The organism is Henriciella pelagia (assembly GCF_002088945.1).
GTDB lineage: Bacteria > Pseudomonadota > Alphaproteobacteria > Caulobacterales > Hyphomonadaceae > Henriciella > Henriciella pelagia.
In genome coordinates this window covers 1-110,668 of the sequence record NZ_NCSU01000003.1, presented here as the reverse complement: position 1 = coordinate 110,668, position 110,668 = coordinate 1, and the positions used below count along the sequence as shown (strand labels likewise).

The window sequence follows — 110,668 nt, the reverse complement described above, 5'->3', positions numbered from 1 at the left end:
TGCAACAGGTCGCCAAGCGTGCCATCGCGCCGCTCCAGCAGGCCTTCCAGGCGGGTCTGCAAGGTGCGCTGCGCATCAAGCCGCGAGTCTGTGTCGATGATCTGGCGGGTAAGGTCATCCGCGCGGGTCGAGCGGGAGGTGATCTCGCCGCCGGCCGCTTCGGTGGCAGCGTCCACCGCGCCGAGAAACTGCTCGATCCATTCCGGCTTTGCTCGCAGCGAGACATTGCCGTTCACCCGGTCCTCGTCATAGCTGTATGTGTTGGAGTTGATGACGATGCAGGTATTCGTGCCGGCAGACTTACAGGCCTCAATATGCGCTTGCATCATCGCGTCGACCCCGCCCTTGGGCAGCTTCATGCCGAGCGAATGACTGTAGGCGATGTATTGCTCGACGCCCGGTTCTGCGTCGGGTGTGTCGGGCTCGACCGGCCGGGACGGAGCTTCCGAATAGGCCTGTTTCGACATGCCGCCGACCACGCCGTCAGCCGCCATCTCCATGACAGGTGCCGGCGGCGGGGGGGATGGGGATGGGTCATATTCGACCGGCGACCCACCACCGGGCCCACCGCACGCCGCGGCTAGCATGATCGCGGCAAGGGCCGGTACAATCAGTTTCTTCATTTCGCGTCCTCCCACGGACATTACCAGTGCGATACTATTGGCGGGAGGTTCACGGCGAATCTTGGGCGAAGTCAGGGCCTTGGGCCGAAACTTGTCTTGCCGGGCTCCATCCGCCGACGGACGTGATGTACGAAATCGACCAGTAGCGGCCGCGTTTCGCGCGGGTCGATGATCTCTTCGGCGAAGAATGCTTCGGCGGTGCGGAACGGGTCCTCCATCGCCTCGAACTTCTTGTAGAGCGACTTCAGCAAGGTTTCCTTGTCATCGGTCTCCGCCAGCTCCTTGCGGAACGCCGCCTCGATGCCGCCCGCCATCGGCAGCGAGCCCCAGTTCCCTGACGGCCAGCAATAGCGCCACTTGGCCTTGGTCGGGTTCATCATCGCAGACCCCGCCAGACCGAATGCCTTGCGGATCACCACGGCGCACACCGGCACTGTCGCCTGATAGACCGCCGCCATGGCCCGCACGCCCTTGCGCGTCACCCCCGCCGTCTCATGCTTCACACCGACTGCAAACCCTGCGCAATCGACGAAGTGAACAACCGGCAGATGGAAGGTCGAGCAGAGGTCCATATGCCTCGTGACCTTGTCGCATACATCAGCGGTCCAAGCCCCATCAAGGAAGAACGGGTTGCCGGCCATGATGCCGACAGGATGACCATCGATGCGGGCGAGCCCGGTGACAATCCCCCTGCCCCACTGGCTGCCAATCTCGAAGAAGCTGCCCTTGTCGACCGTGCCCTCGATGATCTTCTGCGGCTTGTACGGCGTCTTGCCATCCTTCGGGACAAGCGAGATCAGGCTCTCTTCCTTGCGGTTCGGATCATCTGTCGGCGCCGTGACGGGTGGCAGCTCATGCACTGATGACGGCAGGTAGGAGAGGAAGCGCTTGGCCGCCCTGAAGGCATCGGCTTCGGTCTCGACAACGTCATCCACGGTGCCATTCTTCGCCTGGATCTCCCAGCCGCCCAGCTCCTCCTTGGAGACATCCTCCCCGATTGCAATCGCCACGGGAGGTCCGGCCACGAACACCTGGCTGAGCTCCTTGACCATCACCGAATAATGGCTCGCCCCGACGCGCCCCGCGCCAAGGCCGGCGCAGGGCCCGAGCGCCAGTGACACCATCGGGACCTCGCCCATGCCATCGACGATCAGCTCCCAGCTCGGTGTTTCAGGGATGTAGGTGCGCGGGTCCTTCAGGAACATCTTGATTGAGCCGCCGCCCCCCGTTCCATCAATCAGCTGGACCAGTGGCATGCGGTATTCCACCGCCTGTTTCAGCGCGATCACCGTCTTTCCGCGAATAGATGCATCCGCCGCGCCGCCGCGTACGGTAAAATCATCGCCAAGCACAACTGCCGGGCGGCCATCCAGCGTCGCGCGACCAACAACGGAATTGGACGCCATGAAGCTTTCCAGCTGTTCGTCATCGTCATATGTCGCAACGCCGGCGATCTTGCCGATCTCGTGGAAGCTGCCAGGGTCTACCAGGAAGGAGACCCGCTCGCGTACCGTCAGTTTTCCTCGCCCACGCTGGCGCGAGACCGGTTCCTCGCCGCCCATTTTCTCCGCCATGCGTTCCCGGCGACGTAGCTCATCAATCGATTTTTCCCAAGACATGGAATGATCAATCCAATCTTGATGACGGGTCCGTCAAGAACAATCGCCGTCCTCCAACCGCCTCTCGCCACGTCAATCACGCCTTCCAGAAACACGATTGACATAAATACCGACCAGTTGGTATGCTCTGTTCATGACGAACACCAAACGTGTCTCCGCCCGCACAAAACTTCTGGATGCCGCCCTCTCAATTGTGCGCCGGAAAGGCTTCGCCGCGACCAGCGTGGACGAGCTCTGCAAGGAGGCAGGCGTTACCAAGGGGGCTTTCTTCCACCACTTCGACAGCAAGGAAGCGCTTGGCGTGGCGGCTGCCGACCACTGGTCAGAAACGACCGGCGCGATGTTCGCCGCTGCTCCCTATCATCAGATAGCAGACCCGGTTGAGCGCGTGCTCGGCTACATCCAGCTACGCCGCGACCTGCTCGACGGTGAGGAAGCCGAATATACTTGCCTCGTCGGCACCATGGTGCAGGAAGCCTACACCTCCAACCCCGCCATCCGCGACGCCTGCAAGACCTCGATCTTCGGCCATGCCGAGACACTGGAAGACGACATCCAGGCGGCCATCGTTGCGCGCGGCCTGACACCGGACTGGACCGCAAAAAGCCTCGCCCTCCACACGCAGGCCGTCCTTCAGGGCGCCTTCATCCTTGCCAAGGCGAGCGGCGACCGCTCCGTCGCCGAAGGCATGGTCGATCACCTCGCCCGCTACATCCACTTGCTCTTTTCTCCCGCCAAGAAAGTCTGACCCATGCCCGGGACTGTCAAACTCCACCGCGTCTTCGCCACCACGCCTGACAAGATTTACCGCGCCTTCACAGAGCCCGGTGCCTACACACGTTGGCTCCCGCCAAACGGCTTCTATGCGACCCTCCATTCGATGGACGCCAAAGTCGGCGGCGGCTTCCGGATGGCCTTCGCCAATTTCACGACAGGCAACAGCCACAGTTTCGAAGGCACATTCATTGAGCTGACGCCCGGTGAGCGCATCATCTACACAACCCGCTTCGACGATCCGAACCTCACAGGCGAAATGCGCAACATGATCGAGATCAAGGCGGTCTCCGTCGGCACGGAGGTGTCCATCGTCCAGGACGGTATTCCGGACATGATCCCGACCGACGGCTGTTATCTCGGCTGGCAGGAGTCGCTTCTGAATCTTGCCCGCCTCGTCGAGCCGAACATTCCTGACGAATAGCCCCAGACACAACGCCCTCACAGGAGACCTGACTCATGGCGACCCCAATAGACGTCACACCCGCAAACGAGTTCGAACTGGTCATCGGTCGCATCATCGATGCCCCGCGCCACGCCGTGTGGCGCTGCTGGACAGAGGAAGACCTGCTCAAGCAATGGCATTGCCCGCGCCCTTGGAGCGTACCTGAAGCTGACTTCGACCTGCGCCCCGGAGGCCGGTTCAACACTGTGTTCGCTGGCCCCGATGGCGAGCGCATGGAGAATAAGGGGATGTGGCTGGAAATCGTGCCAGAGGAACGCCTTGTCTTCACTGACTTCTACACCGAAGGCTATGTCCCGCAGGGCGACGGCTTCATGACCGGCTTTGTCGAGCTCAGCGACACCGAAGATGGAAAGACCCGTTTCATCTGGGGCGCGCGCCACCGCAATGCCGAAACGATGAAACAGCATGTTGAAATGGGCTTTGAGCAAGGCTGGGGCGCTGCTGCGGACCAGCTTGAAGAGACAGCCCAGTCAGTTGGGGCACGTGTCTGATGATATCTGAAAGCATTTACGACTACTCGGCGCTGCATGCATCGTTCGCGAAACTGTCGAAACCGGCCAAGCGCGCTTTGCTCAGGAATGGCATCACAAAGCCGAAAGACCTGTCGGTCTGGTCTCGGCAAGCCCTCGCAGACCTGCATGGTATCGGCCCATCGGCAATGCCCATACTCGAATCCGCGCTGGAGAATAGTGGCTATGCCTTCGTTTCGTCGACTGAGGAGTCCCGGAAATGAATTATACTTCAAAGGTGAGAACCTGCCTCTGTTTCAACGGACAGGGCGAGGAAGCCGCAGAGTTTTACGTGTCGCTGTTGCCGGGCAGCCATATTGAAAGCCGCTCCTATCCGGAGCCCGGCAAACCGGCCCTCGTGGTGGAATTTACGCTCGCTGGCACGCCTTATATGACACTGAATGGAGGGCCAATGTATGAACTCACCCCGGCAGCCTCCATTTCAGTTCTGGCAGACGACCAGGCAGAGATCGACCGGTTGTGGTCCGCCTTGCTCGCCGGTGGCGGCAAGGAGCACATGTGCGGCTGGCTGGTCGATAAGTATGGCGTGTCCTGGCAAATTGTACCAGCCATCCTGCCGTCCATGATGGAAAGCGATGACAAGCAGGCTGCCGGTCGCGCGCGGAACGCGATGATGAAGATGGTCAAGTTTGATATCGCCGCACTGAAGGCCGCGTTCGACGGCACGTAGCGGATCTCCAACCAGACCGTAATTTTCGTGACATAGGCGTCATTTTCAGTCGTTTAGGCCTTGCCTAAACTACCCACGAACTGCTTTATCGCTGTGGTTCCAATACCAGGAGGCGTTCATGGATCTCGCAACTCTCACCCAGAAAGCCAATGAAGCAGTTTCGGCTGGCGGCGACTTCACCAAGAAAGTGAAATTCGACTTTGGCGATGTCGGCAAGCTTTTCATCGACGGAGCAGCCGGCAAGGCTGACAATTCCGACGCGGACGCCGACGCAACCGTCAAGGTCGACTGGGATGACTTCCAGAAGCTGGCCGCCGGCCAGATGGACCCAACCATGGCATTCATGCAGGGCAAGCTGAAAGTCCTCGGCGACATGTCGGTTGCCATGCAGCTGCAAGGACTTATGAAAAAGTTCTCGTAACGGGCAGGTTTCCAACCTTGCCAGACGACCGGAAGGCGCTGCGCAGCTTGACTGCCGGCGCCTTTCTTGTCTGCTAAAGAATAGTGATGAGCGACACAGACACCATCCGCCGGTCCGAATTCGTGAACGTCCCGGGAAATTCGCCTCCGGATGGCGCACGGCTGGTGTGGTTTGAAGGCATTGCGGGGCGCACGCTTCGCGCCTGCGCCGCACCCAGCCTCTCTGACACGCCACGCGGCACCGCTATCATATGTCCGGGCCGTACCGAGTTCATTGAGAAATATTTCGAGACAGCGCGAGACCTGCAGGCGCGTGGCTTTGCCATCGTAATCCTGGACTGGCCGGGCCAGGGCCTGTCCGACCGTCTCCTCGATGACCCCGCAAAAGGCCATATCGACCGGTTCGAGACTTTCATGGGCGCACTCCGGAACGGGCTCGACACGCTCGGCGCGGAACTGCCGCGCCCATACGTCTCGATCGCTCACTCGATGGGCGGGGCCATCGCCCTCGCAGCCATGGCGCAGAAACTGGTAAAGGTCGAAGCGGCCGCCTTCTCTGCACCGATGTGGGGCCTGCCTATCAATTTTGCAGCGCGTTATCTTATCTGGGCAATGCGCGCCATGGGCAAGTCCGGCGACTATGCGCGCCAGCCCGGCCCACCCGAATCCTTTGAAACCAATATTGTCACACATGATCGCGCCCGCTGGCAGCTCCAGCGCACCCTGATTGATGTCGCGCCGGAACTGGAGCTTGGTCCGGTTACCTGGGGCTGGCTCGGCGCCTCCCTCGACATCCTCGCCGCCACGACCAGGCCAGCCATGCTGCGCACCATCGACATCCCGGTCTATGTCGCGAGTGCAGGAGAGGAAAAGCTGGTCGACAACAAGGCGCACGCACGCGTAGCGAAATTCCTGCCGCATTGCACGCATACGACGATTGAAGGCGCACGCCACGAAATCCTCATGGAAACAGATGACAAGCGTGCACTCTTCTGGGACGGCTTTGACGCGCTTCTGGCCGATGCCAACATCTGATCCGCGCTTCCCGCAGCGTCACAGCTTTCTTTCCCGTTCGGGCCATCTAATTGCTCCATAAGGAGCCATGGAAAGCAGACCAGTATGATCAAGATCCACCACCTCGAAAACTCGCGCTCGCAGCGTATCCTGTGGCTACTGGAGGAATTGGAGCTCGATTACGAGATCGTCCATTACCAGCGCGACCCGGAAACCATGCTGGCGCCCGATTCGCTGCGCGCCATCCACCCGCTCGGCAAGTCTCCCGTGCTGGAAGATGACGGCATTATCGTCGCCGAGACAGGCGCCATCATAGAATACATCATTGATACGCATGGCGGCGGACGCCTACGCCCCGAGAAAGGCACGCCTGAGGGCCGCGCCTGGACTTACTGGATGCATTATGCCGAAGGCTCTGCCATGCCGCCCTTGCTGATGAAGCTCGTCTTCCAGCGTCTGCCGGAGAACGCAAATGCCTTCATGCGCCCGCTCGTCAGGGGCGTTTCGCGCCGCGCCGAAGCGGGTTTTGTCGATCCGCGCCTGAAAGAGCAGATCGAATACTGGGATGCTTCACTGGCCGAGACGGGCTGGTTCGCCGGCAAGGAGTTCAGCGCCGCCGACATCATCATGAGCTTCCCGCTGGAAGCCGCCGCTAGTCGGGCCGGTGCCGGCGAGTCCCCCAATGTGAAGGATTTCCTTGGGCGTATCCATGCGCGTCCCGCCTATCTGACAGCGCTGAGGAAAGGCGGGCCTTACGCCTATGCGTGAACGGCGATCAGCCTTCAGCGTGTGACCCGTTCGGCGCGGACTGAAGCTGCGTGTAGTTCTGGATGCCGATACGTTCAATCAGGTCGAACTGGGTTTCCAGATAATCGACATGCTCTTCCTCATTGTGGAGGATCTTACCGAAGAGGTCGCGGCTTCCATAGTCGCGGACGCTTTCTGCGTATTCCATGGCGTCACGCAGCTCCGGAATGGCATCCATTTCCAGTGCAAGATCGCATTTGAGGATTTCCTCGACGCTCTCGCCGATCCGCAGCTTTCCCAGGTCCTGCAGGTTTGGCAGTCCGCCGAGGAAGAGTATGCGCTCGATCAACCAGTCGGCATGCTCCATTTCCTCAATGGATTCCTTGTATTCATATTCACCGAGAATGGAGACACCCCAGTCATTCAGCATCCTCGAATGTAGGAAGTACTGGTTGATCGCCGTCAGCTCATTCTTGAGACAGGCATTGAGGAATTCGATAACTTTGGGATCGCCCTTCATGGCTTTCTCCTGAATTGATGATTCGGTGACTTTGACGTTGAATTATCACAACCGGCTCCAGATTCAAGGGAAAAAGATCAATAAAAACAGAGCTTTACGATAGTGAGAAGCAATTGCATTCGCATTCATTCATACCGCTGTCCTAGCGAACTGAATTGACTGGCTTTTCTGACTGGGAATGATGAGTAGAGGCCTGACATGCATGTAAGGCCGCTGACGCCGCAACGCTGTCATCGAGCAGCTGGCGCTTCGATCGTCGAAGGGACAATGCGGCTACACGCCCGTCAGGCTGAGCCAGACGGCAGCTTTCACGCCGATTTCGCTGTGTATTTTGCAAGATTCGCTTATTCGGCCGCGACCAGAAGCGGTTCCGATGGCAAAGTATCGACCGAGTCCGAGATGATCTCACCAATTGCCGAACGACACTTTCCGCAATTGAATTCACAGCCGTGATGGGCCTGCACAGCCTCAGGGCTGCGGGCACCCGCGTCCACGGCCGCCTTTACGCCAGCCTCATTGATACGTCTGCAAATGCAAATGATCATGGTTCTCAATTACGTTAATTGAGAATGAGTGTCAATCACCCACAGCACTAACGTCTTTTAGCGGAGCACCCACAAATTGCGTAAAATTTGACAAAAGTTTCACTGCGCCGTTTCGCCGGTTTTCCATCAGTTTCGCGTACCACCACCAAATGACGACGACTACGACCAGCAAACCCAAACATTTGCGCCTATCATATAAGAAAGCCGCGCTCGTCTCGGCAATCTCAATCGCTGCCAGTTGGCTGCTAACAGGGTTGACCATTCTGATACTGGACACCCCGCCTGATATTCTGCGGGAAATTCTGCCGTCGACGATGGCCCTTTGTACCTTCGTGCCGCTGCTCGTGTCCGTCCCCGTCACTATCGTTTTCCAACGAGAGCGCGTGCGGTCAGAGGTCGCGCTTGCCAATCTCGAACTTGCGCATGCCGAACTCGCCCTGTTTGCCCGCACCGACACCCTCACCGGGCTCACAAACCGGGACGCCTTCCTCAAGGAGCTGACCTCGCTGAACTCCCAGCGCGTCTCTGGCTCAATGCTGATGATCGATGTCGATCATTTCAAGTCGATCAACGACTCGTATGGCCATCATGCCGGCGACGAGGCGCTTCGACTTATCGCAGATGCCATCCGCAGGTCGGTGCGCGACAATGATCTGGTCGGCCGCCTGGGCGGTGAGGAGTTCGGGGTCTTCGTGGCTGATGAGAGCCCCGCGCTTGGACTTGCCGTTGCGGAACGTATTCGTGACAATATCAGCCGCATCGACTTTGCTCCGGCTCAAGGGCGCCCCCGGAAACTCACGGCCAGTGTCGGCATGGCCTTCGCTTGCCATACAATGGATGTGAGCGCGATGCTCAAGCAGGCGGACCGCAGCATGTATGAGGCCAAGCATTCAGGTCGTAACCGCGTCATTGTGCACGAAGCAGCCTGATCTGCAGCCTGCACCGGCCACTCAGCTTGACCGCATCTCCCCTGCCCTCTACCTCCGGCACGATCATCTGACCGACGGAGACGACATGACCGCGCTATCCACGCTTGCCGAGAGTGCAAAGGCCTGGCCCTTTGAACAGGCTCGCGCCCTGCTGAAACGGCTGGAGAATATGGAGCGTGCGGGCAAACCCAAACAGGGACCGGTGGTTTTCGAGACGGGTTACGGCCCGTCCGGCCTGCCGCATATCGGCACCTTCGGCGAGGTTGTCCGCACAACAATGGTCCGCACAGCCTTTGAGACCCTGACCGATGGCAAATACGAAACGAAGCTGATCTGCGTTTCCGACGATATGGACGGCATGCGGAAAGTCCCGCCGACTGTGCCAAACCCAGCCGACCTCGAGCCTTACATGCAGATGCCGCTGACCGCTGTGCCCGACCCGTTCGGCACGCATGAAAGCTATGGCGCGCATATGGGCGCCCGCCTCTGCGCCTTCCTCGACAGCTTCGGTTTTGACTATGAGTTCAAGTCCGCCACGCAGCTCTACAAGTCCGGCGCCTTTGACGAAGCGCTGCTGCGGGCGCTCGAAAAGTTCGATGAGATCATGGCGGTCATGCTGCCAACGCTCGGTGCGGAGCGGCAGGCGACCTATTCGCCCTTCCTGCCGATCTCGCCATCGACCGGCCGCGTGCTCTATGTGCCGATGAAAGCCACCGACGCAAAAGCCGGCACGATCACTTTCGAGGATGAGGACGGCACCGACGTCACGATTCCTGTCACAGGCGGCAACACCAAGCTGCAATGGAAGCCCGATTTCGGCATGCGCTGGGCAGCGCTTGGCGTCGACTTCGAGATGTTCGGCAAGGACCACCAGGACAATGCGCCGATCTATTCGAAAATCTGCAAGATCCTCGGCAGCCAGCCGCCGCAGCAATATGTCTACGAGCTGTTCCTCGACGAAAAAGGCGAGAAGATCTCCAAGACCAAGGGCAACGGCATCTCAGTCGAAGACTGGCTCGCCTACGCGCCGCAGGAAAGCCTGTCGCTGTTCCAGTTCCAGAAGCCGCGCGTTGCCAAGAAGCTCTATTTCGACGTCATCCCGAAGGCGGTGGACGAATACCTCACCTTCCTGTCGAAATATCCCGACGAGGAACCGAACCGGCAGATCGAGAACCCTGTCTGGCACATCCATTCCGGCAAGGTCCCGACTGGCAATCCGCCGGTCTCCTTCGCCCTTCTTCTTAATCTTGTAAGCGCGGCGAATACCGAGACCAAGGACCAGCTCTGGGACTTTATCACGCGCTATGCGCCTGACGCCAATCCGCACACGAACCCGCTTCTCGACACGCTCGCTGGCTATGCCATCCGCTATTATGAGGACTTCGTGAAGCCGACCAAGGTCTACCGCGCCCCGGACGAGAAAGAGCGTGCCGCAATGGAAGATCTCGCTGAGCGGCTCAGCATGATTGAAGGCGACGCAGATGCAGAGACGCTGCAGAACCTCACTTTCGAGATCGGCAAGGCGCATGAGTTCGAGAACCTCCGCGACTGGTTCAAGGCGCTTTACGAAGTCCTCCTCGGCCAGAGCCAGGGCCCACGTTTCGGCGGCTTCGCGGCCCTCTACGGGGTGCATGAGACAGCGCGCCTGATCAAGAACGCGCTGGCGCGGTAAACCAAGAAAATCCCCTCATGGTGAGCGAAGTCGAACCATGAGGGGATTTTCGCGCCTGACGCCTCCTGATCTGACCTTCATGGTGAGCCTGTGGAATCACGCTCACCATGAGGCTGTCTTCTAATTGGTGCAGCTTTACTCAGCCGCCGCAATCAGCGTCTGCTTCTTCGCAGGCATGCCGCCCTGCGGCCAGTTCTTCAGCAGTTCCGCAAGATGGTCTTCAGCCGCCTCCACAGACGCTTCCTTCACATGACCATAGCCACGGATTTCGTCCGGAAGGGAGGCAATGGCGATGGCAAGCTCATGGTTTTTCTTCGTGAGCTGCCCCGACATTTCAACCACGCGCTCAAGATACTCATCGCGCAGGCGGCGTTCCATCTTTCGCTCAGCTGTCCAGCCAACCGGGTCCCAGCGCGTGCCGCGAAGGCCCTTGAAGCGCTTCAGGATCTTGAAGGCCGTCTTCATCCATGGACCGAAGGCCTTCTTCTTGAGGTGACCCTGGGCGTCCTTCTTGGAGAAGATCGGTGGCGCGAGATTGTACTCGATCTTGCCGCCCTTGAAGGTCTCGCGCAGTTTCTGGTCAAACGTGCCATCTGTGAATAGGCGCGCGACTTCATACTCGTCCTTGTACGCCATCAGCTTGTAGGCAAAGCGCGCAACGGCCGTCGTGAACGCTTCGCCGAGACCTGCCTTGTCTTCTGCCGCCCGCACCTTCGCGACAAGATTGCGGTATTGCAGCGCATAATCATCATTCTGATAGGCGGTGAGCCGTTTGGTGCGGTTTTCGATGATCTCGTCCAGCGTCATCGGCGGCACATCACCGCGCGGGTCCGACACACTTTCCAGGCGCTCTGGATCGGCCGCCGCGAGACGCCCGACATCGAAGGCCTTCATGTTCTCGGCGACCTTGGTGCCGTTCAGCTTGATGGCGCGGTAAAGGCCGCGCAGCGAGACCGGAATGTGGCCCTTCTGCCATGCGTATCCGACCATCACCATGTTGGTGTAGATGGCGTCGTTGAGATATCCGAGCGCGAGGGCTTCGGCGTCGATTGTACCGAACTCGCGCGCCTGGCGCTTCACCCGGGCGGCGAGCAGCTGGCCCTCAAACCTCTTGGATCGGTCACGGATAAACTCGCTGGTCGGCGTCACATCCGCATTGGCCGACACCATGGTCCGGCCGACATCCATGAGACCGATGGCATCACCGCCAGCCGCGACAACGAGGTCACAGGCAATGAGCGCATCGGCCGACGCCGGCGGCACGCGGCCCGTCGAGATCATTTCCGGCTCCTTGGCAAAGCGCAGGTGCGACAGCACCGGCCCGCCCTTCTGCGCGAGGCCGGTCATGTCGAGGCTTGAGGATGCATTTCCGTCAACGTGCGCGGCCATGGCCAGTACGGCTGCCACTGTCGTCACGCCCGTACCACCAACACCAGTGAACAGCAAGTTCCATGGCGTCGTCAGCGTAGGCAGATCGGGCAGCGGCAGCCCTGAAGCGTCAACCTCAAGCACGGGCTGGTCTTCGGCTGCCGACTCCGCATCCGTAATCGTCACGAAACTCGGGCAGAAGCCGCGCAGGCAGGACAAGTCCGTGTTACAGGTCGACTGGTTGATCCGGCGTTTGCGGCCAAGTTCGGTTTCCACCGGTTCGACGGACAGACAGTTCGACTTGACCGAACAGTCCCCGCAGCCCTCGCAAACTTCCTGATTGATCATGACGCGCGTGCGATCCGGCTTGCGCAGGCCGCGCTTGGAGCGGCGGCGTTTCTCGGTCGCGCAGATCTGGTCATAGATCATGACCGAAACGCCCTTGGTGTCGCGCAGCATCTTCTGCACTTCATCGAGATCTTCGCGATCATAGATACGGACCGAGCGTGGCAGGCCGACAGCATTGGCGTATCGGGTCGTGTCTTCAGTGACGATGACGATCTTGGTGACGCCTTCAGCCTCGACCTGCTGGGCAATATTGACCGGTGTCTGACCGGACTCCACGGTCTGTCCACCGGTCATCGCGACGGCGTCATTGTAGAGAATCTTGTAGGTCATGTTCGCGCCAGACGTGACCGCCGCGCGAATGGCGAGCGAGCCCGAATGCGAATAGGTGCCATCGCCAAGATTGACGAACATATGGTCTTCATCGGTCGCGAAATACTGGCCGATCCAGGCGACACCTTCACCGCCCATCTGGCTCGTCATGTCGGTTTTGCGATCCGGCATGAAGTTCGCCATATAGTGACAGCCAATGCCGGCGAGCGCGCGGGACCCTTCAGGAACAACCGTCGACGTATTGTGCGGACAGCCGGAGCAATAGTGCGGTGACCGTACCGTCGGCGATGCATTCGAGATCGCCGCCTGGCCAGCCGCGCCGACCCGTTTGAAATAGACTTCCGCTTCGCTCCTGTCCCAGCGGCCCGGAACGCGCGGCATGATGGCGTTGGCAATTTCAGGGACGGGGATGGAACCGGTCTGGCTCAACAGCTTGTTGCCGTCGCGGTCGCGCTTGCCCTCTATATAGGGGCGCTGATTGTCGGGCAGGCTGTAAAGGATTGCGCGCAGCTGGTCCTCAATGAGAGGGCGCTTGTGTTCGATGACAAGCACGCTCTCCAGTCCCTTGCAGAACTCACGGATTGCCGTTGGCTCAAGCGGCCATGGCATCGCGACCTTGAACACGCTGATGCCGAGACGGCCAGCCTGCTCCGGCGTGATACCAAGCGCGGCAAACGCTTCGAATATATCGCGCGCAGCCTGACCGGTGGTGATGATGCCAATGCGCGGCTTTGGCGAGGGCACAATGACATGGTCGAGGCTGTTCGCTTTCACCCAGGCCTGGGCAGCCGGAAGCTTGTACTCGCGCAGGCGCTTTTCCTTCTCCAGCGGATTGTCGCCGCGCCGCATATGCACGCCACCTTCCGGAAAGTCGAACTCAGGCGTGATGAAGTTGAACCGGTCCAGCGTCACATCAACAACCGCGCCGGAGTCCATCGTATCAGCAAGCGCGATCAGCGCCGACCAGGCACCGGAGAACCGGCTCATCGCCCAGCCATGGATGCCGTAATCAAGCACGTCCTGGATCGAGGCCGGGTTGAGCACCGGGATTTCGGCGTCCTGCATCGCAAATTCAGACTGCGACGGCAGCGTCGAGGACTTGCACATATGGTCGTCGCCGCAAATGGCCAGAACACCGCCAAGCCGGGAGGAGCCTGCGGCATTGGCGTGCTTGAAGGCATCGCCCGTGCGGTCCACACCCGGAGCCTTTCCGTACCATATGCCGAACAGGCCGTCGCGTTTGGCACCCGGGAAAAGTCCAAGCTGTTGCGACCCCCACACAGCCGTCGCTGCCAGGTCTTCGTTCAGCCCTTCCCAGAACTCGATCGTGTGCGCGTCCAGCCATTTCTGGGCGGCGCGCAGCTGTTGGTCATAGCCGCCAAGGGGCGACCCTCGATATCCGGAAATGAATCCGCCCGTATTGTGTCCAGCGGCAATATCAAGGCGCTTCTGGTCAAGAGGTAGGCGCACAAGCGCCTGAATGCCCGTCATGTAGGCTCGGCCCTCGACAAGATCATATTTATCGTTCAGCGTAACTTCACGGTGTTCCAAGGAACGACCTCCCTTTGGTCATACGACCATATTTTTTGCATTTTTTGTTGAAAAAGCTTGCCCATCTTGCGCAATATCGCGTAATAAAGGGCATAACGTTCCAATTTTAGCCATTGAGTGAGACAAGAATTGCCCCAAACACTCGACGCGATCGACGCCAAGATTCTCGACCTTATTCAAAAGGACGCCGCACTTTCTGTCGCAGAAATCGCAGACCGTGTGGGACTTTCTTCCTCGCCCTGCTGGCGCCGGATCAAGCGGATGGAGGAAGCCGGCATTATCCAGGGCCGCGTGACCCTGCTTGACCGCGACACGCTCGGTCTTGGCTTTGAAGTTGTAGCCAGCGTCAAGCTCGCCCTGCCCAGCAAGGAAAATCTCGACCGGTTCGAGCGTCTTGTCGGCAAATGGCCTGAAGTACTCGAATGCATGACGGTCACGGGCGCGGTCGACTATGTCATGCGTATCACGACAACAGACATGCATGCCTACGACTCCTTCCTCAGAGAACAACTCCTCGGATCGGGTCTGGTTTCGGATGTGCAGTCACGCATTGTCATCAATGTCGCCAAACGTACCACGGCCCTGCCCCTCGGCCTGATCAGCGACTACGTGCCGGCCGGCTAAGGACAACCGAAGCGCGCCTCACTACGGTCAGCATTTCCTAAAGAAAAACCGCCCCACTTTCGTGAGGCGGTCCATCTGTTCTGAATGTGCGGGCCGAGGCTTAAGCGCGCTCGACGCACATGGCGATGCCTTCGCCGCCGCCAATGCAGAGCGAAGCAACGCCCTTCTTCACATCGCGGTCTTCCATGGCTGCCAGCAGCGTCACGAGGATACGTGCACCGGACGCACCGATCGGGTGCCCCATGGCGCAGGCGCCGCCATGAACATTGACGATATCGTGAGAGATGCCGAGTTCCTTCATCGCAATCATCGGCACGACCGCGAAAGCTTCGTTGATCTCCCAGAGGTCGACATCATCCTTGCTCCAGCCGGCCTTTTCGAGCGCCTTCTTCATCGCCGGCACTGGGGCCGTGGTGAAGTATTGTGGTTCATGAGCGTGGCTTGATGAGGACACGATCTTCGCGATCGGTTTCAGGCCGCGCTTTTCCGCCTCAGACTGGGTCATCAGGACCAGCGCAGCAGCACCATCAGAGATCGCCGATGCGTTTGCTGCCGTGACCGTGCCGTCCTTGTTGAAGGCCGGGCGCAGCGTCGGAATCTTGTCCGGACGCGCTGTGCGCGGAAGCTCATCAGTGTCGACGGTGACGTCGCCCTTGCGGGTCTTCATCGTGACTGGCGTGATTTCACGCTTGAACTTGCCGCCTTCTGTTGCCTTCTGAGCGCGGGCCAGGGTTTCAAGGGCGTAAGCGTCCTGTTGCTCGCGCGTGAACTGGTATTCGCGGGCAATCATGTCGGCGAAATTACCCATCGGGCCGCCTTCATAGGCGTCCTCAAGGCCGTCAGTAGCCATATGGTCCTTCATGCCGGCCGCGCCGTATTTGTGGCCCTTGCGGAGATCTACGAGGTGCGGCGCATTGGTCATGGATTCCATGCCTCCGACGACGACCACACTCGCATTGCCCGCCGCAATCGCATTAGCGCCCATCACAGTTGCCTGCAGGCCAGAGCCGCACATCTTGTTGATTGTTGTCGCCTCGGTGCCCTTGTCGAGCCCCGCCTTGATCGCGGCCTGACGCGCCGGGGCCTGCCCCTGACCGGCGGGCAGGCAATTGCCCATGATGATCTCGTTGACTTCATTCGCGCCGAGCTTGGCTTCATCTGCAGCCGCCTTTACAGCGAGCGCGCCGAGCTCGTTGGCAGAGAGGCCCGAAAGGTCCCCCAGCAGCCCACCCATTGGGGTGCGTGACATGCCTACAATTACGATGGGGTCCTGAGCCATTTAATCCTCCAAGATGTCTCTTTAATGTTGCGTGTGCGAAGATGTGCGCCTCGAGGGTCGCAGCGTCAAGGGCTCTCGCCGTCTAAGTAGCGCCTGTTTAGCAAAACTCAGCTCAATGATGCCGCGCTTGTATTGCAGGGCGGGACCCGGCATCTTGCCGACCAACAGATCAAGACAAATCAGGAGGTTACCCATGGCAAACACAATTCCGGATAGCGCAATTCAGCTGCGCAGCGAGGTCAAGTCCTCAGGCGAACTGGAGCTTTCCCTCGTCGAAATGCCCGTCCCGACACCAGGCGAGAACGATATTCTAATCCGTGTTGAAGCCACACCCATCAACCCTTCCGATCTCGGCCTGCTGGTCGGCGCCGCTGATCTCTCCACGGCGGTGCAGTCGGGAACGGCTGACCGCCCGGTTATCACGGCAAAAGTCCCTGCACCTGCCATGCGGGCCATGAAAGCGCGGGTCGACCAGTCCTTGCCTGTTGGCAATGAAGGTGCGGGCACTGTCGTCGCAGCGGGCTCATCCGACGCCGCACAAGCCCTGATGGGCAAGCTCGTGACCGGCCTTGGCGGCGAGTTCTATGGTGAATACCGCATGCTCAACGTGGCGCAGGTAATGGAGCTGCCCGAAGGCGCGACTGCCCGGGACGGCGCGTCCTGCTTCGTCAATCCGCTGACCGCCCTCTCCTTCCCGGAAACGATGCGCATGGAAGGCCACAAGGGTCTCGTCCATACGGCAGCCGCATCGAATCTCGGCCAGATGCTAAACAAGATCTGTATCGCCGACGGCGTGCCGCTGGTGAACATCGTCCGCAAGCCGGAGCAGGAGCAGATCCTTCGCGATATCGGCGCGAAATACATCGTCAATTCGAGCAGCGACAGCTTCATGCAGGACCTGATTGCCGCGCTCGCCGAAACGAAGGCAACGCTCGGCTTCGACGCGATCGGCGGCGGACCGCTGACCGGACAGATTCTGACCGCAATGGAAGCGGCCGCGAATATGGGGGCCGAATACAGCCGCTACGGTTCGGCCCAGCACAAGCAGGTCTATGTCTATGGCCGCCTCGACATGAGCCCGACCATTATCCCACCTGGCGTCGGCATGGCCTGGGGCACAGGCGGATATCTCCTCACCTATTTCCTCCAGAAAATTGGTGCCGAAGGTCGGGCAAAGCTGCGTAAGCGCGTCATGGATGAGCTGAAGACGACATTCGCCAGCCACTACACCGATGAAATTTCCCTGAAAGAGGCGCTGAACCTGGACACGCTGAAGTCCTACAACGCCAAACGGACAGGCGAGAAATTCCTGATCAATCCGACGCTCTAGCCAGGAAAATGGGGGCCTCCTGACAGGAGCGCCCCCTTACCTCGCCTTCGCAGGCACGCGAAGACTATTCGTTGATCTTCACCTTTACAGCGCCAAGCGTCGGGCTCGTCACTTCGAATTCGTCGCCGGCGGACTTGCCTTCCGGATATTCGGTACAGGATTCGGCAGGCGACATGGATGAGGTGGTGCAAAGCGAGTTGCCCTCGATCCGCCAGGTGCCAGTGAAGCCGGTCCCCATGGCCACACCACTATAGGTGCCGTCCTCGTTGTAATCGATAGGGATTGCGAGGCCTTGCGTCGTGATCACAGCGTCTTTTGCAACAAGGGTCTTGAGGGTGTCATTACCTTCTGCAAGAGCAAACGGTGCCGTAAAGGCCAATGCGGTCGCGGCGACAAGAAACGGCTTTTTCATTGTGGATTCCTTCCTGAATTATGGGAGCTGAAATCTACACGAGACTGAAACGGCCCGAAAGATAAATGTAGTTAAGTATCGCTCTTTGAAGCTCGTTTGTGGAGCGCTCACCAAAGCTTCAGTTCGCGAGCGCCAGCTCAATGTCAGCGATCAGAGTCGGGTCGTCCGGTTTGACGGAGGATGGATAGGCCTTCAGCACGTCGCCATTCTTGCCGACAAGCACCTTGTGGAAGTTCCATTTCGGCTCGGCCGCTTCGCCCAGACCGGACTTTGCCACCTGCCAGAACGGGTGCTGCTCAGGTCCGATGGCGTGCACTTTCGATGTCAGCGGAAAGTCCACGCCGAAATTGATTTCGCAGAAGGTCCTGATCTCCTCCTCGGTGCCCGGCTCCTGCCCACCGAAATCGTTGGCCGGCGCTCCAAGCACGGTAAAGCCCTGCTGCCTGTAGGTCTCATGCAGCGCCTGCAAGCCTCCATATTGCGGCGTGTATCCACATTTCGATGCGGTATTCACCACCAGTACGACCTTGCCATCAAAACTCGACAGGGGCAGGTCGTCACCCGTGATCGACTTGAAGGAAACGTGCTGGACATTGGCGGTCATTTCGGGGGCCTCGCTGAATTCGGCTGTGGACGTGCCTTCTTCAGCGCCGGCGGGAGGCTGGGCCGTCCCCGAACAGGCTGCGAGGGCCAGAATTGCGATGAGTGGTGGTTTAAACAAGGCAGTCATTCCGTGTCAGTCCAGACTGAACATAGCCCGATCCCGCCATCGGCCAAGTGATCTAGCGGACGCGAACAGGATGTTCCTCGTCAAGCTGAACGGCGCGGTCAATAATGTCGAGAAGCTCGTCGTCGATCTCGTCGACTGACCGCACCTTAACATGACGCAGCATCTTGCCGCTGCCTTCAATGCGACCGACATAATGTTCGGCCAGCCGCGCACCTGACCACAACTGGAGATTGCAATGGCGAGAGTGCGCAATAATTGAAAAAATCCGCTCGCTCCCGAACCAGCACGGATAGTTCCAGGCCAGCGTGGCCTTGAGCCCCGGATGTTCTGCGCACACGGAATTAGCGAGATTGATTGCGACCGATTTCATCGGTCCTTCCAGTCCATCGAAGTAAGCCTGAACTGCATTCGGCATCGGCATAGGATCGCCCTCCCCGGAGCGTCAATCTCTGAATGAAAAAACAAAGAAACAGACTTGTGAAGACGGACAGTGCACTTTTTTTCGTCTGTCATCGGAGGAAAGATCGAAAAAGAGCCGGCTTGGCGCCGGCTCTTCTCTTGCGTTCTGCTGAAGGTGTTGCAGCTACCAGATGCGGATACGCTCCTCGGGCGGAAGGTAAAGCTCGTCATCCGGTGTAACACCAAAGGCTTCATACCACTCGTCAAGGTTGCGAACGACACCATTGACCCGGTAGACCGGCGGCGAATGCGGGTCCGTCAGTATACGCTGACGAAGCGCATCATCGCGATATTTCGTGCGCCAGACCTGCGCCCAGGACATGAAAAACCGCTGGTCGCCGGTCATCCCGCCGAGCACAGGAGCTTCCTCTTCCTCGCTGATGATGCCGTCGCCATTCTCGTCGAGACTCATCTTGTAGGCCTTGTAGGCCATCGACAGCCCGCCAAGGTCACCGATATTCTCGCCGAGCGTCAGGCGTCCATTGACGCAGGTCTCACCCTCATCGATCGGACAGTAAGCATTATACTGTCCAACCAGAGCGTCAGTCAGCGCCTTGAAAGCCGCTTCGTCTTCCGGTGTCCACCAGTTGCGCAGCACGCCGTCACCATCGGACTTGGCGCCCTGGTCATCAAAGCCGTGCCCCATTTCGTGACCGATCACACCGCCAATCGCACCGTAATTGATCGCTGGATCCGCCGAAATGTTAAAGAAAGGCGGCTGCAGAATCGCGGCGGGGAACACGATTTCGTTGCGGTTCGGCGAGTAGTAGGCGTTTACCGTCTGCGGCAGCATGAACCATTCGGTCTTGTCGATCGGGCCCCCAAGGTTCGAGATCATGTCCTCGAACGCCCAGCGATTGGCCTCCATGTCATTTTCGAAGGCATCGGCGCTGACCGAAAAGTCGTCATAGGTTTCGAACTTTTCGGTATAGCCGATCTTCGGAGTGAACTTTTCAAGCTTGTCAAACGCCTCCGGCTTGGTGGCGTCGCTCATCCAGGTAATCTCGTGAAGATTGTCGGCCATCGCCTTGCGGAGGTTTTCAACAAGATCATCCATCGCCGCCTTGTTCTCTGGCGGGAAGTAGCGTGCCGCATAGACCTTGCCGACGCCTTCGCCGAGCGCGCCTTCAACAGACTGAACGCCGCGCTTCCAGCGTTCGCGCTGTTCTTCCTGCCCATTCAGCAGCTTGCCGTACAAGGCAAAGGTGGCCTCATCGATCTTCGCAGGCAGGACATCGGAGCGGTTCGACAGGAAATGCGCTGCCGAATAGGCCTTCCAGGTGTCGAGCGGCTCATTCGCCATGAGGTCTAGCAGGCCGACGATGCCGCCGCCTGAAATATCGGCAAGCTGCTCGCTCGTCAGGCCGTAATCGCTGATCTCCTGTGGGGTGGGGGCAAGCTGGCGAACGACGAAGGCGTCCTCTGCGTCGATCCCCAGCGTTTCGAGCACGGTCGCCATTGGAAAGTCCGGTTCGAGCGCGATCAGCTCGGCTTTGGAGAGCTTGTTATAGGTCAGGTTGCGGTTGCGGCTGACCGTCCGGTCCCAGTGGGCTTTCGCGATTTTTGTCTCAAGGGCATAGACTGCCTCGGCCCATTGCGCCGGCTCCGGATAGCCTGCTTCGTCAAGAAGCAGCGCGAGATAGGCCTTGTAGGCTTCGCGGTATTCGAGGTTCTTTTCGTTGTCCTCAAGATAGTGGTCACGATCCGGAAGGCCGAGACCGGCCTGGGTGATGTAGAAGATATAGCTGTCAGTATTCTTCGAATCGACATCGACAAAGCCAGATACTGGCGAGGTGAATCCCGGCGTTGCGAACAGTTTCGCAAGGTCTTCGCGCGTTTCAACACTGGCAATCCTGTCGAGATAAGGCTGCGCGGGTGCCAGGCCCTTCGCTTCGATCGCGTCGGTGTCGAGATAGGCATTATAGTAGGCCGCAATCTTGCCTTCGAGCGTCGTCGGATCCGGCTCGGCCGCGGCGAGATCGTCGATGATGAACCGCACGCGCTGCTCGGACTTTTCCCGAAGCAGGGTGAACGAGCTGTAGCTGGTACGGTCCGCAGGGATTTCGAACTCGTCATACCAGGCGCCATTGGCATACTGGAAGAAATCATCGCCCGGATCGACACCCGGCTTCATGGAGGCCAAGTCGAGGCCAAACTCGCCCCAGTCATCGCGCGAGACTGTAACCACTTCCCTTGTATCGGCTGGCGGCTCGACCACCGCAACTGTCTCTGTCTGGTCTGGTACTCCGGTTGTGGTGCACGCTGCCAGCACAGCCAAAGCTGAGCCGCTCAGGAAAAGTGATCGCATTCTTCGTCTCCTCGAAGCATTTATTTCAAGATGAAATCTTTTTAGGCAAGAACCGCCCACAATCCACCCTCAGCCTGCAACAAAATCATTCTGCGGGATGCGCGCGCCCGCCATGCGCCGAGCCAATGAGTTCTTCCTCATCGATATTGACCTCGCCTTCATAGCTTTCACCGATCTGGCGATAGGGCCGACCGCCCCAGGTCCAGCGGAAGATGCGCCCGACTTCGCAGCCGACGGCGTAGAGGGCCGGCACCATGAGAAGCGATACGAAGAGCGCGAACGCAACCGCCGAGCCAAGCGAAACCACCATCGGCTTCAGGAACTGCGCCTGCACCGATTTCTGGGTGATCATCGGCAGGATGCCGACAAAGGTCGTGACCGAGGTCAGAAGGACAGGCCGGAAACGCGAGACACCGGCATCGACGATGGCCTGAAGGGCCCCTGCCCCTTCGGCGCGTCGTCTGTTGATATAGTCCACCAGGACGAGGTTGTCGTTAATGACAACGCCCGCCGCAGCGCCGATTCCAAACAGTGAGAAGATCGCCATGGGGACGCCGAATGCGACGTGCCCGAAGGCGGCCCCCGCATATCCGAACGGGATGGCGACCATTAGCAGCAGGGGTTGTGAGTAGGACTGGAAGGCGATGGCCAGCAATATGTACATCGCGACAAAGGCAATGAGATAGAGCTGCACAATATCGCCGAAGAACTCCGCTTCGGACTGCGCTTCGCCCACCGCACCGCGCGTGATTTGCGGATACTTCTTGGCAAATTCCGGCCAGAAATTGGTTTCCATGTCCTGTGTGATCTGGGCGCGTGTGCCGTCACCGACGAGATCTGCGAACACGGTCACAGACCGCATGCGCTCACGCCGCTGGATGCGGTTGATGCCGGGCGCAAACTCGATCTCGGCGACCTGTTCGAGCGGGATTTCCCGGCCATCTGCCGTGCGGATACGCAGATCGCGCAGGCTGTCGAGCGAGCGGCGATCACTCTCAGGATAACGCACCATCACGCGAACATCCTCACCATCGCGCGGCAGGCGCTGGGCTTCGATGCCGTAATAGGCCGCGCGCACCTGGGATGTCACATCGCTCAGCGTGATACCGAGGGTCGTTGCGCCCGGCTTGAGGCCAAGACGGATCTCTTCTGCCGCCGATGACAGATTGTCACTGATGTCATAGGTCTCGGCATAGGTTGCGAGTTGCGCTTTCACCTCGTCTGCCGCCTCGCGCAAGAGGTCGAGATCGTCATGGTTGAGTGCAAACCGGATCGAGTTGCTGGAATTGTTCACTGTGAACTGGAAATTCACTTCCTCGGCATCAGGCACATCACCGAATTCCTCGCGAATTTCGTCGGAGATCATCTTGGTGGTCACGCCTGTCGGGCGAGCTTCGGCCGGTAGCAGACCGATCCACGACTGCACATTGCCCTCCTCGGCGACAATGGAAAGATTGGAGATCAAGGGCCGTTCAAGTTCAGGATATTGCGCCGAAAGGTTTTCGCGCGCCCGGTCTACACCCGCGCGCAGCTGGTCACGGATTTCCAGAGAGCGCGACTGCGGTGTGCCGTCCGGCAGATCAACACGTACCTGAACAAGATCATCTTCAATGTCCGGCATCACCCGAACGGGCAGGATTTGCATCGTCACGAGCATGACCGCCCAGACGAAGCTCGCCGTGAAGACGGCAATCGTCACATAGCGATACTTCACCGCCGCTTCGAGAAGAGGCTTGTAGATCTTGTTTGCAAAGGTCAGCAGGCTGTCGGCAATTGTCTGCTGGAAGCGCAGCAACTTGCCCATAGGCCCGCCAAATTTCTGCGGCTCCATGTGGGAAAGGTGCGATGGAAGAATCAGCAGGGACTCGATCAGTGAGAAGGTGAGTGCTGCGATGACGACATATGAGATCTGTGACGTGAACTGGCGCTCCGGCCCCGGCAGGAACATCCACGGGGCGAACATGATCATGGTTGTGATCACGCCGAACATGACCGGCTTCAGCACCAGCTGCGTGCCCACGGTCGCAGCGTCCAGCCCCTTACGGCGCCCGCTCTCAACTTCCTTGTGAATGTTCTCCCCCACAATGATCGCATCATCGACCACAACACCGATCACCAGCAGGACAGCAAACAGGGACAGGAAGTTCAGTGAGATGCCGAACAGGGGCAGGATCAGCATGCCGCCAGCAAAGGCGGTCGCGATACCGATCGTCACCCAGAAGGCCACGATCGGGCGCAGGAAGAGGATCAGGATTATGAGCACGAGGATCATGCCCTGCACGGCAGCAGAGGTGATCGTGTTCATGCGGCCTGTATAGACTTCCGACTGGTCAAACAGGAGATCAATCCTGATGCCAGCCGGCAGGGCGTCCTGACCCTTGCCGCTATTTGCGCGCTCCACATAGTCGAGGATGGCTTTCGAATAGGCTTCGATGTCCATCTTCTCGGGTGTCTGGACCATGACGAAAGCGGTCGGGTCGCCGTCAAAGGTCGCGTCCAGTTCGCCATCGACAAAACCATCAATGACGGTTGCGACGTCGCGGATACGGATCGTACCGCCGTCCAGGGTCTCGCGGACAATGATGTTCTCGAAATCGGCGCGGGTGTCGGCCAGCTTGCGGGCCTGGACGGCGACGGCACCCGTTTCCGTGCGGACTGTACCGCCGGACGAGTTGAGCGACGAGTTGCGCACAGCCTGGGCGACTTCAGCAAAGCTCAGATTGTATCGGCGCAAGGCCTCTTCAGAGACCTCGATCGAAACCTCCTCGCCAAGCGTCCCCCAGACCTGCGCAAGCTCGCCGCCATCCAGCAGCGCAATGGCGTCACGCACTTCCTCGGCATAATATTTCAGCGTCTTGCGGTCGACTTTACCGTGAACAGCGAGACCGATATACGCGTTGTCCTGTCGCCAGCGCTGGACCTGCGGCGGGAATGAGGATTGCGGCAGGTTCGAAATCGTGTCGACCCGGCGCTTCACCTCATCCACAAACTCATCAATATCGACATCGAGTTCGGATTCGAGATTTACATAGCCCACGCCTTCTCGGGCCACGCCTGTCAGGCGTTTGAGACCATCAATGTCGGCGACAACTTCCTCGAGCCGGACGACGATCTGGTCTTCAACGTCCTGCGGAGAGGCACCGGGCCATGCAATCGACACCGAAGCGCCGTTGAAGTCTGCCGCCGGGAACGCTTCCTTTTCCAGTCCGAGGAAGCCAAAGGTGCCGCCGATAAAGGCAACGACCATCAACAGGTTTGCTGCGATCGAGTTTCGTGCCCACCAGGCGACGAGACCGTTCATTGTTTTGCTCCGTCCATTTCACCTGAAGCCAGTGCTGCGGCATCATCGTTTGCATCACTCTTCTTGCGCGGCGTGCGGGGAATGAGTTCGCCATCGGGCATGCGCTCGACAACCTGGATGGTCATCCCATCAAAGGCAGCCTGGATCGGCGAGACAATCGCGAGTTCACCCGGCTCGACCCCTTCGGCGACATACGCACCCGTCTCATCACTGAAGATGACGTCGACGCGGCGGATCTCCAGCTTGCCTTCGGGGCCATTGCCGATGAACACTTCATCGACACCACGAAGGGCGGCGCGAGGCACGCGAACGAGGCCTTCGATGTAGCGACCCTCGATCTCCGCACTGACGAAAAGGCCGGGTGCCATGGGCACGCCATTATCCGACCCGGCACCATACGGATCTTCAAGCTCGGCAATGGCGGTGACCAGGCGGGTCTGCGGATTGATCGCGGCCGACGTCCGCACAACGCGGCCTTTCCACTGGCGCGGCTGACCGGCAACATTGGCGGTGAATGTCACCGCCGGGCCCTTTACCGACTGGCTCTCGGCGAATGCGAGCGGCAGGCCGACACGGCCAAGCTCTTCATCGGACAGTGGCAGCGACACTTCCACCACATCAGTGGCGAAGATCGTTCCAAGCGACTGGCCGGGAACGACATACTGGCCAAGGTCAGCGCTGCGCTCACGCACGCGGCCCGAGAATGGCGCGGTGACGGCCGTGCGGTTGAGGGCAAGCTGTGCGTCGGCAAGCTGTGCCTTTGCGGAATCGAGGGCGGCCCTCGCTTCGGCCAGCTGCGGTTCGCGGCGGGCGAGTGGGCTGGTTTCGGTAATGCCGAGGTCCTCAAGGTCCTGAAGGGCAAGCTCTGCTTCGGCCTCCTCACGCGCCAGGCGCTGTTCGGCCGAAGCGACGCCCGACTGGGCCCGCACGATGGCGAGCTGATAGTCTTCAGCTTCCAGTCGCACTAGCACCTGACCCTCGCGGATGAAACCGCCATCAATGAAGTCTGGAGAGACATAGGCGATCCGGCCGCTGATCTGCGGCGCCACAACGATCTGGCTCTTGGGTTTAACCTCACCCTGCGCGCTGACCGTGAGAGACAAGTCCCTCGTTTCCGCCGCTTCGGCGAAAACAGAGAGGCCGCGCAATTCTTCTTCAGCGCGCTCAGGCTGCGGCTTCAGGGCCTGCATGAGAACGAAGCCACCCGCGACCAGGCCGACCAGGACCAGGACGGGCATAAGGAGCAATAAGATACGTTTCATGGGAGGTCTCTGCGGTTTACGGCGTTATTGTATCAGAATTTTGAGATACCGGCTCGCCCGGAATCCCGCCTCCAAGTGCCAGGTGGAAGGCAATGCGGTTCGAAATGCGCGCCGAGCGCGCGGCGATAAGATTGCTTTCTGCATTCAGTCTACGGGTCTGGGCATCGATCAGATTGAATATCGTGATCAGGCCGCTCGTATACTGGCGGGTCGCGATTTCCTCCGCCTCGACAGCCTCCGAAAGTGCACGGGACTGGGCATCCACCTGCTGCGCGAGAAGCAGGTCTGCCGCCAGCGAATCTTCAACCTCGCGCCATGCGGTCAGGACGCTCGCCGCATAATTGGCGATAGCGACCTCGGCATTTGCGATGGCCGCATCGCGGTCTGCCCTGAGCGCGCCGCCATTGAAAACGGGCTGCGCGAGGCTGGCAATGGCATTGGCCGCGATGCGCGTGGGGTCGAATAGGTCCGAAAGGTCTGTTTCATTGGCGCTGACCGAGGCGGAAACGCTGAGGCTCGGCAGAAGGGCAAGGCGGGCCTGTTCGGCGCGCAGACCGGCTGCGACCACCCGTGCTTCGGATGCGGCAACGTCCGGGCGACGGGCAAGAAGCATGGCCGGCGTTCCACCGGAGCTGATCGGCGCGAGGTCCGGCAGGCTCGCCGGTGCATCGATTTCATTGGCCGGATAGCGCCCGAGCAGGATTTCCAGGCGCCGTACGGCATTTCCGCTCGCCAGGCGGCGGGCTGCGATGGCCGCCTCGGCGGTTGCCACGGCACTGCGGGCTGTGCGAACGTCGAGGGCATCAGTGAGTCCGCGGGCCACACGGCGTTCGGTGAGTTCAAGAATGCGCTGGCGCGCCTCATAGGTCTGGACGGCAACGCGCTCCTGCGCGAGCGCCTCATTGAGGTCGGTCCATGCAATGGCAGTCTGCGCTGCAAGTGACAGGCGGGCTGCGGCGAGGTCGGCTTCACTGGCGGCCAGCTGCGCCTCGGCTGCTTCGATCCCCGCGCCGATCCGGCCCCAGAGATCCGGCGTCCACGACGCATCGGCCCGCAAGCCGTAGGTCGGATCCGTGAACCGGTCATCGACGCTTGGCGCATAGGTCGACGTTACTCCCGCCGACCCACCAATTGAGGCATTTGGCAATGACCGGCCATAGGTCGCGCGTGCCTGGGCCCGCGTTGCCTCGACGACGAAGTATTGCGCGCGAAGGCTTGGATTTGCGCGCAGCGTCTCGGCGATAAGCTCTTCCATGACCGGGTCGTTGAACTGCTTGATCCAGTCGCCGCGCGGCAGATCACCAGACACGCCCGCCGCGCTCCAGGTCGCCGGAGCATCAGGCGCAACCGCAAAAAGCTCTACAGGGTCACCGGCAATGCCGCGCGCAGAAGCGCATCCAGACAGTACCAGAAGTCCCAGAATGGCGGCGTGCTTGTTCATTCGACCCTCATCTCTTCAGTTTGGTCACCTACGAGCGTACTACTCGACTGTCAACAAAAAATTATCGAAAATCAATATCCGATCAGTATAGCTGCAGTTGCAACACACGATGATTGAGAAACTGTAGATTTTGCAGCGCCCGCGAGAATTGTGCGGTATTGTGCGACTTGCAGAACACAGACAATCTTGGTTTTAAAACGAATGTCATCGACTGATCGCACACCTGAACCGGCCTCGCGGCGCCCTGAACGGGCGAGAGATTTCCTTGTTCTGACCTTTTCGGGATGCGCCCTGATTGCACTGCTGATCGCGTCGGGCGCGCTCGGCTGGATCGAAGGCCTCACCGCCTGCATGGTGCTGAGTGCCGGTGCCCTTGCCTATTTCGTTGGCTCGGTCCCGCCGGAGCGCATTCAGGATGATGCCGCTAATCCCGCCAGCACGGCTGCGTCTTCCGAAGGGTCGGTGCGCACCATGATCGAGTCGCTCCCCTTCCCCGCCTTTCACATCACACCGGATAATCGCATCGATGCCCTCAATGAGCCGGTGAGACCGCTGTTTCGCGTCTCTCAGGCGCGCGGCGCCCTGAAATCGGTTGCGATCCGCCAGCCAGACCTGCTCAGCGCGACAGACCGCGTCGCCCGGACCGGCGCGAGCGAACGGGTGGAGTTCATGGCCGGCGAAGGCGATGAGCTGTGGCTGGCCCACCTCACCGCCGGCGTGACCCCGCAGAGCGTGTTCGTCTTCCTCGAGGACCGTACCGCCGTGCACCGGGCCGAGCGTGCCCGGGCTGATTTCCTGGCCAATGCCAGTCACGAGCTGCGCACCCCGCTGACGGCACTTGCGGGTTTCATCGAAACCATGCGCGGCCCAGCCAAGAACGACCGCGATTCCTGGGACGGCTTCCTTGAGATCATGCACCAGCAGACCGACCGCATGCGCCACCTCGTCTCGGACCTGTTGTCCCTTTCGCGCATCGAGTTCAGCGAACACCGCCCGCCAGATTCGGTGATCGACCTGTCTGAAGTGCTGGGACAGACCATACTTGCACTTGAACCGATTGCTGCCGAACGCTCGATCACGCTGTCCCTCGACGGCGGCGATGCGCCTGTGAAGATCACCGCCAAGTGGGACGAGATCGCTCAGGTCGTGCAGAATCTCGTCGGCAACGCGCTGAAATATTCTCCATCAGGCGGCAGCGTCCGGGTGACGACAGGCGTCACGAAGACCATGCTGGATGCTGGCCGCAAGGCCATCAGCGCCAGCCCCGAAGCGGTCCGGGCCACCCTGTTGCAACCGCGCGCATCGGCCGAAGCCCCGGCAGCCTGGATCAGGGTCGAGGATGACGGACAGGGCATCGCCCGAAAACATCTAGGCCGGCTTGGCGAACGCTTCTACCGCGCCGACGAAAGCCGTGGCGGCTCGATCGAAGGCACCGGACTCGGTCTTGCCATCGTGAAACATATCATGGCCCGCCATCGCGGCGGACTGGGCGTTGCGAGCAAGGAAGGCGACGGAGCCGCTTTCGGCGTCTGGCTACCGATTGCGGAGTCTGCTGCGCACACCGCCCCTGAAGGCTGATGCGAAAGGTTGCGCCAGCCCCTGATTATGCCCCGGATCCCGACACACGCATCGAAATTGTCCATGAGGATGATGAGCTGATCGTTGCGGACAAGCCTGCCGGCCTCCTGTCCGTGCCGGGACGCGGCGAAAGCCGGCAGGTCAGCGTCGTTACACTCCTCCAGGCGTCGTACGGCCCCCTCCGGACGGTCCACCGGCTCGACATGGATACGTCCGGCCTCATGCTCTTCGCCCGCACCGCACAGGCGCAATCGGCACTGTCGACAGCGTTCTCGTCGGGCCTCGTTCGCAAGCGCTATACTGCCTGGGTGGAAGGCGAGCCGGACGGCGACAGGGGCGACATCCACCTTCCCATCGGGCGTGACTGGGAAGAGCGGCCGATGCGCAAGATCGACACGCAATCAGGCAAGCCCTCGACGACACGCTGGCGCAAGCTGAGCGTACGGTCTGGATACACGGAGCTGGATCTCGAACCCCTGACCGGACGCACCCATCAACTGCGTCTGCACTGCGCCGCCATGGGACATCCGATCCTGGGCGACCGGCTATATGGCAATCCGGCAACAGCTGCGCGACTTTGTCTGCATGCGTCCAAACTGGCCTTTACCCACCCAGTGACGGGCGAACCGTTGCAGTTGCGACGGCCAGCAATGTTCGGTGACGCCCAATAAATCACACAAGAAATGCATTTCGTCGCACTTCGTGTCACATATGTGTCAACCAGCCGCGTTAAGAGGCGCCAAGGTTCTGGATTCTTGGCGGCTGTATGCTGGAAACTTTTGGTCATCTTCCGGTCTCGTGGCTGTTGTTCGCCGTATTGGCGGCAGCAGGCTTCGTTGCGTTCTTCATTGGGCGCACCAGTGCCGTGGCGACAGCACAGGGCAGTACTGCCCGGCTGAATTCGCAGCCCAATTATCATGGCTACTTCCTCGCCATGGCCACGATTGCGCCGGCGGCAGTCATCCTCATTCTCTATTCCCTGTTCGGCGAGTCGATGGTCCGAAGCCAGCTCGCCAGCGAGCTGCCTCAGCGCATCCGTGATCTCGGCACGATGGAAATGGGCCAGTATATTGACCGCATTGCCGAGAATTCGCAGCGCGGTCCCGGCTCGACAACAGGCAATGCCCTGTTCGATGCGGCTACGGGCCGGTACACCAGCCTGCTCGGGCTCTCGCGCATCATCGCCATTGGCCTGGCACTCTTTGGTGCAGGCGTCGGCTTCTTCTTCGCCCGCCGCAGGCTGTCCGTGAATTTCCGGGCGCGGGCGCGTGTCGAGGATGGCATCAAGCTGATGCTTTTCCTCTGCGCCGCGATCGCCATCCTGACAACGCTTGGCATTGTCGCCAGCCTGTTTTTCGAGGCGCTGCGTTTCTTTGCGCGCGTGCCCGTCCTGAGCTTCATCTTCGGGACAGAATGGAACGCCCAGACCGGCGCGGATTTCGGTGCAATTCCGCTTTTCTTTGGCACATTCATGATTGCCTTCCTCGCCATGCTCGTTGCAGCGCCCATTGGCCTGCTCTCGGCGATCTACCTGTCCGAGTACGCTTCCCCGCGCTTTCGCAGCATCGTGAAGCCGATCCTGGAGCTGCTCGCCGGTATCCCGACTGTCGTCTATGGCTTCTTTGCCCTGCAATTTGTTGCCCCGCTGGTGCGCAGTTTTGCCGTATGGGTGAACAGTCTGCCCTTCACGCCGGACACGCTGCTCGCCGCCCAGCCGACAAGCGCCCTCGCGGCCGGCCTTGTGATGGGCATCATGATCATACCCTTTGTTTCATCCCTGTCGGATGATGTGATCAACGCCGTCCCGCAAACGCTTCGCGACGGGGCCTATGCAATGGGCGCGACGAAGTCGGAAACCGTGAAGCAGGTCGTGATGCCTGCGGCCCTGCCGGGTGTGATCGCCGCGCTGCTGCTTGCCGTGTCCCGTGCGATTGGCGAGACGATGATTGTCGTCATGGCCGCCGGCCAGCGCGCCCAGATCTCGCCTGACCCGACGTCGGACCTTACCACCATCACGGTGCAAATCGTCGCCCTGCTGACCGGTGACACAGAATTTGACAGCGCCAAGACGCTCTCGGCCTTCGCGCTCGGCTTCGTGCTGTTCATCGTGACCCTGCTCTTCAACCTGATCGCGCTTCGCGTGGTCCAGAAGTATCGGGAAAAATATGAATAGCCCGGCCCCCAATCCTGAAACCAAGGGCACCTTCGTGACGGACGCTGCCCTGAAGCGGCTGAAGAAGCGCCATGCTGCGGAAACCCGTTTCAAATTCTATGGCCAGTTCGCCATTGCGATCGCCGTGCTGGCGCTCATTGCGCTGCTGGTGTCGATCATCTCGCAGGCCTCCTCGGCCTTCCAGCGCAACATGCTCGTCTTCGACATCACGCTGAATGCCGAGGATGTCGCCCCGAACGGGACGGACGATCCTGACGCGATTGCCCGCAATGTCAGCGGCTTTAACCTGCTCCTGCAGGACAGTCTCAGGGACCAGTTCCTGCCCGAAGATGCCGATGCAAGTGAAACCCGCCAGCTCTTCGGCCTGTTCACGCGTCTTGCCGTCCTGCCGGTCGCGAAGAAAACAGCGGCCCATGTCGACATGGTCGGGACGCAGCAGACGGTCTCGGTCGCGCTCGCTGACGATATCGACCTCTATCTCAAGGGCGGCGTGACCGAGCGCAAATCCATCGACCTCGGACAGGTCGCCTCTGCCAGGGGAGCGATTGGTGACGGTATCTATGTCAGCCTTGCGCCCGGCACCGACACAAGCGCCCTCGCCGAGGCGATAGGTGGATTTCAGGAACAGTCGCTTGATGACAGCGCTCCGACCACGCTGATTGGTATCGGCAACACCTGGTACAGTGTGACAGGGTTCAGCAGCAATGAAATCGCCCTTGCCTATCTCGCCGGAGCGCGCGTGGCACCGGACCCGTCGCAGGGCATTCGCGCGCTCGTGCTTGCGCAGGCCGAAGCCAACCGCACGGTCAGCGACCGGCAGATCGCCTGGACCATGCTGCTGAAGGATGAAGGCCGCATCCGCAAGGCGTTCAATTCGACGCTCTTTACCAATGCAGACAGCACCTATCCTGAACTTGCTGGCACCGCCGCGGCGATTGTCGGCTCGCTCCTGACCATGCTGGTCACCGCCCTGCTCGCCATCCCGGTGGGCATCTTCGCGGCGGTCTACCTTGAAGAGTTCGCGCCGAAAAACCGGATGACTGACCTCATCGAGGTTAACATCAACAACCTCGCGGCCGTACCATCCATCGTGTTCGGCCTGCTGGGTGCTGCCGTGTTCATCAATTTCTTTGGCATGCCGCGCTCTGTGCCGCTCGTGGGCGGCCTGGTGCTCGGCCTGCTTGTCCTGCCGACCGTGATCATTGCATCCCGCGCGGCACTGAAATCCGTCCCGCCCTCGATCCGCACAGCGGCGCTCGGCGTCGGCGCCTCGAAGACGCAATCGGTCTTCCATCATGTCCTGCCGCTCGCAGCGCCGGGCATCCTGACGGGGTCGATCATCGGCATGGCGCGTGCCCTCGGTGAGACGGCCCCTCTCCTGCTCATCGGCATGGTGGCCTTTGTGGCCGAAGTGCCGGACGGACCGACAGATGAATCGACGGTACTGCCAGTCCTGATCTATAAGTGGTCGACAGGAGCGGAGCGCGCCTGGGAACCCCAGACAGCGGCCGCCATCATCGTCCTGCTCGTCTTCCTGGTTCTGATGAACCTGATCGCAATCATACTACGCCGCCGCTTTGAGAGGAGATGGTAGTCATGGACGGAAATGTCGAAGACTTCGTTGAAACCGCACGCAACAAACAGGCCCTGAATATGGCGGAAATGACCAAGGTGGACTGCCGGCACATCGATGTGTTCTACGATGAGAAGCAGGCGATCTACGATATCTCCATGGAGATCCAGGACCGCGCCGTGACGGCCTTCATCGGTCCATCCGGCTGCGGCAAGTCGACCTTCCTGCGATGCATCAACCGCATGAATGACACGATCGAGTCGGCCAGCGTGAAGGGCCAGATCATCATGGATGGCGCCGACATCAATGACCCGTCCATCGACCCGGTCCTGCTGCGCTCGCGCGTCGGCATGGTGTTCCAGAAGCCGAACCCCTTCCCGAAATCCATCTATGACAATATCGCCTATGGCCCTCGCATCCACGGCCTGGCCGCCGGCAAGAGCGAACTGGACGAGATCGTTGAATCCTCGCTGCGCAAGGCCGGGCTCTGGGAAGAAGTGAAAGACCGCCTCGCAGCGCCGGGCACCAGCCTTTCGGGCGGCCAGCAACAACGTCTCTGTATCGCTCGCGCCATTGCTGTCAGCCCTGAAGTCATCCTGATGGACGAACCCTGCTCGGCCCTCGACCCGATCGCAACGGCGCGCATTGAAGAGCTTATCGACGAGCTTCGCGAGCGCTACTGCATCGTCATCGTCACGCACTCGATGCAACAGGCTGCGCGGGTTTCGCAGCGCACAGCCTTCTTTCATCTCGGCAAACTGGTAGAATACGGCGATACAGAACGCATCTTTACCAATCCGGAAGACAGCCGCACCCAGGATTACATTACCGGCCGCTTCGGATAGAACTGAATCGAGCAAGACATGTCCGAACACATCGTAACGGCTTTTACCGACGAGCTTGAGCACCTTTCCGCCAATTTGCTGAGAATGGGCGGGCTCGCCGAATCCATGATCACGGACGCAAGCCGCGCCGTGACCACTTTCGACCTTGAACTCGCGCGCGAAGTCATCAAGCGCGACAAGGCCATCGACGAACTGGAGGCCGAGGCCGAACAGGCAATCATCCGCCTGATCGCCCTTCGCCACCCCATGGCGTCCGACCTTCGCGCGGTGCTTGGCGCCATGAAGCTCGCCGGCGATATCGAACGCATCGGCGACCTCTGCAAGAATATCGCGAAACGTTGCCTTGAGCTGACCGGCGACGAGAACCGTGCGGCAGTCAAAGGCATTGAGCGGATGGCAAAGGCCGTTTCGCACCAGCTGCAGATCGCCCTCGACTGCTATCTGCGCCAGGATGTCGACGCCGCCATCAACGTCCTCGATCTCGATGACGATATTGACGACCATTACATGTCGCTGTTCCGCGAAACGCTGACCTACATGATGGAAGACCCGCGCCAGATCGGCTCGAACACCCATCTCATCTTCATGGCGAAGAACCTTGAGCGTATTGGCGACCATGCGACCAATATTGCGAAAGCCGTTTATTACATGGTCACTGGCGAGGCAGCCACGGCCGAAAATATCCAGGCCCGTCAGGGGACCAGGGAGAGTTAGATTATGAAGCCTTATGTGATGATCGCCGAAGACGACAAGGCCGTCGCCGAACTCCTCCGCTACAATCTCGAACGCGAAGGGTATGATACCTCGGTCGCCCCGGATGGGGATGAAGCGATGATCCTCCTCGATGAACGTGCGCCTGACCTGGTCCTGCTGGACTGGATGCTGCCCAAGGTGCCCGGCATCGAAGTCTGCCGCCGCATTCGCTCCAAGCCTGACACGGCCAACCTCCCGGTCATCATGCTGACGGCGCGCTCTGAAGAAGCCGACCGTATCCGAGGGCTCGACACCGGCGCGGATGATTATGTCACCAAGCCCTTCTCGACGACGGAACTGATGGCGAGGGTTCGCGCCGTGCTGCGCCGCATCCGTCCGGCGCTCGTCGAAGACCAGGTGACGGTCGGTGACATCACGATTGACCGCACCACCCATACGGTCAGCCGCGACGGCAAGAACATCCATCTCGGGCCGACCGAGTACCGGCTTCTTGATTATTTCGTGCAGCATCCGGGCCGTGTCTTCTCGCGCGAGCAGCTGCTGGATGGCATCTGGGGCTCGGACGTCTATGTCGAGGCCCGCACTGTCGACGTGCATGTCGGCCGTTTGCGCAAGGCCCTGATGAGCCAGGGCGGCGATGACCCGATCCGCACGGTCCGATCGGCAGGTTATTCCCTGAAAGGCGGCTAATTGGGCACGTTTCGGCCAGAACCGCTTGCACAAGGGGTAGGAAACCTCTAGCTGCGCCTCATCAGGACAATGACTGTCTCAGCGGAGGATCGTATGCGCATTGGAGTCCCGACCGAAATCAAGAAGCAGGAATCGCGCGTCGGCCTGACGCCAGAAAGCGTTGGCGACCTCATCGATGCCGGACACGACGTCTTCGTGCAGAAGGGCGCCGGCACGGGTTCGGGCTTTGCCGACAGCGACTATACGAGTGTCGGTGCGTCGATTGTCCCGGACGCTGATGCGGTGTTCGAGGCAGCCGAACTCATTGTGAAAGTGAAGGAGCCGCAGCCGGAAGAGACTGCGCGCCTTACGCCGAACCATACTCTCTTCACCTACCTGCACCTGGCGCCCGATCCCGTACAGGCAAAGGGCCTGATCGCATCGGGCTGTACCGCCATCGCCTATGAAACCGTGACCGAGCCGGCCGGCGGGCTACCGCTGCTGCGCCCGATGAGCCAGGTGGCTGGCCGAATGTCGATGCAGGTTGCGGCCTGGGCGCTGATGCGGACACGGCGGGGCCGCGGCCTGCTGCTCGGCGGCGTGCCGGGCGTTCAGCCTGCCAAGGTTGTCATCATCGGCGGCGGCGTCTCCGGCACAAATGCCGCCGAGATCGCCGTCGGCATGCGCGCCGACGTCACCGTGTTCGATCGCAATAATAACCGCCTTGCAGAACTCGACGCCCAGTTCAACGGGCTGGTGAAGACCATGTATTCCACCAAGCATGCACTGGCGGCGGCTGTACAGGAGGCTGATCTTGTCATCGGCGCGGTGCTGATCCCGGGGGCGGCAGCGCCCAAGCTGATCAGCCGCGAGCAGCTGAAGACGATGAAGCCGGGCGCCGTGCTTGTGGACATTGCGATTGATCAGGGCGGCTGCTTCGAGACCTCGAAAGCGACCACCCACGAAGACCCGATCTACGAGGTCGACGGCATCCTTCACTATTGCGTTGCCAACATGCCGGGCGCTGTCCCGCGCACGTCTACCTATGCGCTGAACAATGCCACGCTGCCCTTCGTCCTGCAGATCGCGAACAAGGGCACGCGCGACGCGCTGAACACGAACCCGCACCTTGCCAACGGACTCACCGTTGCCGAAGGGCACATCACGCACGAGCAGGTCGCCAGGGACCTCGGCATGGGCTTCAGGCTGCCGGATTGGTTCCGGGCCCAGGCTTGAAAAAGAATCCGGATTGCCTGTGGACAAATTTGTGGATTAAAGGCTCTATCGATCCGTAAGGTTGAGCGAGCTGGGGGTTCGAATGGCATTCGACGGCACCTGCGTGTGCGCATACGCAGAGCGTGAAAAGGACGGTGGCTGCCCCGTCTGCAGCCCGGTACCTCCTGCCCCGGCATCGCACAATTCCGGTCGCCATCGCCTGTTCGAATTCTGGCGGGGCCTTGAGCTGGAGCATTCGCGAGTGTGCCGCACCTATCGCCAGAAACTCCTCGGTCCGATCCGCTTCAAGAAACAGATCATCGAGCATGTGCGCAAGGCCGACCAGGCAAACTATTACAAGCACCATTTCGATCCACGGTGAATTTGGCTGGGGTACCCCCCTGACCTTCCCCTGAAGGAGAGGGGAAGGCCTGGTGCAAAGATGCTGAAGGATCGACAGAGGCCTCATGGTTCGACTGCGCTCACCATGTCGGCCTTTGGGAAAGAAATAGCCCGCCATGGTGAGCGCAGTCGAACCATAGAGGGCGAATTGGCGACACGCTGCGACCATCGCCCCCTCCCCTCTCGGGAGGGTCGGGTGGGGAGCCTTCACATCCGCCGCAGGGCCGCGACCAGTGCATCCATATCCTGCGGCAGCGGCGCTTCGGCAAAGACATCTTCCCCGGTGAGAGGATGAACGAAGCCGAGACTGGCGGCGTGCAGCGCCTGCCGGTCGAACTTGCGCGCGAGTGTTGTCGCCTGGATGAAGGCGTCGCCTTCTCCATAAGCCTTGATACCGCGATGACGGGCATAGGTCGGGTCACCGATGAGCGGCGCGCCGATATGCGCCATGTGCACGCGGATCTGGTGGGTCCGTCCGGTCTCGAGCCTGCACTGCATCAGGGCCGCAGCCGGCAGGCCTGTATTCCTGTCGAGTTCTCCAAACGTCTCCAGGGCCTTGTAATGGGTGATGGCATGGCGGGCATCATCGCGCTCATCTTCATCCACGACTGCCATCTTCTTTCGGTCATGGGCGGAGCGGGCAATGGCCTCGTCGACCGTGCCGGTGAGTGGGCGCGGTGCACCGCGCGTGATGGCGAGATAGGTGCGGTCGATATCGTGTGCCTTGAACAGTTTCGAGAGGCCGGCATGGGCCGCCTCGGTCTTCGCGATGACGAGGACCCCGGTCGTGTTCTTGTCGATCCGGTGGACAATGCCGGGACGCTCGACCCCACCAATGCCGGGAAGCTCTCCCTTGCAGTGGTGCAGCAGCGCATTCACCAGCGTGCCCTGCCAGCTGCCTGGGGCGGGATGAACCGCCATGCCGGAAGGCTTGTTGACGAGAATGAGGTGTTCGTCCTCGAACAGGACATCAAGCGGTATATCTTCAGGCTCGGGCGTCGCAGGCACCGGCGCGGGCATGTCGAGATCGAACGTATCGCCGGGACGCACGGCGAGTTTCGGATCGGTGACCGTGCGCTCGCCAATCGAGACTGCGCCCTCCTTGATCAGGGCCTTCGCGCGTGATCGTGAAAGCGTCTCGACCTGTTCGGACAGGAAACGGTCCAGCCTCGTGCCATTGTCGGCGGGCTGCGCGGTTGAAGAAATCTTGCTCATCGTGGTGCGCTTATAGACGCAGTTTCGCGCATTCGTCATGATGCCGCGATAAGAGAACACATCTGTCGGGAGGAGATGAGCCATGAGCAGGGTTTCAAGACGCCGCTTTCTGGGCTTTGGCGCGGGCGCTGCCGGACTGGCCGCCTGTACCACGACCATCGATCCGCTGGCGGGCAATCGCCCACCCTATCCGGGCACAGTCTCCTTCCTTCATGGTGTCGCATCCGGTGACCCCTTGTCCGAGCGCGTCATTCTGTGGACGCGTGTCACGCCAGACACGGACGACTCCGCGTCCGCAATTCCGGTCAGTGTGCTTGTAGCACGGGACGCCGCCCTGTCGGATATTGTCTCGCAGGGAATGTCGACCGCAACGGCGGGCAGCGATTTCACGGTCAAGGTCGACATGGACGGCCTCGAACCGTCCACCGAGTATTTCTACCAGTTCACCGCGCAGACTAGCGCAGGCGATGTGACGTCTCCCGTCGGGAGGACGAAGACGCTCGCCGCCTCCGGCACCGCGCCCGTGAAATTCGCCATCGTGTCCTGCTCGAACTATCCGTTCGGCTATTTCAATGTCTATGAAGCGGTCGCCAGGCAGGACGATCTCGATGCGGTCATCCATCTCGGCGACTATATTTATGAGTATGGCGTCGATGGCTATGGCGGCTCGCAGGGACAGGCGCTCGGCCGCAACCACGAGCCGCCCCTGGAGATCGTGACGCTCGGCGATTACCGGATGCGCCATGCCCAGTACAAGCGCGACCCGAAGCTGCAGGCCGCACACGCTGCCGCACCCTGGCTGTGCACCTGGGATGATCATGAGAGTACGAACAATTCCTACCGGACCGGTGCCGAGAACCACCAGCCAGAAACCGAGGGCAACTGGACAGACCGCAAGCAGGCCGCCGTGCAGGCCTATCTGGAATGGATGCCGGTGCGGGACCCGGCCGCGAGCCGCGCGCTTGGCGGGATCTATCGCAAGTTCGACTTCGGCGATGTGGCGACGGTGTTCTGCCTGGAGTCTCGCCTGACAGGCCGCTCGGACGAGATCGCCTGGGGCGCAGAGCTGGCAGGCGTTGCCCCTGACGAAATTCCGGCCAGGGCAGCCGATGTGATGGAGCGCGTGAACGCGCCTGCCCGTACCATGCTGGGCCAGGTGCAGGAGCGGTGGCTGGACGATGGCCTGAAAGCGTCATCCCGTGCGGGCAAGACGTGGCAAGTGCTCGCCAATCAGGTGATCATGGCGACAGTGAAGCCGCCGAACATGATGCAGGCGCTGAGCGAAGAACAGCGCGCCGCACAGAGCGGCTATGTCGCGGGGATGATCCCGTTCAGCCAGTTGGGGCTTCCCTTCAATCTCGACGCCTGGGACGGCTTCCCGGCAGCGCGTGAGCGGCTCTACAAGTCGGCCGAGACAGCCGGCGCGCGGCTCGTCACCTTCACCGGCGACACGCATACGGCGTGGGCCAATACGCTGCATGATGCATCCGGCAATGTCCGCGGCGTCGAGCTTGGCTGCACTTCCGTTACCTCTCCTGGCATGGGCAAATACGTCAAGGACATTCCGAATCTTGGCGCGCTCTTTGCCGAAGCGAATGAGGATGTCGACTGGTATGACCCGAACGGCAATGGCTACACGCTGGTGACGCTGACGGCGGACCGGGTGGTGGGCGAATTCTACAAGGTCTCGACGATTGCAGAGACCGCCTATACGGCCGAGAAAGTGGCGAGTTTCGTCACACGCCGGGACGATGATGGGATGACCGCGTTGGCCAAGGGATAACTGGCCTCTCATTCGCGCGTCACTCCCGATGAGCCGCAGGTTCATCCGGGAGCCTATCTCCTGCCATATCCATTTTGCTTAGCGGCTCGGTCTGAAGCTGGACCCTCAGACCGCCTCTGGCGGTCGAGGGTGACGCGTAGAATTGAGAGGCGCGTTTATCCCCGGCCGCGATAGGACGCGACGCCTGTGTCGGGCACGTAGAGCCCGTCCGGGATCGCCCCTGTCTGCCAGAACACGTCGATCGGAATGCCGCCGCGCGGATACCAGTAGCCGGAAATGCGCAGCCATTTCGGATCGAGCAGGCCTGCCAGCCGCTTGCCGATCGCGACCGTGCAGTCTTCATGGAAAGCGCCGTGATTGCGGAAGGCGGTGAGGTAGAGCTTCAGGCTCTTGCTCTCTACCAGCCAGGGGCCGGGCGCATAGTCGATGACGAGATGGGCAAAATCCGGCTGGCCGGTCACCGGGCAAAGCGACGTGAATTCCGGCGCGGTGAAGCGGGCGAGGTAGAGCGTGTCGGCATGCGGGTTCTGGACGCGCTCAAGATTGGCCTCTTCGGGCGAAGCCGGAATGGCGTTCGAGCCGCCCAGCTGGTCGAGACCGGAATAGATGTCCTTGCTCATATCAGCCTCCGATACGTGGGATGAGATTGAAGCTGAGCGCCATGTAGAGCGCGTAGCCGGCGAGCAGCACCATGCCTTCCCAGCGGGCGATCTTCTTTCCCGTATAGGCAAAGAGGAAGAGGAAGAAGAGCGACAGGCCGAGCGCGCCGATGTCCTGCATGCTGACAAGGCTTTCGCCCGGCGCAAAGTCGCGGGCGCCAACTTCGAGTGGCTGGGATGGGTCTGCGCCATCCGCACTGATGATGCTGAACGGGTAAACGGCCGCCGAGACGCCCATGATGCCGAGAATGTTGAAGATGTTGGAGCCGATCACATTGCCGAGCGCGACGTCGGCCTTGCCTTTGACGGCCGAGACAATGGAGGTCACCAGTTCAGGCAGGCTGGTGCCGATAGCGACGATGGAGAGGCCGATAACGGTCTCGGAGATACCGACGGCCCGGGCGAGGTCCGAGCCGCCGGTGACCAGCAGCTTGGCCCCGAACACAACGCCGGCAATGCCGCCAATGGACAGGAGCAAGGAAAGCCAGAGCGGCTCATGCGTCTCGACGATCTCGGCTTCTCCAGTGTGCACTTCGGCCGCCTTCGATCCCTTGCGCCGGTCGAGGATGACCGAAGCGATGAGATAGATGACCAGCAGCAGGAAGAAGATGATACCGGTGATCCGGTTGAACCCATCAAACCAGAGGACAAGGGCGAACAGGATGGTTGCCGCAAGCATGACCAGGCCATCGCGTGCGAGTGCTCCGGGATGGGTGATAATCGGCGTAATCAGCGCGCCCGCCCCGATAACCAGCAGGATGTTCGCTGTATTGGACCCCATGACATTGCCGACCGAGATGCCGACAGAGCCGTCGGCCAGCGCCTGGAGGCTGGTCACCATTTCCGGCATGGACGTGCCGAAGCCGACCAGAGTCAGGCCGATCAGCAGCTCCGACATTCCAAGCCGGCGGGCAACGCCGACCGACCCGCGCACCAGCAACTCGCCACCTGCAAGCAGCAGGACAAGTCCACCGACGATCAAAGCGATCATGATCATAAGAAATCTGCCTCCCGGGCCTCAGTGTGACCTGTCTAGCGGGTCAGGCGGCAAACCCAAAGCCCGGTTTTCAATTGCGCTGCAAGCACTAGACTGCGCTGGCTGAAACGGAGAATATCAGGATGCGCCATCTGCTCACTGCGGCCCTTTTGTCGTCCAGTCTTGTCTTCACAGCATGCACGCATACTACACCGCCGCAGTCGCCTGTCGGATTTTCCAGCGCTGATGATGCGGCGATCCGCTCTCTGCTGGCGGCGCAGGATGCAGCCTGGAATGCGGGCGACATTGACGGCTTCATGCATGGCTACTGGGTCTCGCCGGAGCTGCGCTTTGCGTCGGGCGGCACGGTGACGCGCGGCTATCGGCAGACGCTGGACCGATACAAGGCGCGATACTCGGACCGCGATCTGATGGGCACGCTCAGCTTTGACGAGCTGGAAGTGGTGCCGCTCGCTTCGGATGCGGCCGTGGTGCATGGCCGCTGGTTGCTGACGCGCGAAAGTGATGCGCCATCGGGCCTGTTCACCCTCGTCCTGCGCAAGATTGAGGGCGAATGGAAGATAATCAGCGACACGACGACTTCAGCTGATTGATCCGCGCGCGGCTGCAGTTAAGAGACGGGGGTCAGGAGACCTGAGACGGGGACGGAGTGAGCCATGAAACGCGCAACGCTCGACGAGACGACCAGCAACTCACCGCTGGAAGCGGCCATTGAGGCGATCTGGTTCCGCAACTTCATCACCGGCCTGATCATCATCAATGCCGCCATTCTCGGTATTCTGACCTATTCGGACTCCCTCTCGCCGGGCACGGTGTCCGCGCTGGAGATGATGGACCGGGGGATCACATTCGCCTTTGCCTTCGAGATCGGGCTGAAGCTGATCGTCTATCGCCAGCAATTCTTCAAGCAGGGGTGGAACTGGTTCGACTTCATTGTCGTCGGCATCTCGCTGGTGCCCGGCGGAGAGAGCTTCTCGGTGCTGCGGGCGATGCGGGTCCTGCGCGTCCTGCGCCTGCTGCATGTCGTGCCGATGATGCGCCGGATCACCGAAGCGCTGTTCAAGGCCCTGCCGGGCATGGGGGCGATCGTCGCGGTGCTGGCGCTGCTGACCTATGTCTATGCGGTCATGGCGACCAATATGTATGGCGATACCGACAATCCGGAAGTCGCCCAGCTTTTCGGTGACCTGCCGAGCTCTGCCTTCGCGCTGTTCCAGGTGATGACCATGGATGGCTGGCGCTTCGAGGTGGTGCAGAAGGTGATTGATGACGGGCACCCCTATTCGCCCTTCTTCTTCCTGACCTTCATCTTCATTGCGAGCTTTGCCGTCCTCAACCTGTTCATCGCTCTCATCGTGGAGGCGCTGGCGGCCGAGCAGAAGGCGGCGACAGAGGAGCTGATCGACGAGATCGAGGAGGATGTGCAGCAGGCCGAGGAGGAGCGCGACGAGATGATGGAGCTCCTGAAATCCCTGCGCGAAGAGATTGCCGAGTTGAAAAATGCCGTCGCGGCAGGTAACAAGGCAGACCCCTGACATGCTGCACGCCGCTCACCGATTCGTGAGCGTAGCTGTCCAAACAGTTTATCGTTGCGGACTGATTTTGATCGCAAAGCCCTGTATAGTCTGACCATATGAGCCTCTGGCAGATGATGATCGAAGGCGGAAAGCGCCTCTTCGACAGTGACGGACCCGACGAGCCGGCACCGTGCGATGGCGGCTGCGAGCCGGACCCGAACGATGTCGGCTTCACCGCGGCGGTGATCGGCCTCTCGGCCAAGATGGCGGCGGCCGATGGCCGGGTGAGTGACAATGAAGTCATGATGTTCTCCCGCATCTTCCGCGCCGCACCGGAAGACGCGAACAATGTCCGCCGGGTCTTCTCCATCGCGCAGCAGACGGTGCGCGGCTATGAAGCCTATGCCCGCAAGATCGGCCGGCGCTACTCTGACCGGCCCTGCCTGCTCGAAGGCGTGCTGGACGGCCTGTTCATGATCGCCGGGGCGGACGGTGCCGTCACCCAGGACGAGATGGATTACCTCAGGACCGTCGCCAGCAATTTCGGTTTCGACGAAGCGACCTTCCGCCGGATCCGTGCCAGCCATCTCGGCCCGGACCGGGATGACCCGTACCACATCCTCGGCGTCTCTCATGACGCGGCCTTCGACGTGATCCGCCAGGCCTATCGCCGGCTGATGGCGGACAACCACCCCGACCGGGTCGTCGGCAATGGCGCCCCGCGCGAGTTCGAGATCGCCGCGCATGACAAGGCCGCCGCGATTACCGGCGCCTATGCCAGAATCCGGGCAGAACGCGGCCTGATTGCGACCAACTGAAGGTCTTTCTCCCAAAGCGATTGACGCAGCCCCCGCCTGCCCTCATCTTGAAGGTCTGGAGGCAAAGACATGACAGCAGCACGCACAGGCGTATCGTTTGAGGCCATACTGGCCCGCATCGGCAATGGATTGCGCGAGGCGGCCCGCTGGGGGCTTCGCGGTGTCATGGCGCTTGTCATCATCTTCATGGCGGGCGTGATTGCCGTCGTGACCGCCGCTGTCGGCCTTGTCATCGCGGCGATTGCCGTGCTCCTGCGCCTCACCGGCGCGCGCCCGAAGGCCGCAAGCCAGCCGGGCGAGACGCAGCAGGGCCCTGGCGATGGCATCACGCTGGACGCACACCGCACGGCCCGCGGCTGGACGGTCGAATAGGCCAGCGCCCCAAAGGCCCAGCACATGCGGCCCCGCTTTCGCGAGGCACTCCCTGAATTTTCATCGAAGTCCGCCCTAGCCGGGCGCAGGCGGGGCATGAAACCGCTCGACCGCCCAGCGCATCACGCACTGACCGAGCCAGCTGACAGGTTCGCGCTCCAGCGGGTCGGTCTGCCATGACAGGCCCGGCGCGCGGCCAAGCTTCAGATTGTGCAGCTTTCCGGCATGACGCCCGCGCCCCAGCTCTGCGATCAGCCGCTGCGCGGTCGCTTCGGGATGGGCGATGGCCTGCCTGAAGGCATCGAGGCGGGCCTTGAGACGGTGTGCGGGGACAAGCTCTGCCTCCGGCAGGCGCGGCGTTTCCTGGCGCGCGGCCCGCTCCGGCAGCGGCGCTGACCCCATAATGTCAGCCAGCGTGTAGACATGTTCGAAGAGGCGGAACGGGCGCGGCTTGGGGGCTCGGTGCGGCTCGGCATGAAGCGGTTTATTCTCCGGCCTCTCCCCCTCTTCGCCGACACCTGCGCAGGCAGGTGTCCAGGGACCCTCCAGTCCATTGATCGCACCATGGGGGCCTGCCTTTGCAGGCCCCTGCGGATCAGAGGCCCTCGCCCCCATATCGAGCGCCAGCGCAAGGATGAGCCGGCGGGCCAGGGATTCCGCGATGCGCAGCTTTGCCTGGATCGCGCGCTTCAGGCCGCGCGCGATGAGGTCGCCCCGCTCAAGGCGCGGCGCACGCTCGGCTGAGGACAGGGTGAACAGGGCGGCGAGGAAGCGCTCCATCGCCTCCCATCCCCGCCCGGCCGCCGCCAGCGCCCGCTCTTTCCAGACCTGTTCCATGACGAGGAGTATGCACCGGGGCGCGGGGGTGTGGGATGGATTGAGCTTTCAACATCGACAGCCCGCTTGGTTTCTAAACCTCTCCGTTCGCGAGTTTGAGTGAATTGAAGTAATAAACCCACTCAAAATAGATTCAGCATTTGGGGCGGGGCGGTACAACGATGACGATGGTCTGGAATTTTTTTGTAAACCTTGTGCGTGGATTCCTCGACTTCCCATTGTTGCTGCAAGCAATTTGGATCGTGGTATTACCCGGGCTTGCCATTGCGCTAGTTTGGACAATTCTTGAAACTCGGGTTCAGAATACGCCCGCCCTAACCCCACAAGAAAAGATATTGTCGGCAAATGAAGTTGAAGGTTTTCAAGAAGTCTTTCGCACTCGATCAATCTCGACGGAAGGTGAAGTCCACATAATCACTCAACTAAAGCGGAAGCCACAAAACGCCGATGGCTCAATTACTTTCGGAGTAGCGCGTGTCCACGAGACTTCCCAGACCCGGTTCGAATGGACGGTTTTTGTTCAAGACAAAACTTGGGCCGTGGGTTCCGATGCCAAATTCGATACGATCGTTGGTTCCGGCATTGGAATAGAAAAGGCGCTGGACCAAAAATATCTCAAGGCCAGTATCTCCAAAGCCCTGGATGTTTTGTGCGTTGGCTTAGCCTCCTCCGAGCAAAACCAGCTTCAATCAAATGAAACGCTTTCCCACAGTCGAGCAGTTCACCTGTGCAGGACTTTGATTAATCTCAACTTTATCGATGAAAAGCGACAAGGTTATCTGGCTATTTCGTATGGAGAAGCCGATGAACCAGAGGACGCGGAAATTGACGTTTCAAATCAAAGAACCGCTATCATCGTCGGTGTTATTCAGTACTCAGGTAACGACGATGAAGACACTGTTATGTCAACGATCACCCGACTGATGGCAAAAGAGACGCCAATTCCCGGAGTGCGCTTACAGAATTACTCCCTATATGGCGATCCACATAAAATGTGGGGCTTTGGAGGAGGCGAACTCGTTGGCTACGAGAATATTACGTGGAACTCCGATGATCAAAAGCGGCCCGTAGGCGCACAGTCGAAGTGAATTCGATCATTTCAACGTTTGATCTCGAACCGAGCCAACTCGTTGCACGCGGTGTCCGATCTGTTTCAGGCGGTCAAGGTAAGCCGCGGCTGCTGCCGCAGCCTTCTGCGACTTCATTCGATCCACCGGATCGAATGATCGCTGCGCGACCGTCTCCGAAGCCCTTGACCGCCTGAAACAGATCGAAAGAGGCTGGCTGTGGCCGAATGGCAGGGTCTGCCATTAGGCCCGAAAGTACTCTGCAAAACTTCAAAACGTGACCGCGTCGGCCTCGTGGTTCGATACCCGCCTTCGCGGGCACAGGCTTCGCTCACCATGAGGCCTTTTGAGAGGTCGCAGGAAACCGCTCATCCCGGCGAAGGCCGGGATCTCGGGCTGATGGGTATGAGGCCTGCCGCACGAGACCCCGGCCTTCGCCGGGGTGAGCGGGGATATTGGGGTCTCTCCAGTATGCCCACCGCGCCCCTACCCTTGCGCGCAGGTTCGCGATTTGTCCGGATGCATCGCCTTTGCTAGGGTCGATGCTGTGTGGACGCGGGGGATGTTGATGACAGGGTTCTTGGCAAGGGCGGCTCTGGCCGGCCTGGGTGTGGCGGCATTGTCGGCCTGCAGCGGCGATGTTGAGCCCGAAGCGAAAGGCGAGGTGCCGCAGGCCCGCGTGGCTGAGGACCAGCCGTCCGCAGGCGCGGACGAGGAGCTGGACGAATTTCTCGAGATGATGAATGCGCTTGAGGCAGAGAGGCGCGCAGAAGCCGTTCCAGAGGGACCGCCAACACCTGAAGGCGCCTCGCCGGAAAGCATTCCGGTCGACCTGTCCGGAGAGCTGCCACCGCCGCCTTCCGCGGCCGCTCCGGCATCGAGCCGGCAACCGGCCGCACCACCGGATGAGACGCCCGCGCCTCGCGTTGCGCTGTCACGCGACGTGCCGACCCGTTCCAGCCCGTCAAGGCAGCTGTGGGAGGCCTATTTCGCGGGCAATTCGGCCGTTGGCGCCAAGCTTATTACATATGCCGTCTCATCGCCCATCTTCGCATCGTGCGCGGGCCAACCCTATGAGTGCCACGTCAGCCGCTGCCGGCAGTATGCTGGTGATCTCGGCCGGCTGTCCGAGCGCTCGGGAATGGATGCGGTGATGGCCGAGGTGCGTGAAGCGCCCGCAGGCCCGAAACTCACCCTGTCCTGCGCCCTGGCCTTCACCACCAATGCGACGCGTGTTCCGGACGTGGTGGGACCGAAGCCGATCTGGCGGCGCAACGACAATTACGACAATGCCATGTTCATGTTCAGCATTGCGTCCGGCGTGCATCCGGACCGCGCCGAGGTGCTGAGATCGGCCTTCGAGTTTTCCGCTTTCACATCGACCGGCCTGGAGCAGATCAGGCAGGCCGAAGACTGGCTTGCCGCCTATGGGCAGGAGATTGGCCGCTCGTCACCGGACTTTGCGCGCGCAGAGCGGATGATGAAAACGGTGCGCGACTTCTGGGCGGTCTGGGATGTCACCGAACGGCTCGGCGTGAATATGGGCGACCCGGTCATCCTCAACCGCGACTTCCACCTGGAGAGGACCTTCAGGAGCGGCGGGCGGACCTTTACGGCGGACGACGTCGTCGACCGGTATTACGAGATGAACAATGCTGGCTGGCGCAATGGCAACTCCTATGCCGAAGCCTATTGGGGCAATGGGTTCTATGCCCAGGCCTACACCACGGACGGGCCGGAATTCGTGCTGATCCGCGTCGACCGGCGGACCTATGAAGTTACGGTCGACTTTGTGATGGAGAGCGAAATCGACTTCGGGAACGCGAATGTCAGGGCGATCCTCGACTATGGTCAGAACGGCAATGCGCATGGATATAACTGGGATGCAGAAGGCTTGCGCACCTTCCTGAAGACCCGGTCACGGCCTTTCCATGAATGGTATGACCTGACGATCCCCAGCGCGGAGTTTTACGCCAAGACCCAGCGCGAGCGGATCAATATCATGCGTGCCCGGCAAGGCATGGGGCCACTGCCGAAGAACTGGAGCGTGAAATAAGGCTTGCCGCACGAGACCCCGGCCTTCGCCGGGGTGAGCGGGGAGTGGATGCGGCCTGCCCTATTGCGGGCGTTGACGCATCAGCTTGCGCAGGTCTTCAAGACGCTGCTGGCGGAACTTTTTCAGGCCCGACCGCAGGAACAGGCCGAGCTTCGGGTCGTGCTTGGCCGTGCTGGCCTGCGCGCGGTGGATGCGTTCATCGGTCCGCGAGATTCGGTCTTCGAGCTTGTTGATCATCATGTGTCAGCCTCCATTTCTGTCTGAAGTCAGAGCAGCGCCAGCGTTGACCGGCCTGCGCCGGACAGCTGAAGCGCCCTCTCAGTATGCCATAACTCAACGGCACCGGCAAAAGTTGCAGGCGATTGCAGAGGGCGGATGAGGCGGGGCTGCGAGCGGGCTCGCCCCTCTGGCGTGCATGAAAAAGGCCGGCCCCCAAAGGGAGACCGGCCCATGTCCTGTCCTGCCCGCTGCGCCTAGTTGGCGGTCAGCGACAGGGTGATGATGTCGGAATAGTCGCCAGCGAACACGGTCGTGGTCGGCGCGCCCTGGAAGTCCGGGCCCTTGACGCCATCGACGACGATATAGGCACCGACTTCGCGGCCCTGGCGCAGTTCTGCAGAGCCGGCAATCGGATAGGTGCGGTCGCTGGTCAGCGATTCTGGCCGGGTGCCGAGGGCGTAGGAGAACTCATCATCGCCCTTGTCGAGGTCGAAGGAGTAAGGGATCTGGTTGCCCGGACCGGTTTCCGTGCCATTGCGCAGCAGGTAGCCATTATTGGCCGATGAGACGCCGACGGTCGCGCCGGCTGCCGCGTTGCAGACGAGGCCGAAGCTCACGCCGCCAGGCACAGTGCCCGTGGTGCCGGCAAGTTCGCCATAATCAAATTGCAGCGTCGTGCCCGACGCCGTGATGCCGCAGATCTCTTCCACCGTGCCGGTGATTTCGATCGTCAGCTCTGCCGTGCCGCCATCACTCGCATCGATGAAGTCTGCGGATGCGGTGCCAACCATGGCAAGCGCGGCCACCGATGCAAAAACCAGTCTTTTCATTCAAGTCACTCCACTGCGCCGGGGGAGTGCGACCGTCAGACATCGCGCTGCGACTGCTGCGCCGCACCGAGGCGGCGCCCCTCGGCCTGTCTGCTCAGGCAAGAGTGTGTAGCGACAATGACCGAAACCGGCTGCCAGTCCCCAGGAGCTTTTTTTGTCCCATTGCCCCTGAGTGCAAGTTCCAGCACTCGAAGGAGAGTTTTACGCGATCACCAACCTTTGCAAACCCCGGATTTTATTACAATTTTCTCCCTTTCTGGGGAATCCCGGCGCCTGGGAACGTGTCTGGTGAGAGTCTTTTCAGGAGGCTGGCGACGGCCCGCCGCGACGTGCCCGGCCTTTTTCTTGCTTGAATCAGCGCACTGGCATCGAGGGGCGGTCGCTATGACACTTTCTCGATCTCTCTGGGCGCTTCTGTCTTGCGGGTTTCGACGCGTTTCTTCGGTTTCGGCAGGAGGCGGAAACGCGACTGGCACCAGGCCCAGCCAACCCCGACATCGATGAGCGCGTCGGAACGCCCGCACGGGCACATATACTCAAAGACGTAATAGACGCGGTAAGTCTCGCCGCGCACCAGCGGGACGGGTTCGCCGGTCACATGGTTCGGGCCGTCATTGACGCAGAGCACCAGGTCTTCGCAGCTGACATCGTAAGACATGGGCGCATTTTAGCAGCTGTCGCGCTTGTCGCCCATAGCCAACCGGGCCCATGCTCTAACGGGTCAGATACGCCCTCATCCTTCGCTACCCGCCTTCGCGGGCACAGGCTTCACTCAGGATGAGGGCGCAAGCTGTCATGGAGCGGCCTTAGAACCGGCCGCGAACGGTGAGTTTTGCGTTGAGCGGTGCGCCGACGGTGACCTGGTGGTTGGAGTGGGCGTTCGGGAAGTAGAGCTCGTCAGCGAGATTCTCGACATTGAGCTGCACGCGCAGCGTGTCCGACACGTCATAGAAGGCTGCCGCATCGACGCGGGCATAGCTTGGCAGCACGGCGGTGTTGCCATTGTCGATGAAGCTGTCGTCCTGCCAGGTCACGCCGAGGCCGAGGCCGAAGCGGTCTGTGACTTTGTAGGTGTTCCACAGCGAGGCCATGTTTTCCGGCAGCTCGCGCGGGCGAAGGCCGGTCGGACCGGTGCGGCTGACCTGCTCGCCATCGAGGTAAGAATATCCCGCAGAGATGAACCAGTCCTCGGTGAGCTGGCCGCGCAGCTGGGCTTCGAAGCCGGTAATCTCGGAATCGATGACGTCCAGCGTGGACGGGTCATTGTCGGCAGGCTGCGGCGAGCTCTGCTCGATCTCGAAGACAGCGGCGGTGAGGCTGAGGCCGCGGACGAAATCCCATTTGAGGCCCGCCTCGAGATTGGTGAACGTGTCCGGATCGAGCGCATTGTTGGCGCCGTTGATATTGGCGAACTGCTCCCCGCTGCGCGGCAGGAAGGTCTCGCTATAGCTGGCATAGAGGGAGATGTTCTCCTGCGGCTTGTAGACAAGGCCAAGCCGGGGCGAGATTTCCTCATCCTTGCGCGAGCGGGTCTCATTGGCGACGACATTGTTGACCTCGATATCGAAGCTGTCGAAGCGCGCGCCGAGGATGACGTCGAGTTTTTCGGATATCTCGATCTCGTCCTGGATGTAGGCGGAGAAGACGTCGATGCCGACGCGGGTATCGTCGCTGATATCGACGGAAAAATCATTGATCGTGGCGAGCCCATCCGCATTCACGCCGATACCGCCGCGCAGATTGAGCGGGCGCATGATGGAGAAGGTCTCGGTGTCGTCGAGGCTGGTGCTCCAGAAGGAATTGTAGCGGTCCTGGTCGGAAGAGGTGTCGATATATTCGGCGCCGAAAATGACGGTGTGGCCAAACGCGCCGGTCGTAAACTCGCCGACAAGATTGCCCGACAGGATCAGGTTCTGGCGCTGGGTCGTATCGACATAGCCGTCCAGCGTGACCTCTGTCGGCGTGGCCACCGCGTCATAGGCCGAGGCGTAGAAATTCTGGTAGAGCTTGTCATAGTCGCCATAGAAGGCGCTGAAATTGCCCTTGAGGCTGTCGGAGAATTCATGCTGCAGCGAGGCGCGCAAGAGATGAGCCTCAAGCTCGGTCTTGTTGATGTCCGCGTCGCCGAAGACGATGTTCTCGAACGCTTCGACCGGGCGGCCATCGGCGCCGGTCGGGATACCGCGATCGATGAAGCGCTCATGGTCTGCATATTCGTAGGACAGGTTCAGGACGGTGCGCGGGCTGAGCTGGAATTTGGCGGTCGGGTTGAGGCCGATGCGCTCGCCATCGAAGAAGTCGCGGTGGTTTTCGAGGCTCTCATACATGGCGTTGAGGCGGAAGGCTGAGGTGTCGGAGGCGGAATAGTTGGCGTCAGCCTGCAGCGCGTAGCCGCCAAAGGTGTCGACGCTCGCCTGATAGCCGGCAAAGGTTTCGCCGAGCACGCCCTTCTTGGTGACGCGGTTGAGGATGCCGCCCGTGCCGCCGCGTCCGAACATCAGCGCGTTCGGGCCGCGCAGGATCTCGACCTGTTCGAGATTGTAGAGCGGGCGGTAATACTGGACGTCGTCGCGCATGCCATCGATGAAGAAGTCCGCCGTCGAGCGCACGCCGCGAAAGACGATGGAATCGCGGTGGCCCTCACCCTGCGAGGTGTTCACGCCGGGGGTGTAGTCGATGATGTCGCCGATGGAATCGAAGCCCTGCTCGGCGATCTGGTCGGCCGTGATGATGGAGAGGCTCTGCGGCACGTCGATGATCGGGGTGGGCGTGCGCAGCGCATTGACCTGGTCTGTGTAGAGATACTGGCCAGTGACGATGATAGTGTCCTGACGGGCATCAGGTTCAGGGTCTGCGAGAGCTGGCGAGGCAGCGATGAGAGCGATGGGTGCGGCGGCCAGATAGCGGAACATATACTAGACTTTCGTTCTGAGAATGACTTTCATTTGCCTCCCTATTGTGAATGAGAATGCTTTTCAAGTGCGACAATCGCACGCGATGTGGGAACGATAATTCAGTGACATTCGAGCCACGGTCAGGTCATGGCAGACGAATTCTCGGTCGCGAGCGACGTCGCATGCTGGCAGGCTTGTCCGCGCTCTGAACGTTCACTTCAGCGTCACGCTCACATGGCCTTCGGCGAGGAGCTTGCCGGCGGCATCGGTGACGCTGACGCGGGCGACATTGCTGCGACCGCCACCGCGCAGCAGTACAGCGGACGCCTCAAGACCGCACGAGATGGCCGGGGCGAGATAATTGACGCTCAGCTGGCTCGTTCCACCGGATTGCGGCATTGTGCGGGCGCCGGCGATGGCAACCGCCACGCCCGCAATGTCAATCAAGGTCGCGATGACACCTCCGTGCACGATACTGGCTTCGGTACAATTGGCCCCGTCGAATTTGAGGGCGATGCAGACCTCGTCGTTCGCGATGGCGAGGAATGAGAGGTCAAGCTTGCGGGCAGCAGGCGTCTGGATCGTGCGGCGAACGAGGCGTTCGTGCGCCGTGTCGAGGCGGGTCATCGGCGGGACTTCCTGATCGTGGTGGGCGGGCGTAGTTGACAGCCCGGTTTCGCGAGGGCGGCAGTCAGGCCGATTGCGTTCGCAAAGCTACGTGCTCAAGCCAGGCGAGCACGGCAACAGCGGCGGCCTGGACGAGAATGAAACTGATACCCAACGCTGTGACACTCGTGACGAGAGCGATTACGAGAAGGCTTGCCAGGACCCAGAGAACATTTCCGAGCGCCACCACCTGTGCTGCGGAGCGGTTTACCGGATCACCGAGCCCCGTAGCCGCCATGAACAGCGCAACAGGGAACAAGACGATGGCAGCCCAGAGTAGCAATGGTTCGGGCAAACCTGTCAGCCCGGCAATGGGGCTCCTGCCCAGCAGCAGGACACTCCCCATCACGGTGCAGGTCATGGCATCGAGGAGAAGAAGTGGGCGGATGGCTTTTGCGGCAATCATGACATTGTGTCCTTTTGGTTTGCGATGTGGTCTGATCACCAAGGATCAGACCAGCGGCGCGGCAAGTCGATTACGTGAGAGGTAGTTGGTGCCATGATGATCGGGGCGTATGGATGGTGAATGACGACCGCCAATGCCCGCCGTAATTTTGGGTCCCTCCTGCGAGACTGGCGCAATCGCCGCTCAATGAGCCAACTCGCACTGGCCGCAGAGGCAGAAATTTCCCAGCGCCATCTCAGTTTCATGGAGTCAGGCCGCAGTGCGCCCAGCCGGAACATGGTATTGCACATCGCTGAACAGCTCGGCGTGCCGCTGCGCGAACGCAACGCGATGCTGGCAGCGGCCGGATTCGCTCCGGTCTTTCCGGAGCGCAGGCTGGACGACCCGGAATTTGCAGCAGCCCGAACGGCCATTGAGGCTGTCCTGGCGCGCCACGAACCGTTTCCGGCGCTGGCGTTCGACAGGCACTGGAACCTGGTGCATGCAAACGCAGGTATCACGACAATGCTTGCCGGCGTCGGGCCTGACCTGCTGGCGCCGCCGACCAATGTGTTGCGGCTGACACTTCACCCGGACGGGCTCGCTAAGCGTATCGTCAATTATCGAGAATGGCGCGCGCATGTGCTGCACCGGCTAGGCGAGCAGGTGACGCAAACCGGCGATTCAGACCTGCTGGCGCTTCGCAACGAACTAAAAGCCTATCCCGTGCCGCCGGGGGCTGCCCCGTACCGTGCCGGTACGACGACCATGACCTCTGCTCTTGCCGTACCGTTCCGCCTCTTTACGCCGGATGGCGTGCTCTCTTTCATCAGCACAACGACCGTGTTCGGAACGGCGCTAGACGTTACCCTTTCGGAGATCGCTATCGAGGCGTTTTTCCCCGCGGATGATGAGACACGTGATCAACTGTTTGCGAGCAATAAGCAGCGCTAGACCATCTGCGCCTCGAAGGCTTCGCGTCTGACGCGGTTGCGGAGCGGGTTGCCGTTCGCGAAGTTTCCAAGGTTCTCGAGAAACAGCTCGTCGTTCCGCGCGCGGGATTCAGACGTCAGCGCCGAAGTGTGCGCTGTCAGCGTGACGTTGGGATGGGTCCAGATCGGGCTGTCGCTGGAGAGCGGCTCCTCGCGGGTGACATCCAGCGCGGCATGGGCCGGGCGGCCCCTGTCCAGCGCGGCAAGGAGCGCGCCTTCATCGACGAGCGCGCCGCGGCCGACATTCATGAACAGGCTGCCCTCCTTCATCGCTGCGAAGAAACCGGCGTCGGCCATGCTCTCGGTCTGCGGCGTATGGGGGGCGCAGAGCAGGACGGCGTCGGCAAGCGCGATATCGTCCGGGCTGACATGGTCGGGATGAAGCATGTGGTCGGCAAACGGTGAGACGTGGCCGGTTCGGCGCACACCAGTAACGTGCCCGCCAAGGCCCTTGATGCGGCGACCAACCGCTTCGCCGATATGGCCGAAACCGAAAATGAGCCAGCGCGTGGCAGAGATTTCGCGGAAATGGACCCGCTCCCACTCTTTCCTCGCCTGCGCGTCGCGGCGCTGGGCGCCATTGCCGAACCAGTCAAAGGCGGCCCAGAGCACCCATTCGGCGATGGCGTCCGACTGGACATGGCTGGACGTATAATGCTCTGCCTTCTCGCCGACCTTCTGCAGGAAAGGATTTTCGAGCCCCGCTGCGGAGGACTGGAACCAGACCAGTTTCGGTGCGGTATAGAGGGTCCTGGCGAAGGCGCGCGAGGCCGGGCTGAACCAGACATCGGCATTGCCATAGGCGATCAGGCCATCTGTAGCAGTCTCGCCCCAAGGCCGCCCGATTTGTTCACTATCGGTTATGGTCAGCGGTGAAATATGGTCAGCGAAAGGCTTGAGCTGCGCCTCAAGGCGGACGAAAGAATTGTGATGCATCAGACAGTCAAACATCTGCGGGCCCTCGCTGTACTATCTCTGGCCGTCTTCCTGCCAGTCAGCGCAGCGAATGGCCAGTACCAGCGCGACTTCCAGCCCGATTATGATGTCTCCGACACGCGCGACCAGACCTATATCCGAAATGTCGTCTCGCTATCCTCGACGCTCGGCTCCGCGCATGCGATCCGGCTGCTCTGCAATGGGCGGGACGATCAGTACTGGCGGGTCTACATGCAGGAGCTGCTGGGCGTCGAAGCGCCGTATCAGAGCCGCCTGAGGTCTTCCATGGTGTCGGCCTTCAACGAGGCCTATTCCGCCGAGAGCGCACGGCGCAGCGGCTGTGACCAGGCGGCGGTGTCTGCCGAGAAGGTCTATGCCACGACCGGCAAGCGGCTTGCCGATGAGCTGGCACAGGCGAACCTGCCCAGCCGGGCCTATTCCGGCCCCGCTGAGCAGTAGGAGGAAACGCCTGTGGCCGACTTATGCGGCCATCAGTTCGGGCCAGACGCCGTCTGCAAGATAGGATTCCCGCATCCGCTTCATATAGCGCACGAGATTGGCGTGCTGGGTTATGAGATCTGTGAGCGGCGTGTCGAAATAAGGCGTGGCCGACGAGATGAGCACCGCCGACACAGAGGCATCGGCAACCGTTGGCTCGTCTCCGAAGAGGAAGGTCTGCTCGCCCAGCTGGGCGGCGATGGCGGCAATGTCCCAGGCGGCGAGCTGCAGCTGTTCGGCGTGCGAGTGGCGGCCAATGCCTGAACCGTAGCGGGTCTCGCGGATATTGTCGCGTGTTTCCCTGATGATCTGCGAGCGCATCGGTTCGGGCGCGCCTGCGAAGAACATGGCGGGGCCCTTGGCGAAGTTCGCATCATTCATCCAGCGCTCACCGGCCATGACCGCAGCCAAGTGGCCCTCGGCCATGCGTTCAAACGCCCAGGACTGGGCCTGCTGCTGGCGCGTCAGCCCGTCCATGAGCGAGCGGCCGAGCTTCTTCTCGAAATGCGCGCGGATAAAATTGCTGTCCTCAATGATCTCGCCATCATCCTCGACATAGGGGGCCTTGTGCTTGGAGACGCTGTCGAGATCAGCGATGGCGCGGTCAAACTCGATGTCGAGCATCTGCAGCTGAATGTCGGTTTTCATCACATAGGGGCTGGGCGAGGGACAGTCGAACATTGGGCCCCATCCATAAAGCGTGGTCATCTCTTTATCCTTTCCTGCTCGAGATGCGGGCTTGATATCCGAGGCCTGCTGACAGCATTATGTCAGTAGAGTGTCAGGAGAACGAAAATAGAATGAGACGGACCGAACGCCTGTTCCAGATTATCCAGATCCTGCGCCGGGCCCGCGGCCCCGTGACCGGCCAGCACCTCTCAGAAGAACTGGAAGTGTCGCTGCGCACGCTCTATCGCGACATGGCCGAACTGATCGCGCAGCGCGTGCCGATCCGGGGCGAGGCCGGGACCGGCTATGTGCTCGATAGCGGCTATGACCTGCCACCGCTGATGCTGACAGCCGATGAGCTGGAAGCGGCCGTGCTTGGCGCAAAATGGGTGGCGGCGCGCGGCGATGATGCGCTCGCACGCGGGGCCGAGGACCTGATTGCCAAGCTGTCGAGCGTCGTGCCGGCAGAGCTGGAGCCGGTCATCGTCGATGCGGGTGTCTATCCGGTGACGCGGTTCGATAACCGGGTGAAGGACAGTTTCGACGTGTCGCTGGCGCGCGCCGCCATTCGCCATCAGCAGAAATTGCGCATCGAGTATGCCGATGAACATGGGCGGGTCTCATCGCGCACGATCTGGCCCTTCATCGTCGCCTACTGGGAAGATGTGCGGCTTGTCTGTGCCTGGTGTGAGCTGCGCCAGGATTTCCGGCATTTCCGCACGGACCGGGTGATCAGGGCGGACCTTCTGGAGGAGCGGTTTCGTGAGCGCGTGCCTGTCCTGCGGGCGCGGTGGAAAGCCGCGCGGGAAAGTGAACGCCAACGGTCCGGTGCGGGTTGTTAGTGCCCGCCTATCGGTGCCTGAGCCATGCCAGCACGCCCAATCCTGCGGCGCGGCCGGTCGCCATGCAGGCGGTGATGAGGTAGCCGCCAGTCGGTGCGTCCCAGGCGATCATTTCGCCGGCGCAGAAATGGCTGGGTCTGTGTTTCAGCATGAAGTGGTCGTCGAGCGCGTCCCAGGCGACGCCGCCCGCTGTAGAGATAGCTTCATCGAGCGGCGCTGTGCCGGTGAGTTTCAGAGGCAGCGCCTTGATCGCGGCGGCGGCGCTTGCAGGATCGTTCAGCGCCTCCCGGTCGGCGCATTCGAAGAGGAGCGCGGCCTTCACCCCGGTCAGTTTCAAGGCCTTGCGCAGGCGATTGGAGAGGGACTGTTTGGCCGGCGCGGCAGCGAGGCGACGGGCGATGTCGGCCGCTTCGAGGTCTGGCAGCAGGTCGAGCCAGAGCGTTGCGGAACCCTGCGTTTCGACCTCATCGCGCAGGGGCGCGGACAGGGTGTAGACGCCGCCGCTTTCGACGCCGCGCGCTGTGATGGTGAGTTCTTCGCGGGTCTCTTTGCCACCTGCCGATAGCTTCACGCTCTTTACGGCAGCGCCAGCGAACGCGTCCCGCATCCGGTCTGACCAGTCGGCGAGGAAGCCGCAATTGGAAGGCCGGAAGGGGGCGAGCGCGATGCCAGCCGTCTGGAAGGGCGCGGTCCATTCGCCGTCTGAGCCGAGCCGGCGCCAGCTGCCGCCACCGAGGGCGAAGATTGTCGCGGAGGGGCGAACCGTCACTTGCCCCTGTGGCGTATCGAAGACGAGTGCGCCGTCGCCATTCCAGCCCATCCAGCGATGCTTCAGGTGCAGCCGTGCGCCCCTGCCCTCAAGGCGGCGGAGCCAGGCGCGCAGCAGGGGTGAGGCTTTCATGGTTTCGGGAAAGATCCGCCCTGTGGGGCCGGTATGGGCCGGCATGCCGAGGCCGTCCATCCAGGCGATAATCTCGTCTGGCCCGAAGTGCTTCAGGCAGTCTCGCAGCCGGTCATCATGGTCGAGATAGTGTGCGGCGAATTCGGCCCTTGAGCCGGTGTGGGAAATGTTGAGGCCGCTCTTGCCGGCCATCAGGAATTTGCGGCCCGCGCTCGGCATGGCCTCATGGATGTCGACGCCGAGGCCCGCTTCGGACAGGGTTTCAGCCGCCATCAGCGCGGCCGGGCCGCTGCCAATGACGCTAACGCGCTCAGTCGTCACGGACGATGCGGGCCTTGCCGCGGCCAAGGGCGAGGGCCTTGATGGCACCCCGGAAGGTGCGCACTTCCTGTGTGGTCCACTGGCCGCGGATGAAGGCGTTGCGGAGGTTGCGGGTCATCAGTGGGGTCTTGTCCGGTGGGTAGAAATAGCCCGCGCGTTCCAGCTCGTATTCGAAATGTTCGAACATGCCGATCAGCTCTTCGCGCGAGGCCGGAACGTCAACGCCGGCATTCTTGCCTTCGAAGCGCCCTTCCCGGCCCTCGGCATCGCCCCAGGCGGCTGCAAAGACGATGACCGCCTGGGCGAGATTGAGCGAGGCAAAGGCAGGGTTCACCGGATAGGTCATGATCGCGTCGCAGAGGGCAATGTGATCGTTTGACAGGCCTTGCGCCTCGCTGCCGAAGAGGACGCCGGTGCGAACCGTCTGGGCCTTGAGGAGCTCGACCGCGTCGCCGGCATTGGTGACGGGCTTTTCCATCTCGCGCGGGCGAGCCGTGGCGGCAACGAGATAGCCAAGGTCGGCGACGGCGTCTTCCACACTGTCAAAGGCGGTGACGGTAACGCCAGCCTCGAACGCGCCCGCCGCGAGCGGTTCGGCGGCCGGATTGGGCCAGCCATCGCGCGGGGCTGCGATACGAAGCTCTGTCAGCCCGAAATTGAGGATGGCGCGCGCAGCCGAGCCAATGTTTTCGCCAAGCTGGGGTTCTGCGAGGATGATGATGGGCGGGTTTGCTTCATTCATTCCGCCGCATAGACCGGCCAGTTCATTTTGACCAGATTGCCCTTGCCGTCGAATTCAGGCTCAAGGCCTGCGCTTTCCAGCATGTCGGCGAGCGCCTCTGCCGGGTCATCCAGCTCTTCCTCGACTATGACGCGGATCTTGTTGCGGTTGGCGCGCGTCGCTCCGAAGAGCTGCATGGTCGTGAAGTAGAGCGATTCATTGACCTGCGGCTGGTCGAGCGAGACAGCGTTCTGCAAGAGCCGGTTCCAGAACTCATAGAGCGTCTTGCGCTTCAGGAAGCCATCCGTGGCCTGGGCGATGAGGTCTCCGCAGGAATAATTGGCAGAGAAGCTGTCACGCTTGGCGGCGTCCTTCAGAGGGCCGCCTTCGAGCGCGGCAGCGCACTCCTTGAAGGCGTTGGCGTAGACACCGGCCAGGAATTTCTCGCGGTCCTCACCCTCCAGTTGGGCGGCGACGAAGCTGTAGGCCATGGTGTTGGCCGCACCCTCATGGATCCAGGCGTCGCTATCGCCAGCAAATTCAGCGCCCCCAGTCGTCTGGAACAGGTGCACGGCCTCATGGGCGAAAAACCATTGCAGGTAGGAGAGCGCGTTGAAGTTGGCCTTGGAGAATTCCGAGCCGCCAACTTCCATCATCAGCAGATTGTCGAGCGCGCCGCCCGTGGCCGAGAAGCCCTGCCCGCCCGTGCCCTTATAGGCCAGCAGGATAGTCGCCTTGTCCTTCAGCTCGAATCCCCAAAGGCCTTCAAGCTGGTTGAAGATCGTCTCAAGGTCGCTGTCGAAGCGTGCCTGCAGCCAGTCCGGCAGGCCTTGGTCGAGCACGACGGCGAAGCTGTCAAAGGTCTGCGTTTCGCTGTCACCCATATAGATATAGGTGCCATCGCCCCTGATGCGGTGGGTCAGCGCGCCATCATGAACGTCGCCGTCGACAATGATCGGCTTGTCGGAGGTGAGCTTCACATCCATGGCGAGGGGACCGGTCTCGGCATTATCGAGATCCCCCTCCAGCGCCTCGATGGCATCAAGGTCTTCGAAGGGGATAAGGCTGAACTGGCCCTCATAGATGGCGAGGCCGCCATCGGAGAAGGTGACGAAGGGGGTGTAGTCTGCCTCGATCGCGCTGGTCAGCGGGATGATGCTGAAGTCCACCGCCTTGGCCGGTTCGTCGAAGATGATGACGTCGAAGTCGAAAGCGCGGCCAAAACGCGCCCCTTCGGTCTCCAGTGTCCAGGTGGCAGAGCGGTAGTCATTGCGCGAGCGGGCGAAGGCGAGCGCGCTCTGAGGCTCTGCGAATTCGTAGGACACCTTCCAGTCGCCGCTCTCCATCGGGCCGATCTCGACGACCGCATCAGCCTTGCCGCCCTGGGCCGTTGCCGACAGCATGAAACTGGTGCTGATCAAGCCGATAATGAGCAAAAGATAGGGTCTAGGCATGAAACCTCACTGCTTTCCAAGCCCCCGTGCCCGAAAGTCGCTTTTGACCATTCTACCCCTTCTGCTATAGCCGCCCACAAACCAGTGCAACTGAAAGGACTTTCACACGATGGCAAAGATCAAGGTCGAAAATCCCGTCGTCGAGCTCGATGGCGACGAGATGACCCGCATCATCTGGCAGATGATCAAGGACCGCCTCATCCACCCTTACCTCGATATCGATCTCAAATATTACGATCTCGGCATCGAGAGCCGCGATGCGACCGACGACCAGATCACCATCGATTCCGCAAACGCGATCAAGAAATACGGCGTCGGCGTCAAATGTGCGACCATCACGCCGGACGAAGCGCGCGTTGAGGAATTCGGCCTGAAGAAGATGTGGCGCAGCCCCAACGGCACGATCCGCAACATCCTTGGCGGCGTCGTCTTCCGTGAGCCGATCGTGATCTCCAACGTGCCGCGCCTCGTGCCAGGCTGGACCCAGCCAATCGTCATCGGCCGTCACGCCTTTGGCGACCAGTACCGCGCCACGGACTTCAAATTCCCGGGCAAGGGCAAGCTGACCATGAAGTTCGAAGGCGCCGACGGCACCGTGATCGAACATGATGTCTTCGAGGCACCATCCTCCGGCATCGCCATGGGCATGTACAACCTCGACGAGTCGATCCGCGATTTTGCCCGCGCTTCGTTCAATTTCGGCCTGACGCGCAAATGGCCGGTCTACCTGTCGACCAAGAACACGATCCTGAAAGCCTATGATGGCCGCTTCAAGGACCTGTTCCAGGAAGTCTTCGACAATGAGTTCAAGGAAGCCTTTGCCGAGTTCGGCGGCACCTATGAGCACCGCCTGATCGACGACATGGTCGCAGCCGCGATGAAATGGTCCGGCGGTTATGTCTGGGCGTGTAAGAACTATGATGGTGACGTGCAGTCCGACACGGTCGCGCAGGGCTTCGGCTCGCTCGGCCTGATGACCTCGGTCCTGATGTCGCCGGACGGCAAGACGGTTGAAGCCGAAGCCGCACACGGCACGGTGACCCGTCACTATCGCAACCACCAGAAGGGCGAAGCGACCTCGACCAACTCGATCGCGTCGATCTATGCCTGGACGCGCGGCCTCGCACACCGTGGCCGCCTCGACAACACGCCGGAAGTGACGAAGTTTGCTGAAGACCTCGAGCAGGTCGTCATCCAGACGGTCGAAAGCGGCCAGATGACGAAAGACCTCGCGCTTCTCATCGGCCCGGATCAGGACTGGCTGACGACGGAAGGCTTCCTCGAAGCTGTCGCCACCAACCTCGAGAAGAAGATGGGCTAAGGCTCAATCTGCCTTCAAAGACTTGCGAAGCCCCGGCCTTCTGGTCGGGGCTTTTCTTTTGGCCGGAAGCAAGCTTGATGAACGGATGAAAAAGCTGCTCGACCGATACCCCAAGCCGCTCGTCGTCGGCGTGCTGATGGTCGGTGGTACAGTTGTCTTGTTTTTCATTGTCCTCGCGCTTGGACTTCTGACCGACCCTGATGTTTCGCGCGATTCAGATGAATGCAGGGTCGGAATTCGAGGCGGGATCACGTGGGAGCAATGCGAGCGTGCGGCCCAGGCAGCGCGGGAACCTCGCGCGCCCGATACCGAGAACTAGGCCGCCCGATGCTTTCTGCTGTGCTTTCTGCAGAATGCTGATACGCAGTTGGCTGGGGAGGACGCGGCAATGAAGACGCTGTTGGGGAAGATACCAAACTGGCTGCGCGTGGTGCTGGTTGTGGTTCTGGTGACGGTGGGCGCGAATGTGCTGTCGCGTTTTACCAATCCGACGGCGCATGCGCATGCCAATGAATGCCTCGCCCGCGACGGCGACACCGGGCCTTATACCAATGTCTGCAAGACACCGATCAATGCGCGCTACTGTTTCCGCACGGCGGGGCTGGAGAAGACGTGCGGTGTCGTGGAGCTCGCGCCGGGCGAGACGATGAGTGATCTGCGCGATGAGGCGGATGCGGCGCGCGAAAACCATCCCGTCGTGCGCACGACGGTGCATGCCTGCAAGGCGCCGTTCGTGCCGGGCGATGTGACGAGCGTGCAGAATTCGGCGCGGATGGTGGATGGCTGCCGGAAGGCTGGGTCGGAGTAGCCCCACCCCGCGAGCGGGGAGGGGGCGATGGACCTCAACTGTTTGCGCTATTCGCCCGCCAGTGGTTCGACTTCGCTCACCATGTCGGGCTATTTCTGACGATTCGAAGGCCGACATGATGAGCGTCCTTCGACTGGCTCAGGATGAGGGTCGGACCATGAGGTTTTTGGCGACACGCTATCAATCTGGCGGAACGCCTCCCCTTCCCCCTCTGGGAAAGTTCGGGTGGGGCCTACTGGTCCCTGAAGATGATGCGTGGTTGCTCTGGTGCGGCGGGCCGCGCGGGCTTTGTCACGATCTCGATAGTGGGCGGGTCGGCGACCGGGGCGGTCGATGGGCCGTAACAGGCTTCGAGGAGGCGGCGGGTCTGGTAGAGCGAGCGCGGCGAGGTAAACCGGGCTTCCATGCCGTCGGCAACGAGGTCGCAATTGCAGTCGCGGCCTTCGGTCTCGACGCCATCGACCACGTGGAAGATGCGCTTGCAGCCATCAATGGCCTGTGTCGACATGCGTGTCTGAAGCGCCCGTCCGGCCTCTTCCCAGCTGGTGGAGACAGAACGGCAGATCTCATCGTCAGCCGCGAGGGCTGCGCCTGAAGCGAGCGCGAAAATGGCGCCGGTTGCGAGAAGTCGGATCATGGCGCTCCCCTAGCATTTTTCGGGCCAGACGGGCCGGATCAGCCGACAATCACATGTTCTTCATTGAACCAGAGCGGGGAGTTGGCGAGGTCGATGAACTTGCGTTCGTCTTCCAGAAGCGCCGCGCCGGCTTCGGCATTGCCGGGGTTTTCGCCTGCCTTGAACAGCGCCTCCCAGCTTTCGAACCAGAGCTCGGCAACGCCGTCATACATGTCCGGGGCCTCGCGGCTGCCCTGCATGACGGCGTTGAAATCATGGGTCAGGGCGTGGGTCTGAACATAGCGCACAATGCCGAGCGTTTCGGCGTGCTTGGCAACGAGCGGCGCATGGGTTTCGCGCCAGTAGGCCTGAAACTCTTCGCGCGAGAGATGCGGCAGGCGTTTCAGGCAGAATGTCAGTTTGATCATAATTTTCCTCCGGTGGTTTTTTGCCGGAGAGCTCATTTGCCGTCTCCCCGCGACTTGATCGCGGGGTCCATCTTCAACCCTCGCGCCTGTTTCCAACATCAGGAGATGGGCACCGCGGTCTCCTTCGACAAGCTCAGGATGAGGGCCGCAGTGAGGCGCAAGATAGGATCTGCAGGAAGTGAACCGCCCTACTCGACCAGTTCGTAGCGGTAGGATTCGATCACGGTGTTGGCGAGGAGCTTTTCGCACATTTCCTTGATGCGGGCCTCTTCCTGTCCGGCTTCGACGCCTTCCAGGTCGAGTTCGATCACCTTGCCGATGCGCGCGCCCTTGACCTCATCATAGCCCATCCGGCCGAGCGTATCGGCGACGGCCTTGCCTTGCGGATCAAGAACGCCTGGTTTCAGGCCGACATGGACGATGGCTTTCATGGCGAATCTCTCCGGATGCTGGTTCGGTGCCGTTTAACTCATTCGCGGTTCGATTGAAACGCGCCTATTTGCCGGAATTGTTGAAGTCCAGAATGTCGGCAACCTGGCCGCTTTCCTTGATGATGCCGAGACGGCGGGCAACTTCGGCATAGGCTTCGGTCACCCCGCCCATGTCACGCCGGAAGCGGTCCTTGTCCAGCTTCTCATTGGTCTCAAGATCCCAGAGGCGGCAGCTGTCCGGGCTGATCTCGTCAGCGAGGATGGTGCGCACCATCTCGCCCTCGAACAGGCGGCCGAACTCGATCTTGAAGTCGATGAGACGGATGCCTGCACCGGCGAACAGGCCGGACATGAAATCATTGATGCGGAGCGCATAGGAGATCATCTCGTCGAGCTCCTGCGGGCTCGCCCAGCCAAAGGCGGCGATGTGCTCCTCGGAGACCAGCGGATCGCCCAACTCATCCTTCTTGTAGCAGAATTCGACAATGGCACGTGGCAGGGCCTCGCCCTCGGTGATGCCGAGACGTTTCGACATGGTGCCGGCGGCGACATTGCGCACGATCACTTCCAGCGGGATGATCTCCACCTTCTTGATCAGCTGCTCGCGCATGTTCAGGCGCTTGATGAAATGGTTCGGGATACCGACCGCAGCAAGGCGCTGCATGATGAACTCGCTGATGCGGTTGTTCAGCACGCCCTTGCCATCGAGCACGGCCTTTTTCTCGGCATTGAACGCGGTCGCGTCATCCTTGAAATACTGGATCAGGGTGCCGGGCTCCGGTCCTTCGTAAAGGATCTTGGCCTTGCCCTCGTAAATCATGCGCCTGCGCGACATCGCAGCCTCCCCTGGAAGTGGAGGTTTCGGAGCGCGCCAATGGGGCCGCCCCGTCCCTCCACGGTCAAATCGCAGTGTTACCCCTATCGAGAAGGCGAAACAAATGCTGATTCAGCACGATTCTCCAGCGCTATTGTGAGCCAGACGCCGCAGCGGTCTTGCGTGGGCGTGCTCGCGCGCCCTATATGCCGCTGAATATTACGAAAAGCCCGCAACACGAGGAAGGCTTGCAAATGAGCACATTCGACGATCGCGAACGCGCCGAAGAAGCAAAATACGCCCATGATTCAGCGCTGCAGTTCAAGGTCATGAACCGGCGCAACAAGCTGCTCGGCCAGTGGGCGGCTGACCTGCTCGGCCTGCAAGGCGCTGATGCCGAAGCCTATGCGAAGACTGTGGTCATGGCCGACCTTGAAGAGCCGGGTGATGAAGACGTGTTCCGCAAGGTACGCGCCGACTTTGACGCAAAGGGCGTGGACCGCTCCGATGCGCGCATCCGCGAGCACATGGCAGAGCTGATCGCGGTCGCTCGCGAGCAGATCATGAAGGAAAAGAAGGACTAGGCCTGCTCACAGGCTGACGGGTGGGGCTTGAAGCCAGCCGCCCGTCATTCCATCTTTCCCTCAGCTACAACACCACCGGAGACCGATATGAGCGACGACATCCAGGCCCGCATCGACCAGGCCGTCAAAGGCAATGACGTCCTGCTTTTCATGAAGGGCACGCCGACCTTCCCGCAATGCGGTTTCTCGTCGGTCGTCGTTCAGGTGCTTGATTATCTCGGCGTCGACTATGTCGCGACGAATGTCCTGGAAGACCAGGCCGTGCGCGAAGGCATCAAGGTCTATTCCGACTGGCCGACCATTCCGCAGCTCTATGTCAAAGGCGAGTTTGTCGGCGGCTGCGACATCATCAAGGAAATGTTCGAAAGCGGCGAGCTGAAAGAGCTCTTCGCCGAAAAGGGCATCGAGATGGAAGCGGCCTGAGGGTCGCGCTTCCGCTATGATCGACCAGACACTACTGCCCGCAAGCCTTTTTGGAAGCCCGCTCAGCGGCCCTTAGCCTGTTGCCATAGCTGTAGCCCGGCTCAAGCGCGATGTGTTTTGGCGTGAGGTCTTTGGCATAGCAGGCGCAATAGGCATCGCCTTCCGCCCTTGACGCCATTCGTTGATAGAGCAGCGAGTGCTTGCAATCGGACAGGTATCTCGCTTCGAGCTTTTCGGGCACCATGCAGTGCATTGACGAGTCGGCGGCCTTGACCACATTCTGCCTGTGATCGTCTGGCATCTTGAGCCTGTGATGGAGAAAATTCATCGCGCGACAGCCGCAATCAGCGGTTCCGAACTTCAGCTCGTTGAGCTTGCAGGCGGCATATTCATATTGCGTCTGATCCAGGAATTCTGCGTCGATCGTGGACGCGGCAGGAAGGTCAATCTTCCGCCCGTCGAAAATCTCGTAGGTGTCAATATCAAGCGGCGGCACGCCATATTTGTAGCGCTCATCGGGTTCCTGGGCGGAAGCTGGTCCGGCGACGGCCAGAAGGACGGCAAGGAGAAATGCTGTGAGGCGAATGCGCATGCGTGAAATCCTTCGCTGCGGCGCTGGAACCAGAACCTAATCTTTAGGTGGAATGTTCCGGAGCAGCAAGCCTCTACCCACCCGCATTGATGGTCAGGAGCGGCGAGGCGCCGTCGCTGGCGGCTGACTGCAGCACCAGCAGGAAAGTGACGAGGTTGAACGTGGTCTTGGAATCGAGATCGCGGTCATCGATCCAGTACCAGTGGTCGCGGTAGAAGATCTTTACCGCCGTGCCGGACGGCTCGCTTTCGCCAGACTGGACTGCGAAGACACCGCCAAGATAGGTCGGCCAGTCCGGTGTACGGCTTGAAGTGATGGCGCTTTGCGTTGTGAGGCCCGCCTGCAAGTGTTCCGGGGGGACCTGGACGGCGTGCGAGAGCGCGTAGAGTGCACCGAGCACGGTGCGGGTCTGGGCGTAATGCGGATCGGACTGGCGGCCGGAATCCTTGGCGACAAGGCGGAACTCCATGTCGCATTCGCTGGTGTTCAGCAGCTCCAGCAGCGCCGCGCAGGAATTGCCTTCATCGGAATCGATGACGAGATAGGTGCCGATGCCCTCATCGCCCTTCATCCGGTCGATCCAGACGCGCTCCTGCTGTTGCAGGCCGCGCAGCAGGCTCGCCAGCTGCCGGAACTCGTAATTGTCGGGAATGACGGCGGGGGTTGGCCCTGACACGCTCGCCGCATTGGAGAGCGGGCCGATCCGCTCAATGCAGCAGGAGATGAGACGTTCGACGCTCCAGCCGGAATTGGCGAGGAGGACGATGGTGTCCGGCGTGATCGGGGCAAGCAGGTCCTGTGCGAACTGGCTGCTGTCGAGCGGCTTGTAGACGGTTGTCGGGGTCTCGCTGACGCTCGCGCCGGGGATCAGCGTGGAGCCGCCCCGCGAGGCATTCTGGAAGGGCAGGAAATTCTCGGCCGACAGCGCGAAGACGTATTGGTGCTGCGTCGTGATGCCGTCGACATCCATGAAGACGATCGGGTCGCGGTACTTCAGGCGCACGAGATTGAGCAGGAGCTGTTCGCTCTTTGTGGTCGCGACAGCCTCATTATAGGCATAGCCCGACGGGCTGATATTGCCCGCGCCGCGATGGCTGGTGCAGGCGGCGAGCAGGCTCGCACATGTCAGGATTGCCGCCAGAAGGCGTGTGATCTGTCCCACGGTCAGGTGTCTCCCCAATGTCCCCAGGGCGAGTTTAGACATAGTCCGTGCAAGGTGCAAAATGCTTCCCGTGAAAGGGGTTTCATTGCGTTCGAAGCGCGACCGAGCGGCGAATATTGTTAAAGGCTGGTCTGCTGGCGCGATGAAGCTCGCGGCTTCCGTCAGCCCTCGCAATCCTGTAAAGGCGCGGGCCATGAGCATGATCACTGAAACGAAGCCCAAAACCCAGCCAAAAGTTGGCATTGTCTCACTTGGCTGTCCGAAGGCGCTGGTCGATAGCGAACGCATCATCACGCGGCTGCGCGCCGAGGGCTATGCCATTGCGCCGGACTATCAGGGCGCAGACCTGGTGCTCGTGAATACGTGCGGCTTCCTTGATAGCGCCCGCGATGAGAGCCTTGAGGCCATCGGTGAGGCGATTGAGGCGAATGGCAAGGTGATCGTGACCGGCTGTCTCGGGGCCGAACCGGACGTCATCCAGAAGGCGCATCCAAAGGTGCTCGCGGTGACCGGGCCGCATCAGTATGAGCAGGTGATGGACGCGGTGCACACGCATCTGACGCCGCCGCCAAACGCCTATACCGACCTTGTGCCGGAGACCGGCCTGCGCCTCACACCGCGCCACTACGCCTATCTGAAGATTTCCGAAGGCTGCAATAATCGCTGCAGCTTCTGTATCATTCCGAAGCTGCGGGGGGATCTGGTTTCCCGCCCGATCCATCATGTACTGACCGAGGCGGAGCGCCTCGTAAAAGCCGGGGTAAACGAGCTGCTGGTGATCAGCCAGGATACGTCGGCCTACGGCCTCGACGTGAAGTATCAGCCGCAGACCTGGCGCGGCGAGGAATATGAGACGCGCTTCCTCGACCTTGCGCACGGGCTTGGCGAACTCGGCGCCTGGGTGCGGATGCATTACGTCTATCCCTACCCGCATGTCGACAAGGTCATCCCGCTGATGGCGGAGGGGAAAATCCTCCCCTATCTCGACATTCCGTTCCAGCATGCCTCGGCCAATGTGCTGAAGCAGATGAAGCGCCCCGCCAAGCAGGACCGCGTGCTCGAACGCATCCAGCAATGGCGCCGCGACGTGCCGGGCATGACCATTCGCTCGACCTTCATTGTCGGCTTTCCGGGCGAGACCGAGGAGGATTTCGAGATCCTGCTCGACTTCATCCGCGAGGCCAAAATCGACCGCGCCGGCTGTTTCAAATACGAGAATGTCGAGCATGCCGAGAGCCGGCTGCTGGACGGGCACCTGCCGGAAGAGGTGAAGGAAGAACGCTGGCACCGCTTCATGGCGCTGCAGGCGGAGATTTCTGCGACACGCGCCGCTGCGCAGATCGGCACGGTGCAGGACGTCATCATTGACGGGCCGGGCGAAAGCCCAGGTGAAATGCTCGGTCGCTCAAAGGCCGATGCGCCGGAAATAGACGGTGTCGTTTACCTTGAGAATGCCGGTCATCTGAATGCAGGCGACATCATCAGCGCCCGCATCTCGGACGCCGATGAGTATGACCTGTACGGCGAGCCTGCCTGAGCGCAGCGAAACCCCACCCTGCCCCCCTGAGAGAGAGAGCGGGGTGATACGCCAGGTGATTTGCTGGTTCGCCCGCCAGCACCGGCGTCGCACAGTGATGCGCCCCGCCCCAACCTTTTGATCTGTATGCAGATTTTCTTACACGGAACCATCATAGAAGTTTTATATTAACTTCACTCGACCCCTCCGGGTTTTGGGATACACGCCTCCCCGAGCTCAAAATGGCTCACACAATCTGACTATTAGTAATGGCAACCTGCGGGAGAAGTCCCGCGGGATCAGGGGAATATTATCCATGCTCAAGACGTCCACATCCATCGTGGCGCTCGCGGCGCTGTTTGTCGCGCCCGCCTTCGCCCAGGACGACAATTCAGGCACAGACGAGGATTACAAGCTTGATGTCGTCACGGTGACTGGCTTCCAGTTGCAGAACCGCAACTCCATTGATGCCAAGGCAAACGAAGACCGTATCGCTGACTTTCTCAGCCAGGATGAACTCGGCCGCCAGCCCGATCTCAACGTTGCCGACAGCCTGCGCCGTCTTCCGGGCGTCGTGACGATTTTCGACGAAGATGAAGGGCGCTATGTCGGGCTTCGCGGCCTCGATCAGCGCTACACTTTCATTTCCATTGATGGCGGCCTGATCGCGTCCACTGACCGTTCGGACCGGGACATCAATATCGAGTCCATTCCTCCAACGGCAGTCAAGCGCCTGGAAGTGTTCAAGGCCATCACGCCTGATCTTGATGCTCAGAGCGTTGGCGGCGTCATCAACCTCGTTACCCGCTCGGCCTTCGATTCCGATGATACCTATCTCGTGATGAATGCCCAGCTTGGCTGGCATGAAAGCATCGGGGACCTGCCGCAGAGCAAGGACAATCCGTCATACCGCGTGGATGCAGCCTGGTCCGACCAGTTTGCCAACAACACAATCGGTGTCCTGGCCGCCGGTACGGTTTTCCAGAAGAAACGGGATCAGGGCCGGACGATTGTCGGTGTGACCAGCAATGACACTGGACTGATCGCAAACTCTGTCCAGCCCCTCGATTATGCCAACCAGATCGACCGCTGGAACGGGCTGGTCAAGCTTGAGTATCGTCCGAACACTGACTTTGAAGCGTCGATCACCGCGTCTCGCTTTGACTATCAGTATGACGAAGTTCGCTATCGCTTCGACATCACCGAGTCTGACCTGGTCAATCAGACGGCCGATAGCGGCACGTTCCAGTCAGGCTCCGGCCGGGCGCGGTTTGACCGCTTCCCGCTTGGCCAGACCATCGACAATGTCCAGGCCCTGATCGAATATCGCCCGACCGAGCGCAGCCTGCTCGAGGTCGGCGCCTATTATTCTCACGGCGTTCAGGGCCACCCCTACCCGAATGCAAGCTTCACCATCGCCGAGACGGACGCGCTTGGTTATTCGTATGATTTCAGCAACCAGGATTTGGATAGCGACAAACAGGCGACCATCACGCTCAATGACCCATCCATCCTCAGCGATCTCGATGCGTACCAGTTCACCAATTATTTCGACGGCTATTTCCGCAATGAGGAAGACGTCACGGAATTCAAGCTGGACTATAGCTGGAACACCGAAGGTGCTGATGCCGGGCTCGGTTTCAAGACCGGCCTGAAATACCGCAACCTGGAAAAGAACCGCTACGACTCCTCCACGAATTATGTGCTGAGCGACCCGAATGCGGTCCTGACGCTGACTGACTTCGTGAACCCGTCCATGGCTGGCTATACGTCCGGTCAGTTCAAGGGCTTTGCCTATCCGCTGATCGATGCCGATGCGTTTGATGCGTACTTCAACGCGAACCGGGACCAGTTTACCGGCACGGATGCGTCGGGCCTGACATCCTTCTACGACATCCAGGAAGACGTCACCGCGCTTTACGGCATGCTGACCTACAAGCAGAACCGTCATAGCTTCCTCGGCGGGTTTCGCTTCGAGCATACCGAAGTGGCCACTGTGGCTACGCTGAATTCCGGCCCGGAGCAAATCGCCCGCACGATTGATTATGACTATCTGCTGCCGTCTTTCGTCTACACCTATGACCTCAATGAGCGCATGAAGCTGCGGGCAGGCTATGCCCAGGCGATCGGCCGGCCAAACCATCCCGACCTTGCCGGCGCAGAGACGTTTGACGAGACGAACCGGACCATCCGCAGGGCGAACACAGGGCTGCGTCCCCGCGAATCGGAGAGCTTCGACATTGCCTTCGACTGGTACCTTGATGGCGGGCAATATTTCTCTGCCGCAGCCTTCTACAAGATCATCGACAACCAGATCTCGACGGTGACAAGCGAGGAGGACATTGACGGTGTGCTCTATACGGTGACCCAGCCGGTCAATCTTGATCAGGTGTCGGTCTCGGGACTGGAACTGTCCTATACAGATGACGCGTTCGAATTCCTGCCGGCGCCCTTCAACGGCCTCGGTGTGGCGGCAAACCTGACCCTGATGGACGGCAAGGATGGCCCGGCCCCCGGCGGCAGCCTCATCGCCCAGCCTGACTATCTCTACAATATTGCTGGTCTCTACAATTACGGGCCGTTCTCGGCGAAGCTGACCTATAATTATGTCGATGACCGTCCAACCAGCGCGACCCAGGCCGAGTATCAGTATGAGCAGCTCGACCTGCAGCTTCGCTATCAGCTGACCGAGCGGCTTCAGATGCAGGTTGAAGGCCGCAACATCCAGAACAATCCCCGCAAGAACATCTACACCGATAGCGGGGTGCTGCGCGAGATCAATGATTTCGGCAATTCCTGGTGGTTCGGCGTCTCCTATCGCTACTGACGGCATGTTTCGGGCCGGCCGGGCGCTCCGCCTCGCCGGCCCGGTTTCGTATGAGCCTCGCTCAATCCCCCTTCAAAAGGACCTGAAAAATGATCAAGCTTGTCAAACGCGGCGCTGTCTGCGCAGCCGCATGTCTCATCGCCCTTCCAGCCTCTTCCGAACAGCTCGTCCGCTTTGCGGTCTTCGCCGACCTGCAGGAAGAGACAGACGCCGGCCACCAGAAGGATCTCGCCCTCGTCGATGAGATCAACAAGGCTGCCCCCGAATTCACCGTCTTCGTCGGCGACCTGCAGGGCGGCGGCCCGTGCACCGACCAGCAGCGCGAGGAAGCCGTCGAACTCTTCGAACGGATGGAGGGCCCTGTGGTCTATGTCCCGGGCGACAATGAATGGGTCGATTGCAATCTTCCCGGCAAGGGAGACTGGGAGCCGCTGGAACGGCTGGAAAAAATCCGCCGCGACCTCGTGCCTGAAGGCATGAGCCTTGGCCAGACCCCGATGCCCATTACCCAGCAGGAGGGCGAATACCGCGAGAATTCACGCTGGTCGAAAGGCGGGGTGGTTTTCGTCACCCTGCACATGCCGGGCGGCAATAATGGCGTCTATCCGGATCGCTATGCCTATGACGAGTTCGAACGGCGCAACGCAGCGAATGTGGCGTGGCTGAAGGCGGCCTATGACGAGGTTGCCGAAACCGGTGCCAAGGGGCTTGTCGTCATGTTTCACGGCAATCCCGGCTGGGGCGATATCTACTGGAAGGCGACGGCCTATCGCGATGTGAAGGCCATGCTTGCCAATGAGGGCGCTGAGCTCGGCGTGCCGATCCTGGCGATCCATGGGGACACGCACACCTTCACCATCGACAAGCCGCTGAGCTTCAAGGACGGCCGCACACGCGCAGATCACCTGACGCGGCTTGAAGTGTTCGGCTCGCCTGAGCGGGGGTTCCATATCGTCACGGCGGACACGGACAATCCGGAGCTCTTCTCATTCACCTCGGTGGAAACAGAAGCGTATTCGCGCTGAAGCGCCCTTATGAACAGGCGGTCCGGCAAGGGCTGCCTGTTCACCTTCCGCTTCGTCCGGTCAGGCCGGTGGCGACGCTAGTTGCTGACCTTGTTGCGGATTTTCACTTCCGCGCCATCGGGAATGCCGAGTTCGGAGAAGGACCAGGTAAGCGCAACGCCTTCGGGAAGGTAAGCGCGGCAATAGTCTTCCTTCTCGCGGAAGAAGCCGACCGAGAAGCGGTCCTCGCCGGTCTTGCGGACATCGGTGCCGATGAAGTCCTTCGTGGTGCAGCCATTCGATGAGACCCGCGCCATGACCGTGTTTGCCGAGACGTCAGCCCCTTTCAGCGTGCCATAGGACCGGTCGAGGTCCCAGTCTGCGCGGACATGCTCATCAGCATCGACGATCACGCAGCCGCCCAGCATGGCAAGTGAGGCTACACCTGTAACAAACATTGGGAGGGTGAGTTTTCTGGTCATTTTTTATTCGAATCCTTATTGACTTACGATAAAGTCATGTATTGAATATCGATAAGGCCAAGTCAAGCCGAAAAAATTTGTCATGCACCAGCCCGCTGGAAGGATCGCTCCCATGTCCAAATATATTGCCCCACTCGCCATTGCCTCATCCCTTGCGCTCGCAGCGCCGGCCTTGGCCGACACCCAGTCCTACGACGTCCGCAATTTCGACGGCATCGATGTCTCATCCGGCATCCAGGTCAGCTTCGAGACCGGTGTCGCGCGCTCTGTGATTGTGGAGAACAAAGACGGCGATTTCAGCGATATCATTGTCGAGGTGGATGATGGCGACCTCATCCTTAAGCGCCCGCGCAAACTGGGCTGGAGCGGCAAGCGCACGCCCTACAAGGTGACGGTCGGGGTTAAAACCCTGTCCGATATCGAAGCCTCGTCCGGCGCCTATGTGACGGGCGGCGGCATGAGCGGCGATGTCGACATTGACGTCTCTTCCGGCGCGAAGGTCGTCGTGGCCGGCGTCAATGCGGGCGAAGTCGAGCTGGAATCCTCCAGCGGCTCGAATGTCGAGGTTTCCGGAAGCTGTACAGAAGTTGATGCCGACGCCTCGTCCGGCGCGAGCATTGATGCGAGCAACCTGCAAAGCACCGCGCTCATCGCCGATGTGTCCAGCGGCGCCTCCATCCGCGCCTATGCCACGGACCGTGTCGAGGCGGATGCGTCCTCGGGCGGCAGCGTGAATGTTGCTGGCGGCGCGACCAATGTCAGCATTGAAAAATCCAGCGGCGGATCGGTTTCGGTCAGCTAGCACAGGATATTGATGCGTGGGTCTCCTGACCCGGACCCAGTAATTCGACGCCCGAGCGCATCAATATGGCCCGCCAGCTCCAGGTTGACCCCACATCAGCCATGAGCCTGGCGGGCCGCTTTCTTTTGGCGTAGCCGCCTGCCCTAGCTGAAATCGAAGTCTTCGAGCTTGTAGCCAGGGTCGGGCCATTCGAGGCCGAGGCCTTCCAGTTCGCCGCGCAGGATGCGGGCAATGGCGGCGTTGCGGCGCGTGCGGCTGTCGGCGGGGATGACATACCACGGCGCCCACTCGGTCGAGCACCGCTCCACCATGTCTTCATAGGCTTTCATGAAGTCCGGCCACATCTTGCGGTCATCGAGATCGGCCGGGTTGAACTTCCAGCGCTTGTGCGGCTCGGTGATGCGCTCCTTGAGACGGATGCCCTGCTCTTCATAGCCAAGGTGCAGCATGAATTTGACGATCCTGACGCCATTTTCAGAGAGGTGCTTCTCGAACTGGTTGATCTGGTCATAGCGCTGCTCGACCGCTTCGGGCGGGGCAAAGCCGCGGACCTTTACCACCAGCACATCCTCATAGTGGGAGCGGTCGAAGATGCCGATGAAGCCTTTCTTGGGCACGGCATTGTGGACGCGCCAGAGATAATCATGGGCCAGTTCTTCCTTGGTCGGCGCCTTGAACGCCTTCACCGTCATGCCGAGCGGGGTCGTCTGCGCGAAGACATTGCGGATGGTGCCGCTCTTGCCCGCCGTGTCCATGCCCTGGATGACGACGAGGACGGCCTTCTTCTGCGTGGCGTAGAGAAGGTCCTGGTGCTCGTCGATCACGCCGGCGTCTTCCTGAAGGCATTTGCGGGCATGCTTCTTGTCAGGGAAGAGCTTGCGGTCACCGGAGTCGCGTGATGAGAGGTCGAACTTTTCACCGGGCGGGGCGATGAAGCGTTCGCGGACCTCTTTGATGGATGGTTTGCTCATATGTGCGCGCTCCTCATGCCCTTAAAACCAAAAGAAAAAGCCGCGCCCAATGGAGCGCGGCTTGATCTGTTTCGCAAGGGCGTGTGGCGTCTTACGAAGAATAGAATTCGACGACCTGGGCCGGTTCCATCTTGACCGGGTAAGGCACGTCATTGAGTTCCGGGACGCGGATAAAGGTCGCGGTCATCGCTTTCGGGTCGACCTCGATATATTCCGGCACATCGCGCTCTGGTGAGCCAAGGGCTTCCAGGACAAGTGCGAGGTTGCGGGACTTTTCGCGGATCTCGACAACGTCGCCGGGCTTCAGGCGGACAGAGCCGATATTGGTCTTCACGCCGTTCACTTTCACGTGGCCATGATTCACGAACTGGCGGGCTGCGAAGATCGTCGGAACAAATTTCGAGCGGTAGACAAAGGCGTCGAGACGGCTTTCGAGCAGGCCGATCAGATTCTCGGCCGTGTTGCCCTTCATCCGGTTGGCTTCATCGAAGGTCTTGCGGAACTGCTTTTCCGTGATGTCGCCATAATGGAATTTCAGCTTCTGCTTGGCCATCAGCTGCATACCATAGTCAGAGACTTTGGCGCGGCGACCCTGGCCGTGCTGGCCTGGCTTGGTTGGGCGCTTGTTGACCGGAGATTTGGGGCGACCCCAGATATTCTCACCGACCCGGCGGTCGATCTTGTACTTCGTCGAGTGACGACGTGACATAGTGTACTTCCTTTTACGACGCGGGCCGGTGGAACGCCTTCATGGGTCCCACGATTTCAACGGCGGCTCCGCACCACCCGTCCTGAAGCGGCGCTTTAAATGCCAAAAGCGCCAGATGGTCAAGTGGCGTGACTGTGCTGGACTGCCTTACCCTGGCCGCGATGGCCATTCGGCCGGCGGTTGCGATTGCCATTGCGGGGCTTGCGGCGGCGCTGGCCATCCTTGGACGGGTGGAAGCCGCTGGCTTCGCGCTCATTGATCGGTTCCTGATTGGCACCGGCTTCGTTACCGGGAAGGCGGTTGCCGATCAGCTTCTCGATATCGCGCAGGAGCTTGCGTTCCTCGCTGTCGCAAAGCGTGATGGCCGTGCCGCTTTCGCCGGCCCGCGCCGTGCGGCCGATACGGTGCACGTAGGACTCTGGGACGTTTGGCAGCTCATAGTTCACGACATGGCTGACCTGGTCGATATCGATGCCGCGGGCGGCGATATCGGTCGCCACGAGCACGGTGAGTTTCTTTGCCTTGAAGGCGTCAAGCGCCTTGGTGCGCTGGTTCTGGCTCTTGTTGCCGTGGATCGCTGCTGCGGCGAGGCCGGCCTGTTCGAGATGACGGCAGACACGGTCTGCACCGCGCTTGGTGCGGGTGAACACGATCGCACTATCGACTGTGGGACCGCGCAGGATTTTCGTCAGCACGTCGCGCTTCTGGGGATGCTGAACGAACTGGACAGACTGGTCGATGCGCTCAACCGGCCTGGAGACCTGAGCGACGGCCACATTGACAGGATTGTCGAGGAACTGTTCGGCCAGCTTGCGGATGTCTTTCGGCATCGTGGCAGACAGAAGCGCCGTCTGACGCTCTTTTGGAAGCTGCGTCAGCACTTTCCGGATCTGCGGCAGGAATCCCATATCCATCATGTGATCCGCTTCGTCGAGCACGACGGTGCGGATCTGGTCGAAACGGATGGCGTTCTGCGACTTGAGGTCGAGCAGGCGGCCGGGCGTTGCGACAACAATGTCGACGCCGCGCTCCATGGCGCGAACCTGCTTGCCGATCTTCAGGCCGCCAACGATCACGGTGACGGAGAATTTCGAGCCCCTGCCATAGGTGCGGACACTGTCGGCGATCTGGGCGGCCAGTTCACGGGTTGGTGCCATGATGAGCGCGCGGCAGGCTTTCGGCGCCGGGCGCTGATTGTCGAGGGTCAGGGCGTGCAGCAGTGGCAGCACGAAGGCGGCGGTCTTGCCGGTGCCTGTCTGCGCCGTGCCGAGCACGTCCTTGCCGGCCAGCATGGCCGGGATGACCTGCGACTGGATCGGGGTCGGGTCAGTATATCCTTCGGCGGTCAGGGCGCGCAGGATTGGCTCGGCGAGGCCGAGGTCGGTAAATTGAGTCAAAATCAGTCTTTCAAATATGCCTGAAGCACGAACGGAACTGTTCGCATCAAGCGCCAATAGACCATCCCGGCAGACCATTCTGCCGGCTGGGTGTTCGCGCGATTCAGGGCTTTTTCGAGAAGGCAACGATCGGGGAGGAAAGTCGCTCGATCCAGAGCATATCGTTCCGGATCACTTGATCGATGCCTGAGGCGTCTGAGGGGTCAGATAAGGTGTTCAGCGCCAAACGCAACCATCAAATGCGGCTGGACGCCATCGGCTCACTCAATCTTTTCGCCTTTCAGATAGTCGGACATGCGCGAGGTGTCCTTCTGCTTGACCCGATAGGTCCAGATCGTAACGCCGATAAAAGCAAACAGCAGCAATGTTCCAGCCACGATGACCAGTCCGCCGGGCAGCGGACCGATATGCGCCCTCTGGACCATCTGCTCTATGGTCACCGCCTCAATCGGGTGAATCCAGATCTTCGCAAAATAGGCGACATACTGGATCATGAAGATCCAGAGATAGTTCCGCCGCAGCCTGTGACCGATCGCCTGCAGGGCCGAGATGTGGAAGTCCGGCGTGACATAATCATCCGATAGCGCGGTGCCGCGATCCGTCATGATCTTGCCGCCTTCGCCCCGCAGGACCGGCACCATCAGCGCCAGCTCCAGCAGGCGGGCCCGGAACTTCCAGGTCATGAAATACCGGTAACGGCGCGCCTCAAGGAACAGGAACATGATGGTCAGCATGCCCACCAGCGGGATCGGGAGCGGCGACGCCGTCGCGCTCGCAAAGCTGACGGACAGCGCGATACCGGTCGACACAACCGCCCAGTTGGTCGTCATGTCGAGCCTCTGGCGCCAGATTGTGGAGCGGTACACTTCGGCGCGATAAAGGTGTGCCAGCGCGCCAATTTCCTTTGAACCGTCAATCGGTTCGATCAGTTCTGAATCAGTTTCGGTCATTCTGGACCTGTATACACCTTCGCAGGCCGGACGGCGATAAGCGACGGAAATTTTTATGTTTATGCGCTGAGATTGCCCTGTGGTCGCCGCGTCCTGACAGGGCGGGACCGCCCTGGCAGGAGCACGCGGGCGAACCAGACACCCCTGCCCCAAAAATTTCACAATTGATGTATTGACCACAATTGTAATCGGTCGTAACGACTACAAACGTAATCAACGGGACTCCAGGTTCAATGCAGATCACACACGCAGAACTCGAAATCATGAACGTGCTCTGGGACCAGCCGGGCATCGGCGCGAGTGAAATCGCCGAAGCCCTGAAGGACGACAAGTCCTGGAATATCCGCACGATCAAGACGCTTGTGGGACGCCTTGTCGAAAAAGGCGCACTTGCCACAGAACCGGATGGGCGACGCTATCTCTATCGCCCGCTGATCAAGCGCGGCGACTATCAGAAGAAGGCCGCGAAACAGTTTGTCGACCGCATGTTCGGTGGCCGGGCGGCCCCGCTTGTGGCGCACCTCGCCGATGCCAGAGGCCTCAGCGCGGATGACATTGCCGAACTCGAACAGCTTTTGGGGGAGCTGAAGAAATGAACCCGTTCGAAACCATGAACCCGCTTGTGGCCAACAGCCTTCAGACGAGCCTCGCCGTCGCGATTCTCTTTGCGCTGGTCCTCATCGTTCGCCGCCCCTTCGCACGCCAGTTCGGCGCGAAGGCGGCCTATGCCCTCTGGCTTGTGCCTCTGGCGCGGCTTGTCATGCCGCCGCTTCCGGCCAACTGGTCCCTGTTCGGTGCGCTCGCGCCCGCAGCGACCGTGCCAGCCCCTGCACCGGTGGAGGCCGCGCCGGCGGCACCGGGCTTCGCCATCTATCCGACCGAAGCAGGCGGTACGATGCGCGCCGAGGCCACCTTCGTGCCGGCGCCGGTCGAATTCGTGCCTGCACACGCGGCTGAACAGGCCGGGCCGGGCATGCTCGAACAGGTCGCCGGCCTGCTGCCGCACCTTGTCGTGCCGCTGTGGATTGCCGGTATCGCGCTGATGCTGGGCCTCGCCTGGCGTCGTCAGGCCGTCTTCCACCAGCTGATCCGCGACGACTCGTCAAAAGCGTCGGACAGGGTGAACGAAATGGCGCACGAGATTGCCGCGCAGCTGAAAGTGCGCCGTTCCTTCGAGGTGCGCACCAGCCTTCTTAATGGCAGCCCGCTGGTCACTGGTCTCAAGCGCCCTGTCATCCTGCTGCCGGAATGGTTCGAGGCTGACTATACCCCGCGCGAACAGCGCGACGCGCTGACCCACGAGCTGATGCACGTCAAACGCGGTGACCTCTTTGCCCTGCAGGCCGCACAGATCGTGCTCGCGCTGCAGTGGTTCAATCCTCTGGCTTACCTGTCGATCCGGGCCTTCCGCATCGACCAGGAAGCCGCATGTGACGCTGATGTGCTTCGGGCGGGAACATCATCTGCGTTTTCCTATGGCCGCACCCTGGTCAAGGCCGCACGCCTTGCCGGTCCGGCTGACTGCGCCTTCCGCGGCGCAAACCTCACCCTGGCGCATCCCATCAAAGAAAGACTGATCCTGATGCAGAATTCCGCCCCTACCCTTCGCAAGCGCCTGCTTGGCACGACGCTCGCCGTCACGCTCGGCTCGGCCGCTGTCTTCACGACGGCTTCATGCGCCGCCTCTGCCGCTCCGCGCGACCAGTCCTCAGCGGAACTTGCCGGCGGCGACGAGCACGAAACGGTCATCAAGAACGCCAAGGTAAAAGATCACCGCGTCTACCGGTTCAATTCGCACGGCGATGACGCGGACCGTCAGTTCGTGCTGCTGAGCGACCCATTCGAGGAGCTCCATCCGCGGCTTGCCAATCTCGACAGGCTGGATGTGTCCGACATTCAGGAAGAAATGCAGCGCCTGTCGATCGAGATCAGCAAGGTCGGCGAAATGAAGGCCCTCGAGGCGCTCGGCGAGCTGGATTTCTCTGATCTTGCGGACCTGAAAGAGCTGGAGGGCCTCGCCGTTCTGGGAGATATGGAATTTGACTTCGATCTCGAGCTGGAGGGGCTTGAGGAGTTCAATGTCGAGACGATCGAGACCGATAGCGGCGTCAAGATCATCATCCCGAACCATGAAATCTTCATCTCCAAGTTCGATGAAGGCAAATTCGAAATCCAGATGGAAAAGATTGCCGCCCTTGCCGAGGCACATGCCGACCGCGCTGAGGCGCTGGCGGAAGCCCATGAGCGCCGCATGGAGAAAATGGAACTTGTCATCGAACGCGAAGTCGAAGCCCGCGCCGAGCGTATGGAAGAGCTGGCCGAGCAGATGGAACTTCGCATTGAAGCGGCCTTCGAAGATGGACTGGAAGACGATCTCGAAGCGGCCGGAGAAGTTGTCGAAGACCTCGCCGAGCAGTGCGAGGACCGCGATGCTGACCTTAATGCGCCAGCCCTCGTCAGCGTGCGCGACAATGGCAAGACCTATCGCGCACTGTGTGTGAACGGTGAGCGTTCACGCCTCAAGGACAAGGATGTGAAGGAGTTCGTGATGAACCATCCCAGCCTGACTGACGCGGAGAAGGCCCGCTTCAGCAAGCACCGCTCCTTCACTTACGAATACTCCTTTTCCGAAGACTAGGGTCAGGACCTATCTGATTCTTCGAACCTGACTTTGGATATGGAACTGGAAGGCCTCTGCACAGACCCGGCAGAGGCCTTTTCTATTTCAGGAGCCGGCCCTTGCTGGCGCGCTGGATGAGCAGGGCAAAGCCGAACAGGACGCTGGTCAGTCCGAGAAAGGCGAAGACTTTCAGCCACCAGGAATCGAACCGGTCTTCGCCGGTGATATCCATGATGTGAAAGCGCCAGAGCACATCGAAGATGCGCCATTTGGTGGTACGCACGGCGGTGATTTTGGCCGCCTCAGCATCGACCCAGAAGACGGCGCTATCGAGACCTTCAAACTCGACCCGCCAGAGGGGTTTGCCAGTGAAGGCTTCGCGCGGAGGATGATCAATGCGCTCAACCGTGGTGGCGTAGCCTCGACCGGCCCAGGCCTCTTCGGCAATGCGGCGCACAGCCGTCTCTCCGAGCGGGGATAGCTGCTCGCCGGTCGACGCCTCATAGAGCGCAGTCCAGCCATCGCCGGAGACTTCCCAGACCGGGCGCCCCAGCACCTGTCGCAGCTGCACTGCCTTTGCATCGCCCGTGACCTGCGGCGGGGCGAGAGTTTCGAGCGAAGCGATGTCGACCATTGGCGCGGGCTTGCGCAGATGCTCGCCGCGGATCTGTTCGATCGGGAAGAGCGTGAAGAAGAGCCCGCTCACTGTCCAGAAAAGAAGCTGGAATCCGACAACCAGGCCGAGCAGCTTGTGGACGCGGGCAACGCGCCGGGCATTGATGGACATGTCACTTCCCTCATCTGACGCGCCTTCTTTGCCGGATGTTGGGACTGGGAGTCGAGCGGTTTCCCCGGATGGGGCTGAATAGGCCCCACGCCAACCTTCCCCGTTGGCGGAGAGGGGCATGGCGGCGTGCCAACAGCCGCATGCTTCGACTTCGCTCACCTTGTCGGCTTCCGGAAGGTCGGAAACAGTCCGACTGGGGTCAGCGCAGGAGCAGGTTTGCGATTTCTGCCGGTAGCTCTCCGCGACGGGCGCGTTCGAGGGCGGTGAAGACCATCAGGTGGGTGAAGCTGTCGGTGATCTCGCCTGACAGGCACCGCTCGATCAGGGTGCTCACGGGCACGCGCTCAAGAGCGAGGTCTTCAGACGGTTCGGGGGCCGCTTCACCTGCCGAAAGGCCCCATGCAAGATAGCCGAAGGCGCGTTCATCCGAGACAGAATTGGAAAGATCCCATTTGCCAAGCGCGAGCCAGTGGGCGGCGCGAAGACCGGCCTCCTCCTCCAGTTCACGCGCGGCAGAGACGAGTGGATCAACCCCTTTTGCCCCGCCGCCTTCCGGTAATTCCCAGCTATAGGCGTTAAAGGTGAAGCGGTGCTGGCCGACGAGCCAGGTATGCCCCTCATCATCAACCGGCAGGACGCCGGTCGCGTAATTGGCAAAGCGCACGACGCCATAAATGCCGGGCTCGCCGTTCGGATGTGTGACCTTGCTCGTTTCCACTCGGATCCACGGGTTTTCGTGGGAGACGTCCGTCGAGTGGACGCGCCACGGACCGTTGCGCTCAAAAGGCTCGGAATCATCTGCCATGAGCGAAGCTTAGCTACGCCCGCACGGCAGGCAAGCACCCCGCCTGTCACACCCGAGGAATCGAGGTATTGCCAACGTCATGCCCCTGATCAGCGCTCTCATCATTCTCATCGCGACCCTGGTCACGGCATTCATTTCCGGCATCTTCGGCATGGCGGGCGGCCTCATCCTGATGGGCGTGCTGACCGCGCTGCTGCCGGTTGCCACCGCTATGATCGTTCATGGGGCGATCCAGATGGTCTCGAATGGCTGGCGGGCCTGGCTGCTGCGCGGGCATATCGACTGGGCGATCTTCGCGCGATATGCGCTGGGGTCGGTCGCGGCGGTGGTGCTGCTTGTGCTGCTGGCCTGGCGGCCGGACAAGACCATGGTCTACCTGCTGCTGGGGCTGACCCCGCTCATGGTGTGGATCCCGAAATCCATCGTCGACCTCAACATCCAGAAGCGCGGGCAGGCGGAGATTGCGGGCTTTGTGGTGCAGGCGTTGAACACGCTGGCCGGTGTGGCTGGGCCGTTGCTCGATCTGTTTTTCGTGCGAACCGACATGACGCGGCAGGCCATTGTCGCAACCAAGTCGGCAACGCAGGTGATGGCGCATCTTGTGAAGATTGCCTTCTGGAGCGCGCCGGTTGTTGCAGCAGCGGGGCTCAGCGCCATGCCGCCGCTCTGGCTGTTCGCGCTTGCCATTCCGCTGTCGATGACGGGGACGTGGCTTGGCGGGCTCGTGCTGGAGCGTATGAATGATGTCGACTTCAAGCGCTGGATGCGCTGGCTGGTGACGGTGATTGGCGTGATCTATCTGGCGCGGGCGGCGAGATTACTCTAGTTAAACGTCAGTTTTCTTGGACGTGTGATCATGCGATCTCTTCTACTTATCGGGGTGCTAGGGCTCGCTTCTTGCGGCAATGCTGTCGAGTTGCCGGACATTTGCGCTGTCAGCGCGAAGGGCAACTTCTCGACCGCAAAATCGCTGAAGGTACGCCATGTTGAGGTTACCGAAGCAGAGCCTGAAATTGCTGACTTTTTTGAAAACCTGGCCGATCAGACTTTTCGAGAGGACAAGCGAAATGATGGCTTCGAGCCGAACAATGCGAAATTCAGGGATGTCTGGGACGAATATGCAGAAAAGCTGCTAGAAAGACCTGGCGACGTATATTTTGTACGTCTTCAAATTCAGCATTTCGACAAAACAACCTCGCATTACCGGTCCATGTGCTTCTCCGAGGATGACGGTTGCACCTGCCTTCATCTCGACCAATAAAAAAACGCCGGTGCCTCATCCAGCGGCACCGGCGTCTCTCTCACGCATTCTGCGTGGGTGGCTGACTAGAATTTGTAGCCAGCGCTGACCATCGCAGCGTGCGTGTCGGTATTGCCGAAGCCATACCAGGTGTAGTCGCCGCGAAGTTGCCAGTTCTCGGTCAGGTCATAGTTGAGACCGGCACCAAGAGCTGCACCATCTTCGGAGTCTTCGACGTTGATCGGGTTGCCACCCGGCGTCTCGATTTCAGCATCCAGGTCGACGAAGGCGTAACCGGCACGGCCGAAGATATCGAGCTTGTCCGTGACCGGCATGGATGCGCGGCCATAGACACCAACAAGATAGTTGAGACCAATGTCGCCCGAAGCGGCGATCAGGTCATTGAAATCACCATCATTATTGTCGTCGAGGTCAAACTCGTCCTCGTCGACATTATAGTCGAACTCACCATCGTCGATGCCGGAGGTCACATCAGCTTCGAGGCTGAAGAACTTATTGAAGTTATACCCGGCACGGGCGGTGATTGCATTGGTATCCACACCCGATTCAGCGCCATCGGGCTGAATGTCGAGATAGGAGTAGCCGCCTTGCAGATAGAAGCCTGTGTCTTCGTCTGCATAGCCCTGAGCCTGTGCGCTTGCACCGGCAACAGTAAGGGCACCGGCTGCTGCAGTACCAATGAGCAATTGTTTCAACATGGGAGGTTTCCTCATTCTGAGTTGTGTTTCTTTGCCCCGACCCGAAGCCGGAACTGGACACCAAACGAGGCAGGATAAAGGCACGTTCCGCTGCGCACTCATCGCGCGCCGAACCTGTGCCATTTCGGCATCACTTTCTGTAATTTAATTTAACAAATACAAACGGTTAATTCGCCGCTGTCCGCCAGAGACCGGACCGGAATTCAGGCTCTGCGGGCCCGAAAAAAATGCTTCAGCATCAAGGCTGAATCGGCCGCGAATTCGGAGCATGTGCGGACCTCCGGGCGCCAGTGGCAGGTCGGCTGGTCGAAGAATTTGGGGCCATGCAGTACCGCGCCGCCCTTTTCATCGGTGGCGGCAAAGACGAGGCGACGGATGCGGGCAAAGCTGATCGCACCTGCGCACATCGCACACGGTTCCAGCGTGACATAGAGGTCGAGCCCCGGCAGGCGGTAATTGCCGAGTTTTGCGGCGGCAGCGCGGATGGCGACGATCTCGGCATGCGCGGTCGGGTCATGCGCGCCGATTGGGCCATTGCGGCCTTCGCCGACAATCTCGCCAGTGGCGGGGTCCACAACCACCGCGCCGACAGGGACTTCGCCGGCATCTGCGGCGGCCTGGGCCAGCGTCATGGCGCGCTGCATGTATTGCTCATCGCTCATCGTGACAGCCCATACACGCTAACGAACTTTCCTGCACCACCCCGCAATGCTAAGGGCGCAGCCCATGCGTATCATTTCCGGAAAATTCAAAGGCCAGGCGATTGCCGCGCCCAAGGGGCGCAATACACGTCCGACATCTGACAGGGCGCGCGAGAGCCTGTTCAATGTGCTGGCGCATGCGAGCTGGGCGCCAGAGCTTGAAGGCGCGCGGGTGATCGATCTCTTCGCCGGATCGGGCGCCCTCGGCTTTGAGGCGATGTCTCGCGGCGCGGCCTTCTGCCTGTTCGTCGAGACAGAGAGCAGCGCGCGCGGGGCGATCCGTGACAATGTCGAAGCGCTGCAGCTTTTCGGGAATACCCGCACCCATCGGCGCAGCGCCGTCGATCTCGGCACCAAGCCGGCCGGGGTTGGAGACCGCTTTACAATTGCCTTCCTCGACCCTCCCTATCACCAGAACCTCGTCACGCCCTGCCTGAAGACGCTGATAGCGGGCGAGTGGATGGCGCAGGACGCCCTCGCCGTGGTCGAGACGGACAGCAGCGAGACCTTCGAGCATGAAGGCTGGGAGGTGGTCGACGAACGCGAAGCCGGCAAGGCGAAGCTGACCATGCTGAAGAGAATTTAGCTTTCAGAGCCGTCCAGGAAGGTGCCGTGAATGTCGACGCTGGATTGCTTGCCGACCTGGTCGAGGCAGGAGCCGATCCATTCCTCGGCATGCGCCCTGCCCTTGTCACGCAGATTGGTCAGGAAAGGCCAGCTCGTATCGTATTTGGTCTCCAGGCGCAGGCTGCGCAGGGCTTCTCCGCCGCGGATCGCATGGATATTGAGCTTCTTGTACTGGTTCTGCACGGCGCGGGTGAGAAGGTTCTTGCCGAGCAGTTTCTGCACAAAGGCGATGGCGCGCAGCTCTCCGAGCAGCGCCGCATTGAAGGTGATCTCATTGAGGCGGTCCTGGATCTCACCTGCCGTGCGCGGTGTGCCCTTGCGTTCGAGCGGATTGAGCGTGACGAGCAGGATGTCCTTCGGCGCATTGGTATAAAAGAGCGGGAAAAGCGAGGGATTGCCGAGATAGCCGCCATCCCAGTAGGGCGTGCCTTCGATTTCGACGGCACGGAACGTGTTGGGCAGGCAGGCCGAAGCGAGGATGGCGTCGGAGGTGATTTCCTCGCCCTTGAAGATCTTGACCTTGCCGGTCTCGACATTGGTGGCTGCGACGAAAAGCTGGATGTCCGAGGCGCGCACAGCTTCGAAATCGATCATTCCCGTCACCGCTTCGCGCAGCGGATTGAGATCGAAGGGATTGAGGTCATAGGGGCTGAGGAAGGACGTCATGGCCGTCGCGATGGAATGCGGCGAGAAGGCCGCGAACGGGTTCGAGCTCAGCATCTCGCCCGCGAGCGAATTAGGCTTCATGGCGTAAAGCGAGGCACCGCGGCGAGAGATGTCCTGCCAGAAATTGCTGAGGGACTGGCGCGCGCCCTCATTGCCGTCTTTCTGATAGCCAGAGATGAAGGCGGCAGCATTCATCGCCCCGGCCGATGTCGCGGTGATCGACCTGATCTCGATGTCTTCGCACTCGGTCAGCCGCTCAAGCACACCCCAGGTGAAAGCCCCATGCGCGCCGCCACCCTGAAGCGCGAGGCTGAGAGGTCTGGATTTCTTCCCGCGTCGAGCCATACACTCTCCTCTGTCCTGCCGACTATTGAGGCCGAGGCCCTAACACAATGCCAAACAGCCAAACTTCACTAAAACTTGCCGACGGCCTGCGACCGCAGGCGGCGGTTGGCGTGGTCTGCGTGAAGGATGGGCAGGTGCTGCTGATCCGCCGCGGGACACCGCCGATGACCGGGGAATGGTCGCTGCCGGGCGGCCGGGTCGAACCGGGTGAGCCGGTGAGGGTGGCGGCGTTGCGCGAACTCTTTGAGGAAACCGGCGTCACGGCGGAGCTTGCCGGTCTGATTGACGTGGTTGACGCGATTGTGAAGACCCGCGACGGCACGCTTGTGACGCGCCATTTCGTACTCAGCGACTTTGCGGCTGTGTGGACGGGCGGTGAGCCGGTCGCTGGCGACGATGCAGCGGATGCGCGGTTTTTCGAGGCTGATGCGCTGGACGATATCGACCTCTGGGACGAAACCCGGCGCGTGGTCCGGGAAGGCCTCGATCTGGTCGCGAAGCTTTCGAACGCACGCAATTAGTGTCATAATAAAGGGATATTGACGCGAACAAGTCGCGCACCTGGGAGGAAAGAGGTGAGAGTCGCCTCAAACATACTGGCGCTGGTCCTGCTGGCGCTATCGACTACGCCAATGGCGAGCGCAGTCGCGAAGCACACAATCCCGTTCGAGATCAGCGAAGCGGGTTTTCTTGTCGTGAAAATGGAGCTCAATGACGAGGTCGAAGTCGACGCGGTTCTCGATACTGGCGCGACCATTGCGTTGCTCGATCACACAGCGGCGAAAGCGGCCGGCATTGAAGAGCCGGACGGCGTCAGCGTGGTGGCCATAAACGGCCTCAGCGGTGTGCAGGAATTTCCCCTCGTCCATATCGACAAGCTCGATATTGGCGGAATCCAGAGCGAGACGGTCCGCGCGGCCTATAACAAGAAATTCCCGATGGACTATGTCAGCAATATCCTGCCGGCAAACAATCTGCCGCACCGCGTGCTCGACTTCGATTTCGAGGAGGGGCGGCTATCGGTGTATAACCGGCGCCCGCTGGCGGTGTGGCGTTCCAAGACGGTCCGCAAGCCGGTGGAGCGTATCCAGGGCCTGCCCTTCATCCGCATCGAACTCGACGGCATGGAAGCCCTTGCTCTGATTGATACCGGGGCAAGCCTTACGGTCGTCAATTCGGTACTGGCCGACAAGGTGACCGGACGGCGGGGCCGGATCGAGACACTGGAGCTGGTCGGTGCAACGGGGGCCGTCATGGACCTTCGGGTTCTGCACAGCCGAAACCTCGCAGTGGGCGAGTTCAAGACCGACAAGTTCAGGTCCATCATCGCCGATCCGGATGTGCTGGTTGCACTTGGCGTGAGCGAGGAGCCGGTCATCATTGTCGGGCTCGACTATCTCTCGCAATTCCGGCTGCAGATCGACCGCGAGGCGGAGATGATGCATTTCAGCATGGCCGCGCCGCGTCGCGAGGCGGGCATTACAATTATCGCACGCTGAGGCCTGCAGCCGGGGTGCCTTCCCTGTCGTCAGCATTGATCTTGGCGGCCTGCATGCCCTTTATGCAATCCAAACAGCATGGAGGATTTTCAGATGGCTTACGCACCTTTCGATCTCACGGGAAAAGTGGCGCTCGTCACGGGCGGCAACAAGGGTATCGGGCTTGGCATGGCAGAGGGCCTGGCCGCTGCCGGCGCGCATGTCGCGATCTGGGGGCGCAAGGAGGCCGACAACAAGGCGGCCGCGGAGAAGCTCTCCAGGATCGGCACGGGCGAAGCGAAGGCCTGGCAGGTCGATGTGGCCGATGAGCAAGCTGTTGTGGAGGCCACCGCCGAGACAGTGAAGGCATTCGGACGGCTCGACAGCTGTATCGCCAATGCCGGCGTCGGCTTTGGCGCGAAGTCCTTCCATGAAATGACGACGGAGATCTGGCGCAAGAACATGTCGGTCAATCTGGACGGCGCCTTCTGGACGCTGCGCGAGAGCGCCAAGCACATGGTCGAGCGCGCGAAGAATGGCGACATGGGCGGCACGCTGATGGGCACGGCGTCGCTCGGCGCGCTTCAGGGCGCGGCGCGCAATGAGGCCTATACCGCCACCAAGGGCGCACTGATCACGCTGATCAAGGGCCTGGCCGTGGAGTATGCCCGCTATGGCATCCGCGCGAACACGATCCTGCCGGGCTGGATCGCCACGGACATGACTTCCGGTGCGCAGGACAATCCGAAATTCGAGAACAATGTCATCTCCCGCGTGCCGATGCGCCGTTGGGGCGAGCCTGAGGATTTTGCCGGGGCAGCGATCTATCTTGTATCGGACGCTTCACGGTTCCATACGGGCGATACACTGCTGATCGATGGCGGCTACGCCATCTTCTGATCGTCTGGCGGTGCTCAGGCACCCATTGCGATTGCCGCGACAGCAAGAAAAAGAACGCGGATCGTCATGTTGACCTCCATCGGGATGGGGCTGCAGTGGATGCGGCCCCTTCTTCCTGTCAGGAACAAGGATTTACGCGCGGGAATGTTCCGGATTTTCGGCAGGGATGACCTCGGGTGACGGGTTGGCAGGCGCGTGCGGCGGCGCAAGGATCGCTGAAAATCACTGGAGGACACTGATGAGCATCCACACCCCGCTTTGCGACTTCCTGGGCGTCAAATACCCGATCATGCTGGCCGGAATGGGCGGCGTCTCCTATGCCGAACTGGCCGCCGCGATGAGCAATGCGGGTGGCTATGGCGTGCTTGGCATGGCGGGCACCACGCCGGACTTCATCGAAGGCCAGATGAAGAAGGTGCGCGAGCTCACCGACAAGCCGTTCGGTGTCGACCTTCTGGCCGCATCGCCTGAGAGCCTCGAAGAGTCGGTCGATGTCATCATCAATGGCGGCGCGGACAGCTTCGTGGCGGGCCTCGGCGTGCCGATGCCGATCATGGAGAAGCTGAAAAAGGCCGGCCTCAAGGTGATGGTTGTTGGCGGCGCCGTAAAGCATGCGATCAAGGCAGAGCAGGCCGGGTGCGACGCGGTGATCCTGCAGGGCGGCGAAGGCGGCGGGCATACGGGGCTGGTCGGCACGCTGCCGCTGGTCGCGCAGGCAGTTGAAGCGGTGGATATTCCGGTGATCGCGGCCGGTGGCATCTATGACGGGCGCGGGCTTGCCGCATCGCTGGCGCTCGGCGCAGTGGGCGTCTGGATGGGCACGCGCTTCATTGCGTCTGAAGAGGCCCATGCAGCCAATCTCTACAAGCAGACCGTGGTCGGCGCAGGCGATACCGATACGACGCGAACGCGCTGTTATTCCGGCAAGCCGATGCGCTGTCGCACGAATGACTATATCAATGACTGGGAGAGCCGCCCCGGCGACATCATGCCCTTCCCGCAGCAGGCCATCCACTCGCACCAGACCGGCGTGATCGGCGGCATTGGCGGCATCACGGATGAGGCGAAACTCAACCCGGACACGTCCTGTTTTGCCATGGGCCAGTCGGCGGGCGGTGTGAAGTCTGTCGAACCCGTTGCCGCGATTGTCGAGCGGATCATGAGCGAGGCCGAAGCGAGCATCAAGAAGAGCCAGGGATACCTATCGAAAGCGACAGCTTGAGGCAGGCCTGTGGCTCTGAGATAATGAGCCATGAAAAAGCTGAAATCCTATCTCGGCTGGAAGACGGACTTCACCGTTCCGGCAGGTGAGCGAGCCTATGCCGCGCCGGACTCGATCAGCTGGAAAGTCTTCAAGAATCCGATTGCGCTCGCTGTGGGCGGCGTGGCGGCTGTGCTGCTGGAATTTGCCGATGCCCGCATCCGCTCCGGCGTGTGGGACCATTCCGTCTTCAAGACTGACCCCATCGGCCGCTCGCAGCGCACGGGAATGGCGGCGATGGTTGGCGTTTACGGCCCGGCGAGCGCGGCCCGGCGGGTCATCCAGGGCGTCACCAATATGCATGCCAGGGTCGGCGGCAAGACGCCAAGCGGAGAAGATTACAAGGCGCTTGATGTCGAACTGCTCGACTGGGTGAGCGCGACGGCGGGCTATGGCTTCCTGACCGCCTATGACCGGTTCGTAAAGCCGGTCTCCTATGAGGACAGATGCCGCTTCTATGAGGAAGGCGTAGAAGTCGCGAAGCTCTATGGCGTCGAAAATCCATTGCGGAAGCCGGAAGACTTCGATGCGATGCTGGCACACCTCCTGCCGCGCTTCGAACCGCATCCGATCAACACCGAATTTCTCGACATCATCAAATCCGGGCAGGCGGCGCGCAACGTCCCGACCGCGCTGCACAGGGCGCTTGCGAACGCCTCTGTCAGCATCCTCCCGGCAGAGGTTCGTGAGCGCCTTGAGCTTGGGCCGGACTATGACCTGTCTTTCGCGGGGCGTCAGGCCGTGAAGCTCGCCGGGAAAGTGGCAGACCGCACGCCGATCAAGGGCAGCCCGCCAGCGGATGCGGCCATCCGGCTTGGCCTGCCCTGGTCCTTTGCCTGGAAAGGCGACGCCGCGAAACGGCGCATCCTGTCAGAGGCCGCGCATCGGGACGTTCAGGCGGCGGCGGAGTAGATTGGAGGCCGGTTCTTGTCATCCCGGACCTGATGCGGGGTCGAGAGCCTGATCGCCCAGAATGCGTATCACTGGGTCCCGGTCTTCCGCCTTCGCGGAAACCGGGATGACGGGATTGAGCATAGCGGCCGAATGAGTGCTGCTAAAGCCAGCGGAGTGGCGGCGCGTCGGCCCGCAGCGTTTCGATTGTAGTGCGGAGCTTGACCATGAAATCGGCTTTCCGGGGGGCAGCGATGCTTACCATCATGGCACCGCCACTCATCGCCTGCACCATATCCACGGCGATACTGATCGGGACGCACGCCATGGCCAGGACACCTGAGATCCTTGCCACGATAGCCGTTCCGGCCAGTGTCGCTCTCACTTATGCCATCATTTATTCCTACAGTCTCTGGCATCAGCGAAAGGCTGCAGGGGGAAAGGGTTTCGCATGAGCAATGACATTCTCGACATTCGCCGCCCAATCCGGTCACGCAATTCTGCGTGGGCGACGCAGGCCGCCAAACTGCTCGCCGCGCAGGGCGTGACGCCGAACCAGATTTCCATGGCCAGCATGGCATTCGCTGCCGTGGGGGCGCTGGCCTTCCTGCTTGTGCCGCATGTGGATGGCTTCCTGCGTGTCTTTGCACTCCTGGCTGCGATTGGCGGCATTCAGGGGCGGCTTCTCTGCAACCTGTTTGACGGGATGGTTGCCGTCGAACACGGCGCGGGCGGGCCGGAAGGGCCCTTCTGGAACGAGTTTCCCGACAGGGTGTCGGATTTCCTGTTGCTGGCCGCGGCCGGCATGGCCTGCGGCATGGGATGGCTTGGTCTCATCGCGGCCGCGCTCGCCATCTTCGTCGCCTATGTGCGCGAACTTGGCCGGGCGAACGCGCTGCCTGCCGACTTTGGCGGCCCGATGGCCAAGCAGCACCGCATGGGCATGCTGACATTTGCCGCAGCGGTGACCCTGTTCGAGCCGCTATGGGGCGCAAACACGTTCACGCTGAAAGGCGCGCTGATCATCATCGCACTTGGCTGCGTGGTGACAATCTACCTGCGATCAAAGCGCCTGGTTCAGGGCCTCAGGGCGCAATAAGGTCGCAACCTCACAGGCTTGCCAATCCAGCTGCGAGGGTGTTGGAAAACGCTCAACACATGAATGTAGCAAGCTAGGAGGAATACATGGGCGTTCTGGATGGAAAAGTCGTACTGGTCACCGGCGGCGGCAACGGGATCGGCAAGGAGTGCGCGCTGCTGGCAGCAAAGGCCGGCGCGAAGGTTGTGGTGAACGATCTCGGTGGCAGCCTGTCCGGCGCCGATGAGGGCGATGCAGGCCCGGCCGAAAAAGTGGCGCAGGAAATCCGCGCAGCAGGCGGCGAGGCGGTCTCGAACTCTGACAGCGTCACCGATTACAAGGCCGTCGAAGGCATGGTCGAACAGGCCAAGGACGAGTTTGGTGGCCTTCACGCCATCATGAACCCCGCTGGTATTCTGCGGGACGGCATGTTCCACAAGATGTCCGAAGACGACTGGAAGGCCGTCATCGACGTTCACCTGCATGGCACGTTCAATGTCACCCGCGCCTCGATCAACGAATTCCGTGACCAGAAAGACGGCTCTTACGTCCTCTTCACATCAACCACCGGCCTGATCGGCAATATCGGCCAGGCAAACTATGGCGCAGCGAAGCTCGGCATTGCGAGCCTTTCCCACATCATTGCCATGGAAGGCGAGCGCAAGAATGTCCGCTCCAACGTTATCGCGCCGTTTGCCTGGACCCGCATGATCGCATCCATCCCAGTGAAGGATGAGGCGGGGCGTGAGCGCGTCGAACGGATGAAGAATGGCATGCGTGCAGACCAGGTGGCCCAGTTCGCTGTTGCCCTCTGCGCAGATGGTGCCAAGAATGTGTCTGGACAGATTTTCTCGGTCCGCGGCAATGAGGTCATCCTGTTCAGCCAGCCCCGTCCTGTGAAGTCGGTCGCCCGCCTCGAAGGCTGGACGCCAGAGACGCTGATCGAGCAGGGCCTGCCAAGCATGCAGGGAAGCTTTACAGATCTCGGCCCGACGACGACAGTCTTCCCATACGAGCCGATCTAGGGACACCAGTACATGCAGGGTGAGACCGCCCCGGAAAGCGAAACCCCCATTCTGAAGGAGTGTATCCTTCGGGATGGCGAGGAATTTTGCCGGACGGTGTCACCCGATGGCATGGCCAGCGCCCCAGCTGAGGTCGCGGCCGATACCGACTATCTCGCCTGGGCGCGGCCTTTCCTGAATGATCCGGTCGGCTGGGCAAATGAGAACGTCCTCAACCTCGATATACTGGTACCGCTCAGCATCCAGGTCGGCTCTGTGCTCCTGGCGCTTGTTGTCGGCGTTCTGCTTGCGCCGCCAATCCGCAAGCAGGTCCTCGGCCTGCTGGAGCGGCTGCCGGAGAATATCGCGAAGAATGTGACCGAATCGGTGCCGGCGCTGGTCAGGCCGGCACTGTGGGCGCTGTTTGTCTATCTCGCCCTGACGATACTCAATACCATTGGGCAGGAGAGCGCGCTGGTGCGGATTGCGACGTCGCTGGCGCTTGCCTGGCTGCTGATCCGCGTGGTGACGACCTTCCTGCCCGAATTCGTCCGCAAGCCGCTGGAATGGACGATCTGGGTCTTTGCGGTGTTTTACGCGTTCGGCGTGCTGGATGAGGTGCTCGACTGGCTGTCCAATGTCGGTCCGCCCTATGCAGGCGGCCGGATCAGCCCGATCTTCATCGTGCAGGCCATCGCAACGGCGGCCTTCTTCCTGTTCATCGCCAACTGGATTGCGTCCCGCCTGAAGCGGCGCGTGCATGCCCTGCCCCGCGTTGAGCCATCGCTGCGCATCCTGATGTCGAATGCGATGCAGATCGGCCTGTTCTTCGGCGCTGCCCTGCTGACGCTCGCAGGTCTTGGCATTCCGCTGTCAGGCCTTGCGGTGCTTGGCGGTGCGATCGGTGTCGGCCTTGGCTTTGGCATGCAGCAGATCGTGGCCAACTTCATCTCCGGCGTGATCCTGCTGACCGACCGGTCCATCAAGCCGAATGATGTCATCGAGGTGGACGACACCTATGGCGTCGTGAAATCGCTGGGCCTTCGTTATGCGTCTGTGATTACGCGGGACGGCAAGGAACACCTCATCCCGAACGAGATGCTGATCACCGACAAGGTGGTCAACTGGTCCTATTCCAACAAGGAAGTGCGGGTGAAGAAGCGCCTGCGTGTCGAGTATGAGACCGATCTGCGCCAGGCTGTCGATCTCGTCGTGGAAGGCGCAAAGGACACACCGCGCGTGCTGCATTCGCCCGCGCCGGTCTGCCTCGTCATGGAGTTCGGGGACGAAGCCATCGAGCTTGAGGCGCGCTTCTGGATCAATGATCCTGAAAACGGTGTCGCCAACATTGCCTCGCAGGTATTGCTCAGCATCTGGGACCGGTTCCGCGAGGCGGGGATCGACATTCCGCTGCGCCATGAGGACATCCTGATCACGCCGGGATCGACGCTTCAGGTCGAGATGGTGCGGCCGAAGAAGCCATCATCAGATTGATGCATGCTGCGAATAAGTGATGTCCGGGCGAGGCTCTGGATGAATTCGCGGGGCACGCCATCTTGTGGCCAGACACAAACATGGAGGTCGCAATGATTGACATTCGCAGGTTCAAGGATCTCGGCACCTTCCAGAATGAATGGCTGGATGCCCACTACCACTTCTCCTTCTCGCACTATTACGACCCGACCCGCATGGGCCATGGCAAGCTGCGCGTCTGGAACGATGACAAGATCCGCGCCCAGACCGGCTTTCCCCCGCATGGCCACCGCGACATGGAGATCATTACCTATGTCCGCAAAGGGGCGATCACCCACCAGGACTCGATGGGAAACAAGGGCCGCACCGAGGCTGGCGATGTGCAGGTGATGAGCGCCGGGTCTGGCGTGCAGCATTCGGAATGGAACGCCGAGACCGACGAGACGACGCTGTTCCAGATCTGGATCGAACCGGCTGTGGCGGGCGGTGCTCCCGGCTGGGGTGCGCGCAAGTTCCCGAAAGGTGACCGGTCCGGTCAATGGGCCGTGCTGGCCAGCGGCGACGAGGCCGACAAGGCCCTGCCGATCCGCCAGAACGCAAAAGTGCTTGGTGCGACGCTGAAAGCCGGTGAGACGCTGGACTACACCGTCCCGGCGGGGCGCTATGGCTATTTCGTGCTGGCGGGCGGCTCTGTCGAGCTGAATGGCGAGACACTGAATGCGCGTGACGGTGCGGCTGTCACAGGTGCCGAGACGCTGACCTTCAAGGGCATCGCCGACGCCGAGATCGTTTTCGTCGATACGGTCTGATGTCTTCATCACCGGTTAAGACGGGTCATGCCAGTGTGCGCGCATGACCCGTCTTCTTGCTGTTTCGTTTCTTTTCTGCCTGTCCCTGCCGCTCGGCGGGTGCATTGTCGGCACGGCCGTCAGCGTGGCCGGTGATGTCGCTGAAGGTGCTGTAAACACGACAGGCGCTGTCGTTGGCGCCGTGATCCCGGACGGGGATGACGACAAGGACGACTAGGCAGCCCTTGCGCGTCTCCTGATAAATTCTCTGTAATCCGAAACGACTCCGCTTCACCAGGCGGGGCCGAATATTATATTATGTACAGACAGGAGGACTGCCATGAAGACTTTTCTGATTGCCATTGCCGCTGCTTCACTTGCCCCGCTTGCTTACGCAGCTGAGATCAATATCGGCTATTCGACGGACTTCGAGGAGAAGCTGGTCGACGATTACGGTACGCGTGAAGGCGAGAAGCTGATTGCCGATATCCGCAAGGATATCGAACACGCCTTCCAGAAGGCTGGTATCGACCCCGCCAAGGTGAGCGTCACGATTGTTGACGCAAAACCGAACCGGCCAACCATGCAGCAATTGTCCGATAATCCCGGTCTCGACGCCCTGCGCTCGAAATCGATTGGCGGCATGACGCTGAAGGGCACCGCTTATGACGCCTCTGGCACGGTCATCGGCGAGCTCGAATATGACTGGTATGAGCATGACATCCGCCAGGTGGTGGCGGCCGGCGTGTGGCACGATGCCAATCGCGCGTCTCGCAACTTCGCGAAACGCCTGGCCGAACAGCTGGCTGGCTAGCGGCTCAGCTCCAGCGTACAGACTTCATTGAGAGACGGCCTTGCCAGGCTCACTTTTGAGAGACCCGGCAGGGCCGTTTTCAATTCATTCGCAGCCCACAGGCAGACCCGCTCAAGCGTCGGGACAGACAGGCCTTCAATCTCGTTGAGGAGCTTGTGGTCAAGCAGGCCCGCGACGCGGTTCAGCTCTGCCGTCAGGTGGCCGAAATCCTCGACCCATTCCTCGCCCGGCTTCACTGTGCCGCGCACGGAGGCTTCCAGCCGGAAACTGTGGCCATGCAGATTGCGATAGGGATGGCCCTCAGGCTTTCCGCCCATGAAATGCGCCGCCTCGAAGGTCACCGCCTTCGAGATCTCGAACACTTCGCCTGACGGGCTCAGGGCAGCCCGATCAGTTTGTGGGTTTGTAAGCTCAGTCGCCATTTCGGATGCTTCATGCAATAGGCCGCTGCGGCCTGAATATTATCGGCCTGCCTGTTATCATCTTTAGGCTGTAGAAAGAAGTGCTCGAACTGCAGTGTTTCGAAGCACTCAGGCTGCGCTTCTGCTTCGCTCTGGGGGTAGACAAGCTTCAGCTCATTCCCACTGATCTGGACGATTTCGGCATTTGCCTTGGGCGAGACGCAGATCCAGTCCAGCGAGGCTGGCGCTTCGAGCGTGCCATTGGTCTCGACCCCGACCCTGAATCCGGCGGCATGAAACGCATCGATCAGCGGCTCATCAAGCTGCATCAGCGGCTCGCCGCCGGTGCAGACGATATAGGCTTCCTCGCCAGCCATGCGGCCTTCGGACTGCCAGAGACGCGAGACATGATCAACCAGCGCTTCGGGGCCGCGAAACTTGCCACCATTCACACCATTCGTGCCGACAAAATCGGTATCGCAGAACTTGCAGACGGCCGTGTCGCGGTCGCGCTCCAGCCCACTCCAGAGATTACAGCCGGCAAAGCGCAGGAACACGGCCGCCCGGCCTGTCTGCGCGCCTTCGCCCTGCAAGGTCACATAGGCTTCCTTGACCGAATAGGTCTTCACCGGAAGCGCTCCTGCCACTTCCTGTATCCGGACGCGCGAAGCTCACAGGCGGGACACTTGCCGCAGCCATAGCCCCAGTCATGCTTGCGGCCCCGTTCGCCAAGATAGCAGGTGTGACTGTCATTCACGATTATGTCGACGAGCGACTGTCCGCCAAGATCCATGGCCAGCTGCCAGGTCTCCGCCTTGTCGAGCCACATAAGCGGCGTCTCAATGGTGATCGCCTTGTCCATGCCGAGGCCAAGCGCCTTCTGCTGAGCATCGATCGTGTCACGCCGACAGTCGGGATAGCCGGAATAATCGGTCTCGCACATGCCTCCGATAAGGACGGAGATACCGCGCCGCCACCCGAGTGCTGCGGCCATGGTCAGGAAGATGAGGTTGCGGCCCGGCACGAAGGTGGACGGCAGTCCATTGTCATCGGTGGAGATCTCTTCCTCGCGGGTCATCGCGGTCTCGCTGATTTCACCCAGCGCAGTGAGGTCGATGAAATGGTCATCTCCCAGCCGGTCGCCCCATTGCGGGAACTGGCTGCGGATCGCGTTCAGGACATTCTGCCGCGCATCGAGTTCGACCTTGTGACGCTGGCCATAATCGAAGCCCACCGTCTCGACATGCCTGAAACGCTTGAGCGCCGATGCGAGACAGGTTGTCGAATCCTGTCCGCCGGAGAAAAGGACCAAGGCAGAGGTAGGCTTGTTCATAGGCGCGGCACTACCACTGCTACAGGATGCAACCAAGCGAAACCTTCCGTTACGGCAGTTATGCGTAACCTAAAAAGCACAAGAAAATTGCAACTCCAGATAAGCTCGCGAAGCCATTGACAAATTGTCGCGCCTGCCGCTGAGATGGCTTGTGAGGCATTCTCAGACAACATGGGAAGCCCGCGAGGAAACGCAAATAATCGAGCAAAAACAAGACACGCTCGGTTCGGGAGGAGATGAAATGATTCCAAGAACACACCAGAAATACGCCATGTTCGCAGGGGCCTCGGCCGTCGCCATGGCCTGGGCAACGCCGATGGCGTTCGCGCAGGAAGACGGCGAGGACGTACAGCGCAAGCTCGGCACAGTTCTCGTGACCACGCAGAAGACCGAAGAGTCGATCCAGGATGTTCCGATCGCCGTTTCGGCCTTTGATGAAGAAGCGCTCGAGAAGCTCCAGCTGTCCGGTGGCCCCGACCTTGTGAAGTCGATTCCAAACGTCGCCTTCACCAAGGGCAACTTCACCGGCTACAACTTCAAGATCCGCGGCATCGGTGCTGACCTTGTTGCACAGTCGGGCGATGCCGGTGTCGGCGTCCACCAGAACGACGTTCCGCTGACAGCCAACCGCCTCTTCGAAGCCGAATTCTACGATGTGGAGCGCGTTGAGACACTGCGCGGCCCGCAAGGCACGCTGTACGGCCGTAACGCAACCGGTGGTGTGGTCAACGTCATCACGGCCAAGCCGGTCCTGGAAGAGTTCCAGGCCGACGCGAAACTGACATACGGCAATTACAACACGTTCAAGGCCAAGGGCATGATCAACGTGCCGATTGGTGATCGCGTGGCCCTGCGTGTGGCTGGTTCGCTCCTGCAGCGCGACGGTTATGTGGACAATATCGTCACTGGCAATGACATTGACGATCGCGACCTTTACGGCGTGCGCGCCACGCTGGCATTCGAGCCCACAGACCGGCTTCGTGGCTGGCTCTCCTATGAGCACTTCGAGGAAGACGACTCCCGCCTGCGGTCTGGCAAGCAGTTCTGCGACAAGGACCCGTTCGTCACGAGCTTTGCCGGCATTTCGGTGACCCCGCAGGATCAGCTCTATACCTCACTGGGTTGTCAGGACGCCCCGCTCAGCCAGTCCAATGGCCGTGTAAACTCTGCAGCCACGCTTGGCGGCGGTCTCGGTATCCTTGCCGGACTGCTGAATGGCGACGCCTATACCGACCCGGTGATCCGCGACCTGCGCACAATCGAGTCTGCCTTCGACCCGCAGTACACAGCCGATCAGGATCTTTACACCTGGAAGGCAGAGTTCGACCTGACCGACAGCCTGCTGCTGACCTATCTCGGCAGCTATTCGGAAACCTCGTCCAAGTCGATCGAGGACTATAACAAGATCGCACCGACCGTGGCCTTCAACACGACGGGAAACCCGCTCGGCAATCCGGCCCTCGCGCCGGTCTATGCGGCACTGTTCCCGGGCGGCGTTGTGAGCGATCCGGAACTTGGCCAGTCGAACGTGTTCCGCACATTCGACCTCTCTGGCGGCGCCAGCGAGCAGACGACCCATGAAATTCGCCTGCAATCGGACTTTGACGGACGGTTCAACTTCAATCTCGGCGCCATCTCGGTCGATTTCGAAGCAATTGACCCGAAAGACCCAACTGCGGGCTATTACGTGTTATCGAACTCTCTGACGGCCCTGACACAGCTGAACAACGCGCTCGGCGGTGCCATCTTCGGCGGACCGGTTCCGCTCGACTCGGGCAGCACGGACTTCAACGGCCTGTTCAACGGGTCTCTGAACGGTGATGGCGGCAACTATTTCCGCTCGCTCTCACCCTATGAACTGAATTCCTTCGCTGTCTTCGGGGAGGGCTATTTCGACCTGACCGACACGCTGCAGCTCACTGTCGGCCTGCGATACACCGATGACGAGAAGGCGCAGGACAATATCCCGACCTTCCTGTTTACACCGCAGGCTCCGGGAGCTGACCCGCTCGCGCCTACGCCAATTCCAGGCAACTCGCCGGATGAAGCAGGTGACGGCTCGTTTAATGCACAGTTCCAGGAAACCACGGGCCGTATCGGTCTCGACTGGTCGCCGGATCTCGACTTCACGGAAGACACGCTGGTCTATGGCTTCTATTCGAAGGGCTATAAGGGCGGCGGCATCAATCCACCGCAACCAGCCGGCGCTGACCTCTTCCCGCAATTCTTCGATCCGGAGTTCATCAACTCCTACGAGATCGGCACGAAGAACACGCTGGCAAACGGCGCCGTGCAGTTCAACGCGACGGGCTTCTACTATGATTATGAAGGCTACCAGATCACGCAGATCATCAACCGCACCTCGGCAAACTTTAACATCGACGCTGAGCTGAAGGGTCTCGAATTCGAGACGATCTGGAACCCGGCTTCGACCTTTATCATCAACGCCAATCTGGGCCTGCTCGACTCCGAGATACAGGACACCTATGCCGTTGACGTGCTCGACCGCACCAATGGCCGGGCAGACCTCGTCGCGCTGAAGAATGCGTCCAGCTACTCCAACTGTGTCGTCTCGGCGGCCGGTTATGCGACCATTCTCGGCGCAATTCAGGCCGGTATACTGCAGCCTGGTGATACGGCGGGACTCTGTGTCGGCGCGTTTGCTGGCGCAGAAGCGGCCTTCGGTGTCGGTGATGTGACCTATGTCGACTCGAACGGACAGACCCAGACGATTGGCGGTCTGACTCCATTTGACGGGGAAGCCAAGGACCTCGACGGCAACTCCATTCCGGGCGCGCCTGACACGACGTTCAGCCTCGGCGCTGAATATACGTGGGAGGACCTGTTTGGCGGTAACTGGGCGATGCGTCTCCGCGGCGACTATTACTACCAGGCTGAAAGCTTCAGCCGCGTGTGGAATACGCCGGGCGATGGCCTCGACAGCTGGTCCAACGTCAACCTGGCAATCCAGTTCTACAATGACGAGAACGGTCTCGAATTCGAGATCTTCGGCAAGAACATCACCGATGAGGAGGTCATCACCGGCCGCTACCTCACCGATGATTCCTCAGGCCTGTTCTCAAACGTCTTCCTCACCGAACCATCGCTGTATGGAGTTTCGGTGCGCAAGCGCTGGTAATACAGCTGGAGAGACCCAGATCAGAAGGGCGGCTTCCGGGCCGCCCTTTTTTATTTCCGGCAGTGGATCGATTTGCTGAATCGCGCATTCGCTTTACAGTCTGGAGACACTGTTCATGGGGTATCCAATGAGACTCACGACCTATGTGGCTTGCGCCGCTTTGCTGATGGCCGCCTGTTCGCAGGCGAATGATGCGCAGACTGCGCCCGACACCAGCGACACCACGCCCGTTGAAGCCGAAACCAGCACGCAGGTGGAAGGCACGCTGACTTCCGCAAACGGGCTGACGCTGACACCGGTCGCGGAGGGGCTGTCCGTGCCGTGGGACATGGTGTTCCTGCCGGGCGGCGACATGCTGGTCACTGAGCGCAGTGGCACAATCCGCGTGATCCGCGATGGTGCGCTCCTGCCGGATGCGGTGACGGGTACGCCGGACACGCTGGTTGAAGGTCAGGGCGGCTATTTCGCGATGGCGCTCGACCCGGCCTTTGCGTCCAACCGCACACTTTATCTCGCTTTTGCCAAGGGCGAGTCCGGCGAGAATACAACGACCGTCGTGAAGGGCGTGCTCTCTGAGGATGCAAGCGCGCTCAGCGATGTGACCGAGATCTTCTCGGGCACCACGCGCGAGACCACCTACCACTATGGGGGACGGCTGGTTTTCCTGCCTGATGGCACGCTGATGGTCAGCATGGGTGAAGGCTTCCGTTATATGGAAGAAGCCCAGAACCCGATGAACTATCACGGCACCATCGCCCGGATTAATGCCGACGGCTCGATCCCTGACGATAATCCTTTCGCTGACGGGGCAGAGGGGGCGCCTGCCGTCTGGTCCTATGGTCACCGCAATGTGCAGGGCCTCGTCTATGATCCTGGCCGCGACATTCTCTGGGCGCATGAACACGGCCCGAAAGGCGGCGATGAGCTGAACATCATCGAGCCTGGCAATAATTATGGCTGGCCGAAGATTACCTATGGCGTGAACTATGACGGCACCATCATCACCGACGAAACCGAAGCCGAAGGCATGGAGCAGCCTGTCGTGAAGTGGGTGCCAAGCATCGCGCCCTCAGGCATGGCGCTGATCGGCGGCGGCGCCTGGGCCGACTGGGAGGGTGATCTCATCATCGGCGGCATGAATGGCCCGAAAGGCAAGAAGCTGGTGCGCGTTGAGCTGGAGGAAGACGGAAGCCTCATCGGCACGCATGACCTGCTGGCGGACCTGGACCTGCCCTACCGCGATGTCGCGCTGAGCCCGGATGGACGCCTGTTCGTCGCCACAGCCGATGCCGAGGGGACCATCTATGAAATTACGAAAACCGAAACGCAGGACTAGGCCGACAACATGATCATACTTCACCATCTGCGCATCGGGCGCTCGATCTTCACGGTCTGGCTGCTGGAGGAAATGGGCCTCGACTATGAGCTGAAGGTCTATCATCGCAATCCGCAGACCTTCCGGTCGCAGGACGACATCAAGAAGGCCACCCCGCTCGGCAAGTCACCGACCCTGGAGGATGGCGACATCATGCTGACCGAGTCTGGCGCGATCGCGGCCTACCTTGTCGACCGCTACGATACCGGGCGCAAGCTCGCCCCCGCCCAGACCGACTGGAAGGCCTATGCCGAGTATCTGCGCTGGCTGCACTATCCGGAAGGCTCGGCCTTCCTGCCGCTCTTCCTGCGCATGCTGCAGGCGCGCGAGGGCGACAGTCCGTCGCCAGTATTCAAGGCGTTTGCGGATGGCGAGGTGCCGCTGCATCTCGGCCTGCTCGACAAGAGGCTGGGTGAGATGCCGTACATTCTCGGCGACGAGTTCCAGGCACCGGATATCGGGATCAGCTATGTCGCGAACATGGCCGAACGTGTTGGCGAAATCGGGCCTTATGCGAACCTGAAAGCCTATCTCGACCGCAACATGCAGCGCGAGGCGTGGAAGCGGGCGAAAGAGCGGGCGGTGGAGTAGCCCCACCCCATCCCTCCCCAGAGGGGGGATGATGGTATGCCAAGATGCCTGTGTTGTGCCCATGGCCACATGGTTCGACTGCGCTCACCATGTCGCCCTTATGCGACGTCTAAAGCAGCCCGGCATGGTGAGCGAAGCCGAACCACTGGCGGGCAATACATTGAAACGATTGCGCCCATCGCCCCCTCCCCTTCAGGGGAGGGTCGGGGTGGGGTTCAGCGCCGCGAGCGCATGGCTGCGGCCAGGGTGCCTTCGTCGAGATGATCGAGTTCGCCGCCATGTGGCACGCCCTGGGCGAGGCGGGTGATGGTGATGTCGAAGCCTTCCAGCTGGTCCTTCACATAGTCGACCGTGATCTGGCCATCGAGCGTGGCGCTGAGGGCGAAGATGACTTCCCGGATCCCGCCTTCTTTCACGCGATCGACGAGCATGCCGATGGTGAGGTCTTCCGGCTCGACGCCGTCGAGCGGCGAAAGGACGCCGCCCAGCACATGATAGCGCCCGCGAAAGGCGCTGGCGCGTTCCAGCGCCCAGAGGTCCGGCACATCCTCGACGACGCAGATGACGCTCTCATCGCGGCTCGTCGACTGGCAGACGGCGCAGGGCTGCAGCGTATCGAAATTCCCGCAGGTATTGCAGCGCTCGATCTTCTGGCCGGCATCAGCCAGCGCATCGGCGAGCGGCAGGAGGAGCTGGTCCTTGCGTTTGAGCAGGTGCAGCGCTGCCCGGCGCGCAGAGCGCGGCCCGAAGCCCGGAAGCTTCGCGATCAGCTCGATCATTTTCAGGATTTCCGGGCCGGCGCTCTTCTGGCTCATGACAGGAAGGCCTGCCTAGAAAGGCAGCTTGAAGCCGGGGAGCATGCCGCCCATTCCGGACGTGGCTTCCTTCATGGCTTTCTCGACTTCCTCGTCGAGGCGCTTGCGGGCGTCGGAATGGGCCGCCTTGATCAGGTCTTCAAGGATTTCGGCCTCATCGCCCATCAGCGACGGATCAATAGAAATGGCTGACATGGCGCCCTTGCCCTTCAGCCGAACCCTGACCAGCCCTGCCCCGGCAACGCCTTCAGCTTCGACCTGTTCGATCTTCTGCTGGGCTTCCTGCATCTTGGCCTGCATCTGCTGGGCCTGCTGCATGATCTTTCCGAGGTCTTTCATAGTGGGCCTTTAGCCTTTCTGTGAACTGGCGATGCGCAAGGGGACCACATTGTCTCCCGCAAGCTCGCCTTCAAGGGGCGCTTCGCGGCTGACTTCAATGATCTCGGCACCGGGAATGGCTTCGAGAGCCGCTTTCACGTCGGGATGCGCCTTGACCGCCTCGATCCGTTCGGCCTTCTGGCGGTCCTCGCGCTCCTTCACGGTTTCGCGGGAGGTCTGCGCCTTGCGCACATCCCATTCGAGGCCTGTCGAGATTTCGAGGAAGTCCGTCAGGCGGCGCAACAGGTCAATCGGCGCACCGTCTTTCAGGTCGCAGCTGATCGTGCCTTCGGCGAAGACAGCCGGGCGGATATAGGCCTTGGCCTCGCCCCAGAGACGCGGCTCGCGCTCTTTCTCGAGAAGGTCGAGGACATCCTCGAATTTCGAGAGCTTGCCGGTGCCGCCACCGCCGACAGGCACGACATTCGGATCGGCCTTGCCGCCCCTGCCCTTGGCGTTGGATGGCTTGCCGCCGCCCTCGGCGATCATCCGGGCGGCGTCTTCCGGCGATGGCAGGCCAGCGGCCGCGACGAGACGCAGGATTACCATGCGCAGGGCGACATCGCTTTCCGGCGCGCTCTGGGTGTCGCGATAGCCCGAGAGCAGGATCTGCCAGTTGCGCTGGGCCTGCGCCGGGGTGACGCTATCTGCGATCTGTCGGGTGCGGGTCGTCCAGTCGGCCGGGCCTGGCAGCGTGTAATTGTCACCCATGGCCTGGACCGTTGCGACATCGGCGGCGATCTCGAGCAGATCCTTCATCAGGACGAGCGGGTCCGCGCCGATCTGGATCTGGTCGGTGATCTCGTTCACCGCCTCTTTTGCCTTGCCGGTGACGGCATATTCGAAGGCGTCGAGCAGGCGGAGGCGATCCCCGAGGCCGAGCATGTCGCGCACCGCTTCGCCGCTGATCTCTCCCCCGTCGAGGCCCTGCACGATCGCCTGGTCGAGGATGGACAATCCGTCCCGCACAGATCCTTCGGCGGCGCGGGCAATGAGGGTGATGCCCTCATCGGAAATCTTCGCGCCTTCACGGCCTGCAATCTTCGCGAGGTGGGCGGCAAGCTCGCCTGTGTCGAGGCGCTTCAGGTCGAAACGCTGGCAACGGGAAAGAACAGTGACGGGCACCTTGCGGATTTCGGTGGTCGCAAAGATAAATTTCACGTGGGGCGGCGGCTCTTCCAATGTCTTCAGGAGCGCATTGAAGGAGGCGGTCGACAACATGTGAACTTCGTCGATGATGTAGACCTTGTAGCGGGCAGAAACGGGTGAGTATCGCACACCGTCCAGCAGCTCGCGCATGTCGGCCACGCCGGTACGGCTGGCCGCGTCGAGCTCCAGCACGTCCGGATGCCGGCTTTCCATGATCGCCTTGCAGTGCTCACCGGGCGGGTCGAGCTTCAGGCTCGGACCTTCATGGTCCGAACTTTCATAGTTGAACGCCCGTGCCAGCAGACGCGCCGTGGTTGTTTTCCCCACCCCGCGCACACCCGTCAGCATGAAGGCGTGGGCGATGCGGTCGAGCTCGAAGGCATTGCGCAGGGTGCGGACCATCGCCTCCTGGCCGATCAGGTCCGAGAAGAGTTTCGGGCGGTATTTCCGCGCCAGCACCTGATAGGATTTCTGATCGTCCGAAGCGCCCAGTTCCTCCTCTCCGAACATGGAGAAGGTCGCGTCATCGCGCTCGTCTTCGGGCTGGAGATCACCATCATCGCTCATCGCGCGGATAATGGCAGGGACTCGGGGGTCTCCGCAATGGCGGGCCCCAGCTTTTCACGGCCTTTGCCTGTGGGTGGATCGATCTAGGTAACGGCGTGTATGCGTACCGCCCTTCTGATCTTCCCGCACCAGCTGTTCGACCATCATCCCGGCCTCGACAAAAGGCCGGACCGGATCTGCCTCATCGAGGACACGCTGTTTTTCGGCGACCGCCAGTACCCGATGCGGTTTCACAAGCAGAAGCTGTGGCTGCACCGCGCCTCGATGATGCGCTATGCCAAGCGGCTCGAAGGGCTGAAACCGCAATTCGAATATATCCGCTACACACCCGGCGAACCGCTGCTGGAGCCGACAATCAAGCGCCTCGCCGGGGCGGGGATAGACGAGATCATCGCCTGCGACCCGGTCGACTTCATCCTGGAGAAACGCCTCAGATCCTATTGCGAGGCCGAAGGGCTGGAACTGAAGCTGATGAACACACCCTTGTTCCTCAATACGCCGGGCGAGAACCGGGCCTGGCGCGAGGACAACAAGTCCTGGTTCATGGCCGAGTTCTACAAGCGCCAGCGCCGGCACTTCGGTGTGCTGATGGAGGGCGACCAGCCAAAAGGCGGCAAGTGGAGCTTTGACGAGGAAAACCGCAAGAAGGTGCCGAAAAACCTGCGGTCTAATCCCCCGCGCCTTCGTTCGCGCGAGCCGAACAAGCTGGAAGAGCAGGCTCGGTGCGAAATCGAGGAAGACTTCCCGGACAATTACGGCTCGCTGCACAATATCTACTGGCCGACCAGCCATGAGGATGCTGAGAGCTGGCTTGGCAAGTTCCTCGCCGAACGGTTTGAGCGCTTCGGCCCGTATGAAGACGCGATCCTCGAAGGCGAGGCGCTGCTCTGGCATTCGGCGATCACGCCGATGCTGAATATCGGCCTGCTGACGCCGAAGCTCGTCCTCGATGCGGCCATGGCGGTGATCGAGGCGCGCGACATTCCGATGAACTCTGCCGAAGGCTTCATCCGGCAGGTGATCGGCTGGCGCGAATTCATGCGCGCGACCTATGAAGACCTTGGCGTCGACATGCGCACCACAAATCACTGGGGCCATGACCGGCCCCTGCCAGAGAGCTTCTGGACCGGTGAGACCGGCATTGCCCCCATCGACGACACCATAAAAAGGATCATTAAAACAGGCTATTGCCACCATATCGAGCGTCTCATGGTGCTCGGCGGGTTCATGTTCATCTGCGAGATTGATCCAAAGGACATCTATCGCTGGTTCATGGAGATGTTCGCCGACTCCTATGACTGGGTCATGGTGCCGAACGCCTATGCGATGAGCCAGAATGCCGATGGCGGGCGCATCACGACGAAGCCGTATTTCTCCGGCTCGGCCTATATCCGCAAGATGGGCAACCATGAGACGGGGGAGTGGTGCGATATCTGGGATGGCCTTTACTGGCGGTGGATCTGGCGCAACAGGGACAAGCTCAAGGGCAATCCGCGCTGGGCGATGATGGTGTCCATGGCGGAGAAGATGGATGAGAAAAAGTTACAGGGGCATCTTGAGGTGGCGGCGAATTTCCTCAAGGGGTTCAGGTGAGGCGGGGTGTGGGATGGATGGGGGTTCTGGGCCGCAAAATGGCAGGCCGATTGCGGGCCGATTGCGGGCCGATTGCAGGCCGATAACGGGCTGACTACGGGGCGGGTCGCATCACCCTCGACCGCGATAGCGGTCTGAGGGTCCAGCTTCTGACCTGTCCGGCGCATGGCTTCAACGGCGAAAGATGGGCTCCCAGATCGCCTTCGGCGATCGGGAGTGACGCGTGAGGAGAGGTCACGCACAAAAGCTACTCTATTGATGCCCGCCCTTCGATTTCACTCCGGATGAGCGGGGTCAGCCGCTCACCACCACCATTTGCCGTCATGTTCGGCTTCGAGGGCGTCGAAGACGCTTTCTTCGTCGCGCGTATAGGTGATGAGGGCGCAGGAATTGGTCTGCAGGGCGCCGTCCTCGCCGGCATAGGCGAATACCAGGACCGGGCTGCCATTCCTGAACTCGTGGCCGCAGGCGGCCGATGAAAGGCGGTGGGCGACCTCAAGCGTCGGGGCGTCCGGGCCGCGATAGCTGCGGATGACCCTGAACCGCGTCTTGTGGGCGTCTTCGTCCGCGATGCCCTCGATGGTCTCGTCCTCGCCCGTGGGCGAGCGTTCTTCAGCCGCGCCGAGGAAGATCGTCTCGGACGCGGCGAGCTTCTCCTCCACCGTGCCATAGACCATGCAGGAACAGGCCTCTGCGGCAGAAGACGCAGCGGCGCAGGCGGCGACAAGGAGAAGGGCGCGGATCATCATGAGCCGGACGCTAGATCGAAATTATCGGGAGGGGAAGTGGGCTATCGTCACCGTCTGCCGATCACCCCGGCGCAGGCCGGGGTCTCGTGCCTCACGCTCTCAGTTATAAAGCCCAATTATCCCGGCCTGCGCCGGGGCATGCCTTGCTCACCATGAGGGCTTGGGGAGGTTGGTCGAATAGTCCAACCGCCGCCGATGCCTGCGAAGGCAGGTATCCATGGGGTGATCTCCAATCTGGCGTTAAACGGCAGGCATTGCACCCTGGGTCCCTGCCTGCGCAGGGACTGGCGGCTGGCGAGGGGTCAGGTGACAACTTCAGACATGGCGCGTGTCCGATCTGGATTTCCGGGTCAAGGGTAAAATCCTCCGGACGCGAAGCGCCCTTGACCCGGAAATCCAGATCGAAAGAGGCTGGCTATGGCCAAATGGCAAGATTTGCCATTTGGCCTGAATGCAACTTAGTCCGACTGCGTTCGCAAGTCTTTGGCCATAGGCCCTGTTGTGCGCTCTGAAGCCCAATGCTGGTGCCAAGTTGCCTTCAAGTACTCTCGAAGTTCGCCCTCGTACTGCGTGGACACAAAAAACAAAAACTCTTCTACAGCAGAAAAATCCGGCAAATTATCTATGTGTTGAGAGAGTTGCCGAGCGTAAGTCAGGCATCGCGATGCCCGAAATCGTATTTCAAGCGCATCTCGTGCCGCTCGATAAACGTTCGGCTTCACTATCACGCTCCTCTGGTCATGCGTGGCAGGAAAAAATTGTTGCGCCAAAGAGGCAAGTCTCGAATTCTGGATTTGGGCAAAGCTCAAAAGTTCAGCGAGCTTTTTTGCATCCTCTGGCTCTGCGGTTTCGATCGCTTTTTGAACTTCTCTAAAGGCATCGAATGGAAACTGGGGCAAACCCAGTTGGAATTCGTGAGTACTCGTTCGATCCCATTCTTGGTATTCTTGCCATTTCTGAAGCATTCGAATTGATGAATGCCAACAAGCTTCTGCGTATTCTATTATCTCGGAAAAGGTTAACGTCAAACCGCTTACGGTGGCGAGATGCGATCTCCGCCTACGCTCGTCTTCCAACTCCTTTTGAAGCGAAATTTGGCGCCTGATCGCCTTAACGGTAAGCCAGCCGATCAGCACTGCAAAGCAGCCCGCGATCAAGGTTTGATTAAGATAGATCCAGAACAGTGGATAAGACAGAAAATCTGGAAGCCAATCGACCGGTTGCAGGATTGCCCCCCCAATCAAAAAAAGGACAGAGGTAGCTCTAAAGCTGTTCCGACTACCCGTTGAAGTGGTCGAGTGGCTCTTCCACACGATCTTCGCCGGACCGGCGCTCGGGCTGCTACCCCCCGATTTATGAACCAAACGGCTGCTATCCGCCGGCGAGGACCCCATCTACTCTCATGGGGTTGCCCTCTTCCTCGTTCGTCCTGTTACCGCGTCGCCCGAGCCGTCAGCAATAGCAGTGCTTAGCAGCCGATGCGGTCATGAAGTTTAAGCATGGTTCAGCTCCCTCTTCACGAGAACTAAACATGAACACAGATTCGCAAGGCGCGCAATAACAAATTTCCCAAAATCCTAGCCTTCGCAGAGATGGGAGGACGATAACTCCGTCGCCATCCCCTCCCCTCCATGCTACGACCGCACCAATAATTACAGAGAGCTGGAGGAAATCGCTGATGAGGATGATGTTTGCGGCGGGGTTGGGCCTTGCCTTGTTGGGGGCGTGTGTGACGCCGGTTACGGAGACTGAGGCGGTCGAGACCATGACCGAGGCACAGGTCGCGATGCCGATGCCGCCGCTGACGATCTATCACCTTGAGGGGCGGCGGTCGGAGCGGATTGTCTGGCTCATGGAAGAGCTGGAAATGCCTTATGAGCTCGAATATGTGCGCGGCGATCTTGGCGCCTCGATGGCGAAGGTGCGGGCGCTTGGCCATGAGATGCCGATGGTGCCGACGGTGACGCTGGGCGATGAGATCCTGGTCGAGAGCGGGGCCATCATCGAGACGATCATCAACCGCTATGCGCCGGGCGAGCTGACGCCGCCCATCGCGAGCCCCGACTATGCCAAGCATCTGATGTGGCTGCACTATGCCGAGGGCTCACTCGCGGCGCGCCTGTTCAGCGATTACCGCGCCTGGATGGCCAATCCGCCGAAACAGCGCTCCCCACTCGTCGATAGCGAGGCGGTGGTGCAGTATTCGGAGAATTATCTCGAGGCGCATGACTATTTTGGCGGGGCCGAGTTCTCGTCCGCCGACATCATGATGTGGTTCCCGCTGAATGTGGCGACGAAGCTGAACCTGGTGGATGAGGCGCAGTTCCCGAAGATTGCGGCGTGGAAGACGCGGGTCGAGGCACGGCCGGCCTATCAGCGCATGCTGGAGAAGGCGCGGCCAGACGGCATTCCGGGCATGCTGACGCCAGTGCCGCAGCGGCCACCGTCCGAGCG

Annotated in this window: 113 protein-coding genes and 1 pseudogene (1 of these 114 cut by a window edge); 61 read left to right on the top strand and 53 right to left on the bottom strand. The window is 60.7% G+C overall.

Annotated features, from left to right (window positions below; translation table 11 throughout):
• Positions 1–326, bottom strand: a pseudogene (locus tag B8746_RS17300) (DUF4349 domain-containing protein); its annotated part reaches 208 nt to the left of the window's first position; the annotation flags it as partial.
• 368 nt (positions 327–694) lie between these two features.
• Positions 695–2,242 carry an acyl-CoA carboxylase subunit beta gene (locus B8746_RS00645; protein WP_084391321.1) on the bottom strand — a complete coding sequence of 516 codons (1,548 nt, stop codon included), beginning with the start codon at positions 2,240–2,242 and terminating at the stop codon, positions 695–697.
• 133 nt (positions 2,243–2,375) lie between these two features.
• Here B8746_RS00645 and B8746_RS00640 point away from each other — a divergent pair, with 133 nt between their 5' ends.
• The 8 genes from B8746_RS00640 (at position 2,376) to B8746_RS00605 (ending at position 6,884) form a co-directional block, all read left to right on the top strand.
• Positions 2,376–2,990 carry a TetR/AcrR family transcriptional regulator gene (locus B8746_RS00640; RefSeq protein WP_084391320.1) on the top strand — a complete coding sequence of 205 codons (615 nt, stop codon included), beginning with the start codon at positions 2,376–2,378 and terminating at the stop codon, positions 2,988–2,990.
• 3 nt (positions 2,991–2,993) lie between these two features.
• The gene (locus B8746_RS00635; protein ID WP_084391319.1) at positions 2,994–3,440 is read left to right on the top strand and encodes an SRPBCC family protein; all 447 of its coding nucleotides are present in this window, start codon (positions 2,994–2,996) and stop codon (positions 3,438–3,440) included.
• A 35-nt stretch (positions 3,441–3,475) separates the two neighbouring features.
• On the top strand, positions 3,476–3,973 hold the full coding sequence (locus B8746_RS00630) for an SRPBCC family protein (protein ID WP_084391318.1): 498 nt from the start codon (positions 3,476–3,478) through the stop codon (positions 3,971–3,973).
• Positions 3,973–4,215 carry a helix-hairpin-helix domain-containing protein gene (locus tag B8746_RS00625; protein WP_084391317.1) on the top strand — a complete coding sequence of 81 codons (243 nt, stop codon included), beginning with the start codon at positions 3,973–3,975 and terminating at the stop codon, positions 4,213–4,215. The genes B8746_RS00630 and B8746_RS00625 overlap by 1 nt, the downstream gene beginning before the upstream one ends.
• Positions 4,212–4,682, top strand: a complete 471-nt coding sequence (locus B8746_RS00620; protein WP_084391316.1) for a VOC family protein — start codon at positions 4,212–4,214, stop codon at positions 4,680–4,682. The genes B8746_RS00625 and B8746_RS00620 overlap by 4 nt, the downstream gene beginning before the upstream one ends.
• Positions 4,683–4,800: 118 nt before the next feature.
• The gene (locus tag B8746_RS00615) at positions 4,801–5,103 is read left to right on the top strand and encodes an SCP2 sterol-binding domain-containing protein (RefSeq protein WP_084391315.1); all 303 of its coding nucleotides are present in this window, start codon (positions 4,801–4,803) and stop codon (positions 5,101–5,103) included.
• 86 nt (positions 5,104–5,189) lie between these two features.
• Entirely contained in the window at positions 5,190–6,137 is a 948-nt protein-coding gene (locus tag B8746_RS00610) for an alpha/beta fold hydrolase (RefSeq protein WP_084391314.1), read from the top strand.
• A gap of 84 nt (positions 6,138–6,221) precedes the next feature.
• Entirely contained in the window at positions 6,222–6,884 is a 663-nt protein-coding gene (locus B8746_RS00605) for a glutathione S-transferase (RefSeq protein ID WP_084391313.1), read from the top strand.
• 7 nt (positions 6,885–6,891) lie between these two features.
• Here B8746_RS00605 and bfr read toward each other — a convergent pair whose 3' ends face one another.
• On the bottom strand, positions 6,892–7,383 hold the full coding sequence (bfr, locus tag B8746_RS00600) for a bacterioferritin (protein ID WP_084391312.1): 492 nt from the start codon (positions 7,381–7,383) through the stop codon (positions 6,892–6,894).
• Positions 7,384–7,727: 344 nt separating this feature from the next.
• Complete coding sequence (locus B8746_RS00595) at positions 7,728–7,928, bottom strand: (2Fe-2S)-binding protein (RefSeq protein WP_084391311.1); 201 nt, start codon at positions 7,926–7,928, stop codon at positions 7,728–7,730.
• A 314-nt stretch (positions 7,929–8,242) separates the two neighbouring features.
• On the opposite strand from B8746_RS00595, the gene B8746_RS00590 reads away from it, so the two are divergent.
• Positions 8,243–8,857 (top strand): GGDEF domain-containing protein, encoded by a 615-nt coding sequence (locus B8746_RS00590; protein ID WP_158084493.1) that lies wholly within the window; start codon positions 8,243–8,245, stop codon positions 8,855–8,857.
• Between the two features lie 85 nt (positions 8,858–8,942).
• Positions 8,943–10,529 carry a lysine--tRNA ligase gene (locus B8746_RS00585; protein WP_084391386.1) on the top strand — a complete coding sequence of 529 codons (1,587 nt, stop codon included), beginning with the start codon at positions 8,943–8,945 and terminating at the stop codon, positions 10,527–10,529.
• Positions 10,530–10,664: 135 nt separating this feature from the next.
• Here the strand turns inward: B8746_RS00585 and B8746_RS00580 are convergent, their stop codons facing one another.
• Positions 10,665–14,126: an indolepyruvate ferredoxin oxidoreductase family protein gene (locus tag B8746_RS00580; protein ID WP_084391309.1), complete on the bottom strand. Its 3,462-nt coding sequence runs from the start codon at positions 14,124–14,126 to the stop codon at positions 10,665–10,667.
• A gap of 129 nt (positions 14,127–14,255) precedes the next feature.
• Between B8746_RS00580 and B8746_RS00575 the strand changes: the two genes are divergently transcribed.
• Complete coding sequence (locus B8746_RS00575) at positions 14,256–14,750, top strand: Lrp/AsnC family transcriptional regulator (RefSeq protein ID WP_084391308.1); 495 nt, start codon at positions 14,256–14,258, stop codon at positions 14,748–14,750.
• 100 nt (positions 14,751–14,850) lie between these two features.
• Here the strand turns inward: B8746_RS00575 and B8746_RS00570 are convergent, their stop codons facing one another.
• On the bottom strand, positions 14,851–16,029 hold the full coding sequence (locus B8746_RS00570; protein ID WP_084391307.1) for a thiolase family protein: 1,179 nt from the start codon (positions 16,027–16,029) through the stop codon (positions 14,851–14,853).
• Between the two features lie 193 nt (positions 16,030–16,222).
• On the opposite strand from B8746_RS00570, the gene B8746_RS00565 reads away from it, so the two are divergent.
• Positions 16,223–17,359, top strand: coding sequence for a zinc-binding dehydrogenase (locus tag B8746_RS00565; RefSeq protein ID WP_095380810.1), 1,137 nt, complete (start codon positions 16,223–16,225; stop codon positions 17,357–17,359).
• Positions 17,360–17,423: 64 nt separating this feature from the next.
• On the opposite strand, the gene B8746_RS00560 is transcribed toward B8746_RS00565, so the two are convergent.
• From B8746_RS00560 to B8746_RS00530, 7 genes are all read right to left on the bottom strand, one after another.
• Positions 17,424–17,771, bottom strand: coding sequence for a hypothetical protein (locus B8746_RS00560; RefSeq protein ID WP_084391306.1), 348 nt, complete (start codon positions 17,769–17,771; stop codon positions 17,424–17,426).
• Positions 17,772–17,889: 118 nt separating this feature from the next.
• The gene (locus B8746_RS00555) at positions 17,890–18,492 is read right to left on the bottom strand and encodes a glutathione peroxidase (protein ID WP_233123770.1); all 603 of its coding nucleotides are present in this window, start codon (positions 18,490–18,492) and stop codon (positions 17,890–17,892) included.
• 61 nt (positions 18,493–18,553) lie between these two features.
• A complete protein-coding gene (locus tag B8746_RS00550; RefSeq protein ID WP_084391304.1) occupies positions 18,554–18,922 on the bottom strand; it encodes a DUF1801 domain-containing protein in 369 nt (122 codons plus the stop codon).
• 162 nt (positions 18,923–19,084) lie between these two features.
• Positions 19,085–21,268: a M13 family metallopeptidase gene (locus tag B8746_RS00545; protein WP_084391303.1), complete on the bottom strand. Its 2,184-nt coding sequence runs from the start codon at positions 21,266–21,268 to the stop codon at positions 19,085–19,087.
• An 85-nt stretch (positions 21,269–21,353) separates the two neighbouring features.
• The gene (locus B8746_RS00540) at positions 21,354–24,569 is read right to left on the bottom strand and encodes an efflux RND transporter permease subunit (protein ID WP_084391302.1); all 3,216 of its coding nucleotides are present in this window, start codon (positions 24,567–24,569) and stop codon (positions 21,354–21,356) included.
• A complete protein-coding gene (locus tag B8746_RS00535) occupies positions 24,566–25,831 on the bottom strand; it encodes an efflux RND transporter periplasmic adaptor subunit (protein ID WP_084391301.1) in 1,266 nt (421 codons plus the stop codon). Before B8746_RS00535 ends, B8746_RS00540 begins: the two co-directional genes overlap by 4 nt.
• Before the next feature lie 16 nt (positions 25,832–25,847).
• Positions 25,848–27,272, bottom strand: coding sequence for an efflux transporter outer membrane subunit (locus tag B8746_RS00530; RefSeq protein ID WP_084391300.1), 1,425 nt, complete (start codon positions 27,270–27,272; stop codon positions 25,848–25,850).
• A 201-nt stretch (positions 27,273–27,473) separates the two neighbouring features.
• Here B8746_RS00530 and B8746_RS00525 point away from each other — a divergent pair, with 201 nt between their 5' ends.
• The 9 genes from B8746_RS00525 to B8746_RS00485 all read left to right on the top strand — a co-directional run bounded on the left by B8746_RS00525 (position 27,474) and on the right by B8746_RS00485 (position 36,421).
• Positions 27,474–28,850, top strand: a complete 1,377-nt coding sequence (locus tag B8746_RS00525; RefSeq protein ID WP_084391299.1) for a sensor histidine kinase — start codon at positions 27,474–27,476, stop codon at positions 28,848–28,850.
• Positions 28,850–29,521: an RluA family pseudouridine synthase gene (locus tag B8746_RS00520; RefSeq protein ID WP_084391298.1), complete on the top strand. Its 672-nt coding sequence runs from the start codon at positions 28,850–28,852 to the stop codon at positions 29,519–29,521. Before B8746_RS00525 ends, B8746_RS00520 begins: the two co-directional genes overlap by 1 nt.
• Positions 29,522–29,616: 95 nt before the next feature.
• Positions 29,617–31,023 (top strand): phosphate ABC transporter permease subunit PstC, encoded by a 1,407-nt coding sequence (gene pstC / locus B8746_RS00515; protein ID WP_084391297.1) that lies wholly within the window; start codon positions 29,617–29,619, stop codon positions 31,021–31,023.
• The gene (gene pstA / locus B8746_RS00510) at positions 31,016–32,617 is read left to right on the top strand and encodes a phosphate ABC transporter permease PstA (protein WP_084391296.1); all 1,602 of its coding nucleotides are present in this window, start codon (positions 31,016–31,018) and stop codon (positions 32,615–32,617) included. Before pstC ends, pstA begins: the two co-directional genes overlap by 8 nt.
• Before the next feature lie 59 nt (positions 32,618–32,676).
• Positions 32,677–33,441, top strand: coding sequence for a phosphate ABC transporter ATP-binding protein PstB (pstB, locus tag B8746_RS00505; RefSeq protein WP_233123780.1), 765 nt, complete (start codon positions 32,677–32,679; stop codon positions 33,439–33,441).
• An 18-nt stretch (positions 33,442–33,459) separates the two neighbouring features.
• Entirely contained in the window at positions 33,460–34,155 is a 696-nt protein-coding gene (gene phoU, locus B8746_RS00500; RefSeq protein ID WP_084391294.1) for a phosphate signaling complex protein PhoU, read from the top strand.
• 3 nt (positions 34,156–34,158) lie between these two features.
• Positions 34,159–34,845, top strand: coding sequence for a phosphate regulon transcriptional regulator PhoB (gene phoB, locus B8746_RS00495; protein WP_084391293.1), 687 nt, complete (start codon positions 34,159–34,161; stop codon positions 34,843–34,845).
• A gap of 93 nt (positions 34,846–34,938) precedes the next feature.
• The gene (ald, locus tag B8746_RS00490) at positions 34,939–36,060 is read left to right on the top strand and encodes an alanine dehydrogenase (protein WP_084391292.1); all 1,122 of its coding nucleotides are present in this window, start codon (positions 34,939–34,941) and stop codon (positions 36,058–36,060) included.
• Positions 36,061–36,142: 82 nt separating this feature from the next.
• The gene (locus B8746_RS00485; protein ID WP_084391291.1) at positions 36,143–36,421 is read left to right on the top strand and encodes a hypothetical protein; all 279 of its coding nucleotides are present in this window, start codon (positions 36,143–36,145) and stop codon (positions 36,419–36,421) included.
• Positions 36,422–36,648: 227 nt separating this feature from the next.
• On the opposite strand, the gene B8746_RS00480 is transcribed toward B8746_RS00485, so the two are convergent.
• The gene (locus B8746_RS00480) at positions 36,649–37,740 is read right to left on the bottom strand and encodes an RluA family pseudouridine synthase (protein ID WP_233123768.1); all 1,092 of its coding nucleotides are present in this window, start codon (positions 37,738–37,740) and stop codon (positions 36,649–36,651) included.
• Here B8746_RS00480 and B8746_RS00475 point away from each other — a divergent pair.
• Positions 37,739–39,439, top strand: a complete 1,701-nt coding sequence (locus B8746_RS00475; RefSeq protein WP_084391290.1) for an alkaline phosphatase D family protein — start codon at positions 37,739–37,741, stop codon at positions 39,437–39,439. The two genes, B8746_RS00480 and B8746_RS00475, sit on opposite strands and share 2 nt — an antisense overlap.
• A 155-nt stretch (positions 39,440–39,594) precedes the next feature.
• Here B8746_RS00475 and queF read toward each other — a convergent pair whose 3' ends face one another.
• Both queF and B8746_RS00465 read right to left on the bottom strand, forming a co-directional pair.
• Entirely contained in the window at positions 39,595–40,059 is a 465-nt protein-coding gene (queF, locus tag B8746_RS00470; protein ID WP_084391289.1) for a preQ(1) synthase, read from the bottom strand.
• 1 nt (position 40,060) lies between these two features.
• Positions 40,061–41,095 (bottom strand): calcium/sodium antiporter, encoded by a 1,035-nt coding sequence (locus B8746_RS00465; RefSeq protein WP_084391288.1) that lies wholly within the window; start codon positions 41,093–41,095, stop codon positions 40,061–40,063.
• A 122-nt stretch (positions 41,096–41,217) separates the two neighbouring features.
• On the opposite strand from B8746_RS00465, the gene B8746_RS00460 reads away from it, so the two are divergent.
• The 4 genes from B8746_RS00460 to B8746_RS00445 all read left to right on the top strand — a co-directional run bounded on the left by B8746_RS00460 (position 41,218) and on the right by B8746_RS00445 (position 43,802).
• Positions 41,218–41,688 carry a YybH family protein gene (locus B8746_RS00460; protein WP_084391287.1) on the top strand — a complete coding sequence of 157 codons (471 nt, stop codon included), beginning with the start codon at positions 41,218–41,220 and terminating at the stop codon, positions 41,686–41,688.
• Positions 41,689–41,751: 63 nt separating this feature from the next.
• Positions 41,752–42,630 carry an ion transporter gene (locus B8746_RS00455; protein ID WP_084391286.1) on the top strand — a complete coding sequence of 293 codons (879 nt, stop codon included), beginning with the start codon at positions 41,752–41,754 and terminating at the stop codon, positions 42,628–42,630.
• A 98-nt stretch (positions 42,631–42,728) separates the two neighbouring features.
• Entirely contained in the window at positions 42,729–43,430 is a 702-nt protein-coding gene (locus B8746_RS00450; protein ID WP_233123766.1) for a molecular chaperone DjiA, read from the top strand.
• Positions 43,431–43,499: 69 nt separating this feature from the next.
• The gene (locus B8746_RS00445; protein WP_084391285.1) at positions 43,500–43,802 is read left to right on the top strand and encodes a hypothetical protein; all 303 of its coding nucleotides are present in this window, start codon (positions 43,500–43,502) and stop codon (positions 43,800–43,802) included.
• 75 nt (positions 43,803–43,877) lie between these two features.
• Here the strand turns inward: B8746_RS00445 and B8746_RS00440 are convergent, their stop codons facing one another.
• Entirely contained in the window at positions 43,878–44,639 is a 762-nt protein-coding gene (locus B8746_RS00440) for a hypothetical protein (protein WP_084391284.1), read from the bottom strand.
• A 161-nt stretch (positions 44,640–44,800) separates the two neighbouring features.
• On the opposite strand from B8746_RS00440, the gene B8746_RS00435 reads away from it, so the two are divergent.
• Positions 44,801–45,727 carry a hypothetical protein gene (locus B8746_RS00435; protein ID WP_084391283.1) on the top strand — a complete coding sequence of 309 codons (927 nt, stop codon included), beginning with the start codon at positions 44,801–44,803 and terminating at the stop codon, positions 45,725–45,727.
• A gap of 547 nt (positions 45,728–46,274) precedes the next feature.
• Positions 46,275–47,762 carry a hypothetical protein gene (locus B8746_RS00430; RefSeq protein ID WP_143434489.1) on the top strand — a complete coding sequence of 496 codons (1,488 nt, stop codon included), beginning with the start codon at positions 46,275–46,277 and terminating at the stop codon, positions 47,760–47,762.
• A gap of 60 nt (positions 47,763–47,822) precedes the next feature.
• Here B8746_RS00430 and B8746_RS00425 read toward each other — a convergent pair whose 3' ends face one another.
• The 6 genes from B8746_RS00425 to B8746_RS00400 all read right to left on the bottom strand — a co-directional run bounded on the left by B8746_RS00425 (position 47,823) and on the right by B8746_RS00400 (position 52,777).
• Positions 47,823–48,002: a hypothetical protein gene (locus B8746_RS00425; RefSeq protein WP_084391281.1), complete on the bottom strand. Its 180-nt coding sequence runs from the start codon at positions 48,000–48,002 to the stop codon at positions 47,823–47,825.
• A gap of 233 nt (positions 48,003–48,235) precedes the next feature.
• Complete coding sequence (locus B8746_RS00420; RefSeq protein WP_084391280.1) at positions 48,236–48,811, bottom strand: hypothetical protein; 576 nt, start codon at positions 48,809–48,811, stop codon at positions 48,236–48,238.
• Positions 48,812–49,193: 382 nt separating this feature from the next.
• Positions 49,194–49,469, bottom strand: a complete 276-nt coding sequence (locus B8746_RS00415) for a hypothetical protein (RefSeq protein WP_084391279.1) — start codon at positions 49,467–49,469, stop codon at positions 49,194–49,196.
• Between the two features lie 148 nt (positions 49,470–49,617).
• Entirely contained in the window at positions 49,618–51,723 is a 2,106-nt protein-coding gene (locus B8746_RS00410) for a TonB-dependent receptor (protein ID WP_084391278.1), read from the bottom strand.
• 195 nt (positions 51,724–51,918) lie between these two features.
• Positions 51,919–52,332, bottom strand: coding sequence for a PaaI family thioesterase (locus B8746_RS00405; RefSeq protein ID WP_084391277.1), 414 nt, complete (start codon positions 52,330–52,332; stop codon positions 51,919–51,921).
• A 64-nt stretch (positions 52,333–52,396) separates the two neighbouring features.
• Positions 52,397–52,777, bottom strand: coding sequence for a hypothetical protein (locus tag B8746_RS00400; protein ID WP_084391276.1), 381 nt, complete (start codon positions 52,775–52,777; stop codon positions 52,397–52,399).
• 120 nt (positions 52,778–52,897) lie between these two features.
• On the opposite strand from B8746_RS00400, the gene B8746_RS00395 reads away from it, so the two are divergent.
• Positions 52,898–53,710, top strand: coding sequence for a helix-turn-helix domain-containing protein (locus B8746_RS00395; RefSeq protein ID WP_143434488.1), 813 nt, complete (start codon positions 52,898–52,900; stop codon positions 53,708–53,710).
• On the opposite strand, the gene B8746_RS00390 is transcribed toward B8746_RS00395, so the two are convergent.
• Positions 53,707–54,684 carry a D-2-hydroxyacid dehydrogenase gene (locus tag B8746_RS00390; protein WP_158084492.1) on the bottom strand — a complete coding sequence of 326 codons (978 nt, stop codon included), beginning with the start codon at positions 54,682–54,684 and terminating at the stop codon, positions 53,707–53,709. The genes B8746_RS00395 and B8746_RS00390 overlap by 4 nt on opposite strands.
• Between B8746_RS00390 and B8746_RS00385 the strand changes: the two genes are divergently transcribed.
• The gene (locus B8746_RS00385) at positions 54,679–55,143 is read left to right on the top strand and encodes a TIGR02301 family protein (protein ID WP_158084491.1); all 465 of its coding nucleotides are present in this window, start codon (positions 54,679–54,681) and stop codon (positions 55,141–55,143) included. The two genes, B8746_RS00390 and B8746_RS00385, sit on opposite strands and share 6 nt — an antisense overlap.
• A 21-nt stretch (positions 55,144–55,164) precedes the next feature.
• Here the strand turns inward: B8746_RS00385 and B8746_RS00380 are convergent, their stop codons facing one another.
• Positions 55,165–55,890 carry a glutathione S-transferase family protein gene (locus B8746_RS00380; RefSeq protein ID WP_084391273.1) on the bottom strand — a complete coding sequence of 242 codons (726 nt, stop codon included), beginning with the start codon at positions 55,888–55,890 and terminating at the stop codon, positions 55,165–55,167.
• Between the two features lie 92 nt (positions 55,891–55,982).
• Here B8746_RS00380 and B8746_RS00375 point away from each other — a divergent pair, with 92 nt between their 5' ends.
• Positions 55,983–56,693, top strand: a complete 711-nt coding sequence (locus B8746_RS00375) for a helix-turn-helix transcriptional regulator (RefSeq protein ID WP_084391272.1) — start codon at positions 55,983–55,985, stop codon at positions 56,691–56,693.
• 7 nt (positions 56,694–56,700) lie between these two features.
• On the opposite strand, the gene B8746_RS00370 is transcribed toward B8746_RS00375, so the two are convergent.
• From B8746_RS00370 to B8746_RS00360, 3 genes are read right to left on the bottom strand one after another with little or no spacing between them, the layout of a single operon-like run.
• Positions 56,701–57,915, bottom strand: coding sequence for a TIGR03862 family flavoprotein (locus B8746_RS00370; protein ID WP_233123764.1), 1,215 nt, complete (start codon positions 57,913–57,915; stop codon positions 56,701–56,703).
• Complete coding sequence (locus B8746_RS00365) at positions 57,905–58,657, bottom strand: RNA methyltransferase (protein ID WP_084391271.1); 753 nt, start codon at positions 58,655–58,657, stop codon at positions 57,905–57,907. Before B8746_RS00365 ends, B8746_RS00370 begins: the two co-directional genes overlap by 11 nt.
• Entirely contained in the window at positions 58,654–60,090 is a 1,437-nt protein-coding gene (locus tag B8746_RS00360; RefSeq protein WP_143434487.1) for a hypothetical protein, read from the bottom strand. Before B8746_RS00360 ends, B8746_RS00365 begins: the two co-directional genes overlap by 4 nt.
• 109 nt (positions 60,091–60,199) lie before the next feature.
• Between B8746_RS00360 and B8746_RS00355 the strand changes: the two genes are divergently transcribed.
• The 3 genes from B8746_RS00355 (at position 60,200) to B8746_RS00345 (ending at position 62,219) form a co-directional block, all read left to right on the top strand.
• A complete protein-coding gene (locus tag B8746_RS00355) occupies positions 60,200–61,411 on the top strand; it encodes an NADP-dependent isocitrate dehydrogenase (RefSeq protein WP_084391269.1) in 1,212 nt (403 codons plus the stop codon).
• Positions 61,412–61,496: 85 nt separating this feature from the next.
• Complete coding sequence (locus B8746_RS00350; protein WP_143434486.1) at positions 61,497–61,730, top strand: hypothetical protein; 234 nt, start codon at positions 61,497–61,499, stop codon at positions 61,728–61,730.
• A 69-nt stretch (positions 61,731–61,799) separates the two neighbouring features.
• A complete protein-coding gene (locus tag B8746_RS00345; RefSeq protein WP_084391267.1) occupies positions 61,800–62,219 on the top strand; it encodes a hypothetical protein in 420 nt (139 codons plus the stop codon).
• A gap of 232 nt (positions 62,220–62,451) precedes the next feature.
• Here B8746_RS00345 and B8746_RS00340 read toward each other — a convergent pair whose 3' ends face one another.
• The 4 genes from B8746_RS00340 to purC form a co-directional block, all read right to left on the bottom strand.
• The gene (locus B8746_RS00340; RefSeq protein WP_084391266.1) at positions 62,452–62,856 is read right to left on the bottom strand and encodes a hypothetical protein; all 405 of its coding nucleotides are present in this window, start codon (positions 62,854–62,856) and stop codon (positions 62,452–62,454) included.
• Between the two features lie 38 nt (positions 62,857–62,894).
• Entirely contained in the window at positions 62,895–63,263 is a 369-nt protein-coding gene (locus tag B8746_RS00335; protein ID WP_084391265.1) for an EthD domain-containing protein, read from the bottom strand.
• 188 nt (positions 63,264–63,451) lie between these two features.
• Positions 63,452–63,694, bottom strand: coding sequence for a phosphoribosylformylglycinamidine synthase subunit PurS (purS, locus tag B8746_RS00330; protein WP_084391264.1), 243 nt, complete (start codon positions 63,692–63,694; stop codon positions 63,452–63,454).
• A gap of 64 nt (positions 63,695–63,758) precedes the next feature.
• Positions 63,759–64,529, bottom strand: coding sequence for a phosphoribosylaminoimidazolesuccinocarboxamide synthase (gene purC / locus B8746_RS00325; RefSeq protein WP_084391263.1), 771 nt, complete (start codon positions 64,527–64,529; stop codon positions 63,759–63,761).
• Positions 64,530–64,762: 233 nt separating this feature from the next.
• Between purC and B8746_RS00320 the strand changes: the two genes are divergently transcribed.
• Together B8746_RS00320 and grxD are read left to right on the top strand one after the other, a co-directional pair.
• Complete coding sequence (locus tag B8746_RS00320) at positions 64,763–65,092, top strand: DUF1476 domain-containing protein (RefSeq protein ID WP_084391262.1); 330 nt, start codon at positions 64,763–64,765, stop codon at positions 65,090–65,092.
• Positions 65,093–65,179: 87 nt separating this feature from the next.
• Positions 65,180–65,515: a Grx4 family monothiol glutaredoxin gene (gene grxD, locus B8746_RS00315; RefSeq protein WP_084391261.1), complete on the top strand. Its 336-nt coding sequence runs from the start codon at positions 65,180–65,182 to the stop codon at positions 65,513–65,515.
• Positions 65,516–65,546: 31 nt separating this feature from the next.
• Here grxD and B8746_RS00310 read toward each other — a convergent pair whose 3' ends face one another.
• Both B8746_RS00310 and B8746_RS00305 read right to left on the bottom strand, forming a co-directional pair.
• Positions 65,547–66,107 (bottom strand): hypothetical protein, encoded by a 561-nt coding sequence (locus tag B8746_RS00310; RefSeq protein ID WP_084391260.1) that lies wholly within the window; start codon positions 66,105–66,107, stop codon positions 65,547–65,549.
• A 73-nt stretch (positions 66,108–66,180) separates the two neighbouring features.
• Positions 66,181–67,269 carry a hypothetical protein gene (locus B8746_RS00305; protein WP_084391259.1) on the bottom strand — a complete coding sequence of 363 codons (1,089 nt, stop codon included), beginning with the start codon at positions 67,267–67,269 and terminating at the stop codon, positions 66,181–66,183.
• A 199-nt stretch (positions 67,270–67,468) separates the two neighbouring features.
• Between B8746_RS00305 and rimO the strand changes: the two genes are divergently transcribed.
• The 3 genes from rimO (at position 67,469) to B8746_RS00290 (ending at position 72,637) form a co-directional block, all read left to right on the top strand.
• The gene (gene rimO, locus B8746_RS00300; RefSeq protein ID WP_373289905.1) at positions 67,469–68,806 is read left to right on the top strand and encodes a 30S ribosomal protein S12 methylthiotransferase RimO; all 1,338 of its coding nucleotides are present in this window, start codon (positions 67,469–67,471) and stop codon (positions 68,804–68,806) included.
• A 295-nt stretch (positions 68,807–69,101) separates the two neighbouring features.
• On the top strand, positions 69,102–71,612 hold the full coding sequence (locus tag B8746_RS00295) for a TonB-dependent receptor (RefSeq protein WP_084391258.1): 2,511 nt from the start codon (positions 69,102–69,104) through the stop codon (positions 71,610–71,612).
• Positions 71,613–71,701: 89 nt separating this feature from the next.
• Positions 71,702–72,637, top strand: coding sequence for a metallophosphoesterase family protein (locus B8746_RS00290; protein ID WP_084391257.1), 936 nt, complete (start codon positions 71,702–71,704; stop codon positions 72,635–72,637).
• A 77-nt stretch (positions 72,638–72,714) separates the two neighbouring features.
• Here B8746_RS00290 and B8746_RS00285 read toward each other — a convergent pair whose 3' ends face one another.
• Positions 72,715–73,098 (bottom strand): hypothetical protein, encoded by a 384-nt coding sequence (locus tag B8746_RS00285; RefSeq protein ID WP_143434485.1) that lies wholly within the window; start codon positions 73,096–73,098, stop codon positions 72,715–72,717.
• Between the two features lie 112 nt (positions 73,099–73,210).
• On the opposite strand from B8746_RS00285, the gene B8746_RS00280 reads away from it, so the two are divergent.
• Complete coding sequence (locus B8746_RS00280) at positions 73,211–73,900, top strand: head GIN domain-containing protein (protein ID WP_158084490.1); 690 nt, start codon at positions 73,211–73,213, stop codon at positions 73,898–73,900.
• Between the two features lie 143 nt (positions 73,901–74,043).
• Here the strand turns inward: B8746_RS00280 and B8746_RS00275 are convergent, their stop codons facing one another.
• The 4 genes from B8746_RS00275 to B8746_RS00260 all read right to left on the bottom strand — a co-directional run bounded on the left by B8746_RS00275 (position 74,044) and on the right by B8746_RS00260 (position 77,927).
• Positions 74,044–74,871, bottom strand: coding sequence for a polyphosphate kinase 2 family protein (locus tag B8746_RS00275; protein ID WP_084391254.1), 828 nt, complete (start codon positions 74,869–74,871; stop codon positions 74,044–74,046).
• A gap of 91 nt (positions 74,872–74,962) precedes the next feature.
• Complete coding sequence (gene rpsD / locus B8746_RS00270; protein WP_084391253.1) at positions 74,963–75,580, bottom strand: 30S ribosomal protein S4; 618 nt, start codon at positions 75,578–75,580, stop codon at positions 74,963–74,965.
• Positions 75,581–75,699: 119 nt separating this feature from the next.
• Positions 75,700–76,977, bottom strand: coding sequence for a DEAD/DEAH box helicase (locus B8746_RS00265; protein ID WP_095380812.1), 1,278 nt, complete (start codon positions 76,975–76,977; stop codon positions 75,700–75,702).
• Positions 76,978–77,237: 260 nt separating this feature from the next.
• Entirely contained in the window at positions 77,238–77,927 is a 690-nt protein-coding gene (locus tag B8746_RS00260; RefSeq protein ID WP_084391251.1) for a DUF2270 domain-containing protein, read from the bottom strand.
• A gap of 233 nt (positions 77,928–78,160) precedes the next feature.
• On the opposite strand from B8746_RS00260, the gene B8746_RS00255 reads away from it, so the two are divergent.
• Together B8746_RS00255 and B8746_RS00250 are read left to right on the top strand one after the other, a co-directional pair.
• Positions 78,161–78,523, top strand: coding sequence for a BlaI/MecI/CopY family transcriptional regulator (locus B8746_RS00255; RefSeq protein WP_084391250.1), 363 nt, complete (start codon positions 78,161–78,163; stop codon positions 78,521–78,523).
• Complete coding sequence (locus B8746_RS00250; protein WP_084391249.1) at positions 78,520–80,565, top strand: M56 family metallopeptidase; 2,046 nt, start codon at positions 78,520–78,522, stop codon at positions 80,563–80,565. Before B8746_RS00255 ends, B8746_RS00250 begins: the two co-directional genes overlap by 4 nt.
• Before the next feature lie 82 nt (positions 80,566–80,647).
• Here B8746_RS00250 and B8746_RS00245 read toward each other — a convergent pair whose 3' ends face one another.
• Together B8746_RS00245 and B8746_RS00240 are read right to left on the bottom strand one after the other, a co-directional pair.
• Entirely contained in the window at positions 80,648–81,334 is a 687-nt protein-coding gene (locus tag B8746_RS00245) for a hypothetical protein (RefSeq protein ID WP_084391248.1), read from the bottom strand.
• Between the two features lie 199 nt (positions 81,335–81,533).
• The gene (locus B8746_RS00240; protein ID WP_084391247.1) at positions 81,534–82,139 is read right to left on the bottom strand and encodes an NUDIX domain-containing protein; all 606 of its coding nucleotides are present in this window, start codon (positions 82,137–82,139) and stop codon (positions 81,534–81,536) included.
• A gap of 79 nt (positions 82,140–82,218) precedes the next feature.
• Between B8746_RS00240 and B8746_RS00235 the strand changes: the two genes are divergently transcribed.
• Together B8746_RS00235 and B8746_RS00230 are read left to right on the top strand one after the other, a co-directional pair.
• Positions 82,219–82,965, top strand: a complete 747-nt coding sequence (locus tag B8746_RS00235; RefSeq protein ID WP_084391246.1) for a sulfite exporter TauE/SafE family protein — start codon at positions 82,219–82,221, stop codon at positions 82,963–82,965.
• Positions 82,966–82,995: 30 nt separating this feature from the next.
• A complete protein-coding gene (locus B8746_RS00230; protein ID WP_143434484.1) occupies positions 82,996–83,400 on the top strand; it encodes a hypothetical protein in 405 nt (134 codons plus the stop codon).
• A 65-nt stretch (positions 83,401–83,465) separates the two neighbouring features.
• On the opposite strand, the gene B8746_RS00225 is transcribed toward B8746_RS00230, so the two are convergent.
• Together B8746_RS00225 and tadA are read right to left on the bottom strand one after the other, a co-directional pair.
• A complete protein-coding gene (locus B8746_RS00225) occupies positions 83,466–84,098 on the bottom strand; it encodes a porin family protein (RefSeq protein WP_084391244.1) in 633 nt (210 codons plus the stop codon).
• Between the two features lie 203 nt (positions 84,099–84,301).
• Positions 84,302–84,760 (bottom strand): tRNA adenosine(34) deaminase TadA, encoded by a 459-nt coding sequence (gene tadA, locus B8746_RS00220; protein WP_233123761.1) that lies wholly within the window; start codon positions 84,758–84,760, stop codon positions 84,302–84,304.
• A gap of 64 nt (positions 84,761–84,824) precedes the next feature.
• Here tadA and rsmD point away from each other — a divergent pair, with 64 nt between their 5' ends.
• Positions 84,825–85,385: a 16S rRNA (guanine(966)-N(2))-methyltransferase RsmD gene (rsmD, locus tag B8746_RS00215; protein WP_084391243.1), complete on the top strand. Its 561-nt coding sequence runs from the start codon at positions 84,825–84,827 to the stop codon at positions 85,383–85,385.
• Here rsmD and B8746_RS00210 read toward each other — a convergent pair.
• Positions 85,382–86,437 (bottom strand): patatin-like phospholipase family protein, encoded by a 1,056-nt coding sequence (locus tag B8746_RS00210; protein ID WP_084391242.1) that lies wholly within the window; start codon positions 86,435–86,437, stop codon positions 85,382–85,384. The two genes, rsmD and B8746_RS00210, sit on opposite strands and share 4 nt — an antisense overlap.
• Positions 86,438–86,484: 47 nt before the next feature.
• On the opposite strand from B8746_RS00210, the gene B8746_RS00205 reads away from it, so the two are divergent.
• The 5 genes from B8746_RS00205 (at position 86,485) to B8746_RS00185 (ending at position 90,988) form a co-directional block, all read left to right on the top strand.
• Complete coding sequence (locus B8746_RS00205) at positions 86,485–86,958, top strand: NUDIX hydrolase (protein WP_084391241.1); 474 nt, start codon at positions 86,485–86,487, stop codon at positions 86,956–86,958.
• Between the two features lie 54 nt (positions 86,959–87,012).
• Positions 87,013–87,936, top strand: a complete 924-nt coding sequence (locus B8746_RS00200) for a retroviral-like aspartic protease family protein (protein WP_084391240.1) — start codon at positions 87,013–87,015, stop codon at positions 87,934–87,936.
• Between the two features lie 93 nt (positions 87,937–88,029).
• Entirely contained in the window at positions 88,030–88,815 is a 786-nt protein-coding gene (locus B8746_RS00195) for an SDR family NAD(P)-dependent oxidoreductase (RefSeq protein ID WP_084391379.1), read from the top strand.
• A gap of 238 nt (positions 88,816–89,053) precedes the next feature.
• A complete protein-coding gene (locus tag B8746_RS00190; protein ID WP_084391239.1) occupies positions 89,054–90,037 on the top strand; it encodes an NAD(P)H-dependent flavin oxidoreductase in 984 nt (327 codons plus the stop codon).
• Between the two features lie 30 nt (positions 90,038–90,067).
• Positions 90,068–90,988 (top strand): oxygenase MpaB family protein, encoded by a 921-nt coding sequence (locus tag B8746_RS00185; RefSeq protein ID WP_084391238.1) that lies wholly within the window; start codon positions 90,068–90,070, stop codon positions 90,986–90,988.
• 142 nt (positions 90,989–91,130) lie between these two features.
• On the opposite strand, the gene B8746_RS16925 is transcribed toward B8746_RS00185, so the two are convergent.
• The gene (locus tag B8746_RS16925; RefSeq protein WP_143434483.1) at positions 91,131–91,352 is read right to left on the bottom strand and encodes a hypothetical protein; all 222 of its coding nucleotides are present in this window, start codon (positions 91,350–91,352) and stop codon (positions 91,131–91,133) included.
• 66 nt (positions 91,353–91,418) lie between these two features.
• On the opposite strand from B8746_RS16925, the gene B8746_RS00180 reads away from it, so the two are divergent.
• The 6 genes from B8746_RS00180 (at position 91,419) to B8746_RS00160 (ending at position 96,124) form a co-directional block, all read left to right on the top strand.
• Positions 91,419–92,066, top strand: a complete 648-nt coding sequence (locus tag B8746_RS00180; protein ID WP_084391237.1) for a CDP-alcohol phosphatidyltransferase family protein — start codon at positions 91,419–91,421, stop codon at positions 92,064–92,066.
• Between the two features lie 86 nt (positions 92,067–92,152).
• Positions 92,153–93,070: an SDR family NAD(P)-dependent oxidoreductase gene (locus B8746_RS00175; protein WP_084391236.1), complete on the top strand. Its 918-nt coding sequence runs from the start codon at positions 92,153–92,155 to the stop codon at positions 93,068–93,070.
• A gap of 12 nt (positions 93,071–93,082) precedes the next feature.
• Positions 93,083–94,543, top strand: coding sequence for a mechanosensitive ion channel family protein (locus B8746_RS00170; RefSeq protein ID WP_084391235.1), 1,461 nt, complete (start codon positions 93,083–93,085; stop codon positions 94,541–94,543).
• A gap of 92 nt (positions 94,544–94,635) precedes the next feature.
• On the top strand, positions 94,636–95,331 hold the full coding sequence (locus B8746_RS00165; RefSeq protein WP_084391378.1) for a pirin family protein: 696 nt from the start codon (positions 94,636–94,638) through the stop codon (positions 95,329–95,331).
• A 43-nt stretch (positions 95,332–95,374) separates the two neighbouring features.
• Positions 95,375–95,548, top strand: a complete 174-nt coding sequence (locus B8746_RS17195; RefSeq protein WP_188657449.1) for an NF038104 family lipoprotein — start codon at positions 95,375–95,377, stop codon at positions 95,546–95,548.
• Positions 95,549–95,650: 102 nt separating this feature from the next.
• Positions 95,651–96,124 (top strand): hypothetical protein, encoded by a 474-nt coding sequence (locus B8746_RS00160; protein ID WP_084391234.1) that lies wholly within the window; start codon positions 95,651–95,653, stop codon positions 96,122–96,124.
• On the opposite strand, the gene B8746_RS00155 is transcribed toward B8746_RS00160, so the two are convergent.
• The 3 genes from B8746_RS00155 to queC are packed head-to-tail and all read right to left on the bottom strand — an operon-like array spanning position 96,121 to position 97,858.
• Positions 96,121–96,546 (bottom strand): 6-carboxytetrahydropterin synthase, encoded by a 426-nt coding sequence (locus B8746_RS00155; protein ID WP_084391233.1) that lies wholly within the window; start codon positions 96,544–96,546, stop codon positions 96,121–96,123. The two genes, B8746_RS00160 and B8746_RS00155, sit on opposite strands and share 4 nt — an antisense overlap.
• On the bottom strand, positions 96,501–97,154 hold the full coding sequence (gene queE, locus B8746_RS00150) for a 7-carboxy-7-deazaguanine synthase (protein ID WP_084391232.1): 654 nt from the start codon (positions 97,152–97,154) through the stop codon (positions 96,501–96,503). Before queE ends, B8746_RS00155 begins: the two co-directional genes overlap by 46 nt.
• Positions 97,151–97,858, bottom strand: a complete 708-nt coding sequence (queC, locus tag B8746_RS00145; RefSeq protein WP_084391231.1) for a 7-cyano-7-deazaguanine synthase QueC — start codon at positions 97,856–97,858, stop codon at positions 97,151–97,153. Before queC ends, queE begins: the two co-directional genes overlap by 4 nt.
• 241 nt (positions 97,859–98,099) lie before the next feature.
• On the opposite strand from queC, the gene B8746_RS00140 reads away from it, so the two are divergent.
• The 3 genes from B8746_RS00140 (at position 98,100) to B8746_RS00130 (ending at position 102,963) form a co-directional block, all read left to right on the top strand.
• Complete coding sequence (locus B8746_RS00140) at positions 98,100–100,997, top strand: TonB-dependent receptor (protein ID WP_233123759.1); 2,898 nt, start codon at positions 98,100–98,102, stop codon at positions 100,995–100,997.
• Between the two features lie 127 nt (positions 100,998–101,124).
• Positions 101,125–102,333, top strand: coding sequence for a PQQ-dependent sugar dehydrogenase (locus tag B8746_RS00135; protein ID WP_095380809.1), 1,209 nt, complete (start codon positions 101,125–101,127; stop codon positions 102,331–102,333).
• 9 nt (positions 102,334–102,342) lie between these two features.
• The gene (locus tag B8746_RS00130; RefSeq protein WP_084391229.1) at positions 102,343–102,963 is read left to right on the top strand and encodes a glutathione S-transferase family protein; all 621 of its coding nucleotides are present in this window, start codon (positions 102,343–102,345) and stop codon (positions 102,961–102,963) included.
• 215 nt (positions 102,964–103,178) lie between these two features.
• On the opposite strand, the gene recR is transcribed toward B8746_RS00130, so the two are convergent.
• From recR to B8746_RS00115, 3 genes are read right to left on the bottom strand one after another with little or no spacing between them, the layout of a single operon-like run.
• Positions 103,179–103,778, bottom strand: coding sequence for a recombination mediator RecR (gene recR / locus B8746_RS00125; protein ID WP_084391228.1), 600 nt, complete (start codon positions 103,776–103,778; stop codon positions 103,179–103,181).
• Positions 103,779–103,793: 15 nt separating this feature from the next.
• Positions 103,794–104,117: a YbaB/EbfC family nucleoid-associated protein gene (locus B8746_RS00120; RefSeq protein WP_084391227.1), complete on the bottom strand. Its 324-nt coding sequence runs from the start codon at positions 104,115–104,117 to the stop codon at positions 103,794–103,796.
• 9 nt (positions 104,118–104,126) lie between these two features.
• Entirely contained in the window at positions 104,127–105,872 is a 1,746-nt protein-coding gene (locus B8746_RS00115; protein WP_084391226.1) for a DNA polymerase III subunit gamma/tau, read from the bottom strand.
• A 99-nt stretch (positions 105,873–105,971) separates the two neighbouring features.
• Here B8746_RS00115 and B8746_RS00110 point away from each other — a divergent pair, with 99 nt between their 5' ends.
• Entirely contained in the window at positions 105,972–107,465 is a 1,494-nt protein-coding gene (locus B8746_RS00110; RefSeq protein ID WP_084391225.1) for a cryptochrome/photolyase family protein, read from the top strand.
• A gap of 302 nt (positions 107,466–107,767) precedes the next feature.
• Here B8746_RS00110 and B8746_RS00105 read toward each other — a convergent pair whose 3' ends face one another.
• Positions 107,768–108,214, bottom strand: coding sequence for a hypothetical protein (locus B8746_RS00105; RefSeq protein WP_084391224.1), 447 nt, complete (start codon positions 108,212–108,214; stop codon positions 107,768–107,770).
• 458 nt (positions 108,215–108,672) lie between these two features.
• Entirely contained in the window at positions 108,673–109,608 is a 936-nt protein-coding gene (locus tag B8746_RS00100) for a hypothetical protein (RefSeq protein WP_084391223.1), read from the bottom strand.
• A gap of 284 nt (positions 109,609–109,892) precedes the next feature.
• Here B8746_RS00100 and B8746_RS00095 point away from each other — a divergent pair.
• The coding region (locus B8746_RS00095; RefSeq protein ID WP_143434482.1) for a glutathione S-transferase family protein at positions 109,893–110,668 on the top strand (776 nt) is incomplete at its 3' end.

What these genes read in the sequence shown, in the direction of transcription:
- B8746_RS00540 (WP_084391302.1), bottom strand. Translation starts at nt 24,569, where the DNA reads ATGAACGGTCTCGTCGCCTGGTGGGCACGAAACTCGATCGCAGCAAAC.
- B8746_RS00115 (WP_084391226.1), bottom strand. Translation starts at nt 105,872, where the DNA reads ATGAGCGATGATGGTGATCTCCAGCCCGAAGACGAGCGCGATGACGCG.
- B8746_RS00615 (WP_084391315.1), top strand. Translation starts at nt 4,801, where the DNA reads ATGGATCTCGCAACTCTCACCCAGAAAGCCAATGAAGCAGTTTCGGCT.
- B8746_RS00465 (WP_084391288.1), bottom strand. Translation starts at nt 41,095, where the DNA reads ATGATCATGATCGCTTTGATCGTCGGTGGACTTGTCCTGCTGCTTGCA.
- B8746_RS00230 (WP_143434484.1), top strand. Translation starts at nt 82,996, where the DNA reads ATGCGATCTCTTCTACTTATCGGGGTGCTAGGGCTCGCTTCTTGCGGC.
- B8746_RS00605 (WP_084391313.1), top strand. Translation starts at nt 6,222, where the DNA reads ATGATCAAGATCCACCACCTCGAAAACTCGCGCTCGCAGCGTATCCTG.
- B8746_RS00135 (WP_095380809.1), top strand. Translation starts at nt 101,125, where the DNA reads ATGAGACTCACGACCTATGTGGCTTGCGCCGCTTTGCTGATGGCCGCC.
- B8746_RS00185 (WP_084391238.1), top strand. Translation starts at nt 90,068, where the DNA reads ATGAAAAAGCTGAAATCCTATCTCGGCTGGAAGACGGACTTCACCGTT.
- bfr (WP_084391312.1), bottom strand. Translation starts at nt 7,383, where the DNA reads ATGAAGGGCGATCCCAAAGTTATCGAATTCCTCAATGCCTGTCTCAAG.
- pstC (WP_084391297.1), top strand. Translation starts at nt 29,617, where the DNA reads ATGCTGGAAACTTTTGGTCATCTTCCGGTCTCGTGGCTGTTGTTCGCC.
- B8746_RS00635 (WP_084391319.1), top strand. Translation starts at nt 2,994, where the DNA reads ATGCCCGGGACTGTCAAACTCCACCGCGTCTTCGCCACCACGCCTGAC.
- B8746_RS00435 (WP_084391283.1), top strand. Translation starts at nt 44,801, where the DNA reads ATGACGATGGTCTGGAATTTTTTTGTAAACCTTGTGCGTGGATTCCTC.
- phoB (WP_084391293.1), top strand. Translation starts at nt 34,159, where the DNA reads ATGAAGCCTTATGTGATGATCGCCGAAGACGACAAGGCCGTCGCCGAA.
- B8746_RS00280 (WP_158084490.1), top strand. Translation starts at nt 73,211, where the DNA reads ATGTCCAAATATATTGCCCCACTCGCCATTGCCTCATCCCTTGCGCTC.
- B8746_RS00450 (WP_233123766.1), top strand. Translation starts at nt 42,729, where the DNA reads ATGAGCCTCTGGCAGATGATGATCGAAGGCGGAAAGCGCCTCTTCGAC.
- B8746_RS00195 (WP_084391379.1), top strand. Translation starts at nt 88,030, where the DNA reads ATGGCTTACGCACCTTTCGATCTCACGGGAAAAGTGGCGCTCGTCACG.
- B8746_RS00360 (WP_143434487.1), bottom strand. Translation starts at nt 60,090, where the DNA reads ATGCCTAGACCCTATCTTTTGCTCATTATCGGCTTGATCAGCACCAGT.
- B8746_RS00105 (WP_084391224.1), bottom strand. Translation starts at nt 108,214, where the DNA reads ATGATGATCCGCGCCCTTCTCCTTGTCGCCGCCTGCGCCGCTGCGTCT.
- B8746_RS00365 (WP_084391271.1), bottom strand. Translation starts at nt 58,657, where the DNA reads ATGAATGAAGCAAACCCGCCCATCATCATCCTCGCAGAACCCCAGCTT.
- B8746_RS00625 (WP_084391317.1), top strand. Translation starts at nt 3,973, where the DNA reads ATGATATCTGAAAGCATTTACGACTACTCGGCGCTGCATGCATCGTTC.
- B8746_RS00320 (WP_084391262.1), top strand. Translation starts at nt 64,763, where the DNA reads ATGAGCACATTCGACGATCGCGAACGCGCCGAAGAAGCAAAATACGCC.
- B8746_RS00390 (WP_158084492.1), bottom strand. Translation starts at nt 54,684, where the DNA reads ATGCATCACAATTCTTTCGTCCGCCTTGAGGCGCAGCTCAAGCCTTTC.
- B8746_RS00290 (WP_084391257.1), top strand. Translation starts at nt 71,702, where the DNA reads ATGATCAAGCTTGTCAAACGCGGCGCTGTCTGCGCAGCCGCATGTCTC.
- B8746_RS00420 (WP_084391280.1), bottom strand. Translation starts at nt 48,811, where the DNA reads ATGAAAAGACTGGTTTTTGCATCGGTGGCCGCGCTTGCCATGGTTGGC.
- B8746_RS00410 (WP_084391278.1), bottom strand. Translation starts at nt 51,723, where the DNA reads ATGTTCCGCTATCTGGCCGCCGCACCCATCGCTCTCATCGCTGCCTCG.
- B8746_RS00630 (WP_084391318.1), top strand. Translation starts at nt 3,476, where the DNA reads ATGGCGACCCCAATAGACGTCACACCCGCAAACGAGTTCGAACTGGTC.
- B8746_RS00460 (WP_084391287.1), top strand. Translation starts at nt 41,218, where the DNA reads ATGCGCCATCTGCTCACTGCGGCCCTTTTGTCGTCCAGTCTTGTCTTC.
- B8746_RS00170 (WP_084391235.1), top strand. Translation starts at nt 93,083, where the DNA reads ATGCAGGGTGAGACCGCCCCGGAAAGCGAAACCCCCATTCTGAAGGAG.
- B8746_RS00525 (WP_084391299.1), top strand. Translation starts at nt 27,474, where the DNA reads ATGTCATCGACTGATCGCACACCTGAACCGGCCTCGCGGCGCCCTGAA.
- purS (WP_084391264.1), bottom strand. Translation starts at nt 63,694, where the DNA reads ATGAAAGCCATCGTCCATGTCGGCCTGAAACCAGGCGTTCTTGATCCG.
- B8746_RS00225 (WP_084391244.1), bottom strand. Translation starts at nt 84,098, where the DNA reads ATGTTGAAACAATTGCTCATTGGTACTGCAGCAGCCGGTGCCCTTACT.
- tadA (WP_233123761.1), bottom strand. Translation starts at nt 84,760, where the DNA reads ATGAGCGATGAGCAATACATGCAGCGCGCCATGACGCTGGCCCAGGCC.
- B8746_RS00585 (WP_084391386.1), top strand. Translation starts at nt 8,943, where the DNA reads ATGACCGCGCTATCCACGCTTGCCGAGAGTGCAAAGGCCTGGCCCTTT.
- B8746_RS00545 (WP_084391303.1), bottom strand. Translation starts at nt 21,268, where the DNA reads ATGCGATCACTTTTCCTGAGCGGCTCAGCTTTGGCTGTGCTGGCAGCG.
- B8746_RS00595 (WP_084391311.1), bottom strand. Translation starts at nt 7,928, where the DNA reads ATGATCATTTGCATTTGCAGACGTATCAATGAGGCTGGCGTAAAGGCG.
- B8746_RS00455 (WP_084391286.1), top strand. Translation starts at nt 41,752, where the DNA reads ATGAAACGCGCAACGCTCGACGAGACGACCAGCAACTCACCGCTGGAA.
- purC (WP_084391263.1), bottom strand. Translation starts at nt 64,529, where the DNA reads ATGTCGCGCAGGCGCATGATTTACGAGGGCAAGGCCAAGATCCTTTAC.
- rpsD (WP_084391253.1), bottom strand. Translation starts at nt 75,580, where the DNA reads ATGTCACGTCGTCACTCGACGAAGTACAAGATCGACCGCCGGGTCGGT.
- B8746_RS00260 (WP_084391251.1), bottom strand. Translation starts at nt 77,927, where the DNA reads ATGACCGAAACTGATTCAGAACTGATCGAACCGATTGACGGTTCAAAG.
- B8746_RS00620 (WP_084391316.1), top strand. Translation starts at nt 4,212, where the DNA reads ATGAATTATACTTCAAAGGTGAGAACCTGCCTCTGTTTCAACGGACAG.
- B8746_RS00175 (WP_084391236.1), top strand. Translation starts at nt 92,153, where the DNA reads ATGGGCGTTCTGGATGGAAAAGTCGTACTGGTCACCGGCGGCGGCAAC.
- B8746_RS00485 (WP_084391291.1), top strand. Translation starts at nt 36,143, where the DNA reads ATGGCATTCGACGGCACCTGCGTGTGCGCATACGCAGAGCGTGAAAAG.
- B8746_RS00645 (WP_084391321.1), bottom strand. Translation starts at nt 2,242, where the DNA reads ATGTCTTGGGAAAAATCGATTGATGAGCTACGTCGCCGGGAACGCATG.
- B8746_RS00275 (WP_084391254.1), bottom strand. Translation starts at nt 74,871, where the DNA reads ATGAGCAAACCATCCATCAAAGAGGTCCGCGAACGCTTCATCGCCCCG.
- B8746_RS00295 (WP_084391258.1), top strand. Translation starts at nt 69,102, where the DNA reads ATGCTCAAGACGTCCACATCCATCGTGGCGCTCGCGGCGCTGTTTGTC.
- B8746_RS00570 (WP_084391307.1), bottom strand. Translation starts at nt 16,029, where the DNA reads ATGGCTCAGGACCCCATCGTAATTGTAGGCATGTCACGCACCCCAATG.
- B8746_RS00110 (WP_084391225.1), top strand. Translation starts at nt 105,972, where the DNA reads ATGCGTACCGCCCTTCTGATCTTCCCGCACCAGCTGTTCGACCATCAT.
- B8746_RS00140 (WP_233123759.1), top strand. Translation starts at nt 98,100, where the DNA reads ATGATTCCAAGAACACACCAGAAATACGCCATGTTCGCAGGGGCCTCG.
- B8746_RS00345 (WP_084391267.1), top strand. Translation starts at nt 61,800, where the DNA reads ATGAAGACGCTGTTGGGGAAGATACCAAACTGGCTGCGCGTGGTGCTG.
- B8746_RS00180 (WP_084391237.1), top strand. Translation starts at nt 91,419, where the DNA reads ATGAGCAATGACATTCTCGACATTCGCCGCCCAATCCGGTCACGCAAT.
- B8746_RS00405 (WP_084391277.1), bottom strand. Translation starts at nt 52,332, where the DNA reads ATGACCCGCCTCGACACGGCGCACGAACGCCTCGTTCGCCGCACGATC.
- B8746_RS00560 (WP_084391306.1), bottom strand. Translation starts at nt 17,771, where the DNA reads ATGAAAAAGCCGTTTCTTGTCGCCGCGACCGCATTGGCCTTTACGGCA.
- B8746_RS00565 (WP_095380810.1), top strand. Translation starts at nt 16,223, where the DNA reads ATGGCAAACACAATTCCGGATAGCGCAATTCAGCTGCGCAGCGAGGTC.
- B8746_RS00610 (WP_084391314.1), top strand. Translation starts at nt 5,190, where the DNA reads ATGAGCGACACAGACACCATCCGCCGGTCCGAATTCGTGAACGTCCCG.
- rimO (WP_373289905.1), top strand. Translation starts at nt 67,469, where the DNA reads ATGATCACTGAAACGAAGCCCAAAACCCAGCCAAAAGTTGGCATTGTC.
- B8746_RS00430 (WP_143434489.1), top strand. Translation starts at nt 46,275, where the DNA reads ATGACAGGGTTCTTGGCAAGGGCGGCTCTGGCCGGCCTGGGTGTGGCG.
- B8746_RS00355 (WP_084391269.1), top strand. Translation starts at nt 60,200, where the DNA reads ATGGCAAAGATCAAGGTCGAAAATCCCGTCGTCGAGCTCGATGGCGAC.
- B8746_RS00395 (WP_143434488.1), top strand. Translation starts at nt 52,898, where the DNA reads ATGACGACCGCCAATGCCCGCCGTAATTTTGGGTCCCTCCTGCGAGAC.
- ald (WP_084391292.1), top strand. Translation starts at nt 34,939, where the DNA reads ATGCGCATTGGAGTCCCGACCGAAATCAAGAAGCAGGAATCGCGCGTC.
- B8746_RS00100 (WP_084391223.1), bottom strand. Translation starts at nt 109,608, where the DNA reads ATGGGGTCCTCGCCGGCGGATAGCAGCCGTTTGGTTCATAAATCGGGG.
- B8746_RS00120 (WP_084391227.1), bottom strand. Translation starts at nt 104,117, where the DNA reads ATGAAAGACCTCGGAAAGATCATGCAGCAGGCCCAGCAGATGCAGGCC.
- B8746_RS00335 (WP_084391265.1), bottom strand. Translation starts at nt 63,263, where the DNA reads ATGATCAAACTGACATTCTGCCTGAAACGCCTGCCGCATCTCTCGCGC.
- B8746_RS00480 (WP_233123768.1), bottom strand. Translation starts at nt 37,740, where the DNA reads ATGGCTCATCTCCTCCCGACAGATGTGTTCTCTTATCGCGGCATCATG.
- B8746_RS00530 (WP_084391300.1), bottom strand. Translation starts at nt 27,272, where the DNA reads ATGAACAAGCACGCCGCCATTCTGGGACTTCTGGTACTGTCTGGATGC.
- B8746_RS00640 (WP_084391320.1), top strand. Translation starts at nt 2,376, where the DNA reads ATGACGAACACCAAACGTGTCTCCGCCCGCACAAAACTTCTGGATGCC.
- grxD (WP_084391261.1), top strand. Translation starts at nt 65,180, where the DNA reads ATGAGCGACGACATCCAGGCCCGCATCGACCAGGCCGTCAAAGGCAAT.
- B8746_RS17195 (WP_188657449.1), top strand. Translation starts at nt 95,375, where the DNA reads ATGACCCGTCTTCTTGCTGTTTCGTTTCTTTTCTGCCTGTCCCTGCCG.
- B8746_RS00400 (WP_084391276.1), bottom strand. Translation starts at nt 52,777, where the DNA reads ATGATTGCCGCAAAAGCCATCCGCCCACTTCTTCTCCTCGATGCCATG.
- B8746_RS00190 (WP_084391239.1), top strand. Translation starts at nt 89,054, where the DNA reads ATGAGCATCCACACCCCGCTTTGCGACTTCCTGGGCGTCAAATACCCG.
- B8746_RS00520 (WP_084391298.1), top strand. Translation starts at nt 28,850, where the DNA reads ATGCGAAAGGTTGCGCCAGCCCCTGATTATGCCCCGGATCCCGACACA.
- B8746_RS00590 (WP_158084493.1), top strand. Translation starts at nt 8,243, where the DNA reads ATGGCCCTTTGTACCTTCGTGCCGCTGCTCGTGTCCGTCCCCGTCACT.
- rsmD (WP_084391243.1), top strand. Translation starts at nt 84,825, where the DNA reads ATGCGTATCATTTCCGGAAAATTCAAAGGCCAGGCGATTGCCGCGCCC.
- B8746_RS00240 (WP_084391247.1), bottom strand. Translation starts at nt 82,139, where the DNA reads ATGGCAGATGATTCCGAGCCTTTTGAGCGCAACGGTCCGTGGCGCGTC.
- B8746_RS00155 (WP_084391233.1), bottom strand. Translation starts at nt 96,546, where the DNA reads ATGGCGACTGAGCTTACAAACCCACAAACTGATCGGGCTGCCCTGAGC.
- B8746_RS00375 (WP_084391272.1), top strand. Translation starts at nt 55,983, where the DNA reads ATGAGACGGACCGAACGCCTGTTCCAGATTATCCAGATCCTGCGCCGG.
- B8746_RS00550 (WP_084391304.1), bottom strand. Translation starts at nt 18,922, where the DNA reads ATGCCGATGCCGAATGCAGTTCAGGCTTACTTCGATGGACTGGAAGGA.
- B8746_RS00425 (WP_084391281.1), bottom strand. Translation starts at nt 48,002, where the DNA reads ATGATGATCAACAAGCTCGAAGACCGAATCTCGCGGACCGATGAACGC.
- B8746_RS00535 (WP_084391301.1), bottom strand. Translation starts at nt 25,831, where the DNA reads ATGAAACGTATCTTATTGCTCCTTATGCCCGTCCTGGTCCTGGTCGGC.
- B8746_RS00245 (WP_084391248.1), bottom strand. Translation starts at nt 81,334, where the DNA reads ATGTCCATCAATGCCCGGCGCGTTGCCCGCGTCCACAAGCTGCTCGGC.
- pstA (WP_084391296.1), top strand. Translation starts at nt 31,016, where the DNA reads ATGAATAGCCCGGCCCCCAATCCTGAAACCAAGGGCACCTTCGTGACG.
- phoU (WP_084391294.1), top strand. Translation starts at nt 33,460, where the DNA reads ATGTCCGAACACATCGTAACGGCTTTTACCGACGAGCTTGAGCACCTT.
- B8746_RS00250 (WP_084391249.1), top strand. Translation starts at nt 78,520, where the DNA reads ATGAACCCGTTCGAAACCATGAACCCGCTTGTGGCCAACAGCCTTCAG.
- B8746_RS00130 (WP_084391229.1), top strand. Translation starts at nt 102,343, where the DNA reads ATGATCATACTTCACCATCTGCGCATCGGGCGCTCGATCTTCACGGTC.
- B8746_RS00475 (WP_084391290.1), top strand. Translation starts at nt 37,739, where the DNA reads ATGAGCAGGGTTTCAAGACGCCGCTTTCTGGGCTTTGGCGCGGGCGCT.
- B8746_RS00165 (WP_084391378.1), top strand. Translation starts at nt 94,636, where the DNA reads ATGATTGACATTCGCAGGTTCAAGGATCTCGGCACCTTCCAGAATGAA.
- B8746_RS00440 (WP_084391284.1), bottom strand. Translation starts at nt 44,639, where the DNA reads ATGGAACAGGTCTGGAAAGAGCGGGCGCTGGCGGCGGCCGGGCGGGGA.
- B8746_RS00210 (WP_084391242.1), bottom strand. Translation starts at nt 86,437, where the DNA reads ATGGCTCGACGCGGGAAGAAATCCAGACCTCTCAGCCTCGCGCTTCAG.
- B8746_RS00415 (WP_084391279.1), bottom strand. Translation starts at nt 49,469, where the DNA reads ATGTCTTACGATGTCAGCTGCGAAGACCTGGTGCTCTGCGTCAATGAC.
- B8746_RS00235 (WP_084391246.1), top strand. Translation starts at nt 82,219, where the DNA reads ATGCCCCTGATCAGCGCTCTCATCATTCTCATCGCGACCCTGGTCACG.
- B8746_RS00160 (WP_084391234.1), top strand. Translation starts at nt 95,651, where the DNA reads ATGAAGACTTTTCTGATTGCCATTGCCGCTGCTTCACTTGCCCCGCTT.
- B8746_RS00380 (WP_084391273.1), bottom strand. Translation starts at nt 55,890, where the DNA reads ATGACCACGCTTTATGGATGGGGCCCAATGTTCGACTGTCCCTCGCCC.
- B8746_RS00285 (WP_143434485.1), bottom strand. Translation starts at nt 73,098, where the DNA reads ATGACCAGAAAACTCACCCTCCCAATGTTTGTTACAGGTGTAGCCTCA.
- B8746_RS00205 (WP_084391241.1), top strand. Translation starts at nt 86,485, where the DNA reads ATGCCAAACAGCCAAACTTCACTAAAACTTGCCGACGGCCTGCGACCG.
- B8746_RS00445 (WP_084391285.1), top strand. Translation starts at nt 43,500, where the DNA reads ATGACAGCAGCACGCACAGGCGTATCGTTTGAGGCCATACTGGCCCGC.
- recR (WP_084391228.1), bottom strand. Translation starts at nt 103,778, where the DNA reads ATGAGCCAGAAGAGCGCCGGCCCGGAAATCCTGAAAATGATCGAGCTG.
- B8746_RS00340 (WP_084391266.1), bottom strand. Translation starts at nt 62,856, where the DNA reads ATGATCCGACTTCTCGCAACCGGCGCCATTTTCGCGCTCGCTTCAGGC.
- B8746_RS00310 (WP_084391260.1), bottom strand. Translation starts at nt 66,107, where the DNA reads ATGCGCATTCGCCTCACAGCATTTCTCCTTGCCGTCCTTCTGGCCGTC.
- B8746_RS00350 (WP_143434486.1), top strand. Translation starts at nt 61,497, where the DNA reads ATGAAAAAGCTGCTCGACCGATACCCCAAGCCGCTCGTCGTCGGCGTG.
- queC (WP_084391231.1), bottom strand. Translation starts at nt 97,858, where the DNA reads ATGAACAAGCCTACCTCTGCCTTGGTCCTTTTCTCCGGCGGACAGGAT.
- queF (WP_084391289.1), bottom strand. Translation starts at nt 40,059, where the DNA reads ATGAGCAAGGACATCTATTCCGGTCTCGACCAGCTGGGCGGCTCGAAC.
- B8746_RS00255 (WP_084391250.1), top strand. Translation starts at nt 78,161, where the DNA reads ATGCAGATCACACACGCAGAACTCGAAATCATGAACGTGCTCTGGGAC.
- pstB (WP_233123780.1), top strand. Translation starts at nt 32,677, where the DNA reads ATGGCGGAAATGACCAAGGTGGACTGCCGGCACATCGATGTGTTCTAC.
- B8746_RS00385 (WP_158084491.1), top strand. Translation starts at nt 54,679, where the DNA reads ATGCATCAGACAGTCAAACATCTGCGGGCCCTCGCTGTACTATCTCTG.